This is a genomic window from Phenylobacterium sp. (genome assembly GCF_965284355.1).
Lineage (GTDB): Bacteria > Pseudomonadota > Alphaproteobacteria > Caulobacterales > Caulobacteraceae > Phenylobacterium.
Window position 1 is genome coordinate 4,372,904 of record NZ_OZ260078.1, and the last position, 112,227, is coordinate 4,485,130.

At 68.1% G+C, this 112,227-nt stretch carries 107 protein-coding genes (2 of these 107 only partly in view); 51 read left to right on the plus strand and 56 right to left on the minus strand.

Annotated features, from left to right (window positions below; all coding sequences use genetic code 11):
- From ACQ66R_RS21445 to ACQ66R_RS21495, 11 genes are all read left to right on the plus strand, one after another.
- Nucleotides 1-647, plus strand: the 3' end of a protein-coding gene (locus ACQ66R_RS21445) for a spinster family MFS transporter (protein ID WP_430425373.1). 658 nt of this gene lie to the left of the window's left edge; 647 of the gene's 1,305 nt are visible here — the last part of the coding sequence; the start codon falls outside the window, past its left edge; its stop codon occupies nt 645-647.
- A gap of 90 nt (nt 648-737) precedes the next feature.
- A complete protein-coding gene (locus ACQ66R_RS21450) occupies nt 738-2,255 on the plus strand; it encodes an AlkA N-terminal domain-containing protein (protein WP_430425375.1) in 1,518 nt (505 codons plus the stop codon).
- The gene (locus ACQ66R_RS21455; protein WP_430425377.1) at nt 2,236-2,763 is read left to right on the plus strand and encodes a methylated-DNA--[protein]-cysteine S-methyltransferase; all 528 of its coding nucleotides are present in this window, start codon (nt 2,236-2,238) and stop codon (nt 2,761-2,763) included. The genes ACQ66R_RS21450 and ACQ66R_RS21455 overlap by 20 nt, the downstream gene beginning before the upstream one ends.
- A gap of 525 nt (nt 2,764-3,288) precedes the next feature.
- The gene (locus ACQ66R_RS21460) at nt 3,289-5,238 is read left to right on the plus strand and encodes a right-handed parallel beta-helix repeat-containing protein (protein WP_430425379.1); all 1,950 of its coding nucleotides are present in this window, start codon (nt 3,289-3,291) and stop codon (nt 5,236-5,238) included.
- 163 nt (nt 5,239-5,401) lie between these two features.
- A complete protein-coding gene (locus tag ACQ66R_RS21465; protein ID WP_430425381.1) occupies nt 5,402-5,620 on the plus strand; it encodes a hypothetical protein in 219 nt (72 codons plus the stop codon).
- Between the two features lie 162 nt (nt 5,621-5,782).
- Nucleotides 5,783-8,155: a polar localization protein TipN gene (locus tag ACQ66R_RS21470; protein ID WP_430425383.1), complete on the plus strand. Its 2,373-nt coding sequence runs from the start codon at nt 5,783-5,785 to the stop codon at nt 8,153-8,155.
- Nucleotides 8,134-8,268 carry a hypothetical protein gene (locus ACQ66R_RS21475; protein WP_430425385.1) on the plus strand — a complete coding sequence of 45 codons (135 nt, stop codon included), beginning with the start codon at nt 8,134-8,136 and terminating at the stop codon, nt 8,266-8,268. Before ACQ66R_RS21470 ends, ACQ66R_RS21475 begins: the two co-directional genes overlap by 22 nt.
- A gap of 124 nt (nt 8,269-8,392) precedes the next feature.
- Entirely contained in the window at nt 8,393-8,794 is a 402-nt protein-coding gene (locus ACQ66R_RS21480; RefSeq protein WP_430425386.1) for a DUF4112 domain-containing protein, read from the plus strand.
- 106 nt (nt 8,795-8,900) lie between these two features.
- Nucleotides 8,901-9,950, plus strand: coding sequence for a dTDP-glucose 4,6-dehydratase (gene rfbB / locus ACQ66R_RS21485; RefSeq protein WP_430425388.1), 1,050 nt, complete (start codon nt 8,901-8,903; stop codon nt 9,948-9,950).
- Nucleotides 9,947-10,822: a glucose-1-phosphate thymidylyltransferase RfbA gene (gene rfbA / locus ACQ66R_RS21490; protein ID WP_430425390.1), complete on the plus strand. Its 876-nt coding sequence runs from the start codon at nt 9,947-9,949 to the stop codon at nt 10,820-10,822. Before rfbB ends, rfbA begins: the two co-directional genes overlap by 4 nt.
- A 192-nt stretch (nt 10,823-11,014) precedes the next feature.
- On the plus strand, nt 11,015-11,944 hold the full coding sequence (locus ACQ66R_RS21495; protein WP_430425392.1) for a hypothetical protein: 930 nt from the start codon (nt 11,015-11,017) through the stop codon (nt 11,942-11,944).
- A gap of 112 nt (nt 11,945-12,056) precedes the next feature.
- Here the strand turns inward: ACQ66R_RS21495 and ACQ66R_RS21500 are convergent, their stop codons facing one another.
- Nucleotides 12,057-12,818, minus strand: a complete 762-nt coding sequence (locus ACQ66R_RS21500; protein ID WP_430425394.1) for a hypothetical protein — start codon at nt 12,816-12,818, stop codon at nt 12,057-12,059.
- Nucleotides 12,819-12,865: 47 nt separating this feature from the next.
- The gene (locus ACQ66R_RS21505) at nt 12,866-13,462 is read right to left on the minus strand and encodes an ATP-binding protein (protein WP_430425396.1); all 597 of its coding nucleotides are present in this window, start codon (nt 13,460-13,462) and stop codon (nt 12,866-12,868) included.
- Nucleotides 13,463-13,808: 346 nt separating this feature from the next.
- Here ACQ66R_RS21505 and ACQ66R_RS21510 point away from each other — a divergent pair, with 346 nt between their 5' ends.
- From ACQ66R_RS21510 to ACQ66R_RS21520, 3 genes are all read left to right on the plus strand, one after another.
- A complete protein-coding gene (locus ACQ66R_RS21510) occupies nt 13,809-14,465 on the plus strand; it encodes a PEPxxWA-CTERM sorting domain-containing protein (protein ID WP_430425398.1) in 657 nt (218 codons plus the stop codon).
- Nucleotides 14,466-14,660: 195 nt separating this feature from the next.
- Nucleotides 14,661-16,040 carry a hypothetical protein gene (locus ACQ66R_RS21515; protein WP_430425400.1) on the plus strand — a complete coding sequence of 460 codons (1,380 nt, stop codon included), beginning with the start codon at nt 14,661-14,663 and terminating at the stop codon, nt 16,038-16,040.
- Between the two features lie 77 nt (nt 16,041-16,117).
- A complete protein-coding gene (locus ACQ66R_RS21520) occupies nt 16,118-16,717 on the plus strand; it encodes a CpsD/CapB family tyrosine-protein kinase (protein ID WP_430425402.1) in 600 nt (199 codons plus the stop codon).
- Nucleotides 16,718-16,721: 4 nt separating this feature from the next.
- On the opposite strand, the gene ACQ66R_RS21525 is transcribed toward ACQ66R_RS21520, so the two are convergent.
- The 5 genes from ACQ66R_RS21525 to ACQ66R_RS21545 form a co-directional block, all read right to left on the minus strand.
- Nucleotides 16,722-17,633 (minus strand): glycosyltransferase family 2 protein, encoded by a 912-nt coding sequence (locus ACQ66R_RS21525; protein ID WP_430425404.1) that lies wholly within the window; start codon nt 17,631-17,633, stop codon nt 16,722-16,724.
- A 14-nt stretch (nt 17,634-17,647) separates the two neighbouring features.
- A complete protein-coding gene (locus ACQ66R_RS21530) occupies nt 17,648-18,274 on the minus strand; it encodes a D-sedoheptulose-7-phosphate isomerase (protein ID WP_430425406.1) in 627 nt (208 codons plus the stop codon).
- A gap of 48 nt (nt 18,275-18,322) precedes the next feature.
- A complete protein-coding gene (locus ACQ66R_RS21535) occupies nt 18,323-19,303 on the minus strand; it encodes a kinase (protein WP_430425408.1) in 981 nt (326 codons plus the stop codon).
- A gap of 84 nt (nt 19,304-19,387) precedes the next feature.
- Nucleotides 19,388-20,707: an HAD-IIIA family hydrolase gene (locus ACQ66R_RS21540; RefSeq protein ID WP_430425410.1), complete on the minus strand. Its 1,320-nt coding sequence runs from the start codon at nt 20,705-20,707 to the stop codon at nt 19,388-19,390.
- Nucleotides 20,704-21,657 carry an NAD-dependent epimerase/dehydratase family protein gene (locus ACQ66R_RS21545; protein ID WP_430425412.1) on the minus strand — a complete coding sequence of 318 codons (954 nt, stop codon included), beginning with the start codon at nt 21,655-21,657 and terminating at the stop codon, nt 20,704-20,706. Before ACQ66R_RS21545 ends, ACQ66R_RS21540 begins: the two co-directional genes overlap by 4 nt.
- A gap of 190 nt (nt 21,658-21,847) precedes the next feature.
- Here ACQ66R_RS21545 and ACQ66R_RS21550 point away from each other — a divergent pair, with 190 nt between their 5' ends.
- Entirely contained in the window at nt 21,848-22,993 is a 1,146-nt protein-coding gene (locus ACQ66R_RS21550; RefSeq protein ID WP_430425414.1) for a glycosyltransferase family 4 protein, read from the plus strand.
- Here the strand turns inward: ACQ66R_RS21550 and ACQ66R_RS21555 are convergent.
- The 8 genes from ACQ66R_RS21555 to ACQ66R_RS21590 form a co-directional block, all read right to left on the minus strand.
- Nucleotides 22,990-24,669: an O-antigen ligase family protein gene (locus tag ACQ66R_RS21555; protein ID WP_430425416.1), complete on the minus strand. Its 1,680-nt coding sequence runs from the start codon at nt 24,667-24,669 to the stop codon at nt 22,990-22,992. The genes ACQ66R_RS21550 and ACQ66R_RS21555 overlap by 4 nt on opposite strands.
- A complete protein-coding gene (locus ACQ66R_RS21560; RefSeq protein ID WP_430425418.1) occupies nt 24,666-25,859 on the minus strand; it encodes a polysaccharide pyruvyl transferase family protein in 1,194 nt (397 codons plus the stop codon). Before ACQ66R_RS21560 ends, ACQ66R_RS21555 begins: the two co-directional genes overlap by 4 nt.
- A complete protein-coding gene (locus ACQ66R_RS21565; protein WP_430425419.1) occupies nt 25,859-26,287 on the minus strand; it encodes a VOC family protein in 429 nt (142 codons plus the stop codon). The genes ACQ66R_RS21560 and ACQ66R_RS21565 overlap by 1 nt, the downstream gene beginning before the upstream one ends.
- Nucleotides 26,284-27,351: a hypothetical protein gene (locus tag ACQ66R_RS21570; RefSeq protein ID WP_430425421.1), complete on the minus strand. Its 1,068-nt coding sequence runs from the start codon at nt 27,349-27,351 to the stop codon at nt 26,284-26,286. Before ACQ66R_RS21570 ends, ACQ66R_RS21565 begins: the two co-directional genes overlap by 4 nt.
- Before the next feature lie 9 nt (nt 27,352-27,360).
- Nucleotides 27,361-28,917: an MBOAT family O-acyltransferase gene (locus ACQ66R_RS21575; protein WP_430425422.1), complete on the minus strand. Its 1,557-nt coding sequence runs from the start codon at nt 28,915-28,917 to the stop codon at nt 27,361-27,363.
- A gap of 38 nt (nt 28,918-28,955) precedes the next feature.
- Nucleotides 28,956-29,909: a class I SAM-dependent methyltransferase gene (locus tag ACQ66R_RS21580; protein WP_430425424.1), complete on the minus strand. Its 954-nt coding sequence runs from the start codon at nt 29,907-29,909 to the stop codon at nt 28,956-28,958.
- A gap of 22 nt (nt 29,910-29,931) precedes the next feature.
- Nucleotides 29,932-31,737, minus strand: a complete 1,806-nt coding sequence (locus ACQ66R_RS21585; protein ID WP_430425426.1) for an HAD-IIIC family phosphatase — start codon at nt 31,735-31,737, stop codon at nt 29,932-29,934.
- Nucleotides 31,738-31,877: 140 nt separating this feature from the next.
- Nucleotides 31,878-32,123, minus strand: coding sequence for an acyl carrier protein (locus ACQ66R_RS21590; RefSeq protein ID WP_430426380.1), 246 nt, complete (start codon nt 32,121-32,123; stop codon nt 31,878-31,880).
- A gap of 290 nt (nt 32,124-32,413) precedes the next feature.
- Between ACQ66R_RS21590 and ACQ66R_RS21595 the strand changes: the two genes are divergently transcribed.
- The gene (locus ACQ66R_RS21595; protein ID WP_430425428.1) at nt 32,414-33,592 is read left to right on the plus strand and encodes an acyltransferase family protein; all 1,179 of its coding nucleotides are present in this window, start codon (nt 32,414-32,416) and stop codon (nt 33,590-33,592) included.
- Here the strand turns inward: ACQ66R_RS21595 and welK are convergent.
- A complete protein-coding gene (welK, locus tag ACQ66R_RS21600) occupies nt 33,589-34,638 on the minus strand; it encodes a beta-1,4-glucuronosyltransferase WelK (RefSeq protein WP_430425430.1) in 1,050 nt (349 codons plus the stop codon). The genes ACQ66R_RS21595 and welK overlap by 4 nt on opposite strands.
- 156 nt (nt 34,639-34,794) lie before the next feature.
- Between welK and ACQ66R_RS21605 the strand changes: the two genes are divergently transcribed.
- The 6 genes from ACQ66R_RS21605 (at nt 34,795) to epsI (ending at nt 41,827) form a co-directional block, all read left to right on the plus strand.
- Nucleotides 34,795-36,030, plus strand: a complete 1,236-nt coding sequence (locus tag ACQ66R_RS21605) for a Coenzyme F420 hydrogenase/dehydrogenase, beta subunit C-terminal domain (RefSeq protein WP_430425432.1) — start codon at nt 34,795-34,797, stop codon at nt 36,028-36,030.
- Between the two features lie 178 nt (nt 36,031-36,208).
- Nucleotides 36,209-37,342 carry a hypothetical protein gene (locus ACQ66R_RS21610; RefSeq protein WP_430425434.1) on the plus strand — a complete coding sequence of 378 codons (1,134 nt, stop codon included), beginning with the start codon at nt 36,209-36,211 and terminating at the stop codon, nt 37,340-37,342.
- Between the two features lie 11 nt (nt 37,343-37,353).
- Nucleotides 37,354-38,193, plus strand: coding sequence for a polysaccharide biosynthesis/export family protein (locus ACQ66R_RS21615; protein WP_430425436.1), 840 nt, complete (start codon nt 37,354-37,356; stop codon nt 38,191-38,193).
- 10 nt (nt 38,194-38,203) lie between these two features.
- Nucleotides 38,204-40,252, plus strand: a complete 2,049-nt coding sequence (locus ACQ66R_RS21620; protein ID WP_430425438.1) for a Wzz/FepE/Etk N-terminal domain-containing protein — start codon at nt 38,204-38,206, stop codon at nt 40,250-40,252.
- Between the two features lie 10 nt (nt 40,253-40,262).
- Nucleotides 40,263-41,138, plus strand: coding sequence for an exosortase V (xrtV, locus tag ACQ66R_RS21625; protein WP_430425439.1), 876 nt, complete (start codon nt 40,263-40,265; stop codon nt 41,136-41,138).
- A complete protein-coding gene (epsI, locus tag ACQ66R_RS21630) occupies nt 41,135-41,827 on the plus strand; it encodes an exosortase-associated protein EpsI, V-type (protein ID WP_430425441.1) in 693 nt (230 codons plus the stop codon). The genes xrtV and epsI overlap by 4 nt, the downstream gene beginning before the upstream one ends.
- A gap of 49 nt (nt 41,828-41,876) precedes the next feature.
- On the opposite strand, the gene ACQ66R_RS21635 is transcribed toward epsI, so the two are convergent.
- Together ACQ66R_RS21635 and ACQ66R_RS21640 are read right to left on the minus strand one after the other, a co-directional pair.
- Nucleotides 41,877-43,295, minus strand: coding sequence for an oligosaccharide flippase family protein (locus ACQ66R_RS21635; RefSeq protein WP_430425443.1), 1,419 nt, complete (start codon nt 43,293-43,295; stop codon nt 41,877-41,879).
- An 18-nt stretch (nt 43,296-43,313) separates the two neighbouring features.
- Nucleotides 43,314-44,087, minus strand: coding sequence for a right-handed parallel beta-helix repeat-containing protein (locus ACQ66R_RS21640; protein ID WP_430425444.1), 774 nt, complete (start codon nt 44,085-44,087; stop codon nt 43,314-43,316).
- 201 nt (nt 44,088-44,288) lie between these two features.
- Between ACQ66R_RS21640 and ACQ66R_RS21645 the strand changes: the two genes are divergently transcribed.
- Nucleotides 44,289-44,417, plus strand: coding sequence for a hypothetical protein (locus tag ACQ66R_RS21645; RefSeq protein ID WP_293364891.1), 129 nt, complete (start codon nt 44,289-44,291; stop codon nt 44,415-44,417).
- 9 nt (nt 44,418-44,426) lie between these two features.
- Entirely contained in the window at nt 44,427-45,848 is a 1,422-nt protein-coding gene (locus ACQ66R_RS21650; RefSeq protein ID WP_430425446.1) for a GMC oxidoreductase, read from the plus strand.
- A gap of 9 nt (nt 45,849-45,857) precedes the next feature.
- Here the strand turns inward: ACQ66R_RS21650 and ACQ66R_RS21655 are convergent, their stop codons facing one another.
- Nucleotides 45,858-46,874: a calcium-binding protein gene (locus ACQ66R_RS21655; RefSeq protein WP_430425448.1), complete on the minus strand. Its 1,017-nt coding sequence runs from the start codon at nt 46,872-46,874 to the stop codon at nt 45,858-45,860.
- A 185-nt stretch (nt 46,875-47,059) separates the two neighbouring features.
- Between ACQ66R_RS21655 and ACQ66R_RS21660 the strand changes: the two genes are divergently transcribed.
- Together ACQ66R_RS21660 and ACQ66R_RS21665 are read left to right on the plus strand one after the other, a co-directional pair.
- The gene (locus ACQ66R_RS21660) at nt 47,060-48,727 is read left to right on the plus strand and encodes a DUF1800 domain-containing protein (RefSeq protein ID WP_430425450.1); all 1,668 of its coding nucleotides are present in this window, start codon (nt 47,060-47,062) and stop codon (nt 48,725-48,727) included.
- A gap of 5 nt (nt 48,728-48,732) precedes the next feature.
- The gene (locus ACQ66R_RS21665; protein WP_430425452.1) at nt 48,733-50,268 is read left to right on the plus strand and encodes a DUF1501 domain-containing protein; all 1,536 of its coding nucleotides are present in this window, start codon (nt 48,733-48,735) and stop codon (nt 50,266-50,268) included.
- Here ACQ66R_RS21665 and ACQ66R_RS21670 read toward each other — a convergent pair.
- The 9 genes from ACQ66R_RS21670 to ACQ66R_RS21710 form a co-directional block, all read right to left on the minus strand.
- Nucleotides 50,265-50,651, minus strand: coding sequence for a PilZ domain-containing protein (locus ACQ66R_RS21670; RefSeq protein ID WP_430425454.1), 387 nt, complete (start codon nt 50,649-50,651; stop codon nt 50,265-50,267). The genes ACQ66R_RS21665 and ACQ66R_RS21670 overlap by 4 nt on opposite strands.
- A gap of 94 nt (nt 50,652-50,745) precedes the next feature.
- Nucleotides 50,746-51,726 carry a P-type DNA transfer ATPase VirB11 gene (gene virB11 / locus ACQ66R_RS21675; protein WP_430425455.1) on the minus strand — a complete coding sequence of 327 codons (981 nt, stop codon included), beginning with the start codon at nt 51,724-51,726 and terminating at the stop codon, nt 50,746-50,748.
- A 7-nt stretch (nt 51,727-51,733) separates the two neighbouring features.
- Nucleotides 51,734-52,819 carry a type IV secretion system protein VirB10 gene (virB10, locus tag ACQ66R_RS21680; RefSeq protein WP_430425457.1) on the minus strand — a complete coding sequence of 362 codons (1,086 nt, stop codon included), beginning with the start codon at nt 52,817-52,819 and terminating at the stop codon, nt 51,734-51,736.
- Complete coding sequence (locus ACQ66R_RS21685) at nt 52,816-53,574, minus strand: TrbG/VirB9 family P-type conjugative transfer protein (RefSeq protein WP_430425459.1); 759 nt, start codon at nt 53,572-53,574, stop codon at nt 52,816-52,818. The genes virB10 and ACQ66R_RS21685 overlap by 4 nt, the downstream gene beginning before the upstream one ends.
- Entirely contained in the window at nt 53,571-54,734 is a 1,164-nt protein-coding gene (locus ACQ66R_RS21690; protein WP_430425461.1) for a type IV secretion system protein, read from the minus strand. The genes ACQ66R_RS21685 and ACQ66R_RS21690 overlap by 4 nt, the downstream gene beginning before the upstream one ends.
- Nucleotides 54,731-57,133: a VirB4 family type IV secretion/conjugal transfer ATPase gene (locus ACQ66R_RS21695; RefSeq protein WP_430425463.1), complete on the minus strand. Its 2,403-nt coding sequence runs from the start codon at nt 57,131-57,133 to the stop codon at nt 54,731-54,733. The genes ACQ66R_RS21690 and ACQ66R_RS21695 overlap by 4 nt, the downstream gene beginning before the upstream one ends.
- The gene (locus tag ACQ66R_RS21700) at nt 57,130-57,414 is read right to left on the minus strand and encodes a type IV secretion system protein VirB3 (protein ID WP_421935911.1); all 285 of its coding nucleotides are present in this window, start codon (nt 57,412-57,414) and stop codon (nt 57,130-57,132) included. Before ACQ66R_RS21700 ends, ACQ66R_RS21695 begins: the two co-directional genes overlap by 4 nt.
- 4 nt (nt 57,415-57,418) lie before the next feature.
- Entirely contained in the window at nt 57,419-57,718 is a 300-nt protein-coding gene (locus ACQ66R_RS21705; protein WP_430425465.1) for a TrbC/VirB2 family protein, read from the minus strand.
- A gap of 6 nt (nt 57,719-57,724) precedes the next feature.
- The gene (locus ACQ66R_RS21710; protein WP_430425467.1) at nt 57,725-58,273 is read right to left on the minus strand and encodes a lytic transglycosylase domain-containing protein; all 549 of its coding nucleotides are present in this window, start codon (nt 58,271-58,273) and stop codon (nt 57,725-57,727) included.
- Nucleotides 58,274-58,596: 323 nt separating this feature from the next.
- Between ACQ66R_RS21710 and ACQ66R_RS21715 the strand changes: the two genes are divergently transcribed.
- Both ACQ66R_RS21715 and ACQ66R_RS21720 read left to right on the plus strand, forming a co-directional pair.
- Nucleotides 58,597-60,108 (plus strand): hypothetical protein, encoded by a 1,512-nt coding sequence (locus ACQ66R_RS21715; protein ID WP_430425469.1) that lies wholly within the window; start codon nt 58,597-58,599, stop codon nt 60,106-60,108.
- Between the two features lie 76 nt (nt 60,109-60,184).
- Complete coding sequence (locus tag ACQ66R_RS21720) at nt 60,185-62,833, plus strand: TonB-dependent receptor domain-containing protein (protein WP_430425471.1); 2,649 nt, start codon at nt 60,185-60,187, stop codon at nt 62,831-62,833.
- Between the two features lie 39 nt (nt 62,834-62,872).
- On the opposite strand, the gene ACQ66R_RS21725 is transcribed toward ACQ66R_RS21720, so the two are convergent.
- Complete coding sequence (locus tag ACQ66R_RS21725; RefSeq protein WP_430425473.1) at nt 62,873-63,430, minus strand: recombinase family protein; 558 nt, start codon at nt 63,428-63,430, stop codon at nt 62,873-62,875.
- A 249-nt stretch (nt 63,431-63,679) separates the two neighbouring features.
- On the opposite strand from ACQ66R_RS21725, the gene ACQ66R_RS21730 reads away from it, so the two are divergent.
- Nucleotides 63,680-63,955 carry a hypothetical protein gene (locus tag ACQ66R_RS21730; protein WP_430425475.1) on the plus strand — a complete coding sequence of 92 codons (276 nt, stop codon included), beginning with the start codon at nt 63,680-63,682 and terminating at the stop codon, nt 63,953-63,955.
- Between the two features lie 12 nt (nt 63,956-63,967).
- On the opposite strand, the gene ACQ66R_RS21735 is transcribed toward ACQ66R_RS21730, so the two are convergent.
- Entirely contained in the window at nt 63,968-64,831 is an 864-nt protein-coding gene (locus ACQ66R_RS21735; RefSeq protein ID WP_430425477.1) for an alpha/beta fold hydrolase, read from the minus strand.
- A gap of 381 nt (nt 64,832-65,212) precedes the next feature.
- Between ACQ66R_RS21735 and ACQ66R_RS21740 the strand changes: the two genes are divergently transcribed.
- Nucleotides 65,213-65,473, plus strand: a complete 261-nt coding sequence (locus tag ACQ66R_RS21740; protein ID WP_430425479.1) for an XrtV sorting system accessory protein — start codon at nt 65,213-65,215, stop codon at nt 65,471-65,473.
- Here the strand turns inward: ACQ66R_RS21740 and ACQ66R_RS21745 are convergent.
- The 10 genes from ACQ66R_RS21745 to ACQ66R_RS21790 form a co-directional block, all read right to left on the minus strand.
- Complete coding sequence (locus tag ACQ66R_RS21745; RefSeq protein WP_430425481.1) at nt 65,470-66,060, minus strand: acyloxyacyl hydrolase; 591 nt, start codon at nt 66,058-66,060, stop codon at nt 65,470-65,472. The two genes, ACQ66R_RS21740 and ACQ66R_RS21745, sit on opposite strands and share 4 nt — an antisense overlap.
- 26 nt (nt 66,061-66,086) lie before the next feature.
- Nucleotides 66,087-67,562, minus strand: coding sequence for an exopolysaccharide biosynthesis polyprenyl glycosylphosphotransferase (locus ACQ66R_RS21750; RefSeq protein WP_430425483.1), 1,476 nt, complete (start codon nt 67,560-67,562; stop codon nt 66,087-66,089).
- 47 nt (nt 67,563-67,609) lie between these two features.
- Nucleotides 67,610-68,776, minus strand: a complete 1,167-nt coding sequence (locus ACQ66R_RS21755; protein WP_430425485.1) for a hypothetical protein — start codon at nt 68,774-68,776, stop codon at nt 67,610-67,612.
- The gene (locus tag ACQ66R_RS21760; RefSeq protein WP_430425487.1) at nt 68,773-69,507 is read right to left on the minus strand and encodes an SDR family oxidoreductase; all 735 of its coding nucleotides are present in this window, start codon (nt 69,505-69,507) and stop codon (nt 68,773-68,775) included. The genes ACQ66R_RS21755 and ACQ66R_RS21760 overlap by 4 nt, the downstream gene beginning before the upstream one ends.
- On the minus strand, nt 69,504-70,826 hold the full coding sequence (locus ACQ66R_RS21765; protein WP_430425489.1) for an FAD-binding oxidoreductase: 1,323 nt from the start codon (nt 70,824-70,826) through the stop codon (nt 69,504-69,506). The genes ACQ66R_RS21760 and ACQ66R_RS21765 overlap by 4 nt, the downstream gene beginning before the upstream one ends.
- A complete protein-coding gene (locus ACQ66R_RS21770; protein WP_430425491.1) occupies nt 70,823-71,251 on the minus strand; it encodes a GtrA family protein in 429 nt (142 codons plus the stop codon). The genes ACQ66R_RS21765 and ACQ66R_RS21770 overlap by 4 nt, the downstream gene beginning before the upstream one ends.
- The gene (locus ACQ66R_RS21775; RefSeq protein ID WP_430425493.1) at nt 71,248-72,681 is read right to left on the minus strand and encodes a UbiA family prenyltransferase; all 1,434 of its coding nucleotides are present in this window, start codon (nt 72,679-72,681) and stop codon (nt 71,248-71,250) included. The genes ACQ66R_RS21770 and ACQ66R_RS21775 overlap by 4 nt, the downstream gene beginning before the upstream one ends.
- 145 nt (nt 72,682-72,826) lie before the next feature.
- Entirely contained in the window at nt 72,827-73,522 is a 696-nt protein-coding gene (locus ACQ66R_RS21780; RefSeq protein WP_430425494.1) for a sugar transferase, read from the minus strand.
- Complete coding sequence (locus ACQ66R_RS21785; protein ID WP_430425496.1) at nt 73,515-73,832, minus strand: hypothetical protein; 318 nt, start codon at nt 73,830-73,832, stop codon at nt 73,515-73,517. The genes ACQ66R_RS21780 and ACQ66R_RS21785 overlap by 8 nt, the downstream gene beginning before the upstream one ends.
- 68 nt (nt 73,833-73,900) lie before the next feature.
- Entirely contained in the window at nt 73,901-74,584 is a 684-nt protein-coding gene (locus ACQ66R_RS21790; protein WP_430425497.1) for an exopolysaccharide biosynthesis polyprenyl glycosylphosphotransferase, read from the minus strand.
- 144 nt (nt 74,585-74,728) lie between these two features.
- Here ACQ66R_RS21790 and ACQ66R_RS21795 point away from each other — a divergent pair, with 144 nt between their 5' ends.
- The 3 genes from ACQ66R_RS21795 (at nt 74,729) to ACQ66R_RS21805 (ending at nt 78,480) form a co-directional block, all read left to right on the plus strand.
- Nucleotides 74,729-74,887 (plus strand): hypothetical protein, encoded by a 159-nt coding sequence (locus tag ACQ66R_RS21795; protein ID WP_430425499.1) that lies wholly within the window; start codon nt 74,729-74,731, stop codon nt 74,885-74,887.
- 204 nt (nt 74,888-75,091) lie between these two features.
- On the plus strand, nt 75,092-77,179 hold the full coding sequence (locus tag ACQ66R_RS21800) for an AGE family epimerase/isomerase (RefSeq protein WP_430425501.1): 2,088 nt from the start codon (nt 75,092-75,094) through the stop codon (nt 77,177-77,179).
- Nucleotides 77,180-77,190: 11 nt separating this feature from the next.
- A complete protein-coding gene (locus ACQ66R_RS21805) occupies nt 77,191-78,480 on the plus strand; it encodes a nucleotide sugar dehydrogenase (protein WP_430425503.1) in 1,290 nt (429 codons plus the stop codon).
- A 243-nt stretch (nt 78,481-78,723) separates the two neighbouring features.
- Here the strand turns inward: ACQ66R_RS21805 and ACQ66R_RS21810 are convergent, their stop codons facing one another.
- The gene (locus tag ACQ66R_RS21810; protein WP_430425505.1) at nt 78,724-81,234 is read right to left on the minus strand and encodes a TonB-dependent receptor plug domain-containing protein; all 2,511 of its coding nucleotides are present in this window, start codon (nt 81,232-81,234) and stop codon (nt 78,724-78,726) included.
- A 393-nt stretch (nt 81,235-81,627) separates the two neighbouring features.
- Between ACQ66R_RS21810 and ACQ66R_RS21815 the strand changes: the two genes are divergently transcribed.
- Genes ACQ66R_RS21815 through ACQ66R_RS21825 form a run of 3 tightly spaced genes read left to right on the plus strand, consistent with a single transcriptional unit; the run spans nt 81,628 to nt 85,028 of the window.
- A complete protein-coding gene (locus ACQ66R_RS21815) occupies nt 81,628-83,232 on the plus strand; it encodes a flavin monoamine oxidase family protein (RefSeq protein WP_430425507.1) in 1,605 nt (534 codons plus the stop codon).
- A 26-nt stretch (nt 83,233-83,258) separates the two neighbouring features.
- A complete protein-coding gene (locus ACQ66R_RS21820) occupies nt 83,259-83,735 on the plus strand; it encodes a Rid family hydrolase (RefSeq protein WP_430425509.1) in 477 nt (158 codons plus the stop codon).
- A 54-nt stretch (nt 83,736-83,789) separates the two neighbouring features.
- Nucleotides 83,790-85,028 carry a M24 family metallopeptidase gene (locus ACQ66R_RS21825; RefSeq protein WP_430425511.1) on the plus strand — a complete coding sequence of 413 codons (1,239 nt, stop codon included), beginning with the start codon at nt 83,790-83,792 and terminating at the stop codon, nt 85,026-85,028.
- Nucleotides 85,029-85,189: 161 nt separating this feature from the next.
- Here the strand turns inward: ACQ66R_RS21825 and ACQ66R_RS21830 are convergent, their stop codons facing one another.
- The 5 genes from ACQ66R_RS21830 to ACQ66R_RS21850 form a co-directional block, all read right to left on the minus strand.
- Nucleotides 85,190-86,197, minus strand: coding sequence for an NAD-dependent epimerase (locus ACQ66R_RS21830; protein WP_430425513.1), 1,008 nt, complete (start codon nt 86,195-86,197; stop codon nt 85,190-85,192).
- Between the two features lie 71 nt (nt 86,198-86,268).
- Nucleotides 86,269-87,099: a glycosyltransferase family 2 protein gene (locus ACQ66R_RS21835; RefSeq protein WP_430425515.1), complete on the minus strand. Its 831-nt coding sequence runs from the start codon at nt 87,097-87,099 to the stop codon at nt 86,269-86,271.
- Nucleotides 87,100-87,182: 83 nt separating this feature from the next.
- Entirely contained in the window at nt 87,183-89,567 is a 2,385-nt protein-coding gene (locus tag ACQ66R_RS21840) for a TonB-dependent receptor domain-containing protein (RefSeq protein WP_430425517.1), read from the minus strand.
- 57 nt (nt 89,568-89,624) lie between these two features.
- Nucleotides 89,625-90,608 carry a FecR family protein gene (locus ACQ66R_RS21845; protein WP_430425519.1) on the minus strand — a complete coding sequence of 328 codons (984 nt, stop codon included), beginning with the start codon at nt 90,606-90,608 and terminating at the stop codon, nt 89,625-89,627.
- Nucleotides 90,609-90,705: 97 nt separating this feature from the next.
- On the minus strand, nt 90,706-91,251 hold the full coding sequence (locus ACQ66R_RS21850; RefSeq protein WP_430425521.1) for an RNA polymerase sigma factor: 546 nt from the start codon (nt 91,249-91,251) through the stop codon (nt 90,706-90,708).
- A gap of 493 nt (nt 91,252-91,744) precedes the next feature.
- On the opposite strand from ACQ66R_RS21850, the gene ACQ66R_RS21855 reads away from it, so the two are divergent.
- Nucleotides 91,745-93,607: a phosphoenolpyruvate carboxykinase (GTP) gene (locus ACQ66R_RS21855; RefSeq protein ID WP_430425523.1), complete on the plus strand. Its 1,863-nt coding sequence runs from the start codon at nt 91,745-91,747 to the stop codon at nt 93,605-93,607.
- Between the two features lie 183 nt (nt 93,608-93,790).
- Here ACQ66R_RS21855 and ACQ66R_RS21860 read toward each other — a convergent pair whose 3' ends face one another.
- The 3 genes from ACQ66R_RS21860 to ACQ66R_RS21870 form a co-directional block, all read right to left on the minus strand.
- Nucleotides 93,791-95,728, minus strand: a complete 1,938-nt coding sequence (locus ACQ66R_RS21860; RefSeq protein WP_430425524.1) for a polysaccharide biosynthesis protein — start codon at nt 95,726-95,728, stop codon at nt 93,791-93,793.
- Between the two features lie 232 nt (nt 95,729-95,960).
- A complete protein-coding gene (locus tag ACQ66R_RS21865) occupies nt 95,961-96,656 on the minus strand; it encodes a TorF family putative porin (protein ID WP_430425526.1) in 696 nt (231 codons plus the stop codon).
- A gap of 183 nt (nt 96,657-96,839) precedes the next feature.
- Entirely contained in the window at nt 96,840-97,640 is an 801-nt protein-coding gene (locus tag ACQ66R_RS21870; RefSeq protein ID WP_430425528.1) for an SDR family NAD(P)-dependent oxidoreductase, read from the minus strand.
- 59 nt (nt 97,641-97,699) lie between these two features.
- Between ACQ66R_RS21870 and queF the strand changes: the two genes are divergently transcribed.
- The gene (queF, locus tag ACQ66R_RS21875; protein ID WP_430425530.1) at nt 97,700-98,155 is read left to right on the plus strand and encodes a preQ(1) synthase; all 456 of its coding nucleotides are present in this window, start codon (nt 97,700-97,702) and stop codon (nt 98,153-98,155) included.
- Between the two features lie 323 nt (nt 98,156-98,478).
- Here queF and ACQ66R_RS21880 read toward each other — a convergent pair whose 3' ends face one another.
- Nucleotides 98,479-99,093 (minus strand): nitroreductase family protein, encoded by a 615-nt coding sequence (locus tag ACQ66R_RS21880; RefSeq protein ID WP_430425532.1) that lies wholly within the window; start codon nt 99,091-99,093, stop codon nt 98,479-98,481.
- 83 nt (nt 99,094-99,176) lie between these two features.
- On the opposite strand from ACQ66R_RS21880, the gene ACQ66R_RS21885 reads away from it, so the two are divergent.
- The 3 genes from ACQ66R_RS21885 (at nt 99,177) to ACQ66R_RS21895 (ending at nt 100,921) form a co-directional block, all read left to right on the plus strand.
- Nucleotides 99,177-99,791 carry an NUDIX domain-containing protein gene (locus tag ACQ66R_RS21885; protein ID WP_430425533.1) on the plus strand — a complete coding sequence of 205 codons (615 nt, stop codon included), beginning with the start codon at nt 99,177-99,179 and terminating at the stop codon, nt 99,789-99,791.
- A gap of 30 nt (nt 99,792-99,821) precedes the next feature.
- On the plus strand, nt 99,822-100,652 hold the full coding sequence (cysE, locus tag ACQ66R_RS21890; RefSeq protein ID WP_430425535.1) for a serine O-acetyltransferase: 831 nt from the start codon (nt 99,822-99,824) through the stop codon (nt 100,650-100,652).
- A 62-nt stretch (nt 100,653-100,714) separates the two neighbouring features.
- Complete coding sequence (locus tag ACQ66R_RS21895) at nt 100,715-100,921, plus strand: DUF3126 family protein (RefSeq protein WP_293360389.1); 207 nt, start codon at nt 100,715-100,717, stop codon at nt 100,919-100,921.
- A 225-nt stretch (nt 100,922-101,146) separates the two neighbouring features.
- Here ACQ66R_RS21895 and ACQ66R_RS21900 read toward each other — a convergent pair whose 3' ends face one another.
- Together ACQ66R_RS21900 and ACQ66R_RS21905 are read right to left on the minus strand one after the other, a co-directional pair.
- Entirely contained in the window at nt 101,147-101,695 is a 549-nt protein-coding gene (locus ACQ66R_RS21900; RefSeq protein WP_430425537.1) for an SOS response-associated peptidase, read from the minus strand.
- A 56-nt stretch (nt 101,696-101,751) separates the two neighbouring features.
- A complete protein-coding gene (locus tag ACQ66R_RS21905; protein WP_293360392.1) occupies nt 101,752-102,396 on the minus strand; it encodes a S24 family peptidase in 645 nt (214 codons plus the stop codon).
- Between the two features lie 278 nt (nt 102,397-102,674).
- Between ACQ66R_RS21905 and ACQ66R_RS21910 the strand changes: the two genes are divergently transcribed.
- Together ACQ66R_RS21910 and ACQ66R_RS21915 are read left to right on the plus strand one after the other, a co-directional pair.
- Nucleotides 102,675-102,872 (plus strand): hypothetical protein, encoded by a 198-nt coding sequence (locus tag ACQ66R_RS21910; protein ID WP_430425540.1) that lies wholly within the window; start codon nt 102,675-102,677, stop codon nt 102,870-102,872.
- Nucleotides 102,869-103,462 (plus strand): hypothetical protein, encoded by a 594-nt coding sequence (locus ACQ66R_RS21915; RefSeq protein WP_430425542.1) that lies wholly within the window; start codon nt 102,869-102,871, stop codon nt 103,460-103,462. Before ACQ66R_RS21910 ends, ACQ66R_RS21915 begins: the two co-directional genes overlap by 4 nt.
- Nucleotides 103,463-103,557: 95 nt before the next feature.
- Here the strand turns inward: ACQ66R_RS21915 and ACQ66R_RS21920 are convergent, their stop codons facing one another.
- Both ACQ66R_RS21920 and ACQ66R_RS21925 read right to left on the minus strand, forming a co-directional pair.
- Complete coding sequence (locus ACQ66R_RS21920) at nt 103,558-104,655, minus strand: asparaginase (protein ID WP_430425544.1); 1,098 nt, start codon at nt 104,653-104,655, stop codon at nt 103,558-103,560.
- Between the two features lie 71 nt (nt 104,656-104,726).
- On the minus strand, nt 104,727-105,371 hold the full coding sequence (locus ACQ66R_RS21925; RefSeq protein WP_430425546.1) for a glutathione S-transferase family protein: 645 nt from the start codon (nt 105,369-105,371) through the stop codon (nt 104,727-104,729).
- A gap of 221 nt (nt 105,372-105,592) precedes the next feature.
- Here ACQ66R_RS21925 and ACQ66R_RS21930 point away from each other — a divergent pair, with 221 nt between their 5' ends.
- The 3 genes from ACQ66R_RS21930 to ACQ66R_RS21940 all read left to right on the plus strand — a co-directional run bounded on the left by ACQ66R_RS21930 (nt 105,593) and on the right by ACQ66R_RS21940 (nt 108,560).
- Nucleotides 105,593-106,015, plus strand: coding sequence for a GFA family protein (locus tag ACQ66R_RS21930; protein WP_430425547.1), 423 nt, complete (start codon nt 105,593-105,595; stop codon nt 106,013-106,015).
- Between the two features lie 120 nt (nt 106,016-106,135).
- Nucleotides 106,136-107,323, plus strand: coding sequence for a serine hydrolase domain-containing protein (locus ACQ66R_RS21935; protein ID WP_430425549.1), 1,188 nt, complete (start codon nt 106,136-106,138; stop codon nt 107,321-107,323).
- An 85-nt stretch (nt 107,324-107,408) separates the two neighbouring features.
- Nucleotides 107,409-108,560, plus strand: coding sequence for an acyl-CoA dehydrogenase family protein (locus ACQ66R_RS21940; RefSeq protein ID WP_430425551.1), 1,152 nt, complete (start codon nt 107,409-107,411; stop codon nt 108,558-108,560).
- A gap of 22 nt (nt 108,561-108,582) precedes the next feature.
- On the opposite strand, the gene ACQ66R_RS21945 is transcribed toward ACQ66R_RS21940, so the two are convergent.
- Both ACQ66R_RS21945 and ACQ66R_RS21950 read right to left on the minus strand, forming a co-directional pair.
- The gene (locus ACQ66R_RS21945; RefSeq protein WP_430425553.1) at nt 108,583-109,014 is read right to left on the minus strand and encodes a response regulator; all 432 of its coding nucleotides are present in this window, start codon (nt 109,012-109,014) and stop codon (nt 108,583-108,585) included.
- Between the two features lie 146 nt (nt 109,015-109,160).
- A complete protein-coding gene (locus tag ACQ66R_RS21950; protein WP_430425555.1) occupies nt 109,161-109,442 on the minus strand; it encodes a hypothetical protein in 282 nt (93 codons plus the stop codon).
- A 45-nt stretch (nt 109,443-109,487) separates the two neighbouring features.
- On the opposite strand from ACQ66R_RS21950, the gene ACQ66R_RS21955 reads away from it, so the two are divergent.
- The 5 genes from ACQ66R_RS21955 to ACQ66R_RS21975 form a co-directional block, all read left to right on the plus strand.
- Nucleotides 109,488-110,036, plus strand: coding sequence for a hypothetical protein (locus ACQ66R_RS21955; RefSeq protein WP_430425557.1), 549 nt, complete (start codon nt 109,488-109,490; stop codon nt 110,034-110,036).
- The gene (locus ACQ66R_RS21960; RefSeq protein WP_430425558.1) at nt 110,026-111,480 is read left to right on the plus strand and encodes a hypothetical protein; all 1,455 of its coding nucleotides are present in this window, start codon (nt 110,026-110,028) and stop codon (nt 111,478-111,480) included. Before ACQ66R_RS21955 ends, ACQ66R_RS21960 begins: the two co-directional genes overlap by 11 nt.
- Before the next feature lie 106 nt (nt 111,481-111,586).
- The gene (locus ACQ66R_RS21965; RefSeq protein ID WP_430425560.1) at nt 111,587-111,709 is read left to right on the plus strand and encodes a hypothetical protein; all 123 of its coding nucleotides are present in this window, start codon (nt 111,587-111,589) and stop codon (nt 111,707-111,709) included.
- 88 nt (nt 111,710-111,797) lie between these two features.
- A complete protein-coding gene (locus ACQ66R_RS21970; protein ID WP_430425562.1) occupies nt 111,798-112,055 on the plus strand; it encodes a GlsB/YeaQ/YmgE family stress response membrane protein in 258 nt (85 codons plus the stop codon).
- Nucleotides 112,056-112,152: 97 nt separating this feature from the next.
- On the plus strand, nt 112,153-112,227 hold the start of the coding sequence (locus ACQ66R_RS21975; protein WP_430425564.1) for a hypothetical protein. Its footprint extends 453 nt past the window's final position; 75 of the gene's 528 nt are visible here — the first part of the coding sequence; the start codon lies at nt 112,153-112,155; the stop codon falls past the right edge of the window.

Below are 112,227 nucleotides of genomic sequence, written 5' to 3' on the forward strand. Positions count from 1 at the left end.
TCAAGGCCATCGGCGCCTTCTTCGCCAACCGGACCCTGGTGCTCACCGCGGTGTCCAGCGCCATGTCCGCCTTCGTGGGCTATGCCGGCCTGGTCTGGAACCCGCAGTTCCTCGAAACGACCAAGGGCATGGCTGCAGCGGACGTCGCCACCTACTACGCGCTGGCCCTCGGTGTGACCGGCATCGTCGGCACGGTCGTGTCGGGCTGGCTGGTGGACCGACTGGGCCACAAGGACCGTCGCTGGTTCGCCTGGGTTCCGGCCATCGCGTTCACGCTCTCCATCCCGTTCTGGTTCGGCATCCTCTGGGCGCCGACCTGGCAGATCGCGATGCTGTTCCTGCTGGGGCCGATGCTGATGAACCAGGCCTATCTGGCGCCGGCCCTGACGGTGGCCCAGAACGCGGTGCCGCCGGCGCAGCGCACCATGACGGGGGCGATCCTGCTGTTCGTGCTCAACCTCGTGGGCCTGGGGGTGGGGCCCGTCTACGTGGGCTGGATTGCCGACCGGATGGAGCCCGCTCACGGCGACCAGGCGCTGGTCTATGGCTATGCCGGCGTGATCCCGTTCGTGCTGCTGACGGTGGTCGCTCACCTCGCGGCGTCATACTCCATTGCCCGGGACAAGCGCCTGGCGGCGGCCCTCTAGCACCGTCCGAAAGCCGCGATCCGGGGACGATCCATGTCCGAAAACCGCGAGACTATTCGCGGCTGAAGCCTCATCCTTCGGGGCATGGACATGGATTTCGAAGCTTGCCGGCGCGCTTTTCAGACCCGCGATGCGCGGTTCGACGGGCGCATCTTCGGCGCCGTGAAGACGACCGGCATCTACTGCCGGCCGATCTGCCCCGCGCGCACGCCCAAGCCGCAGAACATGACGTTCTACCCGACCGCGGCGGCGGCGCAGGAGGCGGGCTACCGTCCCTGCCTGCGCTGCCGGCCCGAGGCCTCGCCCGACCTGGGCGCGTGGCGCGGCACGTCCAACACCGTCTCGCGGGCGCTGGCTCTGATCGAGGCCGGGGCGATGGACAGCGGCGACGTGGATGCTCTCGCCTCGCGTCTGGGGGTCGGTGAGCGACAGCTGCGCCGCCTGTTCCGCCAGCACCTGGGCGCCTCGCCGGTGTCGGTGGCCCAGACCCGTCGGGTGCTGCTGGCCAAGCAGTTGATCCAGGAAACCCGCCTGCCGATGAGCGAGGTGGCGCTCGCGTCGGGCTTCGGCAGCGTGCGGCGCTTCAACGAGACCTTCCAGCAACTGTTCGGCCGCCCGCCCGGCGAGCTGCGGCGCTCGCGCCAGGCCGAGATCCCGGCCGCCGACGGGATCACGGTGCGGCTGCCCTACAAGCCGCCCTACGATTGGGAGGCGATCATCCGCTTCCTGACGGATCGGGCGATCCCCGGGGTCGAGCGGGTGGAGCCGGGGCGCTACGCCCGCACGCTCGCGGTGGACGGGGCGACCGGCGTGGTGATCGTCACCCCCCGGAAGGACGGCGCGCTCTCGGCCGAGATCCGCTTTCCGAAGATGAACGCCCTGCCGGCGGTGATCGCGCGCGTGCGGCGCGTCTTCGACCTCTCGGCCGATCCGACGCTGATTGGGGCCCATCTGTCGCAGGATCCGGCGCTCGCCCCGCTGATCGCGGCGCGGCCGGGTCTCCGGGCGCCTGGCGCCTGGGACGGCTTCGAGCTGGCGGTCCGGGCGATCCTGGGCCAGCAGATCACCGTCACGGCCGCCCGCAACCTCGCGGCCAAGCTGGTGGAGCGCTACGGCGAGCCGATCGAGAACCGCGCCGCGGCCGACCTCGGGCTGACCCGCGTATTCCCGACGCCCGAGCGCCTGGTGGGCGAAGACATCGCCGCGCTGGGCATGCCCCGGGCCCGTGGCGCGGCGTTGGAGGGTCTGGCTCGGACGGTCGCCGCCGACCGCAGCATCTTCACCCCGCGCGGCGACCTGCGAAGCGCCATCGATGCTCTGAAGGCCCTGCCGGGCGTGGGCGAGTGGACGGCGCAGTACATCGCGCTGCGCGAACTGCGCGAGCCCGACGCTTTCCCACAGGCCGACATCGGCCTGATGCGGGCGATGGCCGACGAGAACGGAGTGCGCCCCACCGCCGATGAGCTGCTCGCCCGCAGCGCCGCCTGGACGCCCTGGCGCGCCTATGCCGCCCAACACCTCTGGGCGCACGATCCCGGCCTGACGCCGGCGGGCGCCAAGAGCACACCATCCAAGAAGGACAAGCCCGATGACCGCCAAGCTGCCTGAGACCTTAACTCTGGACCGTACGCCGACGCCGATCGGCACGGCGCTGGTGGTCACCGACGAGGCCGGCGTCCTGCGGGCCTTCAACTGGACCGACTATGAGCCCGCGATGCTGAAATGGATCGGCCGCCGCTATCCGAAGGCGAGGCTGCTCGAAGGGCAGGGGCCGCTGCGGGCGGTGTTCGATGCCTATTTCGCAGGCCAGACCGACGCGTTCGACGACATCGCCTGGGAAGGCGCGGGGACCGATTTCCAGCGCACCGTCTGGAAGACCCTGTGCTCGATCCCGGCCGGTGAGACCTGGACCTACGCTCAGTTGGCCGAGCGCATCGGCCGCCCGACCGCGGTGCGCGCCGTGGGTCTCGCCAACGGGTCGAACCCCGTGGCGCTGGTGGTGCCCTGCCACCGGGTGATCGGCTCGAACGGCTCTCTCACCGGTTACGGCGGGGGCCTGCACCGCAAGCGCTGGCTGCTGGAGCACGAGGGCGCGAGCTTCCGCGCCGCAGCTTAACGGTTTCGCTAGAGCGCATCCCGCCGAGGATGAGGCGCCGCAGGCGATAAGGATGCGCTCCAGCAGGAAGATGACGAGCCCGTTTCTCCCGGTTGCCTTGATTCAAGCCAACCGGGACGGGCTCTAGGGTCGGCGGTCAGCGCCGTCGGCCTCTGTCCTCATCTTTGTGATCCGGCTCCCCCTGCGACAGGTCGTCAGGGCGCTTGTTCCATGGCTGCCAAGCGAACAGCCAGACGACGATCATCGCCACGAAGAGGATGAGGAGGGAGTACTGCTCCATGCCTCGTGCATGCGGGCGCGCCCCTGGGGAGTCAAGCTCTTCGCCTCGGCGGACGCGGGCTGCAAAGTAAAGCCAGGCGCAAGTCGGCGTGGTTAATGAAGAAATACAATAAGGTTAAGTTAACCACCCAATTTAATGCGATCGGAACCGGCATTCCACATTCTCACGACAGTTGGTGGGGTGATGACATTCGGCGCACCTAAGTCGTCGAGCGCACCCGAGACGAGAGAATTTGGAGATACCGGGTGGCTACCATCATCGTCAAAGACACGATTGGCCTGACGACAGCGCTAAAGAGCGCCCAGGCCGGCGACACCATCAAGCTGGCGGCCGGCGACTATTCATCGTTCACGCTCAACGGCATCAAGTTCGGCGGCGTCGGCGTAACCATCACGTCGCTGGATACCAACAACGACGCGCGCTTGACGGCGTTCGAGCTTCGCGGCTGCGAAGGCATCACCTTCCGTGATCTCGAACTGGCCGCCGACCCGACCAAGGCCAACCCCTATCAGGTCCTGGACTCGGCTCGGATCAACCTCGACAAGCTCTTTGTGCATGGCTCGCTCGACGGCGATGCTCAGAACGACCCGGCTGGCATCCTGATCCGCGGCAGCAACAACGTCACGGTGACGAAGTCGCAATTCGAGCAACTGGAGTTCGGCATTACCCACGCCGACTCGCGCAACATCACCATCGACGGCAACAAGTTCACCGGAATTCAGGAAGACGCCGTCCGCGGCGGCGGCACGTCTCAGATCAAGATCCTGAACAATGTCTTTTCCAACTTCGATCCCGTCGACGGCGACCACCCCGACGCCATCCAGTTCTGGACGCGCAACACCACGACGTCGGCGACCGACATCACCGTCAGCGGCAACCTCATCCTGCGTGGCGAAGGCGAGGCGACTCAGGGGGTGTTCTTCCGCGATCAGGTTGGCGATCTCCCGTTCAAGAACGTGGTGATTTCGAACAACCTGGTGGTTGGCAGCACGGCCAACGGCATCACCGTGATCGGTGGGCAGGGCATCACGGTGACCAACAACGTGGTGGCCGCGCTGCCGGGTCAGACGGCCACGGTCAGCCTCACCAAGGTGGACGGCGCCACGCTGACCGGCAATCAGGCCAGCATCTATTCGATCCAGTCCTCGACCACGAATGTTGCGAACACGAACAACGTCGTGCTCCCGGGCGTCAGCGACGGCGGCGCCAGCCTCGTCGCCGCGTTCACCGCGAAGAACGCGAACGTGCTGGCGATTTCGTCCACCACCGAACTGCAGGGTCTCGTCACGAAGGCGCTCAGCGCCATCGAGGCGACCCGCATCCAGTCCGCGGTCGTCACCGGCACGTCCGGCAATGATCAGCTCAAGACCCTGGCGGACCGCAACACGCGCGTTGAAGGCGGCGACGGCAACGACCTCCTGGACAGCGTGGGCGTGGGCCACAACACCCTCGTCGGCGGCGCGGGCGACGACACCTATCGCCTGACCTCGTTGAACGACGTGGTCATCGAGAACGCCAACGGCGGCAACGACCACGTCATCTCGTCGGTGAACGTGACCCTCTCGGACAACATCGAGAAGCTGACATTGACCGGCGAAGCGCGGGTCGGCGTCGGCAACGCGCTGGGCAACAGCATCGGCGGTTCGACGGGCGGCGACACCATCTCGGGGATGGGCGGCGACGACAACATCCAGAGCAACGACGGCGACGACCGGGTCTTCGGCGGCGAGGGCGCGGACTCGGTCTACGGCGGCAACGGTAACGATACGATCGCCGGCGACGCGGGCGCCGACCGCCTGCGCGGCGACGGCGGCAACGACTCGCTGTCGGGCGGGGCGGGCAACGACATCCTCGACGGCAGCCTGGGCCAGGACGTCATGGCTGGCGGCCTGGGCGCCGACCAGTTCACCTACAACAACATCGAAAGCTCTGGCGAAGTCATCTTCGACTTCAGCCGGGCGGAAGGCGACAAGGTGATCCTGACGGCGCTGGATGCGAACACGGTGGCGGACGGCAACCAGGCGTTCGCCTTCATCGGCACGGCCGCCTTCTCGAAGGTGGCCGGTCAGCTGCGCTACGAGGTCTCGGGCGCCGACTCCTACGTGATGGGCGACCTGAACGGCGACGGCGTGGCCGACTTCCGGGTCCTTATGAAGAACGTCACCAGCTTCCAGGCGACAGACTTCATGCTCTGATCTGGCCTTCTCGGATCGAACGCGGCGCGGCGTCCCCCAGGGGCGCCGCGTCTTGCGTTTTCTGCGGCTTCACGAACATGACGAAGATTTCACGATGCCCCGCTCGCCTCGCGTCAGGCTGGAGCGTATAGCGACCGCAGGTGGAATCGTCGGGGAAGGGCCCATGGCGTCGTTGACGGAAATGGTGGCCGCTGTGGTCGTGCATTCCTCGGCCGCCGCCTTCTCGCACTTCGGCGTCACCCTGGAGCCGCCGCGCGTCGAGCGCCCGGCCGTTCCGGTCGACCAGCGCATCGTGGCCCGCACGCCCCGCAAGGCCGCCGATCGCGTCGAGAAGACCTCGATCTGTCCCGAAGACGCCAAGGCGCGCGTGGTCCGCGCCTGATCGGCGCGACCGACCGCCTAGCGCGACATTCCGCCCGAGAACGCCCGAATCGACGGCGCGCCTGTTTGCGTCCGCCTCGCGCCCGGCTAGGTTCTGGCGGGGACTTCGGGGGCCGGGCGGGGCTGGATGCGCCGGTCCCTCGGACGGGAAGGAATGGGCTTGATGAAGTTCTCGAAGCGGCCGCAACCGATGGACTTCGGGCGCCCCGTCGAGGACGCGCCCAACAACGACGACCATGACGCGCCGCTGCTGGACGCCGAGGCCGTGGGTTTCCGCCGGATCGACCCCGCAGCCGAACAGTCGCCCGCGCTGCGCCCTCACCGCGCCGAGCTCGAGGCGGCGGCCGATGACGCCTACGCCCATGCTGTCGAGATCGAGGAGACGCCGCCGGCGGGCTGGCCGATCTGGCTGATCGCCACGGCCGTGGCGGTTCTCTGGGCGGCCGCGCCGATCGCGTTCGCGGTGGGCTACCGGGCCAACATCGCGCCGCTGCAGTACGACCCGTTCGCCCTGGGTGTGTTCGCGCTGCTGTCGATCGGCCCCGCCGCCTTCGTTCTGCTGGCCGCCTACATGATCCGCCAGGCCCAGAAGCTGGCGTTCGAGGCCCGCCGCGGTCGCGCCATGGCCGAAGACATGCTGTCGCCCGCCCTGGTGGCCGCAGCCCGCGCCGGGGACGTCACCCAGGCGGTGCGGGACGAGATCGCACGCGCCGGCGCCGCCGCCGAGGAGGCGCGCGAGACGCTGCTGGCGATGCGTGACGCCCTGGCCTTCGAGACCGACAAGCTGACCGGGGCCACTGCCCAGACGGTGCGCACGGCCGGCGAACTGGCGGGAACGCTGGGCCGGGAGCGCTCGGAGATGAGCGCTCTGGCTCAGACCCTGGACGCGCAGGCCACCAAGGTGGCCGACGCCATCACGCTGCAGGCCCGCATGGTCACCGACGCCACGGGCGTCGCCGAGGCCCAGATCCGGGAGGCCGAAGCCGCGCTGTCGGCCCGCGCCGCCGACCTCGCCGCCGCGGCCGGCGAAGCCAGCAGCGCCGCGCGCACGGCGGGAGAAGATCTCACCCGTCACATCGCCCGGCTGGAGACCGCCGGGACCGGCGTCACCGAGCAGGTGCGGGCGGTCGAGGCAGGCCTGTCCGAGCAGCGCACGGCGCTGGTGGCGCTCAGCCAGTCGCTCAAGACCGATCAGGATGTCTTCGCCGGCGAGGCCGAAGCGCATGCCGCCAAGCTGGCCGCCTTCATCGAGGAGGCGCGCACGTCGGCGGCCGAGATGGGCGAGCGGGCGTCGGCGGGCGGCGAGCAGCTGCGCCGCCTGATGAGCGATGCGGCTCTGCAGTTCCGAGACCTGGCCGAGACCGCCAAGGCCGAGCGCGAGGAATTCGGCCAGTCCACCCTCCAGTCGCTCGAGGCCGTCTCGGCCGCGGCGGCCGAGCAGCGGGCGCAGCTGGACGCCCAGACGCGCGCCGCGATCGCCGCGCTGGCCAAGGCCGCCGATGAGACCCGCGAAGCCGCCGCCCGCCACGCCGCGGCCGCGCGCGAGCAGGTGGACAACCTGTCCGAGGCCGCCTTCGGCGCCGGCCAGAAGGCCAATCAGGTGTTCGAGGCCCGGCTCGAGGAGGCCCGCGCGCTGATCGAGGAGTCGTCGAAGCTGGTCGAGACCGCCGGGCAGAACACGGCGCGCAAGCTGGAGCAGGGCGCCGCCTCGGCCCGCGCCGCCATGGACGAACTGGCCGCCATGCTCTCGGACCTCGAGGCGCGGGCGCGAGAGCTCCCCGCCGCCGCCGCGGGGCAGGCCGACCAGGTACGGGCCATCGTCGCCGACGGCATGGACGAACTGATGGCCCAGGCCCGGCGCACGGCGCAGGAGGCCGAGGCGATCGACGCGGCCTTCCAGGACCGCGTGCGGCGCAACTTCCAGATGCTGTCCGAGGCCGTCCGCATCATGGGGGTCGCTGCGGCCGCGCCCCGGCCGCTCCGATCGCGCCTCTGGCCGCCGCGCCGCCACCCGACCAGCCGCCTCCGGCCCGCAAGCCACGCCGCGCCCCCGAGCCGGACTTGGCTCTTCCCGTCGAAGAGCCGGGCGAGCTGGCCGACCGCATCGGCCTGCGCAACCGCATCCGCTTCACGCCCACGGCGACCGACCGCGAGTTTTCGGCTGTCTTCGAGACCGCCGCGGGGGCGCCGCCGCCTGCGCCGCCGGAGGGTGACGATGGCGACGAGCCGACGGGCGAGGCCTGGACCTGGAAAGACCTTCTGGCGTCGCTGGACGGCTCCGACACCGACGGGGAGCGGCTGGAGGAAACCCTGGCGGGCGAACTGGCCCAGATGGGCGTCGACCCGGCGAAGCTCCTGCCGCAGGGACGCATCGAAGAGATCGCCGCCGCCCTGCAGACCGGCGACCTCGACGGGGCGCGGGAGGTGGTGCGCAAGCTGGCGCCGGCCGCGACCCGGCGGATCGCCCGGCGACTGTTCACCGACGAGGACATCCGCCGCCGCACCGAGATCTACGTGCGTCGTTTCCGCACCCTGACCGACGACGCCACGGCGCGCGACCCGGGCGGCCTGGCTTTGGCCAGCCTGCTCGAGGCCGAGGGCGGGCGGACGTTCCTGCTGCTGGACGCCGCCGCCGGCGACACCATCTAGAGCCTGTTCGGATCTGGCGGGGTCGCCTGATCGGATGAAACCGGCTCTCCGTCGGAAGCTTGAGCGCGTTTCGGCGCAAGTGCTCTGGCGGAACCCGGGCCGGCCGCAGCGGCGTTGAGGTGAGATGGACAGTCAACGTGAGCGCGCCCACATCGCGTGGCGCCGGGCCGAACGCATCCGCAAGCTCTCCGACCGGCTCATCGGCGTCGGTCCGTGGGGTCTGGGCGTCGATGGCGTGGTGGCCTGGATTCCGGTCGCGGGAACGGTTTACTCGGTCGGCGCGGCCGGCCTTCTGCTGCACGAGGCGTTCCAGGCCGGCGCCTCGCGCGCCACGCTGCTGCGGATGGCCGCCTATCTGGGCGCGGACAGCCTCAGCTCAGGCGTTCCGATCGTGGGCTGGGTGGTCGACACCCTGTTCACGGGCCACGCCTTCGCCGCCCGCGCGCTGCAAAGGGACATCGAACGCCGGCATGGCAGGCCGGAGCTCGAGACCACGATCGGGCAAGCGGCGACCGAGCCCCGCTAATGGTCGGCGGCGGATCGCCGGCAACGGCCTGTAAACGCCTCCTCTGCATGGATTCTCCATGCCGAGACGGTTGACGGCGGCGGAAGTCCCCCACAGGAAGGCCAGCATGAAGATCCTGATTACCGGCGGCGCCGGCTTCATCGGCTCGGCCGTTGTCCGGCGCGCCATCGCAGACGGCCACGAGGTGGTGAATCTCGATGCGCTGACCTACTCGGCCAACCTGGAGAACGTGGCCGGCGTGGCCGACGATCCGGGATATGCGTTCGAGCATGTCGACATCTGCGACCGGGCCAAGGTCGAGGCGGTGTTCGCCCGTCATCAGCCTGACGCGGTGATGCACCTGGCGGCTGAAAGCCACAACGACCGCGCCATCGAGGGCCCCCTCGACTTCGTGAAGTCCAACATCCTGGGCACCGCGATCCTGCTGGAGGTGGCCCGCGACTACTGGGGCAAGCTGGACGCGGCGAAGAAGGCCGCTTTCCGCTTCCACCACATCTCGACCGACGAGGTGTTCGGGGCCCTGGGCGAGGACGGCGACTTCACCGAGGAGACGCCCTACGACCCGCGCTCGCCCTATTCGGCGTCGAAGGCGTCGTCCGACCACCTCGTGCGGGCCTGGGGCCACACCTACAAGTTCCCGGTGGTCATTACGAACTGCTCGAACAACTACGGGCCCTACCAGTTCCCCGAGAAGCTGATCCCGACGGTGATCACGCGCGCAATGGAAGGTAAGGAGATCCCCGTCTACGGCGACGGCCGGCAGGTGCGCGACTGGCTGCATGTGGACGACCACGCCGAGGCGCTGCTGCTGGTGCTGCAAAGGGGGCTCCTGGGCGAGACCTACTGCATCGGCGGCGACGCCACGAAGCGGAACCTCGAGGTGGTGAAGATCATCTGCGCCCACCTCGACAAGATGGCGCCGGCCAACACCCCGCATGCCGACAAGATCAAGTTCGTCACCGACCGCCCGGGCCACGACTTCCGCTACTCCATCGACGCTTCGAAGCTCGAGCGCGAACTGGGGTGGAAGGCGCGCATGCCGCTGGACGAGGGGCTTGAGGACACCGTGCGCTGGTACGTCGACAACTACGCCTGGGTCGAAGGCATTCGCACCCGTGGCTTCCATTCCGACCGTCTGGGGCTGGTGAAGGCGTGAGAAAAGGCATCGTTCTCGCCGGCGGCGCCGGCACCCGGCTGCACCCGCTGACCATCGCGGTCAGCAAGCAGCTGCTGCCGGTCTATGACAAGCCGATGATCTATTACCCGCTGTCGGTGCTGTTCCTGGCCGGCGTGCGCGAGATCCTGATCATCACCACGGCCGAGGATCAGGCGGGCTTCAAGCGCCTGCTGGGCGACGGCTCGCGGTTCGGCGCCCGTTTTGAGTACGTGATCCAGCCGACGCCCGGCGGCCTCGCCGAGGCCTATCTGCTGGGCGAGGAATTCGTCGGCGGCGAACCCAGTGTGCTGATCCTGGGCGACAACATCTTCTTCGGGCAGAACTTCGTGCAGATGCTGAAGTCCGCCGACGCCCGCAAGGACGGCGCGACGGTCTTCGGCTATCCGGTGCACGACCCCGAGCGGTACGGCGTGGTCGAGCTCTCGCCCGACAACAAGGCGCTGTCCATCGAGGAGAAACCCGCGAAGCCCAAGTCGAACTACGCGGTCACCGGCCTCTATTTCTACGATGGCCGGGCCAGCGAGATGTCGAAGACGCTGGAGCGCTCGGCGCGCGGCGAACTCGAGATCACGGCGCTGAACGACCTCTATCTCCAGCAGGGCGAACTGCACGTCGAACTGCTGGGGCGTGGCTTCGCCTGGGAGGACGCCGGCACGCACGACAGCCTGATCCAGGCGGGCGAGCTCATCCGCACCTACGAACAGCGCCAGGGCCTGCGGATCGGCTGCCTCGAGGAGATCGCCTTCGAGAACGGCTGGATCAGCCGCGACGAGCTCATGAAGCAGGGCGACGCCCAGGGAAAGAGCGAGTACGGGCGCTATCTTCGCGACCTTGCCGGTCGCGGCGCGTAACACCGCAGGTGGACGCTATGGGCGGTACTCGCCAGGATGGGCGGAGGCTGTTAGGCATCTACCCAGAAAAATTCGGCGGCGAGGCCGACCGGCGGAGACGCCGGCATCCGCGCCGGTCTGAGTTTCGTAAGGAATTTCGCATCATCTACCCGCCGAGGCCGCTGAGCGCGGCGCGGTTCTAGGGAGGGGCCCTTGAAGATCAGAGCACTTGTTATTGTGGCCGCTGTCAGCGCCGGGCTCAGCTTGTCCGGCTGCGACCAGGTCAAGAAGCTCATGGGCGGCGGGAAGGCGAGCGGCCAGGTCGTCGCCACCGTCGACGGCGAGGAGATCACCAGCCTGCAGCTCCGGACCGAACTGGGCAACTTCGGGTCGCGCGACCCGGAGGTGATGAAGGCCGCCCAGCAACAGGCGCTGCAGCGCATCATCATGCGCAAGCTGATCGCGAAGAAGGCCCGCGAAGAGAAGCTGGACAAGGGCACCGACTATACCCTGCAGGTCGAGCGCGGCCAGGAGGCCCTGCTGGCCCAGCTGTATCAGCGCAAGCTGGCGTCGAAGGCGGCCCAACCGACCAAGGCCGAGGCCGAGGCCTATGTCGCGGCGAACCCCGCGCGCTTCTTCCAGCGCAAGGTGCTCTTCGTTGACCAGGTCATCGCCGCGCCGAACAAGATCTCGCCGGAACGCCTGCGTCCGCTGCAGACCCTCGACCAGGTCAAGGCGCTGCTCGATTCGGAAGGCGTGCAGTACCAGACCAACGCCGTCGTGCTCGATACCCTCTCGGCCGACCCGCGCCTGGTCCAGGGCATCGCCAACCTGCCCCCGGGCGAGATCTTCGTGATCCCGCAGGGCGGCGCGATCCTGTTCAACCACGTGAGCGACTCTCGCACTGTGCCGTTCACCGGCGACATGGCCACGGCCTACGCGATGAACGCGCTGCGCCAGCAGAAGGCCGGCGAGGTGGTGACCAAGCAGATCACCGACATGCGCAAGGCCGCCGAGTCGAAGATCGTCTACAATCCGGCGTTCAAGCCGCCGCCTGAAAAGAAGGCCCCGGCCGCCAAGGCTCCGGCGGCGGCTCCCGCGGCGGCTCCGGCCGCAGCGCCGGCCGAGCCGGCCGCGAAGTAGACCGCGGCGTCACCGGGCTACGAAAAAGGGCCGGCCCTCAGCGCCGGCCCTTCTGTTTTTCGCGTTGCCCCCTGGGTCTTGGCCGTCGCCCGAAGACGTCGACCCATCGCCCCTACGAGGCGGTCGCCGCGCGCGGCGCCGTGGCTTCGCGGTTGAGATTGCGCTGGGCCCAGATCATCCAGATCAGGGTCGGCAGGCCTTCCTCGACGAAGGCGTAGCGCGCGCCGCTCTCGCCGCCGGCCATGGGCTTCAGAAGATTCTCGCTCAGCAGCACCTCGATGGCGTCCTGCGCCTTGCGGGCCGAGATGGTGTTGACCGTCTCCACGTCGTGCGCGTCGAAAACACCGTCGGCGGACAGCGAGGCGCGCGAGGTCATCGCCAGCACGTCCTGGCGGCCCTGATCGAACAGGCGGCGCACATGCTGCTGGGCCGGCGTGGCGATCCGGCCCTGGAACTCCTGGATCGTACGGTCCACGGCGCTGGCCACGTCGGCCGGCGTCACCGTGCTGCGACCGGCGTCCAGTGCGGCGTGGCCGGCGTGATGGCAGATCAGGTTGGCGATATAGGGCGAGCCGCGGGCGACCTCGACCACGAAGGCGCTGGCCTGGCTGTCGAACTTCAGGTCGGCCTCGCGCTCGCCGTTGGCCACGATCTGCAGGACCTCGGACTCCGACATCTTGGGCACGCGCAGGGCGAAGATGTTGCGGCGGATCGACGGGATATGCTCGACCAGTTCGGTCAGGTCGGCGGCGACGCCGGCCAGCACCAGTTGCACCCGGCCCAGTCGGTCGGAGAGGTTCTTGATGACCTCGGCGACGTCGCGGCGGAAGGCGCTGGACTCGGCGCGGTCGAACTCGTCCAGGATGATCAGCACGCGCGTGCCCGTGAGGCGCGCCGAAAGATCGCCGAATTTGCGCGGCGTCAGCGGCTCGTTGGGAAGCAGGTCGGCCAGCGACGAGCCCTTTTCAGCCTCGGACCCCGTGGGCGAGAAGCCCGAGTGGAAGAGCAGGGGATTTCGGCGGCGGCCGCGCGGAAGGTCTCGTCGAAGTTCGAGTTCGCGCCGCACGACGTATAGACGACGATGTAGCGCGCCTCGGTGGCGGCCTGGGTGAGAATGTGCATCAGCGACGTCTTGCCGATGCCGCGCTCGCCGTAGAGCACCACGTGAAGGCGCTGGTCCTCGATCGAGCGGATGATGGTCTTGAGCACGTCGTCGCGACCCGCGAACAGGCGGCGGTCGGCGACGGGCTGCGAGGGGGTGAAGGCGTGCCGCAGCTTGGCGCGCACGGCGGCGAATCGATCGGCGCTGCGGCCGCTCATCTGATCGCTGGCGGTTGTATTGAATCGGGGCAGCGTGCCGGTCTCGGGCGCGCGGCGGTGCGCCTCTCGGACCAGCGGCTTCACCACGGCAGTCTGAGCCGCCTGCTGGCGCGGCGCCTTCGCCGCTGCGGGCGTCTTGCGCTTGAACGGGTTCCAGCCGGCCAACTCGTTCTCCATCGTCGGTTCGTCAGGGATCATACAGACGCGTACGCGCGCGATCCGCACTTGGACGCGCAGGGTGCACGCCTTCTACCTTCTGTTTGCTTAACCACCCCCAGAAGTCGATTCTAGGGCGCCTTGCATCTTTTCATGCCGCGCTGCGGTATAAGGTTCTGGCAGCTGTTAACCACCGGTGCTATGAGTTGGCCCGGAGTTTGCAGCGCCATGGTGGTCGCTCGAGTTTCGTTGCGCTTCTGGCCCAAAGCGGGCCCGGCCAGCGGGAGTTCAGGCAGAAGGCAAGGCTTACTCGCCCCTTAGGGGAACCCGGATGACAAGGTATTTCCGGACCTCTAGGGTGAATCGCAAGTTAAATAGGGGTGCACAAATGAACATGTTTTCTAAGGCTCTGGCGGTCGCTGCGGCCACTGCCACTCTCGCGACGGCCGGTTCGGCCAGCGCGGCCGTCTACATCTCGTTCGACGGCGTGACCGATGCCTTCGTCGACCTCGACGACGGCGTGATCAACCAAGCTTTCGGCTCGGTCGGCGGCTTCGCCTCCGTGCTGGTCCAAGGCAACGCCGACACCGTGGGCAAGGGCATCCTGCACTCGACCGCGGTCGAAGTGACGGCCGGCCAAACGGCTGCCAACCTGACCGTGTGGGTCACGCGTACGGGCCTGATCTCGGACTTCGCGGCGTTCCTGTCGTCGACCAACAACAACAACGCCAACGGCCTGACCTCGACGATCGAGCAACTCTTCTCGTCGTCGAACGCCAAGTACACCGGCGTGTCGCTGAGCTCGATCACCAAGACCGGCCTCGGCTCGAACAGCGTCGACAGCACCTTCGACATCGGTGGCGGCGGCGTGTACTCCTGGACCCAGAAGTACACGATCACGGCTACCGCTGGCGCTGCTCAGCGTTCGGCTTCGCCGACCTCGCTGGCCGTTGCGGTTCCGGAACCCGGCACCTGGGCTCTGATGATCATGGGCTTCGGCGCTGCCGGCGCGATGATCCGTCGCCGCCGCTCGGTCTACGCGTAAGCGTCAACCAAGCCTGAATTGCGGAGGCCGCCGACCCTCGGGTCGGCGGCCTTTGCTTTCTGGCGTCCGGTTTACCAGCGCTGATCACCGGCTCCAGGCTGCGCCGCCGTCCGCACGGGGGCGGCGGCTTTGCATTTTGGTGAGGTCCGGTAGATAGGCTGCCAGGGTTGCGTGCGGACCCAAACGGCTGTCTGCATGTCCGCGATTCAAGAGGCGGCGGATCTCGAGAAAATGTTCTGGCTTACGGTCGGCAGGATCCTCTGGGCGCGGTGGCCCATCATCGCGATCGTGACCTTCGGCGCGCTGGCGGGCGGCGCCGCGGTTGTGGCCACTGCTGATCGCCAGTACGACGCGACCGCCCGGGTCATGCTGAACATCTACAAGCCAGACCCCATCACGGGCGTCCTGATCGGCCGCCGCCAGATCGATCCCTACCTGGAATCGCAGCTCGCCTTCATCCGTGACCCTCAGGTCGTGGCCCCCGCCGTCGAGGCCGTCGGCTGGCTGGACGATCCCGAGATCCTGAACACCTATGCGTCGCGACCATCCAGCGATACGCGGCCGCTCGTCCTCTGGCTGGCGCAGTCGGTGGCGGCAGCTCTCGACACCTCGCTGGTCGATGGCAGCAATATCATCGAGATCCGCTATCGCGGCGCCTCCCCGGAACTTGCGGCGCTTGTGGCCGGGGCCGTGCGCGACGCCTACATCGCCGGTAGCATTGCCGAGCGACGCAATGCGGCCCAGGTGGATGCGACCGCTCAGGCGGAGCGGGCAGAGCGCATCCGTGCGGAACTCGCGGCTCTGCAGGCGCGGAAGTACGCCATGGAGCAAGCGACCGGCGTGATCCTGACGCCGAGCGGGGCTGACGTGGACAGCGAACGTCTGCTGACCCTTGCGCAACCACCGGCTCCCGGGCTGGCCAACAATCTCCCGATCTTCGCCAAGCCGGCCACCTTGCGCGGCCGGTTGGCGGTCATCGATTCCGAGCTCATGCAGGCCAGTCAGGCGCTGGGACCAAATCATCCGCGGATCCTGGAGATGCGTCAGATGCGGGCCCAGCTGGCGTCGCAGGCCGATGCCGAGGATCGCGAAGCGGGCGGCGTCGCTGCGGTGGTTACCGCCAACGAGAGGGCTAAGGCCGCGACTTTCAACGCACAGCGCGAGCGGGTGCTAAGCCAGCGTCAGGACGCCCTGCGTCTGCGACTCATTCAGGACCAGATCAACCCGAAGGCGCAGGCGCTGAAAACCTCACTGCAGCAGGTGGCCTATCTTCGCCAGCTCACCACGACCACCGAGAGCGGCCTGACCTCGATGGGCGATGTCGCCATCGTCCCTGGCGTCGCCTTTCCGAACGCCCCCCTGATCCTGGGCGGCACCGGCGGGATTGGTCTGGTCGCCGGAGTGATTGCGGCCTTGCTGACCGAGATGTTCAACCTGCGTGTCCGCACTCTGGCCGGTCTGCGCACGGCGGCGCCCATTCCGGTGCTGGGCTCGATGCCTGCTCTTCGCGAGCCGGCCGTGAAGCGACAGCGGCGCCGGCCCCGCCTGCGCAAACTCAAGCCCGCCACCGCGTAATGGAGCCCACTGCGCCTTCCGACGCGCCAGGCGAGGCCGTGCAGGAAAGCCTGCTGACGCGAATTGCGAAGCTGGGTGTGGATTCGCGCGCCGCCGCCCTCCTGCAAGGCTCGGCCGCCGCCATCCAACAGCACGCCATCAGCGGTCGCCGGGGCCTGGCCGTCTGTGCGGCAGCCAAGGGCGCCGGCGTGAGTTTCGTGACCGCGGGCCTTGCATTGACCGTCGCTCAGAGCGGCCTTCGCACGCTGGTCATCGACGCGAATCTGCGGACTCCGGCGCTGATGGACATGATCCGCCCGCCGTCCACGCCGGCGCATGGGCTCCTTCAATACCTTCGAGGTGAACTGGACGACCCGGGCGCCCTTGTGCAGGCCGACGTGGAGTTCAATCTGTCGGCGATCTACGCCGGTGGCGCGGGCGAGGGCGTCCAGGACCTCTTCGACACCGAGAGGTTCGAGCAGGTGATGCAGTATGCCTTGCGCACCTACGACCTGACCCTGATCGACACACCGCCGGCCAACCGTTGCGCTGAGACGCGGCGGATCGCGGCGGTGGCCGGGTATGCGGTCCTGGTGGCGCGGCGTGACGTGACCATGGCCGAAGACCTGGGGACGTTGATCAAGGATCTTCGCCTCGACCGGACCGAGATTATCGGATCGATCTTCAACGAGGGCTGAGCCCTCAGTTGGAGGGCGGGCCGCGTTCGTTGCGCAGGCCGGCGGCCCAGCCTGAGAAGCCGTAACCGAACTGCGTCCAGGCTCCCCGCCGACCATAGCGCATGAAGAGCTGTCCGAGCGCCGCCAACGCGGCCACCGGCAGGCGGCCTGGGAACAGGTCGCGGGTCAGCAGCATGCGGTTGCGTTCGTCCAGGTAGATCGGCAGGCGAGGACGGCTCTTCAGGCCGGCGTTTGAGCCAGTGGTCGCCCCGTGCGCGTGCTTGACACGGGCGCCCGGCGCGAAGCCCAGCCGCATGCCGTGGCGCGCGGCTCGCAGGAACCACTCGCCCTCCTCGGCATAGAGGAAGTAGTCCTCGCGCATGAGGCCGACGGTTTCGAGGAACCGGCGGCCGATCAGCATCGAGGCGCCGTTCAGGAACGACTGGGCCCGTTCGACGGCGCCCCCATCCACTGGCGTCTCCAGCCGCGAGCCGTTCCCTATGGATTCGGCCCGGGCCAGCCAGGCGCGCCAGCGGCCCCCGTGCGACTGAACCTCGCCCGTCTCGCGATAGAGCGTGCAACCGACCGCGTCGACATCGCCGACCTTCAGCCGCGCGACCATGGCGCCCAGCGCGTCCGGGTCAGGCTGGGTGTCGGGATTGAGAATCCACCACGCGTCGGCGTCGGGCGTGCTCTTGAGGCAGACGTTGACCCCGCCCGCGAAGCCTAGATTTCCGCCGGCCTGGTGCGTTGTGACGGACTGGCCGCCGGCCAGCCTGGTCGGCACGGCCGCAACCAGCCGCTGGAACGCCTCGTCCCCCCCATTCTCGCAGATGAAGACCGAGAAGTCGGCGTAGGTCCCGGCCTCCAGCGCGCGCAGGCACGCGGCGATGTCGTCCGCGTTGCGGTAGCCGACGATCGAGATCGAGACGTGCAAGGGCTTGAGGCCGCTCAGAACTTCACGCTGCCGAGCGTGGACGTGTCGTCCAGGCTCCGGTGGCGCGTGTACTGGGCCAAGAGGTGCATCAGCGACTGGTGCACGTCTTCGACGACGCCGTAGTTCTCGGCCTGAACGTGCAGGCTGACATCGGCGACCTTGGCCGACTCGCCGCCGCCGAAGCCGGTGAAGGCCAGCGTTTTCAGGCCCTTCTCCTTGGCCAGCTTCAGCGCCTTGACGATGTTGGGCGAGGAGCCTGACGAGCTGATGGCGATCAGCAGGTCGCCGGGCTGGCCCAGCGAGTCCAGTTGGTAGGAGAAGACGTCGTCATAGCTGATGTCGTTGGCGATGGCGGTGATCAGCTCGACGGTGGTCGACAGGCTGCACACCTTGGGCCGGATCGAGGTGCCCGCGCGGATGCCCTTCAGGCAGTCGCAGGCCAGGTGGTTGGCGATCGCCGCGGATCCGCCGTTGCCGCAGGAATAGATGGTGCCGCCGCGGGCGATGACGTCGCCTACGAGCTCGCCGGCGCGCTTCAACGCGTCCTGGTCGAGGGTGGCCGCCGCGTGGCTGTACTGCTCGAAATAGGCCGTCGCGTAGGCGCCGGCGCCGTCGAACAGGCGGTCGGGGAAGAAGGTCATGCGCAGCCCCTTGTGCTCACGCGTCCGGCCGGGCCGGCGCGTTCGGCGTCACTGATAGAATACGATACTCGTGCCCATGTTCTCGAACCCGAAGTCCACATGACGCAGGTGCGAGAGTGCAGCCTTGATGTCGGCGTGGCGCTCTTTCGGCGCAGAGAACACCATGAAGCCCCCGCCGCCGGCGCCCAGCAGCTTGCCGCCGCGGGCGCCCGCCTTGCGGGCGGCGTCATAGTAGTCGTCGATGTCGCCGCTGGAGATGGCGGCGGTCAGCCCCTTCTTCAGCATCCAGTTCTCGTGAAGGATCTCGCCCAGGGCATCGGTGTTGCCGCTGGAGATCTCGTCGCGCAGCACATCGACCAGCTCGGTCATCCGCACCAGCGCCTGCTTCTTGGCCCTGTCGGCCGCCACCGCGTCGGATTGCTGCTGCAGCACGTTCGAGGCCGAGCGGACGATGCCCGTGTAGAACATCAGCATCTCGGACTCGATGGTGTCGGTCACGCCCGCCGGCGCGATCACCGGCTCCACGGTCACGGTCTCGTCCGGATAGAACTTGATGATGTTCAGGCCGCCGGCGGCGGCGGCGTACTGGTCCTGCTTGCCGATCGGCTCGCCGCACAGGTCGATCTCGACCTCGCAGGCCTCACGGCCCAGGTCCAGCTTGGGCCGGTACTGGCCGAGATAGGCGTAGAGGGCGTGCAGCAGGCCCACGGTGAACGAGCTGGACGAGCCCAGCCCGCTGCCGCGCGAGGGAATGTCGGCCACCGATGTGATTTCGACCCCGCCGTCGACGCCCAGCTTGCCCAGGGTCGCCTTGACGATCCGGTGCTCGATCTCGGCGACCGACAGCACTTCCTCGGTCTTGGAGTAGCTGAGGCGGATACCCGGCTCGAAGCGCTTGTTGATCGTCACGTAGACGAACTTGTTGATCGAGGTGGAGAGCACCGCGCCCACGCCATCGCGGTAGAAGGCCGGCAGGTCGCTGCCGCCGCCCACGAAGCTCAGCCGCAGCGGCGTCTTCGAGATGATCATCGCTCGCACCCCTCGTTGGCCCTGCGGCCGACGTCTCGATCCCGATTAGGACAGCTAACGTTACTTTCCTCTGAAGCCGCCGCCTCAACCGGCGACCGCAACAGGCTTTCCCAGAATGAGATTTACGGCCGCCGCCAGATCGCGGACGCGATGCTGCGGTTCGCCGGGGAACTTGCCGTCCTTACCGGCGTGGCCTGTTTCGACGAGGATGAAGCTGAGGCCGCAACGCCGCGCCAGCTCCATGTCGGTGGTGGTGTCGCCTATGTACCAGGAACGCGACAGGTCGATGCGCAGCTCCTCGGCGGCCTTGCGGATCATGCCCGGCTCGGGCTTGCGGCATTCGCAGGCGAACTTCAGCTCGGGCACCTCGCCGGGGAAGCCTTTGTCCGGGTGGTGCGGGCAGTAGTAGAGCGCGTCGACATAGGCGTGGTCGGCGGCCAGCAGGGTGTCGAGGCGGTTGTGGATGGCCTGCAGCTCGTCCTCGGTGCAGTCGCCCCGCGCGATCACCGGCTGATTGGTGATGATCACCGAGCGATAGGCGGACCGGTTGATCCGCACCACCGCCTCGCCGACGCCGGGGATCAGGCGCAGGTTCTCGGGCTTGGAGATCAGGCCGACCTCCTCGTTGAGAACGCCGTCGCGGTCCAGGAAGATGGCCGGGGCCAGGTTGCGCAGGGACAGGCCGGCGACCTTGCCGCTGGTGATGTCGCGGCCCGTCTTCACGAGGCGCTCGGGCGTGCCGGCGTCCTTGATGTACTCGGGGCTGCGGTAGCCGTAGAGGCGCAGGCCTTGGGCCACCATCGCGGCGAAGACGTGCTTGCCGAAATCGGGCTTCTCGGGGAGGCCCTGGAGCCCCCGAAGCGCGTCGCGCTCCAGCACATAGAGGCCGGCGTTGACCAGGTTGGGCAGGTCCAGGCCCGGCGGGTGCGGATAGCCGCGGATCTGGGTGACGAAGCCCTGGCGGTCGACTTCGACGATGTCGGAATCGAAGGGATGATCGTTGGGGTGGACCAGCAGGGTCGCGGCGGGGCTGTGCTTTTCGTGGATGGCGACCAGGCGGTCGAGATCCACGTCCAGCACCACGTCGCCGTACATGACGATGAAGCGGTCCTGCAGCTCGCCCATGGCGTCCAGAACGGCGCCGGCGGTGCCGCGCGGGCCGGCTTCGACGACGCAGCGGACGTTCAGGCCCCACTTGGAGCCGTCGCCGCAGTACTCGGCGATCACGTCGGCCTTGTAGCCGCAGAGGATCACGACGTCCGTCATGGCCGAGGCCGCCACCAGCTCGAGCTGGCGGCCGAGCAGGGTGGTCCCGTCGATCGGAGCCAGGGGTTTCGGCAGGTCGCCGGTGATCTCTTTCAGCCGGGTGCCCATGCCCCCGGCCAGGATAACGACCTGGGTCAAGCAAACCCCCGCTGAACAGCCACTTCCGCAATCGCCCGCGCCACGGCCTGCGCCGACGACATCGACGGACGCCAGCCCAACCGGGCCAGCTTTTCGACCGAGTAGGAGAACTTGGGCACGTCGCCCACCCAGCCGCGGTCCCCACCGGTGTAACGGATCCTGGCGCCGGTTTTCGACGCGGCGATGACGCCGGCGGCGATACCGGCCACGTCGAAGCCCTCGTCCTCGGGGCCGATGTTATACAGAGCCCGGGGTTCGTCGGCGTTGTCGACGATATACAGCATGGCCTCGATCAGGTCGGAGGCGTGCAGGTAGGGCTTCTGCTGCTTGCCGTCGCCCAGGACCTCGAGCTCGGTCGGGTCGCGCTTCAGCTTCAGGAACAGGTCGTTGATGACGCCGTGCGTGGCGCGGTCGCCGACCACGTTGGGGAAGCGGAAGATCCAGGCCTGCTTCAGGTGGGACTCGACCGCGGCGCTGATCAGCGCCTCACCGGCGAGCTTCATGGCGCCGTAGTTGGAGATGGGCAGCATCGGCCCATGGGTCTCGACCAGCGGGTCGGGGTGGGCGCCGTAGACGGCCGAGGTGGAGGCGAAGGCGATCTTCGTCGCGCCCGACGCCTTGGCGATCTCGACGGCGCCCCAGGTGGTCATGAAGGTGTCGCGCATGTCGATGCGGGTGTCGGCGACGCCGGCGGCGATGTCGGAGTTGGCGGCCAGGTGCCAGACCATGTCGGCCGGCCCGCACGCGGCGATGGCGGCGGTCAGGGTCGCGGGCTCGGCGCAGTCGCCCTCGATGAGGGTGAAGTCCTTGTGCGGCAGGGCCAGCGCCAGGTTCTCGCGCGTGCCCCGGCTCATGTTGTCGACGCCGACCACCCGGTGGCCGTCGGCGAGGAGGCGGTCGACCAGCTGGCTGCCTATGAAGCCGGCGGCGCCCGTCACAATCATCGTCATTCGCACACACCCTGCTTCGCGACCTGCCCTAAGCAGGTATCCCGTGGGGCGTAAAGAGAACCCCAACGCGCTGCGGGCGCCGCATTGACCCTGCCGGCCCCGTGGGCTTCCTTGCCGGCCCGCTTAAGGACCCCGTAGGGACTGGGCGGGATAACGACTGAGCAGATTCCCAGGGGCCGGCGGCGACCGCATGAAAACGATCCTCCACGTCACATGCGATTTCCCCGACCCGATGGTGGGGGCCAAGACCCGCTCGGTGCAGAACCTGGTGGAGAACACGCCCGAGTACCGCCACGTCGTCTATTCGCTGAACCGCGCCAACTGGAAGACCGGCGTGCATGCGCTGCGCTTCGGCGCCGACCGCACCGCGCTGTCCTATGGCGCGCCGCCCAAGGGCCTGTACCACGCCACGCGCCTGAAGCCGGTCGCCGACTGGATCCTGGCCGACGTGCGCGCCCAGGGCATCCAGCCGGACGTGATCCATGCGCACAAGATGACGGTGGAGGGCCTGATCGCGCTCGACCTGACCAAGGCGCTGGGTGCGCCCTATGTGGTCGACATCTGGGCCGACACCGACCTGAAAATCGCCGGCGCGCGCAAGGACCTGGGTCCGAAGTGGCGACAGGTGTTGGCCGACGCGGCCGCGGTGTTCCCGTGCGCGCCGTGGGCCACCGACAAGTTCGAGGCGGGCTACGGCCTGGATCGGACGAAAGCCACCGTCCTGCCGCCCATCGTCTGGCACGACACGTTCTACGGCGTGTCGAAGCCGGCGGGCGCGCCGCGGTTCGTCAGCCTGTTCAACCTCGACGTCCACAAGCGGAAGAACTTCGAGGGCCTGGTCCAGGCGATCATGGAGGTCGCCAAGACCGTCCCGGACATCACGCTGGACCTTTGGGGCAAGGGCGGGCCCGAGGCGATCAACGAGGTCGCCGGGATCATCGCCGCGGCCGGCGCAGAAAATCGGGTCTTCATGAAGGGGCCGCTGCCCGAGGGCGAATTCGAGAGCATCTTGAATGGCTACGTGGCCTTCGTGATGCCGACGCTGCGCGAGACCTTCGGCATGGTCTTCATCGAGTCGCTCTTCTCGGGCCTCCCGATCCTCTACACCCGTGAATGGAGCGTCGACGGCCTCTTCGAGCATGGCCAGGTGGGCTACGCGTGCCGCAGCCACGACAACGCCGACGTCCAGGCGGCGCTCAAGTACCTGCTGGCCGAGGAAGCGCGCCTGAAGACCGACATCGCCAAGCTGCACGCCGACGGCGGGCTGGATCCGTACAAGCGTGCGGGTGTCGTGGCGACCTACCGGGGCGTGATCGAGAAGGTGACAGGGGGCTAGGCGCCCACCGCGTTGGCCTCGTTCATCTTCTTGACGCGATAGGTGAGGGCCACGATCGCGCCCAGCATCATGAAGACCAGCGGATGGTTGGGCTCGAGCACCAGGACGGACTTCACGACCAGGAAGTTTCCGAGCGCGACGGCTAGCGGCAGCAGCAGGGAAAGCTCTCCCTGCGGGAGATACCGGACGGTCGTCTGTCCGGCGATCCAGATGCCCCGGATGAAGAAACCGAGGTAGAGCAGAAAACCCAGGATGCCGTAGTCCATCAAAAGGACGATGTAGTAGGAATCCAGGGTCCCGCGACCCGCCGGATTGCGGAAGCCGACCTCCGCCGCCGCCCGCCCGATGCCATGACCCAACGGGTGCGACAGGATCTTGGGCCACGCCATCTCCCACTGCACAAACCGGCTCTGGGTGCTCGAAGCCTCGGCGCCGCCACCCCACATGGCGTTGCGCAGGCGTCCGACCACGAAGCTGGCGGCCAGCGCCGCCGCGAAGAAGGCCGGATAGGCAAGGACCAGGGTTGGGCCCAGCAGACTCTGCCGGTCGCTGGTCCAGCGACGGAGGCTCCAGATCAGAGTGTAGAACAGCATCGCGCCCATCAGCGCGACAATGCCGAGGCGGGAGTCGCTGAGGATGATGAGGTAGAGGATCAGAGGCAGGTAGGCAGCGGCTAGAATCCGCACCACCAGATGGCCTCGCGACAGCACGATGTGGAGCGCAAAGGCCGAGCTGAGCCCCAGAAGTTCGGCTAGGCCCAACGGCGATGTCGCAATGCTCTGTACGCGTTTCACCCCGATCGCGGCGCGCGCCAGGCCCGCGAACATCATTTCAAGCAGATCGCTCTCGATCTTGAAGATGCTGGGAATGTGGTCGACCCAGGGAAGCTTATCCAGCGCCTTCTGCCACAAACCGAAGAAGCAGAAGATGTATCCGGCCGAAAGATATAGGTATGTCCACCGCATCCCAAAGGTGGGGATTGTGAAGAGGTAGCAACTGATCACGAATATGGCTGTGTGATTCAGCTGATGGACGATGTATTCATTCAGAGAAAGTGAGAATCTTTCCGTAAATCCCAGCGAAACCGTCTGCATCACCACGAAGGCGAGCGCAAGTTTCCAGATCCAGGGATCCGAACTGAGGATGTCCCATAGCTTCGTGCGAAATCTTGGAGAGATCGAAATGCAGAGCAGCAGGATCAGCACCATCGGGCCGCCGATGATCCTGAGCAGGGTGAGCCACGGCAGATAGGGCAGCGCCACGGCGATGTAGTTCGGCCACAGGATCAGCGCCGTCATGAACGCCAGGAACAACGGTTCCAGCGCGCCCACCGGCGCATACTCCCCATCCGGCAGGACCCAGATCAGCAGCAGCAGCATCAGCGGGATCGGCGCGATGAGCGGCATGATCTTGAAGGGCGCCGCCAACCCGAACATGACGCCCCAGCTGATGCATGTGGCGGCGAGCGCCGCGTAGAGCATGATCTGCTTGTTGCGGGACATGCCCGGTTTGCGATAGCCGGCAATGAGCGCGCCGTCGGCCGGAGCTGTGGGTCTGGGCTCCGCCGTGCGCCGGCCAAAAAGCGCCCGGCGCGGGCGGTCTTCCTTTACCCGCCCCGGCTTCGGCGGTTTGTCCGCCTTGACGACCGCCGCCTTGCTCTTGGCGCGGGCGCTCAACGGGACTTCCTCTCCGTGGCGGAGGTGAACAGCGCGCGCAGTTCGGCGTCGTAGGCGGCGAGCGCGCCCTCGACCACCGCGTGGCCTGCGCGAACCGCTTCTGCCAAGCGGGCGCGATCATCGACGCAGGTCCGCAGGTAGCCCAAGGCTTCCTCCGTGCTCATGCCGGAGACCGGCACGCCGAAATCATAACCCAGCACGCCCTGGAATAGACCCGAGAACTTCCGGCTGTAGGCGATTGGGACCACCGGCACGCCGGCGGAGTAGGCGCCGATGCAGGCGTGCATGCGCCCGGCCACCAGGAAATCCATGCCGGCGATGTAGGACTTGGCCGCGGACGGCGAGGGGAAGTTGGGCGGCCGCACGGCGGCGGGGAACTCGGCGGCCAGACGGTCGGCCACGCGGCCGTCGTCGTCCATCGGCAGCTTGTCGCCCGTGGCATGGGTGATCAGGTGCACCCGCACGCCGGGCCGGGCCAGCATCTCGGTGATGAAGCGGCGCATCAGGTCGGCATAGTCGACCTGCAGCCCGAACTCGTTGCCGCCGGTGTAGCCGCCGTTGAACAGCAGGCCCGAGACGTTGACGCCGATCTCCAGCGGGCCGCCGGCCGCGCGTGCCGGTCGGTCGAAGGGCAGGCGGAACGCCACGTCCACGGCCTGGACCGCCTTGGCGCCCGGCGCCATCTGGCCGATGGCGGCGAACGACTGCGGGTCGCGTGCGACGACGGCGAAGGCGCGCTTCATGGCCCAGCTGGCCAGCGCCGTGTGCGGTTGGCGCTTGAAGGGGCCGATCGTCTGCGGACTGAACAACAGCGGCACGCCGCGCAGCCAGGCCATCGCCTTGGACAGCCAGAGGAAGCCGAAACGCTTGGACGAATAGATGTCGGTGAAGCTGTCGCCCGCGCCGATGTCGAGGATGCAGTCCAGCTTGCCGATGCGCGACCAGTAGCCGGCCGGTGACAACATCGACTTTGTGGTGATTTCGAACGCGTCGATGTCGGGCCCCTCGACATAGGGCTGGTCGAAGTCGTTGGCGAATTCCAGCAGGGTGAAGCGCGGGGTCAGGCCCAGCGCCTCGGCGGCGGCGCGCGCGCACAGGATGTTGCCGACTGTCAGGGCGCCGATGCCCAGGTTGCCCGAGCCGCGGCCGTGCCAGAGAAGTCCGATGCGAATCTCGCGGGGGGCGGCCATCAGTCAGCCAGCAACTGGACGTATTCGATGGTGATCCCGCGCGTGTAGATCGGGCTCAGGAAGTTGCAGAGGAAGGGCCCGGCGCCCTTCACGTGCTTGGGCTCCAGAAGCTTCATGTCGTCGGTGGCGAGGCGGGCGGCCAAGGCGTCGAGGTCGGGCACCTGCAGCGCCACATGGTGGAGCCCGCCGGCGCCCTTGTTGAAGTTGGCAAGCGGGCCTCCGCTGGGCACCACGAATTCGATCGGCGAGGCGCCGCGTGGGGTGGTGAAAATGCACAGCGCCTGCCACTCGGGCACGAAGCCGCGATAGTCTTCCTCAAGCCCCATGAGGGCCATCATGTTGGCCACGTCCTCCTCGTCGGGCATGACGATGCCGACGTGGTGGAGGATCGGATGATCGATTCCAGGGGCCTCAACGGAAGCAATCATCGGGCGGGCGCTCCAGCCAGGTTCTTCGAGACCAATTCGTCGGCCAGCCAGGCCGAGGCCTTGGCCGAGCCGTAGCGGTTCAGGTGGCCGTAGTCGGCGAAATAGGTCGGCTCGCCCGAGAGTGCGTTGGCCGAGAGTATCGGGCCGAAGCTCTCATAGAAGGCGGCGTTCCCTACCGAGCGTGTGTCGCTGTAGATCGGCAGCTGGAGGAAGACGATCCGAACGCCATGGCGCCGCGCGAGATCGCCGAGCCGTCGAGTGAAGGCGCGCTCGACAGCGAATTCGTAGTCGGCGAGGGCATCCGGCAGGACTTGTGGGCTCTGCGAGAGGATCTCGCGCTCTGCGGTGGCGCGCAGGTAGTCCTCGGGGACGATCGCATCGCGCTCGACAATCCGGCCGTCCGGCAGCTCGAAGGTCTTCGTCGTATCGAAGCCCGGACCGGCGTAGTCGGGCGATCGCGTACGGGTGACGCCGAACAACTGCGGGGCCAGCGTCTGAGCCCAGAGCGACATCTGCCGGTAGGGCAGGATGGCCACGTCGTCGGCGTAGCTGAAGTTGATCAGCGTCGGGGCGGAGACGACGTCGCCCACGTCAGCCAGGTTGCGGAACGCGGGGTGGCCACGACGCGGCATCTCCTCGACCACCGACACCACGATGGTTTTCAGCTCGGGGTGGGCCTCTATGAGGCGCTTGGCCACCGCATAGTGGACGTTACGACCCTCCTGGGGCAGCGACACGTTTGCCACCTGAATGTTCTGTCCCGTCAGCGCCTGAAGCCGCGCCTGGAGCTGCGGAGCGCTGACGCCTGCGCCCATGCGCGAGTTGCCGACGATCGCGACATGGATCGGCGTTCGGTCCAGCTCGATGCGCTCGTAGATCCACTGGCTGCGGAACTGGATGGTGTCGCGAAGCTGCTGATAGCGAATGTAGGGATCGTGCGGCAGCAGGGCGGTGAGAACCGACAGCAGCACGAAAACGGCGGCCAAAGCGAGCAGCAGCAGGCCGGCGCGGCCGGGCTCCAGGCCGGGGCGGACGTGGTTGGCGTCGGCTTGAACGGTGTCCATGCGCCGCCCCTAAAAGTTGAAGTAGATGAATTCGGTGGTGCCCCTCGAAATGAAGGCCACGCCGAAGAAGAAGAACGCCGCGCCGATCGCCGTCCACGCGACGGTCGGCTTCCACTCGAGCCGGATCGGGGGAGTGTCGATCTTGGCCCACTTGTCCCACTCGAGCGCGGGTTCGGCCCGCGACATGATCTGCTGGGTGTTCGGGGCCAACGAGACGATCGCATAGCCGACCAGCAGGGCCATCAGGGCGCCGCCGAGGCCGAAGGGGACAGCCGAAACCCAGTCGAAGCCGTCCGCCCGAAGGCCTGTGACCGGCAGCATCGCCGAGAAGAAATCCAGGGTGACGCCGACGTCGGCGGCGCGGAACGGCACCGTTGCGAACACGAACGCCGTCACGGTCAGCAGGCGCGCGAAAACCGTCTGGTAAGCGGGTCTGACCGCGCCTTTCTTGCGCGCCTTGCGGCGAAGGAAGGTCCAGGTCTCGTTGGCGGCCACATAGAAGCCGTGCAGGGCGCCGAAGATCACGAAGTTCCAGCCGGCGCCGTGCCAGACGCCGATGATCAGCATCGACAGGAAGGTCGGGGCCGCGGTCGAAAACGCAAACATGCCGAAGCGGGTCTTCGTACGCTCGGCCGCCAGGCGCGCCATCGGCACCTGGATCGGCTGGAAGATGTAGGTCTGGACGAAGCGGCTGAGGGTCATGTGCCAGCGCCGCCACAGCTCGGACATGTTGTTGGCGCGCAGGGGCGAATGGAAGTTCAGAGGCAGCTGAACCCCGAACATCCGGGCAAGCCCGATCGCCATGTCGGAGTAGCCGGAGAAGTCGAAGTAGATCTGCAGCGTGTAGGAGAAGGCCGCCATCCAGGCCCCCCCGAAGCCCGGCGCCGAGCCCTCGGCGGCGGCGTTGAACACCGGTGACGCATAGAGCGCGAAGGTGTCGGCCAGCACGGTCTTTTTGAAGAGGCCGATGCCGAAGATGGTCAGGCCGATCAGGATGTTGCCGAGCGCGGCGTTCAGCCGGGGGCGCTCCTTCAACTGCGGGGCAAGCTCGGAGTAATGGACGATGGGGCCGGCGATGAGCTGCGGGAAGAACAGCACGAAGGCGGTGTAGTCGCCCACGGAGCCCAGCTGGATGCGGCGCCGGTAGAGGTCGAACAGGAAGGCGATCTTCTGGAAGGTGAAGAACGAAATCGCCAGCGGCAGAACGATCTTCGCGATCTCGACGCTCGTCCCGAAGGCGGCGTTCACGTTGTCGATGAAGAAGTTGAAGTATTTGAAATAGAACAACAATGCGAGATTGAAAATCAATCCCAAGATCACCGCGCCACGCCGCAGGCCGTCGCGCCCGTCAAATCGCCGGATAAAGAGCGCGATGAGGTAGTTCACCGTCATCGAGAACAGCAGCAGCAGCACATACTGCGGCGCCCAGTAGCCGTAGAAAAACAGTGACGCGATCGCGAGGAAGTGCAGGCGCAGCGGCCGGATCGGCGAGGCGCTGATCAGGTAGTAGCCGCCGAGGACGATCGGCAGGTACGCGAAGATGAAGACGATGGAGTTGAAGAGCATCCGCGTCGGCTACCGTTGGCAGGGTGTGTCGAACGCCGTCACGCGGGTTCAGCGATGATGGAGCAGGTGACCGCCGTGCGTTGCTTGAGCGCCCGCGAGAGCGTCACGGCCTGGGTGGTGTGAGACGCGATCTCAAGGACGCGGAAGCCGCCGTCGACCAGCAGCTTCTCCGCCTCGGCCGGGCTCTGCAGCAGGATCAGGTGATCGGGCATTGGCGCGTTCAGCGGCACGTTCACGTAGACCAGTCCGCGCTTGTTGAGCAGCGGCTTGAGCTTGCGCAGCGCGTCCACGGGATCCTCGAGGTGCTCGAGGAGATGGCTGAGGATGATGAGGTCGAAGGTCTCCTGGCCGGCCTCGGCCTTGTGCATGTCCTGCACGGCAAAGCGCGCACGGTCCAAGGCGCCCAGGCGCGCCAGCGCCTCGCGGGTCTGATCGAGCGAGACCTGGCTCAGGTCCCAAGCCACGGCCTCGGCCATGCCGAGGTCGCGCAGCGCCAGGAACAGCAGGAGTCCGTGGCCTGAGCCGACCTCCAGCACACGGCCGCCGGCCTTCACCCGCGCCGCCAAGCGCTGGGAGAAGAAATGGAGGCTGGAAATGTGCATGAACCAAAGCACGTGGCTGTAGAGCAGCCCGTGCATGTAGCGCCGCATGAAGGCCGCGTCGGAATAGACGTTGGCGTTGGTCTCGGCGAAGGTCGAGTAGCGGTAGCGCTCGGTTCGCGCGAACTCGAGTTCCTCGTCGCGGATCTGGTCGCAGAGCCAGCGGTAGTCCTCCGCGTGCTCCCGCACGCCGTCGCCGGCCAGCTCGAGCACCGCGGCGGCCATGCGGTCGCTGGTCTCCAGCAGAGACCCGGTTCGAGGCTCAAGGCTCTTGCTGAGGAAGCCCTCGTGCTCGGGCCACACCTCCAGCACAGCCGTCAGCAGCCGCCCCAGCGCCGGATACCGGGCCGCCACCGTCTCAAGCGCCCCGTCCACCGTGTTCGCCGCGCTCATGCTTCCCCCGCCCGTTGCATTTTCAGACCGCGGCCTTGAGCGGCGCGCGCGCTTCATCGTCGATCGTCATCGGAAGGTCCGGCGACGCGTAGGCCGTCAGATCCAGCTCCCACACCGTTGCGCCGTCCTCGTCGCCGGTCTGGGTGAACCCCAGTTTCGCGTAGTGGTCCCGGACCATCGCGTTCTTGGGGGACGGGATGTAGCGTCCGATCAGCCGCTGGGCGCCATCGGCCTGCGCGGCGCGCGCCAGATGGTCGAGACAGGCCTCCTGGACCCGGCGGCCCAGCACCCGGCAGCTCATCAGCCAGGTGTCGATCTCCCAGGCCTCGCCCTGGCGATCGGCGACCATCACGCAGATGATCCCGTTGTCGCCGAACTTGTCGACCAGGCGCGCCTGGCTGATGTGACGGCGGGGGTCCTGTTCGGCGGCCTCGACCTGGGCCTCGGTGTAGCGCCGGGTGGTCAGGTTGAACTGGTTCGACTTGTTGATCAGCTGCGCCACACGCGGCCGCGAGACAGCGTCCACGGTGCGGATGGTGCAGACCATGTTCAGCGAGGCCAAGTAGCTGTCGAGGTCGCCCGAGGCGCTCACGGCGGCGGCGCGGGCGGCGTTGGCCTGGTACATGCCGGCGCGATCACGGTCGTCCTGGGTGAAGGCGACCGCCTCGAAGTACCCGGCGGCCATCAGCATCCGCGGATAGAGCGCGGGCTCTTCAGGCAGTTCGGGCACGCCCACCAGCGGCAGCTCGCGGCGCACCTGCTCGCGCTCGGCCGGGTTGTCATCCAGGAACACCAGCGCATCGATGCCGATGTTCAGGGTCTCGGCGATGGCGCGCAGGTTGGCGGCCTTGTCGGTCCAGTTGGCCTGGAAGACGGCGATGTGGTCCTCCTTGAGCATCATCTCGGGATGCTCGCGGAAGGGCAGGAGTGCGGCGGCCTCCTCGTTCTTGGAGCAGACGGCCAGGACGACGCCGCGGCGGCGCAGTTCCAGGGCGGTCTGCTGGATCGCCAGGAAGGCCTCGCCGGCCGCCGAGCCCTGGCCCAGCGCGATGCCGGCCACGCCGTCGTCGCCGATGACGCCGCCCCAGAGGGTGTTGTCGAGGTCGAGCACCAGGCACTTCTTCGCCCGGCCGCGCAGTGCGGCGACGGTGCGCGCGACGAGATCGCCGTAGACGGGAGCCATCTCAGGCGCGAAGGGCAGCTTCGAGGCGTTCCAGTGACCGGGCGCGTCCCACCGCTCGAGGCCGATCGACTGGGCAAGGCGGGCGATGTCCAGCAGGACAACCTGGCCAGAGGACGCCCACTCGGCGAGCCGGCGGTTGAACGCCTCGACCATGGCGTAGCTGGACGTGGGCTCGACGCGGTCGAAGCTGCCGAACAGGGGCTCAAGCGGCGGCGCGACCGTCTGTACGAGAATTGCAGCGGACACTGCCGGCTTCAGGCCATCGACCACGAGCCGAAGCTGACCCAGGGCCGCCTCCACGCGTTGCCCGGCGTCCTCGATGGAGTCTGCGGCGCGGTGCAGGCCCAGGCCTCGGACGTCTGAGGCGACGACCAGCATGTCCAGACCCGCGCTGTGCAGCGGGTTGGAAGGATCCATGGCCTGCTGCACGGCGCTTCCGTAAGCGCCTTCTACGACGTCGATCAGGAGACCGTGGCGTAGACCCGACCCGGCGATCACCGGCGCCAGAAGCGAGAGCGTCCCGTCGCCGATCAGGCCCAGCTGGACCTTGGCGAACGATGCGGGCGGCGATCCGCCGGCCAAGACTTCGCGGGCCAGGCGGGCGGCCTGACCCAACTGGTTCTCGTCGAGGGCGGCCGTAGCCATTCCCACAACGCGTTCAAAGAAGGCCTCGCCCGGGGCGGCCGCCTCGGCGCGAAACGCCTTTACGCGGTCGCGGAAGTCAGCCGGAGGGCGCGGAAGCCAGGCCAGGTCCGAAAGCATTTGCGCTCCGATTGAGCCGGCCGTCAGGCCGCCTTCTTAGCTTCGATGAGGGTCACGAGGTCCCCGACCGTCTTGAGCCCTTCAATCTCGGAATTCTTGAACTTGAAGCCGAACTTACGTTCGACGGCGACCACCAGACGCACGTGGCTCAGGCTGTCCCACTCCTCGATGTCCTCCGCTGTCGTAGCCGTCGTAAGGTCGAGCTCATCGATGTCGAACACGTCGATCATGATCTCGCGGAGGTCATGCAGGATGGCGTCTGAGGACATCGTGTTCACCGTCGTACTCTTGAGTGGGCCGAGCCGCGGAGGCGGCGGCGTGAATCGCCGGAGTAAGTCGCACTTGTAAAGTTACCGTTTCAACTGCGGCGATGCGCTCCGGCGCAATCCGCGAAGGTCTTCCGCGGCATGACGCCTGGGCCGTGCAATCCTTGGGCAGGCGCCACCGCCTCTCTATCGCATAGCGCCGCGGGATCAAGCGGCGCCCCCTTTGCAAGGCGATTGCGCAGGCAGCGTCCCACGAATAGGGAAGCTGAGGTGGGCGTGCAGGGGGGTGGTCTGTGGACGGCAAGACACTAGAGTATCCGGCGCAGATCAATGCGCTGACGTCGATCCGATACTTGGCCGCAGCCTGGGTTGTGCTGTTCCATCTCAAGGAATTCACCCACGCCATTCCCCTGAGGGAAGCGCCTATCGTCCTCTTCGGCTACCTCGGCGTGGACTTCTTCTTTGTGCTGTCCGGCTTTGTCTTGACGCACGTCTACAAGAGCCAGGTCGACCAGGCTCGCTTCGACTACTGGAGCTTCATCGCCAAGCGCCTGGGGCGAATCTATCCCATGCACCTCTTCACCCTGGCGCTGTTCCTCGTTCTGGGTGTGATCTCGGCGCTGGCCGGGCTCGAGTACGAAATCTGGAACCCAGGCTACCCGTTCGAGCACCTGGAACGCGGCGTCCTGATCCGCGCGCTGATGGCGCACGTGACGTTGATTCACGCCTGGGGCGCGACGCCAGGGCTCCTGTTCAATCTCCCGTCATGGTCGATCAGCGCCGAGTGGTTCGCCTACCTCATGTTCCCGGTCTTCATGCTGCTGTTCCGGATCGCGCGCGGGAGCGCAGGCGTTAAGCTCGCCCTTGCGATCGCGCTGTTCCTGGGCATGGCCACGGCTACCGCCGGGCTGATGGATCTGCAGCTGACGAAGATGTCGTGGAACATCGGCATCCTGCGCATCGTCCCCGAGTTCATGTTGGGCGTCGCCTTGTACCAGTTTGGCGTCGGCTGGAGCGCGGGACGCAGGGGCGCGAGAACCGGCCTCATCGCCAGCGTGCTGGTCGCCGTCGCCGGGGTGTACCTGGGCGCCCTTTCACCGGGCCTGGAGGTTCCGGGCGCGACGCTCGCGGTGATGGGCATGGCCTTCGTGGTGTTCTTCGCCGCCGACTGCGAGCGTCACGGAATCTTCCCCGTGCTGTCGAACCCGTTCCTGGTCCTGCTCGGCGAGATCTCCTACTCGGTCTACATGATCCACCTTCTGGTCGCGATCTGCGTGTTCGAGCTGTTGCTGCCCGGCTTCCGCCCGGACAACACCGGTGTCGCGCTAGGGGCCATCGCGTTGGTTCTCGCGGCGACGACGGTGCTGTCGTGGATCACGTACAGGCTCGTCGAGATCCCCGGCCGGCGCCTTATCGTCTCGGTGGCGATGTCGTTGAACCGGCCTTCGGCGCCTAGAGCGACGCAGCCTTAGGCAGCCCCGGCCCTGGCGGCGATCAGGCCGTTCAGGAAGTCGATCAGCTCGCGCGGATCGGTGGTCGCCTGGCGGCGGGGGCGGTCGCGGATCTCGGCCAGGGCCGTGCGCAGCTCGTCCACCGAGCGGGCCACCTTGACCAGGCCACGAACCTCGAAGGCTTCGGTGATCTCGAGCTGGTGGTCATCGTAGTGCTCGCCCAGCGCAAACAGGCGCGGCAGCGCGATGACGTGGCAGCCCTGGCGCAGCGCGGTGATCAGCGACCCGGTGCCGCCGTGGCAGATGACGATCGAGGCGTCGCGCTGCAGCGCCTGCATCTGGTCGAAGGGAAGGGTCTCGTGCACCTCCAGCCCCTCGGGCGAGCGGCCGCCGATGCCGGTCTGGATCAGGATTCGCTCCGGGATCGCGCCCTCGGCGTGCAGCTGGGCGACCGAGTCCACGAGGCGGTCGAACGGCAGGGTGGCGCCCACCGTGGCGAACAGCAGCGGCTGCTTCGCGGGCGGCTCGGTGTCCGGATACTTCAGCGGATCGTAAACACGGGCCTTCGGATAGACGGACGCCAGCTTGGCCGACTGGATGACCATGTCGTGAGCGAACGGCGCGGCGATCCGGCCGAACAACGACGGCTTCTCGAAGCGCGCGAAGCTTTCGATGATGACAATCCGCGCGCCGAGCAGCCGGCCCCACAGCACGGCGAAGAAGACGGCGCCGGCCCCCGAGCTGATCACGAAGTCGGGCCGCTCGCGCAGCATGATCCCGGCGGTGCGGAAGAAGCTTGCGATGGCGCGTCCGATCATCTTGAACGGCGTGCCGAACTTGACCTGACCCCAGGCGTAATGTGGGACGAAGTAGGTGCGGTGGTCGTTCTTCAGGGTCTGCCCTAGGGCGGTGTCCTCGGTGATGAAGAAGTAATCGTGCTGAGACCAGACCGGCTGCAGGTCGAGGAGCTGACGCACGTGGCCGCCGCCCGACGCGGCCAGGCAAAGGCGCAGGCGCCGGCCCTTTTCCGGGCCCTGGACCGCATCCTTGTCGCCTGAATTCACCATCGCCGAAGCCACCCCGTTGCTTGTTCGCCTATCTATCGAACGCGACAGCGTAAAGGACCGGTGAACCTTATGCCGTCTAACCGAGGGTTGTTTGGCGCAGATGACAGCCGGCGGTGAAGACCATAGAGGTCCCAAGCCGTCTCGAAGCGGAGCCCGATGTCCGAGAACCTCCCTGATTCGCCGACCGTCCGCCGGGTTCTTGCCGGAGAGTTGTGCACCGGCTGCGGCCTGTGCGCCGGCGTGGCCGGCGGCGCCATCCGCATGGAGTCGACGCCTCCCGGCTATAATCGTCCTGTGGTTCAGGGACCGGTGAGCCGCGAGGCTGAGCGCACGATCGCCGACGCCTGCCCCGGCGCCGTTGTCGAACCATGGGCGGGCGCCCCCGAAATTCATCCCTACTGGGGGCCCCTGCGCCAGGTGATGACTGGGGCGGCCACGAACGAGCACACGCGGTTCGAAGGCTCGTCCGGCGGCGCGATCTCGGGCCTGCTGATCCACGCCCTGGAGACGGGCCTGATCGACCGGGTGGTCCACATCGCCGCCGACCCCGCCCAGCCGACGCGCAATGTCACGGTCGTCTCGCGGTCGCCGGCGGAGGTGTTGGCCGCCGCAGGTTCGCGCTACACCGCCTCATCGCCGCTGGCCGACATCGATGCCCTCGTGGCCGAGGGCGGCAAGGCGGCGTTCGTGGGAAAGCCCTGCGACGCCTCGGCGCTGCGCCGGCTGGCCCGTCACGACCCGAGGATCGCGGCCCACGTGCCGATCGTGCTGTCGTTCTTCTGCGGCGGCATTCCCAGTCATGACGGGGTCGGCCGCATCCTGAGCGCCATGGGCCTGGCAGGCGAGCCGCTCTCGGCGTTCCGGTTCCGAGGCCGAGGCTGGCCCGGCAATTGCGCCGCCGAGACGTCGGACGGGCGGGTGGGCGAGATGTCGTACGCCGACAGCTGGGGCGCGCACCTCTCAAAGGAGGTGCAGTTCCGGTGCAAGATCTGTCCTGATGCGGTGGGCGGCGTCGCCGACATCGCCTGCGCCGACGCCTGGTACGGCGACGATTCCGGCTATCCCAGTTTCGAGGAAGAAGAGGGCCGCAGCCTGATCATCGCGCGGACCGAAGCCGGCGAAGCCCTGCTGAAAAGCGCGCTGGACGTCCGCGCCATCGAGGTCGAACCGCTCGCGCCTGGCGAGATCGACAAGATGCAGCCCTCTCAGGCGCGGCGGAAGCGGCTGGTTCTGGCGCGGACGGCGGCGCTACCCCTGGTGGCGCAGCCGCGTCCTCGGATGCCGGGTCTCAAGGTGGCGGAAGCCGCTCGACAGGCTCCGCCTGTCGAGGCGCTGAAGAACCTGCTGGGCACGGTGCGCCGCACGATCCAGGGGCGGCGGAGCCGGCTCTAGATGCGGGGCCTGCGCCTATACACGTTCTCGCCTTAGTTGATAGTTAGCAACTGATGGGTCAAACACACGTGAAGTCCGGGGGCTCTGTAAGATGCGATTGAAGGCGTTGGCACGAGGAGCCGCCTTAACTCTTGGGACTCTTCTGCCTGCGCTGGCGATGGCGCAGGAGATGCCGACCGTGCAGACCAAGCGTGAGTGGAAGGTCGGGGTGCGGGCCGAAAGCTACTACGACAACAACATCTCGCGTTCGAGCTCCCTGCTCACGTCCCAACGCAATCTATCCAAGGACGACTATGTCTTGCTGCCGGCCGTAACGGCCACGCTGGTGCAGCCGTTCGGCCGCCAATCCGTCTTCCTGAACGGCGACGTCGGCTACGCTTTCCACCGGTACAATGACGAGTTGAATCGCCGTCGCGCCAAGGTCTCCGGCGGCGTCGGGGGTATTCTCGGGCCCTGCCGTCCGGTTCTGTTCGGAAGCTATCAGGCCGCGCAATCAGACCTCGCCAACCTCGACGTCGGCACCACCAAGAACCTCCAGCAGGTCTTCGCGACGGGTGTCGGCGCGCAGTGCGCCCGCTCGTCGGGCCCCGGCGCCTCATTCATGGTGCAGCGTTCGGATGTGAAGAACTCGGCCTTGAGGGTGAAGGAGTCGGACACGACCACCGAGGTCGCCAATGTCCAGCTACTCTATTCCCGGCCGACTCTGGGAACCTTCTCGGCGGGCTTCGGCTACAGCAGCTCGGAATTCCCAAATCGCATCATTCCGGGCCGACCTGTCGGCGACGGTTTCTTCACTCAGTCATACTTCGTCGGGTACAGCCGCAAGATTGGCCAACGGCTGACCGTTAGCGGACAGGGCGGACTGACGCATCTGAAGCGCGAATTCTCGCCGGCCGGAGTGGACCAGAGCTTCAATTCCAAGACCTACAGCGCCGACGTCACCTACGGTCTGGGCGAGCGGATCGAATTCGAGGTTCGTGGCAGCCGCAACATCACGCCCTCGCAGCAGGTGGGCAAAACGTTCGACAAGACGACCAAGGCCGACGCGCTCGTTCGCTACAAGGCCGGGGACCGCCTGAGCTTAGAGGGCGGCTACTCCTGGCAGAAGATCAATTCCAACGCCGATACGGCCTCGGCGCTGCTGGTCGTCACCGACGCTGAAACCGACGCCATATATGGCAACGTATCTTTCTCGCCGAACGACAGACTGAGCCTTTCGCTGAACGTTCGGTACGAGGAGCGCGACGCCAATCTACCGCAATTCACCTATACTGCCACCCGCATCGGGGTCTCGGCCCAGACGAGTTTCTAGAAGAGGCGAACATGAGCACCCGTACCTTCTGCGCCGTCCTTGCTGCCGGCCTTTTCGCCGCGGCGAGCGCGAGCGCGCAGGCGCAACAACCCGCCGCCTCCACGACGAACGCCACCAGCCCGCCGCCGGCGGCCGGCATCGCCGACTCCGCATCGTCCGCCTACATCCTGGGCCGCGACGACGTGATCGAGGTTGGGCTACTGGGGCGCCAGGACTTCAACGGCCGCACGCGCGTGCAGGCTGACGGCACGATCCAGCTTCCGCTCATCGGAAAGGTGCCGGTGGCCGATCGCACGACGGCCGAGGTCTCGGAAGCCGTTCGCAAGGCGCTGGTCTCCGGCGGGTTCTTCGCGGACCCGGTGGTGACCGTCGAGGTGGTCGGATACGCCAGCCGCTATGTGACCGTCCTGGGCTCGATCGGCTCGCCCGGCCTCATCCCGATCAACCGGCCCTATCGCCTGTCCGAGATCCTGGCCCGCGTGGGCGGGGTTCGCGACACTGCGGCCGATTACCTGCTCGTGCGCTCGGCCAACGGCGAAGAGCGCAAGTACCCGATCCATGAACTCTCGACGGGCGGCGACGCTCAGGATCCGTTCGTTCGGGCCGGCGACAAGATTTTCGCGCCCCTCGCCGAGACGTTCTACGTCTCCGGCAAGGTGAATTCGCCTGGGCAGCTGACGCTGACCGGCGATACCACGGTGCGCACGGCGATCGCCCGCGCCGGTGGTCTGGCCGAGTCGGGTTCCGACAAGAAAGTCACCGTGAGCCGCGGCGGCAAGAAGACGAAGGTCGATCTCGATTCGAAGGTCGAGCCGGGCGACGTGATCGAAATCGGCGAACGGCTATTCTAGCGAGAGCGCGATGAACGTCTTTCAATTCCTCCGGATTCTCTGGGCCTACCGGCTGATCATAGGCGGGTGCGCCGCAGCGGCCCTCATTGGCGCTCTGATTTTCGTACAGCTGGCGCCGCCTCGCTATGAGGCCCAGTCGCGGGTGATGCTCGACATCGTCAAGCCCGACCCGGTCACGGGCCAAGTGATCTCCTCGCCCTTCGTGCGCGCCTATTCGAAGACCCAAGTCGAGCTGGTGAAGGACTACCAGGTGGCCGGCCGTGTGGTCGACAATCTGGGCTGGGCGACGAACCCGAGCGTCCAGGCCTGGTTCAAGGACAACCAGAAGGACAGCAAGGTAGACTTCCGTACGTGGGCCTCGAAGGAGGTTGTCGACGGCACCAGCGCCCGCCTGATCGAGGGCTCCAACATCCTCGAGATTACCTACGCCTCTGCGTCGCCGACGCGGGCGAAGGAAGTGAGTGAGGCGCTGCGGAAGGCGTATGTCGATCTGGCGCTGCAGTCGCGCCAGGAAGCCGCCAAGCGCAACGCCGAATGGTATGAAACTCAGGCCGAGAAGGCCAAGGGGCTGCTGTTGCGCTCGGAAGAGGCCAAGGCGAACTTCGAGCGTGAAACCGGCATCGTCCTGCAGGACGGGCAGGTCGACCTCGAGTCTGCCCGCCTCGCCGCGCTGGCCACGCAGGGCGCTGCGCCCATCATGACGCCCAGCGCCGTGGCCGCCTCGCCCAGCGAGAACAGCCTGGCCCTGCTGGAGGCCGAGCTGAACCAGGCCAGCCGCACGCTGGGCCCGAACCACCCGCAGTTGTTGGAAATGCGCCGCCGCCGGGAACTTCTGGCGGCCCAGGTCGCCCGCGAGCGCAGCGCCGGGGGCGCGGCCAGCGCCGCCGCGGTCAGCGCGGCCCGCGCCACCAGCGGCATGCTGGAAGCCCAGAAAGCCAAGGTCATGGCCCAACGCGAACAGGTCGAGCGCCTTCGCCTCATGCAGGCAGAGGTGAATCTGCGTCGCGATCAGTACAATCAAGCGGCCACGCGAGCAGCCCAACTTCGTCAGGAAGCCGAAGTCGCGGTGACGGGCGTGACGCCGCTGGGCGCCGCTGTGACTCCCCAGGCTCCGATCTTCCCGAACAAGCCGCTGATCGTTGGCTCGGCTTTGCCGGTCGGCGCCGTGGTCGGCCTGCTAATCGGGTTGCTACTGGAATTGGTGGGGCGGCGCGTCCGGAGCGCAGACGACGTAGCGCATGCCATCAAGGCCCCTGTGCTGGGCGTGATCCAGGGCGACAAGCCCAAGTCGCGGGGCGGCTGGCTGGCGCGGTCTTATCCCGGCAAGGCCGTCATTGGCGGCGCTCCGACCACAATCGGCGAAATCCTGATGTCGCAGGAAGCTCACAAACTGACGATCAAGGCCGAGGCTGAACCCGCCGAGCGGCGATACGTCTTCTCACCAGATCTCGTCACCCTTTCCGACGGGCGTCCCGGCGAGGCCGAAGCCGTCCGCACGATCCGGACCCACGTCATCGCGCGGCATCTGAACGATGGCCGCCGGGGGCTGGCGATCTGTGGGCCGAGGCCCGGCGTGGGTTGCACGTTCACGGCGGCGAACCTCGCCGTCGCGACGTCTCAGGTGGGCATATCCACGCTCCTGATCGACGCCAATCTGCGGTCGCCCGGCCTGCGCGAGTTCATTCGTCCCGACGACGCTTCCGACGTGCGGCGTGAAGCCGCCGCGGCGATCTCGCCGACGGAGAACGTGCACAACGAGGTCCTCCCGAACCTGTCGCTACTCTATGCCGACGGCATGCTGGACATCGGCGAGGAACTGCTGGGCGGGGGCGGCTTCCGCCGACTGATCGACCGGTGCCTGCGCGATTTCGAGTTCACCATCATCGACACGCCACCCACGAGCGACAGCTCGGATGCGCTGCGGGTCGCCAGCATCATCGGCTACGCCCTGGTCGTCGCGCGGACCAACATCACGCGGATCAAGGACGTCGAGCACCTGGCAAGGGACTTGCAGGAAGATGGCGCCCGTGTGATCGGCGCGGTCCTTAATCAGGCTTGAGAGTGCAATCGTGACGGCCGCCGGAGACGTACAGACGATCGACAGGGCGTGGCTCCTGTCGCGGGGACCCTGGATTCTGCTGGCTGTGGCGCTTGCTGCGCCCACGCTGTACCGCCTGGGTGTCCAGGTTTGGTCCAGGGACATCGGCGCGCACGGTCCCATCGTCCTGGCCACCGGTCTCTGGCTCGTCTGGCGCAAGTTGCCCTCGATGAGCGAAGAGGCCCGGCCGGGCCACATCGCCCTGACGACCCTGGGCGTGCTGGCTTCGCTGCCGATCTATGTGTTCGGGCGCGCCTACGACATCATCAGCCTGGAAGCGGCCGGCCTGTACGGCTTCGCCATATCGCTGATGCACGACCGTTTCGGCGTGCGCACGATGGCCAAGAACTGGTTCCCGCTCTTTTACCTGTCGCTGTTGCTGCCGCTTCCCGGCTGGATCATCGACCAGTTCACGGCGCCGCTGAAGCTGCTGGTCTCGGTGCTTTCGTTCGGGGTCGTAGAACCCATGGGCATCCCCATCGTCCGCGAGGGCGTCACGATGACCGCCGGTCCCTACCAGCTCCTGGTCGAGGACGCCTGCTCAGGCCTGAACTCGCTGATCGGCCTGATCGCGATCACGCTGTTCTACATCTACCTGCTGCGCAACGCAGGCTGGCGCTATTCGCTGTTCCTGCTCTGCCTGATCGTTCCGGTCGCGATCCTCGCCAACGTGCTGCGGATCGTGACCCTGATCCTGCTGACCTATCATTTTGGCGACGCGGTCGGGCAGGGCTTCCTGCACGTGACGGCGGGCCTCTTCCTCTTCGCCGTGGCTCTGGTCCTGATGTTCGCCATCGACAACGTGGCCTCCCGCCTGCTGCGGGTGCGTTCGGGAGCCCCCGCATGAACCGTCGGTATGTCGTCTTTGGCGCGCTGGGTGTCGCCGCACTAGGCACGGCCGAAGCCCTGCGGCCGCGGCACAAGCTGCGGCTGCTGCAAGGCGGCGTCACGATCGACAAGTCGCTGCCGGACTCGTTCGGCGCGTGGACGTCGGAGCGCAGCGCCGACTACATCGGACCGGAGCTCGAGGGCAGCCTGACCCGCTCACTCTACAGCGAGATCGTTCCGCGCACGTACTTCGACGAAGAGACGGGCGATGGGGTGATGCTACTGGCGGCCTATGGCGACACGCAGAGCGATCTGCTGCAGTTGCACAGGCCCGAGTCCTGCTATCCGGCCGTAGGCTTCAACGTGCGCCTGAGCGAGCCTGCGACGGTTGCGCTGGGCGGCGGCGTGATGCTGCCCGCGCGCCGGGTGATCGCCTATACTAAAGAGCGTACCGAGAACATCGTCTACTGGACCCGCCTCGGCGAGGCGCTGCCGCAGAGTGCCGGCGAACAGCGGCAGACGCGGATCGATCAGTCCATCGAAGGCATCGTCCCGGACGGCATCCTCGTGCGTCTTTCGGCCCTGGGGGACGATTCAAACGAGTCCTTCAAGATGCTGGACAAGTTCATCCCGCAGTTCCTGCGGTCGATCCCGACGGCGCGCCGCAAGGCCTTCATCGGCACCAAGCTCTCGAACGCGCTGGGCTGATACGACGCCGCCGCGGCGAGGGGCCCCGAGGCATCTCGGCGGCGCTGGGTCAGCCGCGCCGGAAGACCCGAGATTTCACCAGCCCCCAAGCGTGCAGAATGGTCGGCCGCTCGGTCCAGGCGTGGAAGGCCAGGGCCACCAGAAGGGTCACGGTCATGACGGCTGACCAGCCCCACATGCGCTCCTGCAGCGTGGCGCTCAGCCCCACCGCGAGGCTTCCCGCGAGGGTGAACAGGAACGAGCGCACGAACTCGCGGCGGGCCCGCACCACGCGGCGCCGCCACTGGTAGATGAGGGCCGTGGCGAGCGACAGCAACTCGCCAAGAATGAAGGCGCCCACGATTGCGTACACCGAGGGCCAGGCCTTGTAGGCGAAGATCGCGACGGGCAGGGCGACGACGCGGACCACATTGGCGGCCAGCACGCTGAAGCTGTCACCAGTGCCCAGGGCCAGGGTTGTGGGCCAGCAACGGGCCAGGCGAACGGCCTGGAGCAACGCCAGGGCGGCGAACATCGGCAGGGGCTGGGCGAAGGCGTGACCGTAGAGGAGGGGCGCGAATAGGGGGCCGGCCAGGCAGAAGCCCAGCAGCATCCCGGTAGACAGCAGTACGGCCCGGCCGCCCAGCTGCTCGCGTTCGCGGGCGAACTTCTCGGGGTTATCGCGGGTGCGCGCCACATTGGGCATGTGCAGGCTCGCCACGAACCGGGAGAGCGCGGCGGCCGGATAATAGATGAGGAGGATGATCGCGCTGTAGTAGCCGAGCCCCTCGGCGCCCAGCGACGCGCCGACCAGGATCCGGTCGCCCTGCGAGCCGAAGAACAGCAGCAAGCCGTTGAGGAAGAGCGGGGAGGCGAAGCGCGAGAAGGCCACCGCGTCCGCCTTGCCGAAGGCCCAGCGATAGCGTCGCTTCGCCATGACGTGCGACACGATCAGCATGATCAGGGCCCGCGCCGTCAGGCCATAGATGACCGCGGTATGGTCGCGAACGATCCAGGCCGCCGCAGCGATCGCGATGGCCGACGTGACCTCGCCGGCGATGGTCATCACCGCTTCGGGACGGAAGTCCCCGTCGCGCTGGACGCGGCGCACCTCCAGGTTCTGGAAGCCCAAAATCACCTGAGTCAGCCCCAGCGCGATCAGTCCGGGGGCCAGGATCGGCGCTTTGTAGAGATCGGCGACTAGGCCGGCCGTCAGGGCCAGGGCGGCTGCCAGCAGGATCCCTCGCCCGGCCAGGATCATGTGGACCAGTCCCATTACCTCGGGCGTATGGCCTCGGGCGTCTTGGACGACGTAGCGGTTGGCGCCTGTGTCGCTCAGGCTCTCGAAGAACTGGGCGGTGAGGATCAACGTCGCGGCGAGGCCGAGTTCGGCCGGCCCGAGCATCCGGGCCAGGATCACATAGCGCACGAGCGCCGCGGCCTGCGCCACCAGCGAGGCGATGAGGAAGATCTTGGCGCCGCGTCTCACGTCCGGGTCAGCCTCGCGCTAGCGGTTTGAGCACGGCGGATCTTTGTCTCCGGACTTGCCGACACCAGGCGCGACCACGTTGCCGCACCGCTGGACGGACCCTTTGCCGCGAATAGCGATGGAAGCGCGATACTCGGCCCCGGGATAGGTGCGGATCTTGTTGTTGCGGACAATCGAGTCTCTCGCGTCGGTCAAGCCGATGCCGTCCGAGCGTTGAAACGAGAACGTGTTGCGCAAGAACCGGAAACCCTCCGTGCGTCCCACGGAGATGCCGGTCTTCAGTCCGGAGTACTGGCTGTCGGAGACTTCGACGTTCTCGCTCTGATAGACGAGCGTCCCGATACCTTCGCCATAGGCGTCCTGGGGCGCTCCGGGGACCGTGGCCGTGCCCTTCACGGTCGCCGCCGTCAGGGTCACGTTGCGACTGCGATCGAACCTGACAGCTTGATGGTAGCCGACCTTTCCGGTCTTCGCGTTGGTGGTGGGGGGCGGCAAGCGATACTCGCCGCCGATTACCTTCAATCCGTCCACATTGGTCGTTCGGAAGCCGAAGACCGTCGCGGCGCGGGCGTCGATGGTGAGTGGTTTTTCGAAGGTGCGGTTCTTGATCGCGACGTCCTGGTATTCCCCTTTGGCCAGCACGACGACATCTCCGTCGCCAGCGGCGGCAAGGATGGCAGGCAGTGTGCTGGGGGACGCCGTCAGCCGCTGCGGCGCGCTTTGCGCGCAACCGGCGCTGATCAGCAGAATCGCGGCGGCGGGCGTTGCGCAGATAAGTCTACGTGGGATCATGGGTTCGCTGTCAGGGCAAGCATCCGAGGGTTCCGGTCCGCCCCCAACTACCGAACCTTGTGCCTCGGGAGTTCAGTCGATTCAAGGCGAAGCGCTTCGCGGGCGAATCGCCTTTACTGCGCCGACGTTTCGAAGCCTTGTCCTCCCTCGATACGAGGACAACGACTCGTAGGGACGTCGCTGACGGAGAGGAAACGGTACATGAAAAGACGGCAGTTCTTCCTGTTCGCGATGCTTGTCCCGCTGTCGCTGGGGCTCCTTCGGCACTTCGGCGTCGGCTCCAAGTACGTCGAAAAGAATGGCTGGATCTTGAAGCCTGAAGATCTTTAGGGGCGAGCCATGCTGACAGATCTGAATATCAATGCGCCCACGACCGCGCAGACGTTCGATGTCTGCGTCGTGGGGTCGGGCCCGGCGGGCATCTCGCTGTCGCTGGAACTCGCCAAGAAGGGCAAGCGCGTCGCGCTCTGCGAGGCCGGCGGTTTCGAGCTGAGCGAGGAATCCCAGGGGTGCTATTCCGGCGAGACCGTCGGCGATCCCTACTTCGACCTGATGGCGACCCGCCTGCGCTACCTGGGCGGAACCAGCGGCCACTGGGCCGGGTGGTGTCACACCCTGGAAGAGGTCGACTTCCGCCGGAAGGACCGCATCAACCCGCTGGCCCACTGGCCGATCAGCAAGGCCGACCTGGATCCATACCTGGCGCCGGCCTGCACAATCCTCGACATCAAGCCCCCGCGGGCCACCCGGCATCTGTCGACGAAGCAGGGAATCCAGGAGGTCTACTTCTCGTTCTCGCCGCCGACCCGGTTCGGGACGAAGTACCGCAAGACGCTGACCGACTCGAAGAACATCGCCCTGTTCGTGAACGCCAACCTCACCGACGTGAAGGTGAGCGGCGGCCAGGTCGTCAACGCGACGTTCCAATCTTACACCGGCAAGAAGCTGGACATCGTCGCCAGCAGGTACGTCTTCGCGATGGGCGGGATCGAGAACAGCCGGCAGCTACTGTGGCACAATTCGCGCAACAACGGACAGCTGTACGCCAAGGGCGCGCCGGTGGGCCGCTACTGGATGGAACACCCGCATTTCACGATCGGCGCGGCGCTGGTGGACTTCGGTCTGCCGGGCAAGCGCCGGTTCTTCTCGCTGACCCCGCAGAAGCAGGCCGAGCTGGGCGTGCTGAACTGCGGATTGCGGTTCGAACCGCTGAGCCCCAGCGCAGCCAAGCGACTGGTCAAGGACCTCATGTGCGTGGCGCCGGCCGTCGGCTCATGGGCGTCGGAACTGATGGGTGAGAACCTGGTGTGCGGCGTGAAGCTGCGCGCGGCGTGGGAGCAGGGGCCCAAGCTCGAGAACGGGATCACGCTGTCGACCAAGTCCCGCGACCGGTTCGGCATTCCGTCGACCGTCCTGACCTGGCGCAAGAGCCCGCTCGAGCGCAGGACCCTGACGGCCACCACCGGACAGTTCAACGAGTGGCTGATGGCCCGCAAGCTGGGCCGCCTGAAGCTGGACGACTGGGTGCTGGGGCGTGGCGACTATCCGAAGGACGACGAACTTGCGGGCCACCACCACATGGGCGGCGCGCGGATGTCGGACAGCCCCACCACCGGCGTGGTCGACCGCAACCTGAAGGTCCACGGGTCGAAGAACCTGTACGTGGCGGGGGCCGCGGTGTTCGCCTCAGGCGGACATTCGAACCCGACCTTGCCGATCGTGCAGTTGAGCCTGCGGCTGGCCAATCATCTGACGGCGTAGCGCGGCGCCTCAGGCGCCGAATATGGTTCCGGCCGGCAGGGGCGTCGTCACGCCGACGAGGATGATCTGCCCGCCGGTGACGGTGATCACGGTGTCGCCGCCCACGACGGCGACACTGAACGTCGTGCCCGGGTCCAGCAGCACCCGGTCGCCTTCGGCCAGGCTGAAGTCGAGCACGCGATCCGTGCCGGCGTCGTTCGACGAGTGGAAGAGGTCGGCGCCCGTGCCGCCGGTCATCGTGTCCTCTCCGCGGTCGCCGGAGACGAAGTCATTGCCGGCCCCGCCCGACAAGCTGTCGTTCGCCTGGCCGCCCCGCATGGTGTCGGCGCCGTCTCCGCCGAACAGGACGTCGTCCCCGAGGTTGCCGTAGACGAGATCATTGCCGGTATCGCCGTAGAGCAGGTCGTTGTCCTTGCCCCCCACGACCCAATCGTCGCCCGGGCCGCCATCGGCGGTGTCATTGCCCATGTTGCCGTTGATGTCGTCGAAGCCCACGCCGCCCACGACGTAGTCGTCGCCGTCCTCGCCACGCAGGTAGTTCGCGCCGCTGGAGTCGACGATGGTGTCGGCGCCGGTCCCACCGAAGGCCTGATCGTCGCCGTCGCCGCCATCAAGCACATCGGCCCCACCGCCGCCGTTCAGGGTGTCGGCGCCCGCATAGGCCCGCAGGCGGTCGTCGGAGCCGGAGCCGGTGAACAGGTCCGAGCCGGCGAAGATGCCGGCCTTGGCCGACGCGTTGTCTCCGGTCGCGACCCAGTTCCGGAAAGTGGCCGCCGGGATCGAGATGCCCGCGATGTCGTAGACCGTGCCGGCGTCGACGCCCACGATGATCCGCTGGATGGTCCCGGCGGTGGGCGGCCCGGACGCGCCGAAGGTGAAGCCGACACCGTAGAGTTGGGTCGAGACGCCGGCCAGGTTCAGGGCGACCGACGTGGGCGTCGCCCCGGCGATCGGGGCGAGAGCCAGGGGCCCGAGGTCCAGGATGTCGAAGTCGACGCCGATCGCGCCCGCGGTGAAAGTGCCCATGCCCGGTTTCCTGCCCTGCGCGATCCTAGCTGGCTCTTACACGCGCACAATCACCAGTTCCGACGGAAAAAGCTTCACCGTCCGTGGAAGCCAATAAGTCGCATTCGTCGTATATTCGATGGGTGTACACCGGCCCGCGGGACCGGCAAGCTTCAGCGGAAGGGGCGCTACACGTGGGGGATTCGATGCCGCGCAGGTGGTTGCGCGGGCTTGGCGTCCTGGCGGCGCTGGCCCTTGCCGCATGCAGTGGCGCACGTGGAACCGGCGCCGACAACACCGCGCCGCCGACGGCCGTCGAGGCCTCGCGATTCCTGGCCCAGGCCAGCTACGGCCCCACCGAGAGCGAGATCAGCAAGGTGCGCGCCCTGGGATACTCCCAGTGGCTCGACCAGCAGATGACGACGCCGGCGCCGACCAGCCACCTGACCGAGATCGATGCGCGGGTCGCGGCGGGCGCCACGCCCAGCAACTCGGAATTCTACTATTCCTATTGGCGCCAGGCGGTGACCGGGCCGGACCAGTTGCGGCAGCGGATGAAGCTGGCGCTGTCCGAGATTTTCGTGATCTCGCTGGCGGACTCCAACGTGTCCTATCGAGGCGCAGGCGCCTATTACGACATGCTTGGCGCCAATGCGTTCGGGAACTTCCGGACCCTGCTCGAGCAGGTGACCCTGCACCCCCAGATGGGCGTCTACCTCACCTGGCTGGGCAACCAGAAAGAGGATCCGGCCACCGGGCGCCAGCCTGACGAAAACTACGCCCGTGAGGTCATGCAATTGATGACCATCGGCCTCTACGAGCTGAACCTCGACGGCACGCAGAAGACGGACCTCTCGGGCCGGCCGATCCAGACCTACACCGCCGACGACATCAGCGGCCTGGCGAAGGTGTTCACCGGCTACAGCTACTTCTCGACCGCGCCATCGAACACGACGTTCCGGGGCGGGAATTTGCCGCCGGAGGCGCTCACGCGCTCGATGATTCCCTACGCCCAGTTCCACTCGACCAGCAGCAAGGCGTTTCTGGGGACGGTCATTCCCGCCTCAAACGTGTCCAACCCCGCCGGCGACCTCAAGATCGCGCTCGACACCCTGTTCAACCACCCGAACGTAGGGCCGTTCATCGGCAAGCAGTTGATCCAGCGGCTGGTGACTAGCAATCCGAGCCCAGCCTACGTGGCGCGCGTGGCGACGGTGTTCAACAACAACGGCCGGGGCGTGCGCGGCGACATGGCCGCCGTCGTCCGCGCCATTCTCCTGGACGAAGAGGCCCGCAGCGCGACGGTCTCGAACGGCCTGAATTACGGCAAGGTGCGCGAGCCCGTCGTGCGGATGGCGCACTGGGCCAGGGCCTTCGGGGCGACCTCGTCGTCGGGCGACTGGCTGATCACCTCGACCAGCGCCAACACCTCGCTGGGACAGTCCGCGCTGACCTCGCCGTCGGTCTTCAACTTCTTCCGACCGGGCTACTCGCCCCCGAACTCGCGGGTGGGTACGGCCGGGCTGGTGGCGCCAGAGTTCCAGATCGTCGATGAGATCACGGTCGCCGGCTATCTCAACACCCTGCAGACCACGATCGACGCCGGGATCGGGACCGCATCGAACGGCGTCCGTGATGTACGCCCCAACTATGCGCCCGAGATGGCCCTCGCCAACGACGCCGGCGTGCTGGTCGACCGGATGAACCTGATCCTGCTGAGCGGACGGATGTCGCCGACCACACGGTCGCGCATCGTCGAGGCTGTATCCGCGATCAACGTGCCGGCGACCAACCAGACCACGGCGCTAACCAACCGCGTGAAGCTGGCGGCCTACATGTCGATGGCTTCGCCCGAATACCTGGTGCAGCGATGAGCCCGATGGATCGACGCCATTTCCTGCGTGTAGGCGGCGCCTTTTCGGCCCTGGGGGTCGGCGCGCCGCTGGCGCTGCAGCTGGCCGCGGCCGGCTCGGCTGCGGGGCAGTCGGCGCCCGACTACAAGGCCCTGGTCTGCGTGTTCCTGTTCGGGGGCAACGACGCCCACAACATGGTCCTGGCGACCGACAACGACTCCTGGACCCGCTACTTCAACGCCCGCAACACCGGTACCGACCCGATCGCCCTGCTGCCGGTGGGAACGGCGCCCACGCCTGTAGGGCAGACCAACCCCGTCACCGGCCGGGTCTCGGACCTGGGCTCGCCCGAGGCCTGGGGTGGTGTGCTGCCGATCACGCCCCGCACGGCCCAGACCGTGCCGCCCGGCACCAATGCATCGAGCCGCACCTTCGCTCTGCACCCGTTCATGGGCTCGCTGCAGACCCTGTTCGGCCAGAACCGGCTCGCAGTGCTGGCCAACGTCGGGCCGCTCATCCAGCCCACCACCAAGGCCCAGTATCAGGCCCGGTCGGTGGCGTTGCCCACCAGCCTGTTCTCGCACAACGACCAGCAGTCCACCTGGCAGGCGCTGTCCGCAGAGGGCGCGCAGTCGGGGTGGGGCGGGCGGTTCGCCGACCTGATGGCGGGGATGAACGGCCAGAACACGCTGTTCACCGCCATTTCGACGTCGGGCAATGCGGTGTTCCTCTCGGGCCAGTCGGTGGTGCAGTACCAACTGTCGACCGGCTCGCAGCCGGCGGTCGTGGTGTCCGGCGCGCAGGGCTCCACGCTGTTCGGCTCATCGTTGGGTCCGTCGCGGGTCCGCGACCTGATCACCGAAACCAACCTGACCAACAATTTTGCGGCCGACTACGCGTCGGTGGTGACCCGCTCGCTGAACGCATCGGCGACGATCAACAACGCCTTCACCCAGTCGGCCGTCACCGGCGTGGCGACCGCGCCGGCCTACACCAATCCGCTGACCGCACGGGTCGAGACCAACACGCTGGCCCTACAGCTGCAGACGGTGGCCCGGATGATCGCGGCCGCGCCTTCGCTTGGCGTCCGACGGCAGGTCTTCTTCGTCAGCCTGGGCGGCTGGGACACGCATGACTTCCAGAACGCCACCCAGCCCAACCTGCTGGCCAAGGTGGCGCATGCGCTCAGCTATTTCGATGGCGCGCTGTCGAACCTGGGCGGCCTCGACCGCCGCAACCAGGTGACCACCTTCACAGCCTCGGATTTCGGGCGGACCTTCAACACCAACGGCGACGGCACCGACCACGCCTGGGGCTCCCACCATTTCATCATGGGCGGCGCCGTGAATGGCGGGGACATGTACGGCCAGTACCCGACGCTGGGCGCCGACGTGGCGGGCTTCAACAATCCCGACGGCGTGGGCGGGGCCCAGATCCCGACGACGTCGGTGGATCAGTACGGGGCGACGCTGGGACGCTGGTTCGGGGTGTCCGACAGCGATGTCGACCTGATTTTCCCGCGCGCGCGGAACTTCCCCTCGAAGTACCTGGGTTTCGTCTAGCCGATCATCCCGGGATCGCCGCTGCGAGGGCCCAGGCCGGGCTGCAAGGCCCGCCAGGCCTCGGCGACGGGGGCGAGACCCGGATCGGTCAGCGTGTCCAGCCGATGGCGATGCTCGAACGCCATGCCGGCCAAGTCTCCCCGGCGCCACTTCAGCACCACCTCGAACGCCACGGCCTCGTGGAAGTGCAGCAGCACGAAGCGCGGCGGCAGACGGTAGAAGTGCGAAAGCTCGATCTTGGCGCCCGACGCGCTCAGATCCTTGATCAGGCAGTCCGCCCAAAGCGCCAGCCGCTCGCCATGCATCACCCGTCCGGGCGCGCTGGCAGGCAGACGGGGCTCGACCCGGCGTTCTGAGTGGTGGGGCATCGGCCGCGATGACATGCCCAGACTTTACGCAAGTCTGGTTGAGAACTCGTTCGCATTCCTGCAACCGAGGGTCATTTTTTCTGCGACGGGTAGTCGCGCCCAGCGCGAACTATCGCGGCTGGAACAGCACCTCGGTGACCCGCCGCGCGCCGTTCTGGCGGTCCAGTTGAACCACGATGTCGATCACTCTGCTGACGTAGGTCTGCACCTTGTCCCAGCCGAGATCGACGCCGGAGGTCAGCGCCAGCAGGGCGATCTGGTCCAGCGCGCCGGTCGGGCTGTCGGCGTGGATGGTGGTCAGTGAACCCGGATGGCCGCTGTTGACGGCGCGAAGGAAGGCGAAGGCCTCCTTTCCGCGAAGCTCGCCGAGCAGGATCCGGTCGGGGCGCAGGCGAAGCGAGGCGGCCAGCAGCGCGTCGGCGTCAACCTTGGCCTCGCCCAGTTCGCCGCGCACGGCCACCAGGCCCACACTGTTGGGATGGTCCAGGCGCACTTCGGGTGCGTCCTCGATCACCACCAGGCGCTCGCCGCGGTCGATCTCCTTGACCAGGGCGTTCAGCAGGGTGGTCTTGCCGCTGCCGGTGCCGCCCGAGATCACGATGGTCTTGCGGCGCTGGACGGCCGCCTTCAGGAACGCGGCCATGTCGCCTGTGGCCAGCAGGGCCTCCAGCTCGGCGTCCACCGCCCTCTCGCGTGCGGGGTCGGTGCGGGCGGCGGTGTCGAACAGGCCGTCGCGGGCCAGGTCACCCACCGACATGTCCGAGATGAGATGCTTGCGCACGGCCAGCACCAGGCCGCCGCGGGTGGCGGGCGGCGAGACGACCTGGACGCGCGAGCCGTCGGGCAAGGTCGCCGACAGCAGGGGCTGCTCGCGGTTGACGCCCTGGTGGCTGGCGGCGGCGATCTGGCGGGCGAGGCGCTGGAGCGCGGTCTCGGTCAGCTCGTCGGCCGGCTCACGGGTCATGCCGCCGCCGGTGGTTTCGACCCAGACCTCGCCGGGGCGATTGATCAGCACGTCGGTGACGTCCGGCCGCGAGAGCCAGGGCGCGAGGGGGGCCAAATAGGCCGAGAGATAGACGTTGGCGCTCATGACCGGCTCAGCGGGTGACCGCGGCGAAGTCCAGGTCGCGGGCCACGAACACCTGCACCGGCACGCCCTGGGCCACCTTGATGGTGTCGGGGATGTTGACCTGGGCCTGCAGGGCGGTGGCGCCCACCTGGGTCGCCTGGTTGGACGCGCCGCCGATGATCACGGTGGATCCGTTGCCGTCGGACGCCAGCGCGGTCGTTCCGGCCTGGAGCGTGGTGAGCAGGATCGCCGCGCCGAAGCGCTGGAAGAAGTGGCGGTCGACCTCGCCGGCCAGGCCACCGCGGCCCAGGCGGTCGGTGCCGGGCGAGCCGACCTCGATCGTCACGCCCGTCGGGCTGATGATCCGCTCCCACACCACGAAGGCGCGGGTCTGTCCCTGGGCGGCGGCGCTCTTGTACTGGCCGACCAGCTTCGAGCCGCGTGGGATCAGCACCCGGCTGCCGTCGAAGCTGCGGACGTCGCGGCTGACGACGCCGCGGACGGAACCGGGCAGATCGGAGTTGATCGCGGTCTCGAGAACGGCGGCGATCACCGTACCCTGGGGGATCGTGCGGCCCAGGTCGCGCATCTGGCTGGCGCGGGCGGTGTTGCCGAGGCTGCCTGTGACGCGGGCCGAGAAGCGTTCCTCGGCGGAATCGCGGGGGTCGGCGCCGCCGCCCGGCGCGGGCGCCATGGGCGTGCCGGGCTGCGCGGTCTGCTGGGCGACCTGAACCGCCCCGGCTTCGGCGCCGCTGAAGTCGACGACCATGGTGGGCGCCCGCCAGTGGGCGGCCTCGGGATTGGCCGGCGCGACGGACTGCATGACCATCGGCGCCGGCGCGGCCTGCATCGGCGGCGGCGGAACGGGCGTGGCCGGCTGTGGCGCGGCGGGGGCAGGGACCGGGGCGGTCGCGGCCGGCGCGGGCGCCGTCTGGGCCTTGGCGTCGCGGCCCGACGACAGGCCGTTGAACACCATGAAGCCCAGCACCAGGGCGCCACCGACGCCGACCCAGAGGGTCATCGGGGAGTCGGGCGCCTGCACGCGGGGGCGGGCGGCCTCGCCCTTGGCGAAGACCGGGCTCAGGTCCTGCGGTTTGGGTTGCTTGGCCTTCATCGACGCCACCAGGGGTCCTTCTTGCGCTGTCTGAGCGCGCTGGCTTCCTCGACGCGGAAGCCGTCGTTGTAGATCCGCGTGACCTCGCTGCCACGCCGCAGCACGAAGCCGCGCACCACCCGGTCGACCACCACATAGCCGTCGCGCTGGCGGGTGTTGACCACCGCCTCGCCGCCGTCGGGATCGACGGCGAAGATCGCCGGCAGGTCCTCGTCCGCGCGGAAGCTGAAGTAGGTGTCCTGGCCGTCGTCGAACACCTTGATGGGCAGGGTCTTGCCCGATCCCTCGTACGAGTAGGCGGCGTTGCGCTCGACCGGCGGCGGCGGCGGCGGCGGCGGCGCGATATAGGCCACCACCGGCGGGGCGTAGAGGAAACGCACGCTGAACGGAGCGTTGCGGGCGGCGGCGCGCGGGCGCAGCGCCAGCTCGAAGTTGTAGCGGCGGAGGTTGGTGATCACCGTCATGTTCGTGGCCGGCCGTTGCGACATCGGCTTCAGGAACAGCAGATTGGCGCGGCGGTTGGGGGTGACCTGCCAGCCCATGGAATCGCCGATCGCGACGTTCTCGATCTTCTCGCCCGGGTCGAACTCGACCGAAAGCTGGTAGCCCAGGGCCACGCGTAGCTCGACCACGGCTTCAGGGTCGTACTCGACGACATGGATGCGCGGGTCGCCGGGGCCGGGGTGCGGGACCACGGCCAGGGCAGGGGTGGCCACAAGGGCGGCCAGGAAGACGAGAGTGGGTACGCGGATCATCGGGCGGCTCCCGCGCGGCGCGCGGTGACTGTGTTGCGGCGATAGGCGTCGCCCAGCCGGCGGCTCTCGTCGACGGAGACCGAGACCTGGCGGCTGGTGGCGGACATGACGGCGGTGGCGGCCTGGGCGGCGCGGCTGCGTTCGGTGGACTGCGCCTGGTCGCGCTGGAGATCCATGGCCAGGCGCTCGGCGCGCGAGGGCATGGCCGCCGCGTTGACCTGGGCGTTGGCGGTGGCTTGCGAGCCTTCGGTGCGGCGCGTGTCGCGATCGCGGGTGAGCGAGGGCAGCCGGAAGCTCAGCGCCATGATCCAGGCCCCTATGACCAGGGCCGCCTGGCCTGCGGCGAAGACGAACACCAGGGCTGCGGCGCTCATGGCGGTCTGCGGATCCAGCCGCACGGCGGCGCGCTGGGCGCTCAGAGTGGCGATCCACGGCTCGATCACCGAGAGCATCAGCACGATCAGCAGCCAGGCGACCAGAGGGGTCAGCGCGGCGGCGGTCATGGCCCGCACCCAGCCCACGAACAGGCCGCGGGTGGCCGGGATCAGGGCCAGAACGATGAACACCGGGCCGATGGCGGTGAGCACGCCGATGGCCAGGGTGGCGGCCGAGATCACGCCGGCGCTGGAGAGGAACAGCAGCCCGGCCGCTCCGGCCGAGGCCTCGGCGGCGGCGGCCTGCGGGCTGGAGTAGCCCTTGGCGTTGGGGCCTGCGAGCTTGCCATAGGCCGCGCCGGTCTCGCTGAATTCGTCATAGGCCGCCTGCAGCCCGTCGACCGGGCGCGAGGCCAACGCCGCGCCGCCCTCGGTCAGGGGCGCGGAGACAATGGCCGCGATCTCCGTCGGCGCACGGTCGGCGACGTCGAAGACCAGGGTCTGGAAGGCGGACCAGCTGGTCACCATCATCAGGATGACGCCGATCTTGACCGCGATGCCCGGCGCATCCGACAGCCGCGCCGCGCCCTGCGCGAACAGCATCCGGTAGCCGATCAGCGCGACGTAGATCGTCAGCACCGCGGTCAGCACGCCCTGGAACACCGGCGAGCCCTGGGTCAGGGCCTGGTAGCCGCTCTCGGCGTAGACGCGGGTCTGGCATTCCACCGTGGCAAGGACGCCCCGGATCACCCCGTCATCGACCATGGCGGCGCAGGCCTGGCTCATGCCGCGCTCCGGCCTTTGGCCGTGTCGCCGGCCATGAAGCTGGGCAGCCATGCGGCGGGTTCGTCGCCGACCTGCGCCCGCAGGGCGTCCAGGCGGCGCACGGCGCGCTCGGTGCCGGCCAGGACGGCCAGTTCGCCCGAGAGCCCGGTCAGGTCGAGGCGGGCGACGACGCTGTGGTCGCCGCGCTTGATCAGGAAGCAGCGCGAGGTGTCGGGCAGGTTCCGCACGAGTTCGAACTCGTGCTCGGTCAGGCCGAAACCATCAATGTAATCCGCGGCTTTCGCCCGATTGTTCGGGAAGAAGATCTGCGTCGCCGCCTGCTCGATGATCGCCGAGGCGATGCGGCTGTCCAGGGCGTCCGAGGCGCTCTGGGTGCAGAAGCCCACCACCCCGTTGCGCTTGCGGATGGTCTTTTCCCAGTCCTTGATGCGGCGGACGAAGACGGGATCGTCCAGAACCTTCCAGCCTTCGTCGACGACGATAATCGCCGGGTCGCCGTCCAGGCGCTGCTCCAGCCGGTGGAACAGGTACATCATCGCCGGGATGCGAATGGTGGGGCTGTCCAGTAGCCGGGTCATGTCGAAGCCCACGATGCGGGTCTCGATGTCCAGCAGGTCGGCTTCGTTGTCGAACAGCCAGGCGTGGTCGCCGCCGTCGCACCAGGCCGACAGGCGCGCCGCCAGGTCGCCGGCGTGGGGGCGGCGCGCGCCGCGGAACAGCTCGCGCAGGTAGCGCAGGCGGCGGTGGCCGGCGGGCTGGGCGTAGTTGGCGTCGATCGCATCGGCGATCATCAGCCGGTCTTCGCTGTCCAGCGTCTCGCCCTCGGCGGTCAGCAGCTGGGCCACCCACTCGGCCAGGAAGGCGCGGTTGCCGGGTGTGTCGGGAAGGGCCAGCGGGTTGAAGCCCGTGGGCTCGCCCGGGCTGATCACGTCATAGCGGCCGCCGATCGCGCGGATGAAGGGCTCGGCGCCGCGGTCCTTGTCGAAATAGGCGATCCGCGGCTTCAGGCGCTCGGCCTGGGCCAGCAGGAAGGTCAGCAACACGGTCTTGCCCGAGCCGGACGGGCCGATGACCGTGAAGTTGCCCAGGTCGCCGTTGTGGAAGTTGAAGTGATAGGGCCCGAAGGCGGTGGTCTCGAGCACGGCGATGGCCGGGCCCCAATGGTTGCCTTCGGCCTGGCCGGTCGGGTGATTGTGGAAGCTGGCGAGGCCCGCGAAATTGCCGGCGGAGATCAGCGCCCGGCGGGCGATGAACTTGAAGTTGCCGGGGAACTGGGCCCAGAACGACGGCTCGAGGTTGACGTCCTCACGCACGGCCACCGCGCCCGTCTCGGCCAGCGCCGACTGGATGTCGGCGACGTTGGAATCGAGGGCGTCCAGGCTGTCGGCCTTGGTCAGGATGGTGAGGTGGTGTTCGCCATAGGCCGCGCGGCCCGACCCCACGTCGTCGCGGGCCTGGGCCAGTTCGCCGCGCAGGCTGAAGGCGTCGTCCTCGGCGGCCTTGAGACGGCGCAACGCCAGGCCCATGCGATCCAGCGCCGCCTGGCGATCCACGAAGGCGAAGCTTTCGGTGAGCACCAGCTCCATCGGCAGGCGCAGCACGCCGTCCAGCAGGCCGGGCGCGGTGCGGGCCGGATAGTCCTTCATCGACACCATGGCGCCGAAGGTGGGCTGGCCGTCCTGGCCAGGGCCGAACTCCATGGCGTCGAGGCCGAAGCTGAGGCGGCGCGTGCCGATCGCCTGGGCGAAGTCGCCGCTGGGGGCCAGCACCGGACGCAGTTCGCCGTTGAGGATCAGGCCCAGGAACTCGGCGCACTCTGAGCGCTGGGCGCCGCCGCCGGCGGTATAGAGGCCCAGCGTGCGCGCCCCGTAGGGCGACAGCGCCGCGGAGAAGGCCTCGCGGGTGGCGTGCAGTTCGCGCAGGTCGCGGGGCAGGTCCGTATCGCTGGCCCGCGGGCCCCGGAACAGCCGCTCGATGAAGCCGGCCGAGCCCTGGGTGGGCCGCAGCACCAGCGTCAGGAAGATGTCGTTGACGTAGAGCCGGCGGCCTTCGAGCTGCGCACGCCAACGGGCGTCGAGCGTGCCGCAGAAGGGCTCCTGCGGCGAGGCCGGGTAGGCGGGGGTCACCAGGCGGCGGACCACGTGGTGGTAGACGCCAAGGCGCGAACTGGCCGCGCCCCGCAGGACGGTCTCGCGGATGGCCTTGCGGTAGTTCAGCTCTTCATCAGGCGCGGTCTCGAAGGGGAAGCCGGCCAGGTGCAGCGTCTGCACCAGCAGCCCGTCCCTGGTGCGCAGCGTCACATCGTCGACATGGCCGAGATAGGGCAGGCGGTCGCCGACCTTGGCCTCGCGGGGCGCCAGCACCCTGGCTGCGCCGGTGGTGAGGAAGGTGTCGCTCACGGCTGGTACGAGTTCCCGCCCCAGAAGCTGAAGTTCTTCACCCGCGGACAGCTGGACAGCTTGGTGACCCAGAGATCGAAGAAGCGGGGCTCACGCAGCGAGCCGACGTAGCCGACCCCGTGCATCACCACCGCGATCGCCAGCGCCCAGAACGAGCGGGTGATCAGGAACGCCTCTGCCGTCACCACCATGTTGAGGACCATGTACGGATAGGTGACGCCGGCGATCATCTGGGGCCGCGTCAGCGCCGCGAAGACGGGATCCGAGGCCAGCCGGGTCATGGCGCTAGCCCCCGGCCAGGCTGCGCAGGCCCGCGACGATCGTCACCGCGCCGAAGATGATGAAGATGCCCACCAGGGTCACGATCCCGCGGCGCCAGTCGAACCGGCCGACCAGCATCATGTAGCCGATGATCGCGACGGCGATGACGGCGGCGGTGGTGGCCAGGTTGCCCAGCAGGGTGCCCTGGACCCAGTTCAACGCCCCGAGCAGCGGCGAGGAGCCGGCCGGATCGGTCTGGCCCTGAGCATGGGCGGGCGCGGCGGCCAGAGCGGCCAGGAGGGTCAGCGGTACGAACGTCTTCATCAGCCTCTACTCGGCGCGGGCGCCAACGGCCTGGGTGGCCGAAAGGCGGGCCAGGATGGCGCGCACATAGGATTGGGTTTCGGCATAGGGCGGAACGCCGCGATGGCGATCCACGGCCCCGGGCCCGGCGTTGTAGGCCGCGAGCGCCAGGCGCAGGTCGCCGTCGTAGCGGCGCAGCTGCTGGGCCAGATAGGCCGCGCCGCCGTCGATATTGCCTTTAAGGTCGCCCGGATCCACGCCGAGGTCGCTAGCGGTCTTAGGTAACAGTTGCATGACACCGCGCGCGCCCTTTGACGAAACCGCAGCGTTATTGAAACGTGACTCCTGCCAGGCCACCGCTTCGACCACTTCGGCCGGCACGGCGTGGCGAGCCGATGACTCGCGGATCAGGCGCACCACTTCCTCGGGCGGCGCGGTCTGAGCCATCGTCGGCTCGGGCGGCAGGATGGGGGCGGCGCCCTGGGCGGTATAGACCGCGGGGCCCGCGTAGGTCGTGACGGCGCCGTCGTCGCCGATCTCGAGCACCTGGGCCATCGCCGGACCGAACGCGCTCACGGACAGCGCGAGCGCAGCGCCGGAAATCCACGCGAATGACGCGCCGCGAAACATGCCTTCGCCCCCAATCGACGGCCTCAAGACTAGCCCATCCGGGCGTCGTGCGACCAGACCACTTCGTCGCAAGGCGGTTTAGGTGAGGTTCCGGCGCCGCAGTCGGGCGCTTGCGCGACAGCGCTGCAACAAGAACGTCACACATCTGTCGGGGAGCCGTCATGGCCCGCTCCTAGAACGAGCCCAGCAAGCGGGGGACAGGTCCGGGGGTGGGCTTCGGCCGTCAATCTCGCGTGCGCGCATTAGCGTCGCCTCGTCGGGAGATACGGATGACCGGCTCGAATTTCAGGATGTTGCTCGTGGCCTCGCTGGCCGCGGTGTCGCTCGCCGGCTGCGGGGGCGGGGGCTCGGATATCGCGTCGCCCGGGGAAGGCCAGTTCGCCACCGGCGGGACGGGCGGCACGGGCGGGACGACCGGCGGCAACGGTCAGGCCTCGGCCGACTGCCCGACCGGGTTCATCAACCTGGGCACGGTCGCCAACGGCACGCTGCGTTCGTGCGGCATCCCGCGGGCCATCACCACCAACCTGACCATCCCGTTCCGGCCGGGCACCGCCTACCGCATCGATGGCGTCGCCGCCGTGGGCCAGGACCGGGGCCCGGACAGCGCCAACCCGCGGGCCGGCACAGCCTCTGCGGTTCTGACGATCGAGCCGGGCGTGACCATCTTCGGCGGCGTCGCCGAGTACCTGGTCGTGAACCGCGGCTCGCAGATCATCGCTGACGGCACCGCCTCGCGGCCGATCATCTTCACCAGCCTGAACGACCTCAACGGCGGCCCCGACCTGTCGGGCCAGTGGGGCGGCATCGTCATCGCCGGCCGCGCGCCGATCAACCGCTGCCCGCCCACCACGACGGCCTTCCCGGCCAACCCGAACAACTGCGAATTCCGCTTCGAGGCCATCCAGACCATCAACTGGGGCGGCAACGCGCCGACGGACTCCAGCGGCGTGCTGCGCTACATCCAGGTCAAGGAAGCCGGCTACGAAGTCGCGCCGAACGAAGAGCTGAACGGCATCACGTTCGGCGGCGTCGGCAGCGGCACCACCATCGATTTCGTCCAGGTCCACGGCTCGGCCGACGACGCCGTCGAGTTCTTCGGCGGTACGGTCAATGCGCGCCACCTGGTCCTGGACCAGTACGACGACGACGGCATGGACACCGACGAGGGCTTCTCGGGCTCCATCCAGTTCGCCGTCATCTTCTCCGACAACCCGACCGAGGAATCGCGCTGCTTCGAGGCCTCGTCCGCCGGCTCGACGTCGGGCGGCGTGCCGCTCCTGCGCTCGCGGCCGAAGGTCTCGAACTTCGTCTGCCGCCAGGGCCTGGCGACGACGAACTTCGACACCCGCCAGCACCAGGGCATGGTTCTGAACTCCGGCACCGGCTACGACCTGCTGAACGGTGTGATCTACTCGGCCAACACGCGTATCCCCTGCCTGGATATCGACGACGCGGCGACGATCGCGGCGCCCGCGCCGACCTTCCGCTCGGTGGCCTTCGCCTGCGGCGCCGGCCCCTTCCGGACGACGGACGGCAACCAGGACGCGGCGGCGGAACAGCTGTTCACGGCCGGCGCGAACAACATCGCCACGGGCTTCACGCCCACCTTCAGCCAGGTGTTCATCAACGGCGGCAACGAGAGCGGCCGCGTGGCCAGCAACCCGACCGCCGTGTCGGCCTTCTTCCTCGTCACCAGCTACATCGGCGCCGTCTCGGGCCCGAACGACACCTGGTACGTGGGCTGGACCTGCGGCCTCGCCGGCGCGGCTTCCTGCTGATTGCGGCCCCTGCCGGGCGGCGGAGCCAGCTCCGCCGCCCGATCCCATTTCCTTCCGACGAAGGCCAGACACACCGATGAACGCCACCATCCGCAATCTCAGCGCGCTGCTGCTCGCGGGGACCGCGCTCAGCGCCGCCATGCCCGCGCTCGCTCAGACCCAACCCGCCGCGCCGGCCTCCGATCCGGGCACCGAGGTCGAGGAGATCGTCGTCAACGGGAAGTTCATCCCGGACCAGATCCGCGACACTCCGGAAGTCGCCAACTTCCTGACGATGGAAGATATTCAACGGGCCGGCGACGACACCGCGGCCCAAGCGCTGACCCGGGTGACCGGTCTGTCGCTGGTCTCGGGCAAGTTCGTGTATGTCCGCGGCCTGGGCGAGCGCTATTCGCAGGCGCTGCTGAACGGCTCGCCGCTGCCCAGCCCCGAGCCGCTTCAGCGCGTGATCCCGCTGGACCTGTTCCCCTCGTCGATCCTGGCCGGCACGTCGGTGCAGAAGACGTTTTCCGCCAACTACCCGGGCGAGTTCGGCGGCGGCATCATCGACCTGCAGACGGTCGGCGTGCCCGACGAGGCCTATCTCAATGTGAGCGTGGGCCTAGGCTACGACAGTGAGACGACCGACAAGCGGGGTCTGACCTACTACGGATCGAAGTATGACGAGCTGGGCTTCGACGACGGCACGCGCAAGCTGCCCGTCGGCGTCCGCCAGTTCGCGGCCAACCGCCCGGTGGTGTTCAGCGGGGCGACGGGCGGCCTGACGCAGGCCGAGTACAAGGCGGTCGCGCGTAGCTTCTCCAACGCCTCCGTCAACGTCATCCAGAGCGACAAGCCCTGGGCCAACGGCAACGTCGATCTCTCGGCCGGCCAGTCGTTCGAGACCGATTTCGGCCGCGTCGGCGTGGTGGGCGTGCTGGGCTATCGCAACAGCTGGCTGAACCGCGAGGGCGTGCGCCAGACGACGCTTCCCGATGTGGGCGGCATCGCGCTGGCGACGGACTCGACGTTCCAGGCCACCCAGAACGACATTTCCTGGAGCGGCCTGGGCGGCGTGGCGCTCGAGTTCGGCGACAACGAGATCCGGTACACGGGGCTCTGGATCCGCTCGACTTCGAAGCGGGCCCGTATCACCCAGAACTCGGCGATTTCGCAGGGCAACTCGAACGTCAACGCGTACGCCACGGAGTGGTACCGGCGCGAACTGCAGTTGAGCCAGCTGTCGGGCAAGCACAAGCTGGGCGACATCGACATCGATTGGCGCGGCACCTACGGCCGCACCACCCGCGAGGCGCCTTACGAGCGGTCCTATCGCTACGGCCTGCGCGCGGACGGCCAGCGCACGGCGCTGCTTTCGGGCGCCAACCAGCTGGTCTCGTTCTCGGACCTGGACGAGAACATCGGCTCGGCGAACATCGACTTCCGCTACGAGCTGCCGGTCGACTTCGTCCGCCAGGCCGAACTGAAGGTCGGCTATGCCTGGCAGAAGAACGACCGCGCCTCGGTGCGCCGCGACTTCACCTATGACCAGGGCCGCAACTGGGACCCCGTGCGCTACGGGACCGAGCGGATCGACTTCCTGGTCTCGGACCGCAACATAAACGACGACATCGTGGTGCTCCGCGAACTGTCCGGCTCGGCGCTTACGGGTGACTCCGCCCAGTACGAGGCCGGCCTGGAAGTGCACGCGGGTTACGTCCAGGTCGACGCCGAAATCGTGGAATTGCTGCGCGCCGGCGTGGGCCTCCGCTACGAGGACGCCAAGGAGACGATCCTGACGCGCGACATCTTCAACGTCACCGCCGGGCCGACCTTCCAGCGTAAGATCTCGGAGAGCTATCTCCTGCCGACGGCGACGCTGACCTGGAACTTCGCCGAGGATCAGCAACTGCGCGCCGGTCTGTCGAAGACCATCGGGCGTCCGCAGTTCCGGGAACTGGCGCCGCAGCGCTATCGCGACACCGAGACCGATCGGATCCTGACCGGGAACCCGTTCCTCGAGGATACGAAGTTCACGAACGCCGACCTGCGCTACGAGTACTACTTCGATCGCGGCCAGTACCTGACGGCGGGCGCCTTCTATAAGGAGCTGAAGAAGCCGGTCGAGAGCCTCGCTGTGCTGGGCTCGGACGGCAACTTCCAGCAGACCTTCTACAATGCGCCGAAGGCCGAGATCTATGGCGCCGAGATCGAGCTGAAGAAGTACTTCGAGCACGAGTTCGGGAATCCGTTCCTGGACAGCAAGCGCTGGCTGGTGGCGGTGAACTACACCTACACCTCTTCGAAGCTGAAAGTGGGCTCGGGCGATACGATCGTGTTGAACACCACCGGCATCCGCACCACCCCGCCCGCCGGCGACTACCTCGTCGATGGCGACCGTCTGCAGGGCGCGTCGGATCACCTGGCGAACCTGCAGCTGGGCTTCGAGGATGATGAGGCGCAGTCTCAGGCGACGTTGCTGGTCAGCTACGCGAGCACCCGCGTCACGGCGCGGGCCAGCAGCATCGACCTGCCGGATCTTGTCGCGAAGCCCGGCGTCCGACTGGACTTCGTCTATCGCAAGACCTTCACGGTCATGGAGCGCGAGTTCAGCGGTTCGTTCGAGGCCCGCAATCTGCTGGGGACGGATTCGGAAGAGTACCAGTCCGCCGGCGGCAATCGGTTCGACACCAACAGCTACGATCTGGGCCGGACGTTCTCGGTCGGCCTGACCGCGCGCTTCTAGAGCTGCTCACGCCCCCCGTCGCGAGGCGGGGGCGCCGGCTCAGGCCTCGGCTTCCGCGTCGTACGACGGCCGCACTGTTGGCGTGCGGATCAGCTCGGCGACCTCGTTGGGCGCCAGCTGAAACAACAGGCCGATCGCTCGCATCGAATGGCCGCGCCGATGCATGTCGCGGGCGAACTTCAGCTGATGCTGGGTGAGGGGGGTGTCCTTGACGCGGGCGCGTCGCCGGCTGGCTTCGCGCATCGGGCGGCTGGTCTCATGGTCGGCCAGCATTACCAGGGCCCGGGGAATGGCCCCATCGGGCGCCAGGCTCTCCACCCGCGAGCCGCCCGTCACGCGTAGCGTGACGCCGGCCTCGAAGAAGTGGCGCAGCAGGCGCGCCAGCTCGCCCGTGGTCGCCTCGAACGCCGCAAGGGCATGGACCAGCACCTCGTCGCCCGATCGCAGCCCATAAAGCAGCTGAAACAGATTGCGTTGGCTGGCCGACGTGGCCTGGCGCTCCTCCAGGACCACGTCACAGCCCGCGGCTTCAATGAGTCGCCGCTGCAGGGTCGGCTGGGGAAGGTCCGGCGAAACGCGAACGACGCCATACCGCATCCGTGTCTTTCCCTCCCTGGCGGAGGGCGCCGGTGAGGCAAACGCCCCTGCGCCCCTAGCGAAGCGCGACTATGCCGGGCGATTGCGACGTGTGTGTGAATGTCACACGCCAAGTCTCTGGTCTTGCAAAGGATTCAGAACTTCAGCGAGAATTTCGTAAGACTGTCACAATAGTTTCACGTGCCATCGCTAGAAAACGAGGTTTTCCTCCCTCTCAGAGACGGATTGAGCCGTTCTGAGGAGGAAATGATGCGCCTGATCGCCTGCGCCATCGCCCTTTCGGCCGTCGCCGCCGCGCCGGCTCTAGCCAAGGATGCGCCGGTTTCGACCGACACGACCAAAGCCGCCCGCACCGTCTATGTCTGTGACAACTCCGCGATGACCCGGCGCGCGTTTACGCGTGAGCACGGCGCCATGGAGTTCGTCACGGCAAAGGCCGTCGCCGAGAGTAGCTCGGCCTGGGCGGCGCCCAAATGCATGAAGCCCGCCGAAGCGCGCAAGCTCAAGGAACTGGCCGGGCGCTGAGACGAGCGGATCTTACCGAGGTGACTCGGGGAACGCGGCGTCGCCCTCCGGCGGCGCCGTTTCGCTGACTGGCAGGGGTTCGGGCGGCGTTCCGACCCGTAGCGCGGTCACCATCGCCACCACCGCTTCTACGACCACCTCCGGACGATCAGCCGGCACCTGGTGCGACGACAGGATCGTGCGCTGAAAGCCGCGGTCCGAGCTGAGCGCCAGGCGCAGGTGCTCGAGTTCCCAGAGGGACTGGCCGCGTCCGTAGCCGACGGTGGAGGATGTCGCCGCCGTTTCAGAGGCGGTGATCACATAGATCGGCACCTCGTGAAGCAGCGACCCCAACCGCTGAACCTGGGCCGAGGTGTCGCCGAAGATCTCATTCAGTTCCGACAGCTGGTTGCGCCAAGCCTCTGCGGGGCGCAGGCGTGTCATCTCCTCGGGCGTCCCGCGACGCGGCAGGCAGCCGGACCAGCGCGGGTCTGTGGCTGGGGGCGTGGGATCTAGCTCGGCCGTGGCGAGGCATCGGGTCACGGTCCGGCGAAGGCTCTGCAGACCATCGGCCTCGCGCGATGGCGCGACCCGCTCGACGGTCGGATCCAAAAGGACGAGGCCCTGGACCTCTCCCGGTCGGCGGGCGGCGAAGAGACGGCTGTACAGCCCCCCGGCGGAGAAGCCGACGACCACATACGGCCCCTGCAGTCCCGCCGCGTCGAGCGCCTGGTCCAGGTCGCGGGCGGTGGCCGCGCCATCACGGGGCAGGGGGCCGGGGTCGCTGAAGCCGTAGCCGGCGCGGTCGTAGCTGCAGACCCGCGTGGTCTTGGCGATCTGCGGCTGCACGCGAAACCAGCCGTTCACCCCGGCGCCGTAGCCCGACTCGAGAATCACCAGGGGCGCGCCGCGGCCTGTGCAGTGAAAGTTGAGCCGGCGCCCTTCCGAGATCTGGACCAGCTGATCCGGGCGGTCCTTCGCCGTGGCGCCCTGTTCGCCGCCGCAGCCGACGAGAATCGCCGCGACCGCCGGGATGACGGCTGCCGCTAGCGAGGAAGAGCGACGGGAGGCGCGTTCAGTCGGCGGATTCACAGTTCCTCGCGTCGAGGCGACGGTTCGTTAAGGGGAGACAGAGCATGGGTTTATCGCTCTGGGGAAGGCGGCACGCATCTTGCTGGCGTGGTCCCGTCGCTTTGAGAGAGGTTGGACGCACGCTGGCAATTGCGCGTTGCGGCTCAACTGATACGTAAGTGCGTGTTGGATTGACGGAGGACGCGGGTGGAAACCGTCTACGATTGGATCACGGTCGCGATCTTCGGCGGGCTTGTTGTGCTGTTTCTGCACCGCTCGGTGCAACCCGGCGAGCCTCAGGACACTATCCTGCACTATCTCCCGCCTTCGGTGGGTTGCGCGGTCGCAAACTATTTCGGCAATGAGGGGCAGGGCCTGGTCTCGTTCCTGATCGTGGCCGGCGTGCTGCTCTACGTCGCCTTGGTGCTGAAGCCGTTCGGACTGAAGTTCCCGCCTAGCAAGAACTAGCGATCAAGGCCGTAGCGGTAGATCAGCCGCACGCCGACATCGCCCAGGCCCGGATTGTAATGCCCGGCCAGACGGGCGTGGCTGACGTGGATCCAGGAGAGCTCCATCGACAGGCGCGGCGTGGCCTTCCAGCCCAGCGACAGCTCGGGCTCGAACAGCACGCGGGAGCCGAGGTCCAGTTTCGTCTGGCGGTCGCTGATGCGCTTCAGCCGTTCCTCCGGCGTGAGCCCCGGCGCGTTGGGCGAGGGCAGGTTCACGCGGCCGTCGTGGACGGCGACGCCGATGCCAGGCTGGATGTAGAGCCGCTCATTGAGGTCGAAACGCCAGGATAGCCCGGTGGCGACATAGTTCGTGCCGCTCGACGTGTTGACGCCCGCCAGCAGATGAACCCGCGCCCGGCCCAGGAACTCGAGCTCGTCCAGGGCCGTTGTGCGGGCGCCGACGACGATCTGAGCGCCGTCCTCGAACTTGCCGTACGAGATGCCGTCGTCGACGTCATGGGCATAGACGCCGGCGAACACTTCGCCGGCCGCGGCGGGCCCGGCGATGGCGGCCGCGGCCAGGGTCGTGAGCAGGATCCTGGACATGCCGGCCTCCGTGGAACGACCGGAAGCTAGCGCACCGCCCCGCTGTCGCCCAAGAGGCAAGGCGCCGTGCGAAGAATGATCGACACGTCCAGCCAGAACGACTGGCGCTCGACGTACTCCAGGTCCAGCGCCACGCGGCGGCGGACATCCTCGGCGGTGTCGACCGGCCCGCGCGAGCCGTTGACGGCGGCCCAGCCGGTCAGGCCGGGCTTGATCCGGTGGCGGTGAGCGTAGGTCTCGACAAGCTTCGAGGCCTCGGCCCCGCCGCTCAGCATCCCGATGGCGTGGGGGCGGGGGCCGACGATCGACATCTCGCCGGTGATGATGTTCAGGATCTGGGGCAGTTCATCCAGGCTGGTCTTGCGGATGAACTTTCCAACCCGGGTGATCCGGTCGTCGTTGGCGGTGACCTGGCGCGCGGCCTTGTGGTCCGTGGCCTCGGTCCGCATCGAGCGGAACTTCCAGACCAGGAACTCCTCGTTCATGTAGCCGTGACGGCGCTGGCGGAAGAAGATCGGCCCCGGGCTGTCCAGGCGAATGGCGATGGCCACGGCGGCCATGAGGGGCGCCAGAATGATGAGGCCCACGACGCTCAGCGTCAGGTCCAGGACGCGCTTGGCCAGCAGATAGCCCGAACGCTCGGCGGCGCCGGCGACATGCATCAGATCGAAGTCGGCGATGCGGCCGACGGCCTTCGCCTCGTTCTCCTCGTCCTCGCCGTCGAGCAGCAGCGAGATCGGGTTGGGAATGGGCGCCAGACGCTCCAGCAGTTGGGCGATGCGGGCGCTGGCCTTGGGCGGCACCGTGATCACAATGCGGTCGACATACGGCAGGATGCGGTGGTCGATCAGGTCGGCGGTCTTGCCCAGCACGGGCACGCCGCAGACCTCGGGACCGACCCGCTCGCGACGGTCGTCGAAGACGCCCAGGATGTTGACGTCCCGGGTCTTGAGCGCCCGGCGGATCAGGCGCTGGGCCGCGGCGGTCCCGCCCACGATGATCAGGTTCGGCGTGAGTTGGCCCAGGGCGCGCAGGCGGCGCAGGACCAGCATCCAGATGCTGTGCGTCGCGAAGAGGGCCGTCGAGGCGGCGGCGACCCAGGCCGCGCAGCCGATGGCGGGGAACGTGGGATCGATGAGTCCGCAGACGGTGCCCGCGCCGCCCCCGGCCGCGGCGGCGGCGATCAGCAGCCGGCCTAGCCGGCGGCGCAGGCGCTCGCGCGTGTTCATCGAGTATGCGCCGGTGGCGACCAGCAGGACGAGCGCCAGCGCGGGCGCGCCGAGCCACATCGGTTCCGGCAGCGTCATCAGTTGACTGGCGATCAGTGAGGCGAGGATGAGGCCGGCGGTGTCACCCGCCTGGAACAGTCGCGCCAAGCCGGCGCCGGACACGCGGTTGCGCACGCTCTGCAGGCGTTCGGGTCGCAGCGGACCGCGGCGATGAGCCGGGGTGGCCGACTCAGAGTCTGCGATGGCGCGGTGCGCGCCCGTGTCGTCCGGCATTCGGATCCCCACCTTTGCGGCGGACCCTAGCGGCAGCCCCTGACGGATCAGTTAATCGCGGCAGGAACAGGCGGCGCGACGCCCAACTTCTTCAGCACGAACTGGTGCATCGGCAACGGGTTCTGGATCACCGGTCCCCCGAAGGGGGCGCACAGGGAGAAGAGCAACAGGGCGATGAGCGGGCCTTTGCCCAGCTTCAAGGGCTGGTCAGCGCCATAGGCCATCAAAAGCAGCAGCGACATCGAGGCGCTGAGCCCGACCCAACGGTAGAAGTCGGTGGCGATCACATAGATCAGGAACGGCGCTGCGGCGGAGGCGGCGAGGAGAAGGCGCTGGAACCAGCGCGGCTCGTTGCGCACGAGCAGGATGAAAACGAAGGCCGCGTATCCGACCGGGATGACGAGGAAGCCCGCGTGGCGCAGCAGGTGCATCGCCAGGAAGCTGAGCGAGCGCTGGTTCTGCTCGATCGACGAGCCCACCTCGAAGTAGCCGCTCCAAAGGTCCATCTGGCCCACCGCATGCGGGATGAGCCGCGCCATGGCGGCTTCGTACTGAGCCTGGGGCATGGACGTGACGCCGAACAGGACGACGATCAGCGCGCTCACCGACAGGGCCAGAACGGGCGGCGCCAGCATCTTCGCGGACCGGCCGGGCTGGGCCAACAGCTGGAGGTCGTTGCGCAGCAGGTAGGCGGTGAACTGGGCTGGCGCTGTGAAGATGAATAGCTCGTGCACCAGTGGGCCCACGAACATCAGGGCGCTGAACAGGAAGACGTTGCGCACAAAGACGATGTTCAGGAACGCCAGGATGAGAATGAAGACGTCCATGGATCCGGTCGTGTAGGCGACCTGGAGAATGAAAGCGGGCGACAGGAAAACGGCCGCCTTGAAGAGCCAGCCCTGGTCGTACTTCGATCGAAGGAAGTACACGGTGGTCAGGCCGATCAGCGCGAGAAGCGCCAGGTGCTGGACGGTGATGGCGAAGTGATAGGCGTTGTCGAACAGCCCAGGGAACGGCGTCGCCTGCAGAAGCGTGCCGACGAGGCCGCGCCGCACGAACCCGAACTCGCCATAGTTCACGTAGAATGGCCACACCCGCCCGAAGGACTTCACGCCCAGGTCGGTGACGATCCAGCGGTCGAGGATCAGGAACGCGGCCAGGACGGACGCCAGCGCAGCGACCAGAGTGGCCTGGGCGGTGCGGCTCAGCGTCATAGGCGGGTGCGCTTGAACACGGCTTCCGGCAGGTGGGTGATGATCAGCATGACCAGGGCCCATACCGGCTTCACATAGATGACGTCGCGCTTGGCCCGCACGGCCCTTTCGATGGCGGCGGCCACAGCCGCGGGCTGCGCCGTCAGGGCGGGCGACAGCTTCATGCCTGCGGTCATTCGGGTGGCGACGAAACCCGGCTTCACGGTCAGAACCTGCACCGGGGTTCCCGACAGCCGGTTGCGCAGCCCCGACAGGAAGGCGGTGAAGCCGGCCTTGGCCGAGCCGTAGACGTAGTTCGAGCCGCGGCCGCGATCGCCGGCCACAGAACTGATGCCCACCACCGCGCCCGAGCCCCGGGTCACGAACCGGTTGGCGAAGGCGCCCAGGATCAGCGCCGGCGCCTCGAAGTTGCTGCGCAGGACGATGGCGGCCTGGGCCTGGTCGATCTCGGACGTCGGCTGATCGCCCATGTAGCCGATGGCGCAGACGACCACGCCCGGAAGGTCGGGCAGGGCGTCGATCCAGGCGTCAGGCGCGTCCTTGAGCGCGTCGTACTCATGCAGGGTGGCGGCCACGCCGTAGCGCAAAGCGATATCGCTTCGGTCGGCCTCGAGGCCCTGGACGCCGCGCGCCGCGAGCTGGATCGGGTGGCCGGCCGCTGCGAAGCGATGGGCGATGGCGAGGCCCATGTCCGAGCGACCGCCCAGGATCAGAACCGGCGGCTTTGTCATAGGCTTAGCCTCTCGGATTGACCTGAAACGAACGCGCCGGAACGACCCCCGTCGGCGCGCATGATGAGGAACCGGTCTACACGAGGATCCGACCGGCGCAGCGTCTCAGCGCTCATCCGGCTGTCCTTCGCGAGGTAGAATCGACCTCCATGGTCGATTGTGATGGCGTCGAGTTCGGTCAGCAATCGCAGGCTCTTGGGGTTCACGGGGAAGTCGATGGCGAGCGTGTAGCCTTCCATCGGAAACGAGAACGCGCTGTCCTGTGGCCCCAGACGCTTCAGGACCGTGAGGAACGAGCCCTGGCGAGCGCCAGATATCGCCTTCAGCATCGCCTCCAGCCCTTCCCGCGCGGAGGCCAGGGGCAGGGCGCACTGGAACTGGGCGAAGCCCTTGCGCCCGTACATGCGGTTCCAGTGGAGGATCGCGTCGAGGGGGTAGAAGTAGGTGTCCCAGTCCACGTAATCGACGCCGCTCGCCCAGGCGCCCTTGCGATAGTAGAGCGCGTTGAACGCGCGGACCGAAAGGCCGTTGATCGTAAACGAGGGCGCGTCGAGCGGCATGGTGAGCTTGCGCTTCACCGGCGTGCGCAAGGGGTCGGCGCGCTTGGCGTCCGGCAGTTCGGCCCGGGTGGCGTGCTCGCCCAGGGTGATCAGCGAGCGCCCCATCGCGCGGCCGGTGCAAAGGCAGTCGATCCAGGCCACGGCGTAGGCCGCGTCGCTGCCGGCCTCGAGGGCCGCCATCGCAGCGTCGAGGTTGGGGGCGGCGATCGCGGTCTGGCGGATCCAGGCGCTCTCGACCGGACGCAGGCGGATCGCCGTGCGCAGGATCACGCCGGTCAGACCCATGCCGCCCAGGGTGAAATCGAACAGGTCGGGGTTCTCGGTGCGAGAGCAGCGGCGGACCTGACCGTCGGCGCCCATCACGTCGATCCAGTCGACGAATGACCGGAACGAGCCGTTGCGACGGTGGTTCTTGCCGTGGACGTCGGCGGCGATGGCGCCGCCCAAGGTGACGTACTTGGTGCCGGGCGTGACCCACGGAAACCAGCCGCGGGGCAGGAAAGCGTCGATCACATCGCCCAGCAGGACGCCGGCCTCGGCGGTCAGTTGTCCGGCTTCGGCGTCGAAGGCCAGCATGCGGTTCATGCGACGCATGTCGACGGTATTGGCCGGGTTCTGGGCGCTGTCGCCATAGGCGCGGCCGTTGCCGCGCGCGATCAGAGGGCCGGCGGCCACCAGCGCCCGAAGCTCACCCTCGCTGCGCGGTCCGGTGACCCGGCAGTCGCGGCGCGGGAAGCGTCCCCAGCCTTCGACGTTCATGCGCCCCCCTTGGAGGCCGCCGCGGCTGGCGCGAAGACGAACCGGCGGTCGAGCTGGTACTTCACGACATAGCCGACTGCGAGACCCAGGATGGCGCCCAACTCGCGCATCAGGTCCGTGTGCCAGATCAGCCAGAAGGCCGTCTCTGCGCCCCAGAAGATCGCCGTCGTGATGACACCCATGGCCGTATAGAGGGCGAACTTCTTGCCGTGGGCCTCCACGCCGGTGGCGGTGTCGTAGAAGATCCAGCGCTTATCCAGCACGTATTTGATCGCCAGGCCGACGAGCGTCCCCACCGCGACGGCGGCGGTGAACCCGAGGGCCGACGCGTTGATCGCCAGCACCACCCGCTGGGCGGCGAGGTTGGCGATCGTGGCGATGACCGCAAAGGCGGAGTAGCGGACGACAAGGCTGCCCAGGGTCACGGGATCGTGCCCGCCACAACAATGGCCCCGATGACGACGCCGCAGATCTGGCTGACGCGATCCTTCACCGCGAACACCACCGGGTCGTCGTGCATGCGCCGACGATGGGTGACGAACACCATGCGGCTGATCCAGAAGAACAGCACAAGGCAGATGCCCAGCAACATGTAGGGCCGCGGGTACAGCGCCTTCACCTCGGGCGAGTTGGTGTACAGCGCCATGACGAGCACGGAGACGTAGCCCGAGGCGGTCGCCATGCTGGTGATCAGCTGCAGGTCTTCGCCGCGATAGCCGCGGCCTTTGGTGACGGTGTTCGAGGCGACCTCGTCGGCGAGCTCGGCCTGACGCTTCACCGCCGCCAGCGAGAAGAAGAAGAACACCGAGAAGGCCAGGAGCCAGATCGAGAGCGGGATACCCGTGGCCACGCCGCCCGCGAAGATGCGGATCGTGTAGAGGCCGGCCAGCACGCAGATGTCGATGATGATCCGTCGCTTGAGATAGAGCGAATAGGCCGTCGTGGTGACGTAGTAGCCCAGCATCACCAGCACGAAATTCAGCCCCAGCGGCAGCGCCAGCAGGAAGCCCGCAATCAGCAGCGACGGCGCCAGCCATGTTCCGTAGGCCAGGGGAATGGCGCCCGACGCGAACGGCCGTTTGCGCTTGCGCGGGTGCGACCGGTCGGCCGACAGGTCGAGCAGATCGTTCAGCACATAGACGCTGGAGGCTACGAGGCTGAAGACCACGAAGGCCATCAGCGCCTGAGCCAGGGTTGCGAGCTGAAGTGCGTGAGCCGTGAAGACCGGCAGAAACACAAGCACGTTCTTGAGCCACTGGTGCGGGCGCAGCGCCTTCAGCACCGCCTTGGCCGAAACAGGTTCGGGCGACAGGTGCTCGACTTCGCAGCCCAGCTTGTCGACGCGGGCCCGCAGGGCCTTGGAGTTGGTATGGGTGATCGCCTGGGCGCTCTTCGACCAGACGGCGAGGTCGGCCGTCGTGTCGCCCATGTAGGCGAAGCCGCCCTGGCCGTAGCGCTCTTCCAGGAACGCGCCCTTGCGCGACGCCTTCAGGTTGGTCGCGCCGTCGGAGCCGTGCGCCTCGTCGAAGATGCCCAGGTGCGCGCTGATCTTGTCGGCCAGGCTCTGATCCGAGGCCGTGACCAGCGCCGTGCGGCCGCCGGCTTCGCGCCAGGCGCGGACGTAGTTCACGACGTCTTCGTTGTAAGGCAGGACCGTGATGTCGACATCCGACATCTCGCAGAGGCGCTGCTTCATGGCCGCGCGGCCCTTGGCGAGGCCCGCGGCGGCGATGAACGGCGTCGTCCAGTTGTGCGCGAGCGCCGACCAGAAGGTCTCGAACAGCATGTCCGTGCGGATGAGCGTGCCGTCCAGGTCTACGGCCAGAACTCGTCCCTTGAGGTTTGCTGGCTTCAAGGTAGGTCCTTCCCCTTCGGTCCGTCCAAGGCGCGCATGATCGAGAGGTATCTGGTTCCGCAGGCGTTAAGGTTAGATGACGCGGACGCGCCCCGTCGATCTCGCGACGGACATTACCGGTCGATTGCGCGGGCTTCTGTCGGCTTTAGTAGGCCCGTTCGTCGCCGAAGATCAGTGGGATCGTGCGCCAGATGATCTTTATGTCGAGCCCGAACGTCCAGGTGTCGATGTACTCGTTGTCGGCGCCGACGCGATCGATGATCGCTTGCAGTTCCTTCACCTCGCCGCGGAAGCCGCAGACGGCGGCGTAGCCGGTGAGACCGGGCTTGGCGCGGAAGCGCAGGCTGTAGCCCGGCGCCTGTTCGCCCCAGGCCTCGTCGTGGGCGACGGCGTGGGGGCGTGGACCAATCAGGGACATTTCACCCCGCAGCACGTTCAGCAGTTGGGGCAGCTCGTCGATCGAGAACTTGCGCAGGATGGCGCCCAGCTGGGTGACGCGCTTGTCGCCCTGGGTGGCCTGGCGAACGGTGTCGCCGTCCTCGGTCACCGTCATCGTGCGGAACTTGAAGACGGTGAAGATCACGCCGTTCAGGCCGGTGCGGCGCTGGCGGAACAGCGCGGGCCCGGGCGATTCCAGACGCACCAGCAGCCCCACGGTCAGCAGCAGCGGCAGGAAGAACAGCAGTGCGCCCGCCGACAGGATGATGTCGAACGCGCGCTTCCGCTTGCTGGTCGCCACGGGCATCACGGGCGCGTTGGCTGCGATAGGCGGCCTGTGCCCGCCCGCGGGCGACCAGTTGGCGGCTTCGGCATGCGCTCGGAACTCCGCAGGTTTATTCATAGCATCGCCGACGATCTGGCTTGTCGAGGCCGCTCAGGAAAGCGGAGAGCGCCTCGGCGCTCCAGAGACGCACCATCAGGCGCGAGCCCTGGCCGTCGAATTCCGTGCTGAGGTTGGCCGGGCCGTCCGCCACGTCGGCGTGGCGGCTGACAAACCCGTAGAACGCTGCGCGGATCTTGTCCGCGTCGTCCTCGGCTGCGAAGCGCGTCTCAAATCCGGACATCATCCCCGACCGTCCCGTGGACCACGCCCCATCTGGAGCAAAACCCGCGCCAAGCTTCCCGTCCCGGCGCTGCGTGATCTGAACCATATTCGGTCGAGCCGGCCGTTTGGTTGCAGACAGGGTTGAGGAAATGTGACCGCCCTGGGGCGAAAGGGCTAATAGGCTTGCGGATCGCGGAAGATAATCAGCGCCGTCTTGGCGAGGATCGCGATGTCGAGGCCCAGCGACCAGCTCTCGATATAGAGATTGTCGGCGGAGATGCGGTCTCGCATGCCGCGAAGGTCCTGAATCTCACCTCGCAGCCCGTTCACCTGCGCCAGGCCGGTCAGCCCCGGCTTGACCCGGAAGCGATCAACGTACGCTGGAATGCGCTCGCCATAGAAGTCGTCGTGCGCCAGCGCGTGCGGGCGGGGACCGACGATCGACATGTCGCCTTTCAGCACGTTCAGGAACTGAGGCAGCTCGTCGAGGCTCAGCTTGCGCAGCAGGCCCCCGATCGCGGTGACGCGGGCATCGTTGCGGGTGGCCTGGCGAACGTCGCCGGCGTCTTCCGTCACGGTCATCGTGCGGAACTTGTAGATCGTGAAGATGCGGCCGCGGTGCCCGGTCCGGCGCTGTTTGAAGATCACCGGACCTTTCGATTCCAAGCGAACCGCCAGCGCCACGAAGCAGAGCAGGGGGAGGAAGATGAAGAGGGCGAGGGATGCGCCCAAGATGTCGATGGCGCGCTTGCCCCAACTGTGCGCGGCCTCGTAGCCGAGCGGATTCGAGGCGACCCAGGCGGCGGGCTCTTCAGCCTGCGCAAGCGGTCCCATCGTCCTTTCGGCGATATCGGTCATCTAACCCAGCCCCAATCAACGCAACTGACTGGACGCCCCCGCCACCAGTCCACCACTCGTTAATCGTCTTCTCCAACGAACTGTTCACGCTCATCGGTACATTTTGCGACACAGCCCAAGAATTGGGCGTGCCGGAGTAGGATCATGCCGTCCGACGTGTCGATCGACCTCGTCGCACATAGCGCCGTCGAAGCCCGCGCGGCCCGACGCCTTCCTGTGGGCGTGGGCCTGACCATCGGCGCTGTCGCGTCGGTGGCCCTGTGGACCGTCATCGGCATCAGTCTGCGGGCGCTTCTGGCCTAGCGCTCGCGGCGCAGGGAAATACCCCCGCGGCTCCTGTAGTTAGCCATATTTTACCCGGCAGAGGCCTTTCGGGTCAATCAACGGCGTTCGACGAGCGGCAACGGGCCACCATCATTTGCCGTCGTCGGGTCTCGGCGCTAGGCAGGGGCGTTCGCGCCGTCGGGGCGCGCGGAGGCTGTTTCCATCCCAGCGCCCGTCTATCCGGTGATCCTTTGCGGCGGTTCGGGCGAGCGCCTGTGGCCGGCGTCCCGCGCCGCGCATCCGAAGCCCTTTCTGCGCCTGACCGGCGACCGATCGCCGTTCCAGGCTGCAGCGCTGCGGGCGGCCCCGTTGGGGCCGCTGGTCGTGGTGGGCGGTGCGGCCCATGCGGGCCTGATCGCCGACCAGTTGGCGGAGATCGGCATCGAGGCGACCGTGCTTCTGGAGCCGGTAGGCCGCAACACCGCCTTGGCGGTCGCCGCGGCTGCGGGCTGGGTCGCTGCGCAATCCCCTGGGGCGGTCGTGGCGATCCTGGCGGCTGACCATCACATGCCCGACGCCGAGGCGTTTCGTGCCGCCGTGCGCGAGACCCTGGCGGCGGCCGAGGACGGCGCGATCGTGACGCTGGGTCTGCGTCCGTCATCGGCCTCCGAGGCGCTGGGCTACATTCGGCCGGGCGAAGCCGTCGGTGCGGTGAAGCCCATCCTGGCGTTCGAGGAGAAGCCCACCGCTGAGGTCGCTGCGGGCCTGATCGCGGCCGGGGCGCTGTGGAACAGCGGAACCTTCGTGGCGCGGGCCGCGACGTTGTCCGCCGAAGTCGTGCGTTGGGCGCCCGATGTGGCTGACGCGGTGGCCGCGGCGCTGGCGGAGGCCGTCCAGCGCGGTGGGGCCACCTGGCTGGGACCGGCGGTCGCTGGGGCGCCGAAGATTGCGTTCGACCGCGCCGTGATGGAGAGGACGGATCGCGGCGCCGTCCTGCCTGCGGACTTCGTGTGGTCGGACCTGGGCGCCTGGGATGCGGTGATGGCGGCGCAGGCGCCTGACGACGCGGGGAATGTTCTGCAGGGCGCGGCCACGGCGCCGGGTTCGAGCCAGGTTCTGGTCCGTGCGGCGCCCGGCGTGCGCGTCGCCGTGGTCGGCGCGACGCGGCTGGCGGTGGTGGCCGAGCGGGACGCCGTTCTGGTGACGGACCTGGACCATGCCCAGGCGGTCCGCGACGCGGGCGCGGCGGGCGGGCGCTTCACGAGCCTGCCACAGGCGGCCGCCGAGCTCGACGCGTGGCTGCGGACGGCGGCGCTGCCGTTGTGGGGCACGGTCGGGACCGACGACGAAACGGGCGGGTTCCGCGAAGGCCTGACGTTGGCGGGCCATCCGTTCGACCCGCGCCGGCGCGCGCGGGTGCAGGCGCGGCAGGCGTTCGTCTTCGCGCGGGCCGCGGCCGACGGACTTCCGGGGCCCTGGGCGAGCATCGCGGAGCGCGGGTTCGACTGGTTCGCCACCCATGCGGGACGGCACGACGGGCTGTTCGCGACGACGTTGGACATCGCGGGTGCGCAGACGACGCCCGAGCCGCATCTGTACGAGCATGCGTTCGTCCTGCTCGCCTTGTCGGCGCTGGGGCGCGGCCCGGCCGCCGAGACCCTACTGAGCGCGCTCGATCCGTTCCGGCATCCTCACGGCGGCTATCGGGAGGCGGGCGAGCACCCGTTCCAGGCCAACGCCCACATGCATCTGCTGGAAGCGGCCATGGCGTGGGAACAGGCCGATGGCGGCGGCGTCTGGACCGCGCTGGCGGACGAGCTGACGGAGCTGGCGCTCACGCGCTTCATCGACCCCGCGTCGGGCGCGCTGCACGAGTTCTTTGACGCCGAGTGGCGGCCGCTGGCCGGTGATGCGGGGCTGATCGAGCCCGGGCACCAGTTCGAGTGGGCCTGGCTGCTGGCCCGGCGACCCAACGCGCGCCGGATGGCGGCGGCGCAACGGCTGTTCGAGGTAGGCCGCAGCGGCTTCGACCGCGGACGGGGCGTGGTTGTCAACGCGCTGCATCCTGACCTGACCCTCCGGGACTCGGCGGCGCGGTTGTGGCCGCAGACCGAGCACCTGAAGGCCGCCTTGATCCTGCGCGACGAGACCGCGGCGCTGGAGGCGGCGAACGCGGCCGCCGCATTCCTGGACACGCCGGTGCGCGGCGTGTGGCGCGAGCGCATGGCGGCGGATGGCGGCTTCATCGAGCAGCCCGCCCCGGCCACCTCGCTGTATCACCTCTATCTGGCGATCCGCGAACTGACGCGGTTCGCGGCCGAACCGTGCTAGAGGCCCGGCGAATGGTGCAGAACCCTTTCACACAGACGCCCGCGACGATCGCGGTGATCGGCCTGGGCTATGTCGGCCTGCCCCTGGCGGTGGCGTTCGCCGCGCAGCACGACGTGGTCGGCTTCGATCTCAGCGCGGCGCGGGTGGCCGAGCTGTCGCGGGGCGAAGACCGGACGCTGGAAGTGTCGTCCGAGGCGTTGCAGGCGGCGGGCCGCCTGTCGTTCAGCGACGACCCGGCGGCGCTCAAGGGCTGCAACGTCTTCGTGGTCACCGTCCCCACGCCGATCGACGATCACAAGCGGCCCGACCTGTCGGCGCTGATGGCCGCCAGCCGCTCGGTGGGCGCCGCGATCGGGCGGGGGGGCGTGGTGATCTACGAGTCCACCGTCTACCCGGGCGCGACCGAGGACGATTGCGTGCCCGTGGTGGCGCAGGTGTCGGGGCTGACCTTCAACCGTGATTTCTTCGCCGGCTACAGCCCCGAGCGGGCGAACCCGGGCGATGCCAACCACCGGCTGGCCGACATCGTGAAGGTGACGGCGGGCTCGACGCCCGAGGCGGCCGACTTCGTCGATGCCCTCTATGCGTCGGTGGTGCGTGCCGGAACGCACCGGGCCACGTCCATCAAGGTGGCCGAGGCCGCCAAGGTGATCGAGAACACCCAGCGCGACCTGAACATCGCCCTGATCAACGAGTTCGCGCTGATCTTCCGGCGCCTGGGCATCGACACCGACGAGGTGCTCGCCGCGGCGGCGACGAAGTGGAACTTCCTGAACTTCCGGCCGGGGCTGGTGGGCGGCCACTGCATCGGCGTCGACCCCTATTACCTGACCCACAAGGCCGAGACGGTCGGGTATCGGCCGGAGGTGATCCTCGCGGGCCGACGGATCAACGACGGCATGGGCGGCTATGTCGCCCGCGAGCTGGTCAAGGAGATGATCCGGCGCGGCGTGCTGGTGAAGGGCGCCCGCGTGCTGGTGATGGGCCTGGCGTTCAAGGAGAACACGCCCGACCTGCGCAACACTCGCGTGATCGACATCGTGCGCGAGCTCGAGGACTACGGGGCGGACGTGGATGTCTGGGACCCCTGGATCCCCGCTGAAGAGGCGGCGGCCGAGTATGGCCTTCCCCTCTTGTCGGACCCGCCGGCCGCGATCTACGACGGCGTCGTCCTGGCTGTGGCGCACCGCCAGTTTCAGGTGCTCGGGCCGGAGGTGATCCGCGGGTTCGGAAAGCCCGGCGCGGTGCTGTTCGACGTGAAGTCTGCCCTGCCGAAGGAGGCGTCTGACCTGCGGCTGTAAAGCGGCGCCGAAATTTGTGGCGCGGCGCCCAATCTTAGGGCGCCCGCTCGATGGGTCGGCGTTTCGCAAAACCGTCACTGGAGCCGCCGCCCGCGCCGGCGCATACAGGTCTTGCCCTTCGGGGCGTTTCCTCCCTTTGACTTGGCCGCGCCGATGGGCGCGGCTTTCTTTTTTTGGGGCATGGCGCATAACGAAAAGGCCGCGGGGCGAACCCCGCGGCCTTCGCCGTTTCGATGCGGCGGATCAGAACGTGTAGGCGATCTTGCCGTAGTAGTAGCCGCCGTTGATCCCGAAGGACGAGAACGTCGGATACTGGGTGACGAAGCCGTTGGCGTTGCCGGTCAGGAAGGTGTTCCGGTAGGCCGGGTTCAGCTTGTCCGGGTACTTGTTGAACAGGTTGTTGGCGCCGATCGTGATCTTCACCGGCTCGAGAATCCGATAGCTGATCTCCAGGTCGGTGATGAACGTGGCGTCGATCTTGTTCTTGAAGCAGGTCGGCGAGGTGGCCCCGGTGGCCAGCGAGCAGCCGGTGCGGCTGTCGAAGCGGGAGGCGGGGCCGTACAGGGTCTCCTTCAGATTCACTGAGAGCTTGTCCCAGGTCCAAAGGGCGCCCAGCACGAAGCGGTAGTCCGGCGACGTGGTTTCGAGGTTGCCGATCGAGGTCAGGTCGAACAGCGAGGCGCCGGTCAGCTGAGCCGGCGGCTTCGCGATCTTTGTGACCTTGGTGTCGGTGAAGTTACCCGTCAGCGACCACTGGATCGAGCCCATGTCGGCCAGGTCGGTCGATGTCGTCACCACCAGCTCGGCGCCGCGGGTGCGGGTGTTGAGGCCGTTGGTGAAGATGTTGATGCCGGTCTGGGTGACGGTGGGGTCGAGCACGTTGCCGTTGGCAATGATCGCCGCCCGCACCGCCGGGATGTTGACGTCGCCGCCCGAGCCGAACAGCGAGCCGGAGCCCACGATCCGGTCCTTGATGTTGATCTGGTAGACGTCAAGCGTGGCGGTGATGCCGAAGCCGGGATGCGCGACGAAGCCGACGCTGAAGTTGCGCGACTTCTCGGCATCCAGCCCGTTGACCCCGACCAGCGCCGCGGCCGCCGAGTTGGGCGGCAGTTGGACGAAGGCCGAGGTCGGCGAGACGTTGGTGGCCGAGTAGTAGCTTTCCGCCAGCGTCGGCGCCCGGAACCCGGTGCTGGCCGTGCCCCGGATCGCGATCATCTCGTTGAAATCGTAGCGGCCGGTGCCTTTGACGATGAAGGTGCTGCCGAAGTCGCTGAAGTGCTCGTAGCGGGCCGCCAGGTCCAACTTCAGGGGTTCGGATGGCGACAGCGCCACGTTGCCGTAGACGGCGTAGCTGCGGCGATCGTGCTTGCCGGCGTCGGTGAACTGGAAGCCCGGATACGACTGCGAGCCCTCCTTGTAGCGCGAGGCCGGATCGCCCGGCTTGATCTCATATTCCTCCCGCCGGTACTCGCCGCCGAACGCGACGTTGAGCGGCGCGGCCATGCCCACGTCGTACTCCTTCGAGACGTCGATCTGGCTGGTCCATTGGCTGAAAATGAAGGCGCCCGCATAGAAGTCTGTCGGTGACGAGCCGGGCGTCGTGGGCGTCGACGTGTCGATGTAGAGCGAGCGGTTGAACGAGTCCTTCACGTAGATCGAGACGTTGTCCTTGCCGTACGTCGTGGCGATGTCGACGTTCCAGCCGTCCTCGGTCTTGGTCTTGAGGCCGAAGGTGGCGGCGTAGTCGGTCTCGTAGATCACTTCGCGCGGGCTGAACCCGAACGGACGCGGGATTGAGCCGTCGCGGCCGACGATCAGGTTGGGCACGCGATAGTTCTCGAAGGCCGAGGCGTACTTGTCGCCGTAAGTGCCGAAGCTGTAGACCTCGACCTCCCCGAAGGTGATGCCGAAGTTGTAACTGCCGATGTTGAGCCGGTATTCGGCGTCGCCGGCGATCCGGTTCATGTACGGAAAGTCGGGGTGGTTCACGAGCTGCGGATAGCGCGACAGGCGCGAGCTCGAGTTGATGTTGAACGGCGTATTCGTCACCCGCGGATCGACGTCGCCGCGGAAGCTGTAGTCGTGGTAGCGCGTCTGGTAGCTCAGGTTCAGGTACGAATTCTCGAACGGCGCGAAGCCCACATTGAGGGTCAGGTCGGCCGTCTCGCCGCCGCCCGACATGTACTTGCCGGCGCTGGCGGTCGCGCCGCCACCCTCGGGGGCGTCCTTCAGGATGATGTTGATGACGCCGGCGATGGCGTCGGAGCCGTACTGGGCGGCGGCGCCTTCCTGCAGCACTTCGATGTGGCTGACCGCGCCCAGGCTGATGAAGTTGAGGTCGGCGGACGCGCCGCCCTGGAACGGCCCGCCCAGGACCGCGAGGTTGGCCGTGCCGTGACGCCGCTTGCCGTTGATCAGCACCAGCGCGTGGTTGGGCGACAGGCCGCGCAGCTTGGCCGACAGGGTGAGGTTGGCCGTATCGCCGCCAAACGCCTGAGCGTTGAACGACGGCACGTTCTGGGCGATGGCCTGAATAAGGTCAGTCTGGCCGACGCGGGACAGGGCCGTTGAATCCAGCACCGTGATCGGCGCGGGGCTGTCGACCGCACGCAGGCCGGTGGTGCGTGTGCCGGTGACGATGATGCCCTCCAGCTCGGATTCCGCTGCTGCATCGCCGTCCGCCGCCTGCGCACCGCCCGCCATGGCGATGCTCAGGATGAGCGCGCTCGCGCCCAGAAACTTCTTGTTCAAGATGGACCCCTCGTTTTCGATGTTGGGCCCTTCAAAGCGTCTCCCCCGAGAACAAGTCAGGAGCGCGCCGCGCCCCGGAGAGTGTCAACACACCCAAGTGATCGATCGCGGGACTGCTTCTCAACTGATCACATCTGCGGCCAGTATGATCGCAATAGAGGCAGGGATACTGTATTGAGCGCCGACGAAGAATCCGCAGTTCCTGCGAATTCTCGACTTTGTCAATTCGACGAGGCCGTCAATTGTCGAATTGTTGCGCAGCCGGCGCCTCTTCCGACCGCAGGACTCACGACTTGGCGGCGATCCTGGCCGACCGGCTTGTCAGGCCTCCCGCCCCCGATCCGACTGAAGGCGTTCGCCGTGTGGCGGAGGCGTCAGAGTTCGGAGTGGGTCATGGGTCTTAGTCGTCGCGGGTTCCTGCAACGCATCGGTATGACCGGCGGGTATGCGGCGACATACTCGGCGATGGTCAGCCTGGGCCTGATGGCGGTTCCGGCCAGGGCGGCGCCGCTGGCGCTGCCGGCCAACCTGGGCGCCGGCAAGAGCGTGGTGGTCCTGGGCGGCGGCATCGCCGGGCTGACGGCGGCCTACGAGCTGGAGCGCTCGGGTTTCAACGTGACGGTGCTGGAGGCGCGCGCCCGGGTGGGTGGCCGCAACTGGACCCTTCGCTCCGGCGACAAGATCGAGATGGTGGGCGAGGCCACGCAGACGGTGGCTTTCTCGGACCGCCTCTACATGAACGCCGGCCCGGCCCGCATTCCGAGCCATCACACCGGCCTCTTGGGATACTGCGACCGCCTGGGCGTGCCGCTCGAGGTGGAGATCAACTCCAGCCGCAGCGCCTACTTCTGGTCGGCGGGCTCGAATGGCGGGCGGCCGATCCAGATGCGCCAGGGGGTGAACGACACCCGCGGCTATATTTCCGAGCTTTTGGCCAAGGCGCTGAACAAGGGGGCGCTGGACCAGGACCTTACGGCGGAAGATCGCGAGCGGCTGTTGCCGTTCCTGCGCGCCTACGGCGACCTCGACGAGAACATGGCGTTCAAGGGCACCGAGCGGTCGGGCTTCGCGCAACTGCCGGGGGCGGCCGACCAGTTCGGTAAGGGCCGGGATCCCTTGCCGCTGAAGGAACTGCTGGCCAACGAACAACTCCGCGCCACGCTGTTCGAGGACCAGTTGTACATGCAGGCGACCATGTTCCAGCCGACCGGCGGCATGGATCGGATAGCAGCGGGCTTCCAGAGGGCCATCAGGAGCCCGCTGATCCTCAACGCCGAAGTTCTGGAGATCCGCCAGGGCGCGGCGGGCGTGGAGGTCGCATGGCGCGATCGCACGAGCGGGGCGAGCCAAGCCACGCGCGCCGACTTCGCCATCGTCACGATCCCGCTGAACATCCTGGCCAAGGTCGACACCAATTTCGACAAGCCGGTGAAGGCCGCGATCGCATCGGTGCCCTACGACTACTCCAACAAGATCGGCTTCGACGCGCCGCGCTTCTGGGAAAAGCAGCAGATCTACGGCGGCATCTCTTTCGTCGGCGGGGACACCAGCCTGGTCTGGTACCCGTCGAACGACCTCCACACGGCGCGGGGGATGCTGCTGGCCTGCTATGGGTCAGGACCGAACGCCAAGGGCTTCGCGGCTCGGCCGCTGGAGGAACAGGTGGCCATCGCCCGTGGCGTCGTGGGACGCCTGCATCCTGGGCACGAGGGCGAGTTGACCAGCCCTGCGGTCGTGAACTGGAGCAAGATCCCGTTCAACCTCGGGCCCTGGCCGGCTTGGGAGGGGCAGGGCGGCCAGGAGGGCCATCTGGACCATCCTGCCTACAGGTTGCTCAACGCGCCGCACGGACGGGTCTATTTCTCAGGCGCCCATCTGTCTCAGATGCCCGGCTGGCAGGAAGGCGCGGTGCTCTCGGCGCATCGTACCCTAGGCCAGATCGCGTCGCGCGTGTCACAGTCGGTGGCGGAACGCCGCGGCGCGCGGCCTGCGGCCTGAGACCAATTCACCTAGGGGATAATCGAATGCGTAACCTGCTGCTCCCGGCCGCCCTGGCCGCCCTTGCGTTCGCCGCCGGCTCGGCCAGCGCCGAGAACACCCACATCAACCCGAGCAACGGCTTCATCTCCTCGGCCGTGAAGGTGCCGGCCGGGTCGGAGATGCTCTACGTCAGCGGGATCACGCCGGAGACTGTGCCGGGCGCGCCGGCGGATCGCTCGTTCGGCGACACCAAGACTCAGACCGACAGCGTGCTGAAGCGGATCGGCGCGATCCTCACCGCCCAGGGCTATGGCTGGGAAGACGTGGTCATGATGCGTGTCCTGCTGGTGGGCGACCCCACCAAGGGCGGCGGCATGGACTTCGCCGGCATGATGGAAGGCTACAACGCCGTCTACGGCAGCCTGAAGAAGAAGCCCGCCCGGATCACCTCGCAGGTGGCCGGCCTCGTCCGTCCGGGCATGATGGTCGAGATCGAGGTCCAGGCCGCCAAGAAGCCCTGACCGGCGACAAGCGTTGGCTTGAGCCCCGGCCAGAGTCGCGCGAGCTTGCGCCGCATGGATCGTCGCAAGTTGCTGGCGCTGGGCGCTGCGGGTTTCGTGGGCGCCGGCTTGGCCGCGCCGGGGTTCGGCTGGACGCAGGAACTCTCGCCTCTGCCGAACCCTCCCGCGCCCATCGGGCGTGAGGAGCGGGCGGCGCGCATCGCCAAGGCCCAGAAGCTGATGCGGGAGCAGGGCTTCGGCGCGCTGCTGGTCGAGCCCGGGTCGAGCCTGATCTACTTCACCGGCGTGCGCTGGAGCCGCAGCGAGCGGCTGACCTGCGCGCTGATCCCCGCAGAGGGCGAGGTGTGCATCGTCACGCCCTTCTTCGAGGAGCCGTCGGTGCGCGAGAGCCTGGGCGTCGCGGCCCAGGTGCGCACCTGGCAGGAGCACGAGGACCCGACGGCCCTCGTTGCTGGCTGGCTCAGGGAAAAGAAGCTGGGCTCGGCGGTGGTCGGGATCGAGGAGACCAACCGCTACTTCATCGTCGACGGCCTGAAGAAGAACCTGCCGACGGCGACCCTCAAGAACGGCGCCCCGGTGGTCCGCGGCTGCCGGATGATCAAGACCGCGCCCGAGATTGCGCTTATGCAGCGGGCCAGCGACATCACCATGGCCGCCTATCGCCACACGATCCCGAAGATCGAGGCGGGCATGACCCCTCGCGACATCGGGGCGATCATGAACCGCGCGACGGCGGCGCTGGGCGGCGAGCCCGAGTTCGCCCTGGTCCTGCTGGGCGAGGCGTCGGCCTATCCGCACGGCTCTGGCAAGCCGCAGACCGTGAAGCCGGGCGAGGTGGTGCTGATGGACTGTGGCTGCACGTTCCGCGGCTATCAGTCGGACATCTCGCGCACCTTCGTGTTCGGTGAGGCGACGGCGCGGCAGCGCAAGGTGTGGAACGAGGTCAAACGCGGCCAGGAGATCGCCTTCGAGGCGGCGAAGCTGGGCGTATCCGCCGGCAGCGTCGACGATGCGGCGCGGAACTACTACGTCAGCCTGGGCTACGGGCCGGACTACAAGCTGCCGGGACTGTCGCATCGCACGGGCCACGGCATCGGCATGGACGGCCATGAGCCGGTGAATCTGGTGCGCGGCGAGACGACCAAGCTGGCCCCCGGCATGTGCTTTTCGGACGAGCCGGGCATCTACATCCCGGGCGAGTTCGGCATCCGGCTTGAGGACTGCTTCCACATGACGGAGCAGGGGGCGGAGTATTTCTCGCAGCCGTCGGTGTCGCTCGAAACGCCGGTCTAAGCCCGCAACACCAGGAAGAGGTAGCCGTAGGCGTCAAGGTGGGCGCGGCGGAAGTCGATCTCGTCGCCGATTTCGGCCGGCGCCGCTTCGGCGATCCGGTCGCCCGCGAGTGGACGCCGGAGAACGCCGCTCGCTGCGCGGCCTCCGCGAAGTCCATCGGCTCAGACCCCGTAGTACTGGCGATACCAGTCCACGAAGTGCGCGACGCCCGTCTCGATCGAGGTGGAGGGGGCATAGTCCAGGACGGCGCGGGTCTCGGCGGTGTCGGCCTCGGTGGCGGTGACGTCGCCGGCCTGCATGGGCAGGAAGTTGATCAGCGCCTTCTTCTGCAGCTTCTGCTCCAGCACCTCGACGTAGCGCATCAGCTCTTCGCGGCGGCCGGCGCCGAGATTGAGCACGCGCCACGGCGCTGCGCTGGTGGCCGGGTCAGGGTTCGTCGCGTCCCAGCCGGGGTCCGCCGCCGGGGGGCGGTCCAACGCGGCGACCAAGCCGTCGACGATGTCGTCCACGTAGGTGAAGTCGCGCTGCATCTTGCCCTGGCCGTACACGTCGATCGGCTGGCCCTTGAGGATCGCGTCGGTGAACTTGAACAGGGCCATGTCGGGCCGGCCCCAAGGGCCGTAGACGGTGAAGAAGCGGAAGCCCGTGGCCGGGATGCCGAACAGGTGGGCGTAGGCGTGGGCCATGCTCTCGTTGGCCGCCTTGGTGGCGGAGTAGAGCGTGATCGGGTGGGTGGCCGCGTCGTGGACGCTGAACGGCATGTTGGCGTGGTTGCCGTAGATCGAGCTGGTCGAGGCATAGAGCAGGTGCCGCGGCGGATGGGCGCGGCAGCCTTCCAGGATGTTGAGGAAGCCCACGACGTTGGAGTCGACGTAGGTGTCGGGATTTTCGAGGCTGTAGCGCACCCCCGCCTGGGCGGCGAGGTTGACCACGTGACTGGGCTTCGTCTCGGCGAAGACGGCGGGCATCCGCTCACGGTCGGCCAGGTCGAGCTGCAGGTGGCGATAGCCTGGGTAGCCCTGCAGGATCGTGAGCCGCGCGGCCTTCAGCTTGGGGTCATAATAGGAATTGAGGCTGTCGAGGCCCACGACCTCATCGCCGCGGTCCAGGAGCCTGCGGCTGAGGTGGAAGCCGATGAAGCCGGCCGAGCCGGTGACCAGAATCGCCAAGACGTCGCCTCAGATCTGCGGGGTGCGCAGAGGTGGGCCTAGAGGAGTCCGGGTTGCAAGGCCCTTAAGGTTCAGCGGGTTCCGTAGCGCAGGTCGCGCAGACGCGACACACGTGTGGCGGTCTCGGCGGCGACCGCAGCCTTGCGGGCCTCCAGCACTTCCCGCGCCCGCGTCTGGGCCAGCAGCGGGAACGTCGCCGACAGGGTGGCGACCAGCAGCCCCATCCGGCCCTCGCGCCAGCCGCCCCGCAGTACGAATCCCTGCGCGAACAAGCCGGCTCCGGCGAGCATGCTCTGGATGACCCAGGGTTGGCGCTTACGGTCGGCGATGTCCTCGGCGGCGATCTCGGTGAGACGGTTGAGACGCTCGACCAGCCCGCCGGTGTCCCGGCCCAGGATACGGCGGACTGCGCCTTTGAGCGCGCCGCCCGAACGACCCGAGAGCGTGGAGGGCGCATGCAGGCGCCGCGCTTGCCAGCTCTTCAGGCCGCGCTTGTAGAGGCGCACTTCACGGCGCGCGCTGAGCTGGCCGGCCCAGCCGTCGCGGACCAGGGTTTCGCCTACGTAGTTGTCGATGGGCAGGTCGTAGTGGTCGCCGTCCTGGCGCATCTGCAGGACCGCGCGAATTTCCCAGGCCAGATGGGCGTCGACCAGTTCGTCGGGCTCGATCTCAAGGATCCAGTCGCCGGTGCAAGCCGCGACGCCGGCCGCCTTGCGCTGGCTTTCCAGCGGAAAAATGCCGTCGATCACCACGCAGCCGTTACGGCGCGCAATCTCCTGCGAGCGATCGGTGCAGCGGTCAGCGACCACCACGACCTCATCGCAAAACGACAGCTTGCGCAGGCAGTCGGATAGCTGCGTGTCCTGGTTCTGCACGCATACGAAAGCGGATAGCTTAACCACCGCGGAACCCCGTCCCCGAACCCATCACTGGATAAGACGCCGCCCGAGGCCCCAGCCCCCCAAGCGTGGCTTTAGGATTTTGTTCAGAATGTCGACCCGAGTCGTAGGCCGACCGTGCGGGGGCGCTGAGGCGTGGCCTGGCGGACGCCGTTGTTGCCGCTGAAACTGAATGGATTGCCGTAGGCGAACGTGTCGGCGTCGTAGTCGAAAGGGTTGGTGACGAAGGCGGTGATCCGCCAATGGTCGGTCGAGAGCTCGGCCGCCACCTTGGAGCGCAGATAGTTGTCTGTGCGGGCGGTAGAGGCGGCATCGAAGCTGATGCGCGAACGGCCCACGTAGCTGGCCTCGCCGACGAGCCGCAGCGAGAACCGATCGTCCAGCGCACGCTCGTAAACGGCCAGGATGCCCCCGGAGGTGTCGGGCACGCCCGGAAGGTCGTTGGACACGCGGTTCGCAAAATCAGGGTTGAAGTTGCGAACGGACGAGTTCGAGACCAAGCCATTCAAGGCCACGGTCAGGCCCCAGGACCACTCGTAGCTCAGCTCGCCCTCCAACCCCAGGATGCGCGCATCGCCGACATTGGATGTGAACGGGAGACCCGAGGCCCGGTACTGGTCCGTCTGCACGTTCGACCAGTCGCTGTAGTAGGCGGCGGCCCGGACGGCGAGTCGGCCGTCCATTCGGCGCAGCTTCACGCCGGCCTCGAAGTTCCGCAGGCGATCGGGCGCGAAGACGGCGCGTTCGGCCCGGATCGGGAAGAATCCTGACGAATTGAAGCCGCCGGGCCGGTAGCCCTCGCTTATGAGACCATACACCAGGTCCCCATTGTCGAACTCGCGCTGCACCGACAGCTTGGGCGAGAAGCCGTCGAAGCTGTCCTTGCGATCGAACGCTCGCGGTCCGAGCAGGGCGACCACAGCGGCCGTGGTGTGCACGTTCGTGGCGAACAGGCGTCCGCCGGCCGTCGCGCTCCAGCCGCCGCCGAGGTCGTAGGTGGCCTCGGCATAGAGGGCATACTCGCTGAGGCGATCCTTGCGGTCCTCAGTGTAGGCGGTGGCGACGCCCACGCCCGACCCGACAGAGGTTAGAGCGTCCAGCCGCGACGGCGCCCGCTCGACGGTGCGCGCGGCATTGACCCCGGCCAGCCAGCTGAACCGTCCCGCGCCCGACGAGCGAACCACGAGATCCTGCACAAGGATGTTGGCTCGCGTCGTCTCGACGTAGGCGCCGAGCGCGCCCAGCGGGACGGGGGACAATTCGGGCAGGCGGGCGGTCGCGTCGAACTGGCTCGAGAACACGTGGTGCACGTAGTTGGTCGATGAGGTGATGCTGCCCCAATCAAACTCGCCGTGGGTGGTGACGCCGGCGTAGGCGAAGTCGTTGTTGTGGGTCTCGCGGATCTCGCTGCGGCGCGCTGTCGGAGCGCCCGGCGTGCTCATGGCCGAGGTGACATACTGGGTATCGTCAGAGCGCAGGTGCTGGGTCGCGGCATGGGCGTCCAGCCGCCAGCTGTCGTTGAAGCGGATTCGAAGCGCCACCCGCCCGCCGTCGCGACGCGTCTGATCCACGTTGGGCACCCGCAGGTTCACGTCGTCGAGGTACCCGCCCTGCACCTCCTCGTAGGCCACAAGGCGCAGCCCCACATGATCCTTGATCAGGGGGATGCTGAGATAGCCGTCCAACTCGTGGCTTTCCTCACCGCCTTCAGTGTGGGCGATGGTGGCCGAGCCGCCGAACTCGAAGTCCTTCAGGTCGGGCTTGGTGGTGACGATGCGATAGACGCCCGCGACCGCGCCCGAGCCGTACAGTGCGCCCTGTGGGCCCCGAACCACCTCGACCCGGTCGATGTCGACCAAGCGCAGGTCGGGATCCGGCGCATTGTAGTTGACCGGGGCGTCGTCGAGGTAGGTGCCGACGGTCGAGCGGGTGCGGCCGGTGAAGGCGCCGTCCGAGAGCCCGCGGATCAGAAGCTTGTCGCGACCGGGGCCCAGATTGGTGGTCAGGACGCCGGCCAGCTGGCCGACGGTCTGGCCGACGTCGTTGGCGCGGGTGGCGCTGATCTGATCGCGGGATATCGCGCTGACGCCGGCGGGCAGGCGTTCCAGGGCCACGGGGCGCTTCGTGGCGGTGACGACCACCTCGGCCACGATGGAGGGCGGGCGGCTGGGATCTCGCTGGGGCAGAGCCTGGGGCGGCGGCGCGGCCGGGGAAATGCGCACCGTGCGGGCGTCGACGATCCGGTAGCGGCAGGGTGCGCCCGCCAGCAGCTGTTCCAGCGCCTGCTCAAGGGTGTAGCGGCCGGTGAGGGCGGCCCGGCCGCCGGTCCCGCAGCTGGCGGTGCCCAGAACCGAGACGTTGGCCTGCAGGCCCAGGTCGATCAGGGCGTCGGCGTAGGAGCGGGGCGGAATGGTGAAACGATAGCGCGCGTCGGCGGCCTCAACGCGCCCCGCTCCGCAAGCGAGGGCCACGCCGCCCAGCAACACCGATAGAGGCAGACTTCGCCTCGGTATTGTTCCACGCCCTTGTCAGCGGTCGGACGCAACATCGCGCCGCAGAACCACGCCCGCGTCGGAACGTACCGCTCTTATGGGAACCAGCAAGGCCAGGCGTTGGATTACCGCCGCCTGATCGTCCATGACCAGTACGCCGGAGATGGGTGTGCGGGCCAAAGCCGGGTCTTCGATGCGGATCGGCGTCGCAAACTGCTGGTTGAGATCGGCGACGACCTCACTCAGCGGCTGTTCGCGATAGACCATCCGGCCCTGACGCCAGCCCAGGACCTCTTCGGCCGTCGCCGGGGCGATCTGGGCGATCGTCGCACCCTCCCGATGATCCAGGCGCTGACCCGGGTGCAGGCGATAGGCGCGGCCCGGCGCGCCCTGGGCAGGGCGTACTTCCACGGCGCCGCGCGCCACGGTGACCGACAGCTTGCCCTCCAGGCGGCGGACGTCGAACTGGGTGCCCACGACGCGGACCGTCCGGTCGCCGGCGGCGATCGTGAACGGGCGGTCAGGCGCATGGGCTACGTCGAACACGGCCTGGCCCTGGTCGAGGCTGACGCGGCGGGCGTCGCGGTCAAGGGTGACGGTGAGGCGGGTGCCGCCGTTGAGGTCGATGGTCGAGCCGTCCGCCAGTTGCACCGTGCGCCGCTCGCCCTTGGCGGTGACGTAGGTCTGGGTGTCGGCGGTCGCGAATTGCGGGGCGATGACGACGGCCAGCGCCGCGGCCGCAGCCATGGCGCCGACACCCATCACCGCGCGGCGACCGTAGGCCGGCGGCGGCGAGCGTCGTGCGCCAAGCTCCCGGGTGACCGCCTCTCCGGCGGCGGCATAGGCTTGAGAAACCGACAGGGCGGCGTCGAAGGCCAGCGCGTTCTCCGGCCCAGCCGAGAGCCAGCCATCGAAAGCGACGGCTTCGGCATCGGTCAGATCGCCGGCTTCCAGGCGCACGACCCATGCGGCGGCGTCTTCACGCCGCGCATCGTCGCCATTTCGCCAAGCCTGGACCATCAGCCCTTCCGCCAACCCCGCGATGCGGGTCCCGTTGCCTCGTAAGACGTCACCGACCGCGCTCGCCCCCACCTTGTTTGATACAATTTCTGGTAGATCAACGGCCCAGCCTCGTGGTGAGGGCCTTCAAGGCGGCGGAGATATGCTTCTCCACGGACTTTACCGAGATTCCCATCACCCGGGCGGTGTCGGCGTGGCTGCGCCCCTCCAGCTTATGCAATCGGAAGGCGCGCTGCATCTGCGGCGGCAGCTCAGCCACCGCCTCGACCAGCTGGCGCAGGCGCTGGCGCGAAGCGGCCACTTCGTCGGCGGGCGCCTGGTCGGCCACGTCGTCGCCGCCCACGGTGTCGTGGGCCACCACACGCCAGGCGGTCTCGCGGGCGACGGAACGGGCCTCTCCGCGGGCGCGGTCCAGCATGACGTTCGTCGCGATCCTATAGATGAGGGCGACCGGGTTCTCAGCGGTCACTGTTGGGTCGCGGGTGGCGAGCTTGACGTAGAGTTCCTGCGCCAGGTCCTCGGCGGCGGTGACCGACCCGGTGCGCACGGCAAAGAACCGGACCAGGTTCGTCCGGCGCTCAAGGTAGATTTCCAGGAGCGGGTCGGTGGGGCGCTTGGCGCCGAAGTCGGCCACGATGCTCATGCCGAGGGCCGCCCATGGGGGCTGAGCGACGGCATGGGGCGCGGTTGATCCATAGGTCCGTGGCGCGGCGGCTGAAATTCCAGTCCCAGACATGCCCCATTACGGAGCCGCCGCCAACGTCGCGTGGCGTCGCGGAGTGGGGGGCGGTCGCGATCGGCGGCGTCTTGATCACGACGACACGAGGATTGCGGCGCGCGTCGCCGGCCCTGGGGCGTGTCGTCACGGCGTGCGGGTCGCGGGGGAGCGGCCCGCACGTCCCCTTCCACGGCCTCTGATTCGCGAGAGATGGACCGCCGGCGCCCTCCGCGGTGGGGCGCCGCTGGGTCACGCCGCTATTTCCACAGGCGAAATCGGCTGATCACGTCGAGTCGACCGGCTGACAGTTGGCCCACGGTATGCAGACCAGCAATCAGTCAGTATGACGTTTGCTCTCGGTAAGAGAGCGGGCGGGCCAGCCTGTTGTGCCAAAATGGGGTTCGAGGAGTCGTCTTTCATGAGCCTGAAGACCGTGCCGGGACTCGAACCCGCGCCGACAAAACACGCCAAACTCGTACAGTGGGTGCGTGAGATCGCGGAGATGACGCAGCCCGACCGTGTGGTCTGGTGCGATGGGTCCGATGAAGAGTGGACCCGCCTGACAGGCGAACTGGTGGCCGGAGGCACGCTGAAGCCCCTGAACCCGGCAAAGCGTCCCAACTCCTTCTACGCCGCGTCCGATCCGCGTGACGTGGCGCGCGTCGAGAGCCGCACGTTCATCTGTTCGGAGAAGGCCGAAGACGCCGGCCCGACCAACAATTGGCTCGACCCGAACGAGATGCGCTCGGACCTGAAGGACCTCTTCAAGGGCGTGATGCGCGGCCGCACCATGTATGTGGTGCCGTTCTGCATGGGCCCGCTGGGCTCGAAGATCAGCCAGATCGGCGTCGAGATCACCGACAGCGCCTACGTGGCCGTGTCGATGAAGATCATGACCCGCATGGGCAAGGGCGCCCTGGACATGCTAGGCGACGACGGTTTCTTCGTCCCGGCGGTGCATACGGTGGGCATGCCGCTGGTGGACGGCGTCAAGGACGTCGCCTGGCCCTGTAACGAGATCAAGTACATCGTCCACTTCCCGGAGACGCGCGAGATCTGGTCGTACGGCTCGGGCTACGGCGGCAACGCCCTGCTGGGCAAGAAGTGCTTCGCGCTGCGCATCGCCTCGGTCATGGCCCGCGACGAGGGCTGGTTCGCCGAGCACATGCTGATCCTGAAGCTGACGTCGCCGGAGGGCGCGGCCAAGTACATCGCCGCTGCGTTCCCCAGCGCCTGCGGCAAGACCAACATGGCCATGCTGCAGCCGACGCTGCCGGGCTGGAAGGCCGAGACGATCGGCGACGACATCTGCTGGATGCGCTTCGGCGATGACGGCCGCCTCTACGCGATCAACCCGGAAGCGGGCTTCTTCGGCGTGGCGCCGGGCACCGGCGAGGTGACCAACAAGAACGCGGTCGACGCGCTCTGGGGCAACTCGATCTTCACCAACGTGGCCCTGACCGACGATGGCGACGTCTGGTGGGAAGGCCTGACGGAAGAGCCGCCGGCGCACCTGATCGACTGGAAGGGCCGCGACTGGACCCCCGACAGCGCCGAGCCGGCCGCGCACCCGAATGCACGCTTCACGGTCCCGGCCTCGCAGTGCCCGGTGGCCGCGCCCGAGTGGGAAGACCCCGCCGGCGTGCCGATCTCGGCCATCCTGTTCGGCGGCCGCCGCGCCTCGGCGGTGCCGCTGGTGACCGAGGCCAATGACTGGCAGCACGGCGTGTTCATGGCCTCGAACGTGGCCTCTGAAGGCACCGCGGCGGCCGAGAACGCCATCGGCGAGCTGCGCCGTGACCCGTTCGCGATGCTGCCCTTCTGCGGCTACAACATGGGCGACTACTTCGGCCACTGGCTGAAGATGGGCGAGACCCACGACGCCTCGAAGCTGCCGCAGATCTACTTCGTGAACTGGTTCCGCAAGGACGAGCGCGGCAAGTTCGTTTGGCCGGGCTACGGCGAGAACAGCCGCGTGCTGAAGTGGATCGCCGAGCGCCTGGACGGCAAGGCCGAGGCGGTCGATACGCCGATCGGCCGCGTCCCCACCAAGGCCAGCCTGGACCTCTCGGGCCTGAGCCTCACGGACGCTCAACTGAACCTGCTGCTGACCGTCGATCCGGCGATCTGGACCAAGGAAGCGGCCCTGATCCCCGAGTTCTACGAGCGCTTCGGGGACGCCACGCCCAAGGCGCTGTGGGACGAATACGAAGCCCTGGTGGCTCGCCTGCAGGCCGCGGCCAATGACGCCGAGGGCGAGCGGATCGTGGCGGCCGAGTAGGCCGCCGCATCCGGTCCTGAATCGAGAAGGCCGCGGGTTCGCCCGCGGCCTTTGTCGTTGTGGGCGCTTAGAGCGCATCCCGCCGAGGATGAGGCGCCGCAGGCGATGAAGGGTGCGCTCCAGCAGGAAGACGACGAGCCCGTTTCTCCCGGTTGGCTTGATTCAAGCCAACCGGGACGGGCTCTAGCTGCCGGAGCCGGCGATCACGCGGAGGCTGGGCTGGCCGGCCGGCTTCTCCCCGCGGACCTGCGCGACCAGCTCGAACAGGGCGCGGCGAACCTCTTCGGACGGGCCGTCGCGCGCGATGCGGGCGAGATCTTCCAGGTGGCCGGCCGTCATCCGTAGCGCCGAGTTGGAGATCACCTCCAGCACCTTGGGCGCGGCGGGCAGCGAGGTCTCGGTCTCATCCAGCAGGGCCTCGGTCAGCTTCTCGCCGGGGCGCAGACCGGTGATCTCGATCTCGATGTCCCGGCGGCCGCTGAGCGCGATCATCTGGCGGGCGAGGTCCAGGATGCTGACCGGCTCGCCCATTTCCAGCAGGAACAGCCGCGAGTCGTGGCGGTCGTCCTCATGGCAGGCCGCCGTGGCATGCAGCACCAACTGGGCCGCCTCGGGGATGGTCATGAAGAAGCGGGTCATCTCGGGGTGGGTCACGGTGAGCGGCCCGCCGCGCTCGATCTGCGACTTGAAGATCGGCACCACCGAGCCCGACGACCCCAGCACGTTGCCGAAGCGCACGGCCGAGAAGCGGGTGTCGCTGTTGCTGGTGGCCTGCTGGGCGTGGATCACCGCCTCGGCCAGGCGCTTCGTCGCGCCCATGACATTGGTGGGATCGACCGCCTTGTCGGTGGAGATCAGCACCATCTGGCCCGCGTTCGCGGCCTTCGCGGCCTCGGCGACGTTCCAGGTGCCCACGACATTGGTGAGCAGCCCCTCGCGGGGATGACGTTCGACCATCGAGACGTGTTTCAGCGCCGCGGCGTGGAACACGAGGTCGGGGCGCTCTTCCTGGAAGATCGCGACTGTCCTGGCGGCATGACGCACGTCGCACAGCACCGCCTTGACCGGCATGTGCGGGAACGTCTCGCGCATCTCGCGCTCGATCTCGAAGAGCGCCGTTTCGGAGAAGTCGAGGACGGTGAGGTGCGCGCAGCCGAAGTTCGCGACCTGGCGGCACAGTTCCGAGCCGATCGACCCGCCAGCGCCGGTGATGAGCACGCGCTTGCCGGCCAGGAGGTGGCTCACGGCCATCCGGTCGAGTTCGATGGGCTCGCGGGCCAGCAACTCCTCGATGTTGATGTCGCGCATCGGCAGCAAGGTGAGGCCGTCGTGCTGCGACAACTCGACGATGGAGGGCAGGCGCAGGAGGCGGATGCCGTCGTTCTTGAGGCGGCCCAGCTGGTCGGCGGTGAGACCCTTCAGCTTGCCAGGCTCTTCCAGGAACAGGATGGCGCGGGGGTAGCGGTTCCAGCGGCGCAGGTCGGCCAGCGCCTCGTCCAGGCGGTCGATGGCCTCGAGGATGCAGACACCGCGCACCTGGGCGCCCACGTCCCTGCGGTCGGTGCCGATGATGCCGACGGCGTTGAACGTGCGGTCGGGATCACGGGCGGCGTCGCGGAGATAGGTGTCGGCTAGCGACGGCGGGCCGATCAGCAGCAGGTGGGGGGCCTGGGTCAGGCGGTCGGTGATGGGCTTGAGCGGCGAGAAGCTCTCGAGCGCGTGCTCGTGCAGAGCGCGGCGCAGGATGCGGACGCCCATCGAAATGACCATCTGGAACAGCGGCGCCATCACCAGGGTGGAGCGCGGCAGGCCCTCGGCGCGGTCCAGCACGAAGACGAACAGTAGGAACACGCCGACGGTCAGGAGCGCGATGCGCGCCAGGACCAGGGCGTCGGGGATGGAGACGTAGCGCCAGGGCGAAAGCTCGCTCCTGAACGCCAGGCTGAAGGCCGCGGCGATCGCGGCGTAGAGGGCGGCGAACTGGAAGAAGCTGAGCGCGCCCGCCTCGCCGAACCCGAGCTCGGGCTGGGTGGGGGCGACGAAGAAGGCGATGGCGAAGGCGAGGGAGGCCAGCAGGGCGTCGAACACGACGGTCTGGGCCCGGACGGCCATCCGCTCCATGCGTCGCACTCCACTCACGTATCGATTCCTAACCATAAGCGCCGAGGGCGACGCCGCTAGCGAAACTTGGGGCCGTGGGGTGATTTCCGCGGCGCAAGCGCCCGAAATAGAACGGGAATGGGCGCTGAACGAGCGCAGGAACGTAGGAACTGGCGGCCGTCGGCGCAAACAGAAAAGCCGCCGCGGTGACGCGACGGCTTCCCTAGACCCCGAAGGGCTAATGTTCGGTGTGCTACCAGACGAACTTGATGCCGCCGACGACACGGCCTTCCGAGATCGCGCCGAACTTGTCCTTGGCGGTGTCCCAGTAGCGCAGGTCGAGGGCGATGTGGTCGGTCAAGGCGTAGCCGATGCCGGCGTTCCAGGTGGTGTAGCCGGGGCCCACCTCGATGTCCTGGCGGCCGAGGGCGCCCGAGACGCTGACCTTGGTGTCCGGGATGGTCACCGCGGCGTTGACTTCATAGTACCAGGCGTCGCCGGTGTCGCCGAAGAACTCAGGCGAGTAGAACACGGCGGCGCCCAGCGTGGCCGGACCAGCCGGCACCGAGGCGGCGAGCTTGGCTTCCACGTAGTCCTGGTTCGAGCCCTTGGGGCTGTCGACGTAGCCGTAGTAGATCACGCCTAGGTCGAAGGTGACCGGGCCGGCCGTCGGCTTGATGCCGGCGTAGAGGTCGTACTCGGCGTCAGTGCCATTGCTGAAGTCGACGTTCGAGACCCAGACGCCCGCGTAGCCGATGCCCATGGTGGCGTCGACGCCGCCGAAGACCGACGGGTCCTCGTCCGTCTGGCTGATGCCGCGGAAGACGTAGTCCGTGTTCGCGCCGATGTTGAACGAAAAGGACGGACCGGAGTCCTCCTGTGCGTTGGCGGCGCCGGCGAAGCAGAGCGAAGCGGCCGTGGCCGCCAGCGCGAGTTTGAGCGTTCTCATTTTTGATATCCCCTCTCAGTGTCCGACCAGTCGAGCCGGTCGGCGCAGCCATCGTCGTCTGCGCGGGCCGCAGATCAACGCGACGGGACGATGACAGCCCTGCCGTGGGAGGGGTGACCAAGGAATGGGCGCCTCAGTGCGTCGGCGCCTCAGAAATGGGCAGATGGGGCCTCCACCAATACCCTAGCGTGCAACGAGCGGCGCGAATCCCAGGTGAGAGCCGGCGTCGACGAGCAGCGTCTCTCCGGTCACATGACGCGAGTGGGGCGACGCCAGGAAGACCGCCGACACGGCGATATCCTCGGCGGTCGAGGCCGCCTTGAGCGGCGTCCCAGCCGCCGCATTGTCGCGGACCTTCGCGGCGGCGGCTTCACCCATGCCCTTGCCGAACCAGGGCGTGTCGATGAACCCGGGGCAGACCGAGTTGACTCGGATCTTCGGGGCCAGCGCGCGGGCCAGCGAGAGCGTCATGGTGTTGAGCGCGCCCTTGGACGCCGCGTAGGGCACCGACGAGCCGATGCCGGTGACGCCCGCGATCGAGGCGGTCATCACAACGGCGCCGGGACGGGGGCCGGCCTCCAGCAGCGCGCGGCAGGCGCGGACCATCTGATAGGGCCCGATCACGTTCACCGCGTAGAGCTTGTGGAAGTCGTCGGCGGACACGCCGTCGAGGTTCGCGTGGTTGTTGAAGGTGGTCGTGCCGGCGTTGTTGAACAACGCGTCGATCCGGCCGTAGGGCTCGGCGGCGGCGGCGATCCTGCGGCAGTCGTCGTCGTTGGCCACGTCGCCCTGGACCAGGACGGTCTCGGCGCCGTGGGCCTGGCAGAGGCGCGCCGTCTCCTCGGCGTCGTCCTTGTTGCGGGCGTAGTTGATGACCACGGCCTTGGCGCCGCGCGAGGCGACCTCGACCGCCACGGCCCGGCCGAGTCCGGTGGACGAACCCGTCACCACCACCACGAAGTCCTGATAGTCGCCCTGGGCCATCGTGCGCACTCCCGTTCGTTTCGTTGTTTGCAGGCGTACTACCCGCTAAACGCCAGGGCATGGAAGAGACCCATCTCACGCAGTTGGGCCGCGAGGTGCGGGGCTTTGACAGTCCCGAGACCGCGGTCCTGGAGCGCGTCCCCAATCCGCACCCCGACACGACCTATCTGGTCCGGTTCACATCGCCCGAGTTCACCTCGCTATGCCCGGTGACGGGACAGCCCGACTTCGCCCACCTGGTGATCGACTATGTGCCGGCCGAGTGGCTGGTCGAGTCGAAGTCGTTGAAGCTGTACCTCGGGGCGTTCCGCAATCACGGCGCCTTCCACGAGGACTGCACGGTGGCGATCGGCCGGCGACTGGTGGCGGAACTGTCGCCTGCCTGGCTGCGGATCGGCGGCTACTGGTATCCGCGCGGCGGCATCCCGATCGACGTGTTCTGGCAAACCGGGCCGGCGCCCGCCGGTCTGTGGATGCCGGACCAGGGCGTCGCGCCGTATCGGGGGCGTGGCTGAGCCAGCCCGCCGCAAGTTGCAAGATGGATACACTTGTGTGACCGCGGCAATACTGCTGCGCGACAAGCAAATGGTGAAGCTTTCCGGGGCGGTTTACAGAAAACCGGCGGGGAGTGTCTTGTGCAAATCGCAGGCGCCTTACTCTCGCGAGAGGCGAATTCGGCGCCGACTGCTGCAACCTCGCCCCTGCGGGCTTCCCAAAAGCTGGGGAGAGGCCTATACCTGACTTGCCCAATCTCTCCTCGGGCGTGTCACTTCAGGCCGGACGGCGCGACGCGTCGCCCGGCCGTCGTGTTTCTGGGCATTTCGTTTCGAGCCGGAACTCACGCCGTCCAACGCGTGACGAGCGGGGGGAGCGCCGGGCGTTCACGTTCCAGCGGGGCTTCCCTGGGCGTGCCCAGCAACATGACCCCGGCGACGCGCTCGCCGTCCTTCACGCCCAGGATCTCGCAGGCTTCGGCATCGTAGCTGTACCAGTCGGTGATCCAGTTGGCGCCGAAGCCCATGGCGAGCGCCGCGTACAGCAGGCTGGTACAGACGGCGCCGGACGACAGGACCTGTTCCCATTCCGGGATCGACGCGCCGGGGCGGGGGGACGAGATCACCACCACCGCCATGGGCGGGATACGCAGCTTTGCCAGCTTGGCGGCCAGTTGCGGCTCGCCCTTGCGGCCGGCGAGCTGTTCCAGGCGCTGGACCAGGTCGGCCTTGCCGCCGCCGTCCAGGATCAGGAAGCGCCACGGGGTCAGCTTGCCATGGTCGGGGACGCGGGCGGCGAGACGCAGAAGGTCGGCGAGCTGAGCCTCGCTGGGGGCCGGCGCGGCCAGGGTGGCGGCCGATGTCGAGCGCCGCAGCGCGAGGAAGTCGAGCACCTGGGGCGCCGCGGCGAACGGGAGGGCGTCGCCGAACGACGGCGCGGACGGGAGATCGTGATGCAAGGCAGGTTCCGGCGCTTAAGGATAGCGATACGAGCCCCTCTTTATGGGGGCGGAGACACGAACCGCAAGGCGAGGGAGCCGAGATGAGTGGCAAGCCGGGGTGGCTGCGGTCGCATGGAAAGCCCTGGGCGCGGGGCCCGGCGACGCCGATCTTCGACAATCCCTGGATCGCGGTCACGCAATATGCGGCGACGGCGCCGACGGGCAGTCCGGCCACCTACGGCCTCGTGAGCTTCAAGAACTACGCCGTGGCGATCCTGCCGCTGTTCGACGACGGCACGACCCTGCTGGTCGGCCAGCACCGCTTCCCGCTGGGGGACTACAGCTGGGAGATCCCCGAGGGCGGTGGTCCGCTGGACGTGGATCCGCTGGAGAGCGCCCGGCGTGAACTGGCTGAGGAGACGGGCCTGCAGGCGGCGGACTGGCGCGAGATCCTGCAGGTGCAGCTTTCGAACTCGGTGAGCGATGAGCGCGCCTTCGGCTACCTGGCTACGGGGCTTTCGGTGGCGGACGGGGACCATCACGCGGATGACACCGAAGCGCTGGAGAAGGTCCGCGTGCCGTTCCGCGAGGCGCTGGACGCCGCCATGGCCGGAGACCTGAAGGACGTGCTGACAGTGGCGATGTTGCTGAAGGCCTCCCATATGGCCAGGGAAGGGCATTTGGCGCCTGCGCTCGCGCGCGCCATACTAGGGTAGGGAGACGACCCCATGGGTCGGGAGGAACCGATGAGCCAGCGCCTGGAGGTCGTGAACCCCAAAGCGCCGCCGCCCGTATGGGCCGCGCTCCGCAACGAAGCTTACGCCGCCGCCAAGAACGAGGCGGCCCTGGCCAGCCTGTTGGCCGCGGTGATCCTGAACCACGACACGCTGGGCGACGCGCTGAGCTATCAGCTGGCGCGCAAGCTGGGCGACCAGGAGCTGCGGGCCATGAGCCTGCGCGACACCATCGAGGAAGCCTATGACGGCGACCCCGCACTGGTGGAGATCGCCGAGGCGGACCTCAAGGCGGTGTTCGAGCGCGACCCGGCCTGCAAGGGCTATGTCCAGCCGTTCCTCTTCTTCAAGGGCTTCCTGGCGCTGCAGACCCATCGGGTTGCGCACTGGCTCTATGGCGAGGGACGCCAGACGCTGGCGTTCTATCTGCAGAGCCGCAGCAGCGAGCTGTTTCAGGTCGACATCAATCCGGCCACGCGCATCGGCCGAGGCGTGTTTGTCGACCACGGCACCGGCATCGTGATCGGCGAGACCGCGGTGATCGGCGACGATGTCTCGATGCTGCAGGGGGTGACGCTGGGCGGCACAGGCGCCGAGCAGGGCGATCGCCACCCGAAGGTGGGCAAGGGCGTGCTGCTGGGCGCAGGCGCCAAGGTGCTCGGCAACATCAAGATCGGCGACTACGCGAAGGTCGCGTCGGGCTCGGTGGTGCTGAAGGACGTGCCGGCCGGCTGCACCGCGGCGGGCGTGCCTGCGCGCCTGGTCAACTGCCCGACCTGCGAGGAGCCGGCGCGCAGCATGGACCACACCCTCGCCGAGGCTGTGTACGACTACGTCATCTGAGGTTTCGCCGCCGCGCGGGTTTCTGTAGGTTCGCGCCGAAACTGACCTCGAGGAGCGTTCGCGTGGACGAAAGAGCTATCCGCAAGATCGAAGGGCATCTGCGCGGGACCTTCGCCAACGCGCGGATCACGCTGATGCCCCGTCCGAAACAGAAGGACAGCGCCGAGGTCTACGTCGGCGAGGAGTTCATCGGCGTGGTGTTCGAGGACGAGGACGGCGACGGCTCGTACGTCTTCAACATGTCGATCCTGGCCGAAGACCTGCCGTAGGCGACGCGACAAGTCTTCTTTCGCTGCGAAAGAGGCGGCGGCCGCAGGGCGCGCGCTGACCCCGGAGGGATTTCGCGCGCCGCAGGCGCTGCCATTTGAACCCCGGAAAACACAGAAGGCCACGGAAAGGGCTCCGCGGCTTGGTCTGCCTTCCGTGGTCTTCGGTGTTTTCCGGGGTTCGTTTCCAGCGCCGGCGCGCTATCGCGTCCGACGGACCCTCACGAGCTATCGGATTTGTACAACCTTCAACGTACCGGCCGGCGCGGGTGAGATGGGCGGCGCAGGCTGGGTCGTGTCCAGCCACTGGGCCCAGTGCTCAAGAGGCAGGATCACGATCTGGCGGTCGTGGTAGGGCGCGATGTCGGGTCCGGGCGGGCAGGTGAGCAGGGTGAAGCGGTCATCGCGGATCAGTCCGGCTACGCCCAGGAACGGCTGGCCGGCCGGGGTGAACCGCCACTTCGACTTGGGCGCCTTGGGGCCCGTGAACTCGAAGAAGGCGTCGATCGGGACCAGGCAGCGGCCTTTGGGAAAGCTGCGGTCGTCCGAGCGGAAGTTGATGATGGGCCCGCGCGGGCTCGGAAAACCCCAGCGCATCTGCTGCAGGTGGGCCCCGCCGTCACGCCCGGTGACGATGAAGCTTGGGTCGGTAGGGCGGATCGAGGGGCGCGGCTCCATGTTGGGCGCACCGCCGTCCCAGGCCAGCGACAGGTCCAGCTGGGCGAACTCCTTGAGCAGCTCGTCGAGCGACCGCTCCTGGGCGTATTCGTTGCACATGGGTTGACAATAAATCTACAGAAGACCCGGCGCCAAGCGCCGTAGGAAATATACGGTCAGGCCGCGCCGCGGATGATCCGGCGCGCCTGGAAGGGCGGGATGATGGCCGTGATGTGGGCCGCCCAGCGCAGCCGGGCGTCGCGCCGCATGGGGCCTGCGACGCTCTCGAGATCGTAGACGCCGGCGCGGGAGCCGCGGAGCAGGCGCTTGACCAGCACCTCGTCGGTATCGGTCTCGACGATCACCACCTGGCCCAGCATGTCGGGGGTGGGCGCGGTGCGCTGATCCTCGAAGTAGATCAGGGCGCCGTCATCGGCCAGGCCGCGCATCGAATGGCCCACGACCTTGAGGGCGCGGGCGCGGTCGGTGCCGCCCGGGGGCACGGGCGTGAGCTCGGCGGGATCCTGGCCCAAGGCGTAGAGGACCGTGCCGTCAGGATTGGCGCCCACCTGGCCGATCACAGGCACGAACCCCACGGGCGTCGTGGGCGCCATCGCACCGGCGGCGTCGTAGAGCCACTCGGCGCTGACCCCGAAGGCGGCCGCGTATTCCTTGGCGCGGCGATAGGAGAAGGGCGCGTTGCCGTTCTCGTTCGAGGCGAAGGTGTTGCGGCTCCAGCCGTGCGCATCCGCCGCCGCGGCGGCGGTTTCGAAGCCCCTGTCGATGCGGGCCTGCCTGAGCCGTTCGGCGCGACCGTCCATGGCTGTAGATTACATGCGGACCCGCTTGACTCAAGAAGGTGTAGAAAATATACAGAACGTATGGCGAACATCGAAGTTCTCAACTATTCCGTGCTCCGTTGCGGCGGAGCTTCCCAGGGGCGAGCCTGCGCAGAACTGGGCGTCAGTTCCGGACGTGGGTTGGTTCTGGAGGCGTCGTTTCTGCGGCGGGACCCGGACGCCGTGCGCCCACGGTTCGCGCGGCATGCGCGGCATGTGAAGGCGGCCCTGGCGGCGGGCGGCTTCCCGGTGCTGAAGCGATGAGCGGGGCCCGGGACGCCGCGGCGGTGGTCGCGGGCGAGCTCAGCCGGCGCAAGCCGGGGGAGCGGGGGCGGTTCCTGCGCGAGCTGCTGGCCCACTCGGCCGCCGGCCTGGTGGTCATCGAAGGCGAGGCCGAGGCCTCGGAAGCGGTCTACCGGCTGGCCGACGCGGTGGTGGCGCGAGGGCTGGCGCGATGAGGGACCGCAAGGCGAAGGACCCCACGCTCAAGGCCCAGCGGGCGGCGCGCAACCGGCTGGTCCGGCTGGAGCAACAGGCCAGGGCGCGGGCCGAATCGGCGGCGGTGGCCGACGGCGTCGCCGAGACGGTCGCGCTGTCGCGCGCCCGGGGCGCGGCGGTGGTCGGGCCCGAGCCCGGCCGCCGGGCGCCACGCGACACGCCCTACAGGCGGCTGAACGGCCTGGACTGGCTGGCGGCCAAGGGGCGCATCAGCGAGGAGGCCAAGGCGGCGGGCGAGCGCTATGGCTGGGTCTACCGGCGCGTGAAGCTGGAGAAGTCCATCCCCTCGACCCTGGATGTGCGGGTGCGCGGGCCCTTCGTGCCGCCGGCGCTGGAGGATGTGCTGGCCCACGGCGAGGCGACCGACGCGGCGCGCCGGCGGCTGGCCGAGTTCCGCCGCCGGTTGTCGGGGCATCCCGACCTGGTGGCGGCCTGCGACGCGATCTGCGGCGAGGAACAGACGCCGCGTGAGGCGGCGGGCGGCGAGCGCGATGCGGGCCGGCTGGAGGCGGTGCTGAAGGTGGCCCTGGATCTGCTGGCGATGCATTGATGTTCGCATTTTGTTCTTGACATTCGCGCGCGAATTTGAGAGAGTTCTGTCAGAGTTGATCAGTGCGTCCGGCGCAGTCTCGGCCCGCCAGGGCGTCAGGGGCCAGCGACGCCGTAGCGGTCGAAGAGGGCCTGGAGGTCCTGGCGGCCGCGGGGCGTCTGCAGGGCCAGCATCAGGAGGATGCGGGCTTTGGCCGGCGTGAGTTCGCGGCCTGCGATCGTGCCCAGGGCGTCGTCGCTCAGGTCGCCAACGGCGGCCGGGTTGTACCAGATGTCGCCGACCCCTTGCCGGGCGGTGCGGACGACGGGGATGCCGGCGGCGGTGAGCTCCTTGACCGCCTGGCGCGCGCCGACCGAGAGGGATCCGGCGCCGACGCCGGCGATCACCAGGGCCCGGGCGCCGGACGCGGCGGCGCGGATGTCTTCCGCCCGAACGCCGGCATAGGCGTAGGCGATCGCGACGCGGGGCAGGGGGGCGCCTGAGACCGGGAGGGCCGCGTCGTGGGCGGTGGCGCCGGCGAAGAAGCGCGGGCGTTCGGTGAGCACGTCGCCGATCGGGCCCCGGCTGGGGGCCGCGAAGGCGTTCACCCGCCGCACGTCGAACTTGGTGACCGAGCGTGGGTCGAAGATTGTGTCGTTCATGACCACCATCGCGCCGCGGTTACGCGCCGCGTCGGCGGTGGCGACGCGCACGGCGTCGAGCAGGTTCTGGGGGCCGTCGGCCGACACCGCGGTTCCTGGCCGCATCGACCCGACCACGACGACGGGTTTCGTCGAGGGCGTCGTCAGGCTGAGGAAGTAGGCGGTCTCCTCCAGGGTGTCGGTGCCATGGGTGATGACGACGCCAGAGACCTGCGGATCGGCGATCGCGACCTGGATGCGGTCCAGGAGCTTTCGCCAGATGGCCTCGTCGACGTCGTAGCTGCCGACGTTGGCGATCTGTTCGGCGGTGACGTTGGCGACGTCGCCCAGCCCTGGGACGGCGCGCAGGATGTCGCCGATGGGCACCACGCCGGCCCGGTAGCTGGCGCCCGGCCCCTGGCCCGCGCCGGCGATCGTGCCGCCGGTCGCGAGCAGCCGGACGGCCTTGGTTGGCGGGACGGAAGGCGCCGGAACCGGCGGCGTCTGGGCCTGGACGCCGGCGGCGGCCGCGAGCAGGCAGACTGCAGCCAGTGCGGCGATAGGTTTCGGCATTCGCGCCCCCTTGAACCCGTCACGCGGCTGTAGGGGATCGCGCCGGGAATGTCTCGCGTGGCTCGGGCCCGTCAGCCGCCCGCCAGTCCGGCGACCCAGGCTTTGGTGGCCTCGCAGGCATCCATGGCGCGCCGGTAGCCATCGCGGTCTGTGGTGCGGGCGACGTAGGCCTGTTCAAGGTCGGTCAGGACGGCGTTGCCGGTGCGCTGGGCCAGTTGCAGCGCGTAGGTGACGGAGATGTCGGCCGCGGTGAAGGCCTCGCCCGCCACGTAGGGCGAGCGGGCGAGCTGGCGGGCCACGAGGCGGCGGCGACTCTCGAAGGTCGACTGCGCCTTGCGGGCGGTCCAGTTGTCGCGCTCGGCCTCGGGGGCGAGCATGTTGGTGACGATCACGAAGAAGGTGGAGGCGGCGAGGCCCGCTTCGCCCAGGTGCAGGAACTGCTGGTAGGCGGGGAAGGCGGGGTCGTGCGGGACGGGCGCGAGCGGCGTGGGGCCGTAGCGGGCCATCAGGTATTCCATGATCGCGATGGACTCGACCATGGTCGCATCGCCGTCCCGGATCGCGGGAATGAAGCCGGACGGGTTGATGGCCAGGAACTCGGGATCGTTCTCCACCCCGGCGAGCATGTCGACCGGGCGGAGGCGATAGGGCAGGCCCATCTCCTCCAGCAGCCAGACCACACGGAAGCCGCGGCCTTCGCCGAAGACGGTGATCATGGGGGCGGCTCCTGCATGTATGGGCGGGGGAGATTGCCTGACTGATGCGAAAGTGCAACCGGTCGGGTGTTGCTTGTGCGGGAATGGTTGGGATGGCCGCGAGCACAGGGCGATTGGGTCGAGGGTGCTGCTGCGACGGGCCTTCGTCGGTGCGCGTCAGTAAGAGGTGGACATCGAACGTCAGCTCAGGCGCTGATACAGCCGGAAGCGGAGGTCCGACGATGCAGCGCACCGCGACATGTCTGTGCGGCCAGGCCAGCGTCACGGTCACCGGCGAACCGGTGCTGGTGACGGCGTGCAACTGCACCTGCTGCCAGCGACGGTCTGGCAGCGTGTTTTCGGTCGCGTCCCGATGGACCGTGGAGCAGATCGCCTCCCGTCGCGGCGAACTCTCAGTTTTCGAGAGGGTGGGGTCTTCCGGCGGCCGGGTCAGAACGTCCTTCTGTCCGACCTGCGGATCGACCATCGTCACCCATCTGGCCGCGATGCCAGAGGTCGTCGGGATCCCGGTCGGAGCGTTTGCCGATCCGAGATTTCCGCCGCCGCAGGTCGTCGTCTGGTGTGACGAGCAGGCGGAATGGATGGCGTTTCCCGAGGGGATGGTGCGTCTGTCAGACCAAAGCCAGCCGGTTACGCGGGCCTAAGGGAGTGACGATCAGGGCGCAACCGTGCCAGCCGGAAGCGACCTCGGCAAGCCAACTTAACTTGCGTTGAAGGGCCCTTCATCCGGCGCGATCTGGCCGCTCGCGACGGGAGGGATTTCGATGGGCGCCGACGCCGCAGATCCGGAGCAGGCCGCTCCCAACATCATGAAGACGACGCCTGAGAACCAGGCGGCGACGTTTCGCAACCAGGATCAGATCTGGCCGCACCGGGTGATCCAGCGGGACGGCGCGGTGCGGCCGCTGCCGCCGCACGCGCGGCCGCTCGCAAAGCCGGCCTATGCGGTCGGGGCGGCGATGGTGGCCCTCGACGACTTCATGGCGCGGCGGCGCACCGCCGGGTTCCTGATCCTGAAGAACGGCGAGATCGCGCTGGAACGCTACGGCATGGGCAGCGGCCCGGAGAGCCGATGGGCGAGCTTTTCGACGGCGAAGTCGATGACGGCGACGCTGGTCGGCGCGGCTCTGCGCGACGGCGCGATCGGCAGCCTGGACGAAACGTGCGACCGCTTTCTGCCGCAACTGCGCGGGTCGGCCTACGAGGGCGTGACGGTGCGCAATATCCTGCGGATGGCTTCGGGCGTGGCCTGGGACGAGGGGCCCAGTTCTGACGGGCCTGACCTGGCGCACCTGGGCCGGGCGATGGCCAGCCGGCGGCCGGGGGCCATCCTGGACCTGCTGCGCACCTTGCCGCGGGCTGCGCCGCAGGGCGCGGTGTTCAACTACGCGACCGGGGACAGCGTGCTGCTGGGGGCCGTTGTCCGGGCCGCCATAGGCCGCCCGCTGGCCGACTATTTCGCGGAGACGGTCTGGGGGCCGGCGGGCATGGAGGCGGACGGGCTTTGGCAGCTGGACTCCGACGAGGGCCTGGAGTTGGGCGGGTTCGGTGTCAGCGCCTGCCTGCGCGACATCGGGCGCTTCGGCCTGCTGGTGCTCGAGGATGGCTTGGCGTGGAACGGCCGACGCGTCCTGCCGACCGGCTGGCGTGATCTTGCCAGGCAGCCCGATTGTGCGGCGACGGCGTTCGGTCGGCTGATGGCCGGCAGTCCGGCGGGGTACGGCTACCACTGGTGGGCGCTGCCGGGGGCGCCCTTTGCGGAGGGCCTCCACGCGGGCGCGTTCCTGGCGCTGGGGGCGTTCGGCCAGCGAATCTACATCAACCCGACCGAGCAGGTGGTGGTCGTGATTCAGAGTGCGTGGCGCCAGCCGAGCGACCCGGCCGCCGAGGCCGAGACCGTCGCGCTGTTGCGGACCCTGGTGCGCGCGCTGCGGACGGGTGCGGCGTCGTAGGGGAAGCCCTTTGAGACGCTGTTCGGCTTTGGCCGGAGGGGCGCTAAGGTCGCGGCCTGACAACCTTCGCTACGGATCCTGGCCGATGACCGACGACCTCCTGACCCGGGCCCGGGCCTTCGCCGTGGAGATCGCGCCGCGCAGCGCCGAGATCGAGGCGGCGGGGCGGATCCCGGCGGATGTCTCGAAGGCGATGGGGGAGGCGGGGTTCTACCGCCTGTATGTGCGGGCGCCGTTCGGGGGTCACGAGGTTTCGCCGCGGCTGGGCGCCGAGATCGTCGAGGCGATCGCCACGGGGGACTCGGCCTGCGCCTGGGTGACGTTCATCGCCATCACGACGAGCCTGGCGTTCGGCCGGCTGTCGGACGAGGCGGTGGCCGCGATCATGAGCCGTCCCGACGCGCTGGCCACCGGCGTCTTCGCCGCGAACGGCCGGGCCGAGCGGGCGCCGGGCGGTTTCCGGGTGACGGGCCGGTGGGACTGGGGCTCGGGCTCGCCCAACGCCGACTGGATCGGGGGCGGCTGTGCGATCTACGAGGATGGTCAGCCGGTGGCCAATTCGGCGGGGACGCCGCGCAACCACATGCTGTTCTTCCGGCGGGACCAGGTGACCTCGCTGGACACCTGGGACGCCTTCGGCCTGAAGGGCACGGGGAGCACGGCGTTCGAGGTGCGGGACGTCTTCGTCGAGGAGCGATTCGCCGCGGGCGTGCAGGTGAAGACGCCGCCGGACATTCCGCTCTATCGCTTCCCGCCGTTCTCGCCGCTGGCGCAGGGGATCGGCGCGGTGGCCCTGGGCATCGGTCGCGCGGCGATCGACGAGGCGGTCCGGGTGGTGAAGGAGAAGCGCCGTGGCGGTTCGTCTGCGCCGCTGGCCGAGCGGCCGCACACGCAGCTGGAGGTGGCGCGCGCCGAGGCCAGGCTGAGGTCGGCGCGGGCGTTCTTCTACGAGACCATCGACGCCGGCTGGAGGGCGGCGCAGGGGCCGGGAACGGTGGACGTGTCGCACAGCCGCGACATGCGGCTGGCCGTGGCGTATGCGGTGACCGAGGCGCGGGCGGTGGTGGACGCCATGTACACGCTGGCGGGCGGGACCTCGGTCTATGCGGCCTCTTCGCTGCAGCGCCGGCTGCGGGACATCCACGTGGCGACCCAGCACTTCATGGTCTCGCCCAACGTGATGGAGACGGCAGGGCGGCTGTATCTGGACCTGCCCACGAACACCGCGGGGTTCTGACCCGGTCGGGCCACGGGCGTCGTCAATAGCGCACGGACTTGGCGTCCGGAGCGTTGCCCCTCGGCCGGGGTCGATCGATATCCCGGGGGACAAGGGCGACCAGCGCGGTGGCGAGTTGCGCCGCTGTGAACGGCTTGGCGAGCGCGGGCACGTCGTCGAAGGCCGCGGGAATAGCGTCGCGGCCAGCGCCGGTGGCGAAGAGGAATGGCACTTCGCGGGCCATAAGCATGTGGGCGACGCGGAACGCCTTTTCGTCGCCGAGATTGACGTCGACGACCGCGAGGTCGAGTTCGTGGAATTCCGCGGAGGCCAGGGCGCGCGCAAGGCCCGGTGCGACATCGACGATGATGCAGCCCAGGTCGGCCAGCATTTCGGTCATCGCCAGGGCGAACAGGCCGTCGTCCTCAACGATGAGGGCCCTGCAGCCCCAGAGCGGGCGCGCGGCGGTGGACATCAGAACGCTCGTCTCAGGCGCCGCTCAGACGGCGGCGGTTACTGCGCGAAGTTCCGGCCACGTCACGCCAGCCCTCAATGTGCCACGGTCCAAGGGGGTTCCGAAACCCGTTTCGGTTGCGGTCACAGTCGCAAAGCGCGACTTTTTCAGTCCGCCCGACCGCCGTAGCGCCGGGCGCGGCGGCGCCGTTCCCGGGCGCCGGCGCTGAGTCGCCAGCCCAGGATCACGCGGCCACGCCAGGGGATCACGACCTGCGCGCCCGTGTGGTGCTCGCCGCCGGGCAGGCAGGCGCCGACACGGATGGGCGCGTCGAGGTCTTCGAGGATTTCAGGCTGGAACGTCTCGCTGACCGACATGGCCAGGGCCCGGATCCGGGCGATATCGCGGTCGCTGAGATAGCGGCGTGGCGCAGGCCGGCGGGGTGTCATGTTCGAACAAAAACAGAACATACTGTGCCATTCAAGGAGAATGCGATGCCCACAGGCTCGTCGAAGGGGCCGAAGCCCCGCGCGCCGCAGAAGCCGCCGCCCAAGAAGCCGCTGAACGCGGACGGCAGCGTGACCCACGCCCGGTATGGCGTCGAACTGGGTCGCCGGCTGTGCGACCGGATCGCCAACGGCGAGGCGTGGCGCTCGTTCTGCAACACCGACGGCATGCCGTCGTACGCGACGCTCTACAGCTGGCGCGACAAGCATCCCGAGTTCGCCCAAAGGCTGGCGCGGGCGCGCGACATCGCCGCCGACAACCGGGCCGAGAAGGCGCTGGAGGTGGCCGAGCGGGCGACCTCGGCGACGGCTACGGCCGACCGTCTGCATGTGAACACGCTGCTCTGGCACGCCTCGCACGGGGCGCCGCACCGCTATGGGGCGAGGGCGGGGGCGGCGGCTGCGGCTACGGCAAAGGCCGAACCGCGGCGCGTGATCATCGAGGTTCGCAGGTTCGTGCCGTTCGAGCGCCCCGACGGGAAGCTGGTGACGCGCGAGATTCTGCCGGACGGGAGCACGATCGACTATGACCGCTGATCTGGACGACACCGGCCCCGAGGCCGACGACGCCTTCGAAACGGCGGGCGCGGCCCCGGCGGCCGAGGCGGTCGCGGGGACGGCGGAGGCGCCGCCCGACATCTGCCGGCTGCCGCTGACATGGGTGCCACGCGGGTATCAGTCGAAGGTCTGGGAGGCGCTGCTGGCGGGGCGGCTGCGGGCCGACGTGGCGGCGCACCGGCGCTGGGGCAAGGACGAGGTGGCGCTGCATTGGGCTGCGGCGGCGGCATCAAGCAAGCCCGGCGTCTACTGGCACCTGCTGCCCGAGGCCGCGCAGGGACGCAAGGCGATCTGGACCGCCGTGAACCCGCACACCGGGCTGAAGCGGATCGACGAAGCCTTTCCGCCGCAGTTCCGGACGCGGACGCTGGAGGACGAAATGCGGATCGAGCTGAGCAACGGCTCGGTCTGGCAGGTGCTGGGTTCGGACAACTACAACAGCCTGATGGGCGCGCCGCCGCGGGGCGTGGTGTTCTCTGAGTGGTCGCTGGCCGATCCGCAGGCGTGGGCGCACATCCGGCCGATCCTGGTGGAGAACGGCGGCTGGGCGTTGTTTCTCTGGACGCCGCGCGGGCGCAACCATGCGACGCGGGCGTTCGACAGCCGGAACCTGGAACCCGACGAGTGGCTGTGCATCCGCGCCTCGGCCCGCGACACCGACGTGTTCACGCCCGAGCAGTTGGAGCGCGAGCGGCGCGAGCTGGTCGCCGAGCTGGGGTCGGAGGAGGAGGGGCATGCGCGGTTCGCGTCGGAGTACCTGGTGGACTTTGATGCGGCGGCGCCCGGCGCCTACTACGCCAGCGCGCTGGGCCAGGCGGACGTGGCGGGGCGGATCGGGCGCGTGCCGGTGGACCCGGCGCTGAGGGTCGACACGGCGTGGGATCTGGGCATCGACGACTACACGGCCATCTGGTTCTTCCAGCAGGTGGGGCGCGAGGTTCGGGTGGTCGACTACTTCGAGACCAACGGCCAGGGTCTGGATCAGATCGTGCGGCAGGCTATCGCGGCCAAGCCCTACGCCTGGGGCAGCCACCACCTGCCGCACGACGTGATGGTGCGCGAGCTGGCCACCGGGCGGTCGCGGTACGAGACCCTGGGGTCGCTGGGGCTGTCGCGGATCGTGGTGGGGGCGGCGGCCGATCCGGAGGAGCGCGTGAACGCCGCGCGCCTGATGATCCCGATGTGCTGGTTCGACGCCGAGCGGTGCGCGCAGGGGCTGGAGCGCCTGCGCGCCTACCGCAAGCGCTGGAGCCGGGCGACGATGACCTATGGCGGCCCGCTGCACGACCACGCGAGCCATGGGGCGGACGCCTTCGGGGAGTTCGCGCTGAACCGCCTGGGCGCGGGCCGCGCGGCGGTCGGCGACGGGGCGCCGCGGTCCGTGAGGCGGTCCTACAGCGGCGGCCTGTCGTGGATGGGATAGAGCCCTGCGTCGGGATGGCGCGTGACGTTAACGGCCTGGGTTGAAGACGCGTTAGGCATGGCCGGCGCACAAGGGGGTGTCGGGGGCGCTCGCAGGGTTAAGGCGAATGCCGAATTTCATTCACGAACTCTTGTCGCTGGTCGAGGCGCGACCACTGACGAGCGTGGGCGTGGCGATCGCGACGGTGCTCTATATGCGTCTGATGCTGTCGGGACCCCGCTCGTACTGACCCCCATCCCTCTCATCACGATCTTCCGATGCAACCTACAGCCCCGCTCAGTGTTGGGGGAGGGCTCTCGATGCAGGAGGAGATTTCCATGAGCGGTGTTGGAATAATTGGCGCGATCATCATCGGCATTCTGGCCGGGTTCATCGCGGAAAAGGTGATGCGGCGGAACCACGGCCTGCTCACGAACCTGATCGTCGGCGTGGTCGGCGCGTTCCTGGGCAGCTTCCTTGCGACGACGCTGGGCATCGGCGTGGGTTCGGGCCTGATCCCGAGCCTGCTCGTGGCCACGGTGGGTGCGATCCTGCTGCTGTTCATCGTCGGGTTCTTCCGTCGCCGGTCGGCCTGATCCCCGCAGGTTGCCAGGCGCCGTAGCAAGGCGGTTGACTCTGAAAATTACAGGTGTAGCAATTTGCGTGCTACAACTGTAAAAAGGAGATCGCCCGATGCGGCGTCTGAACCTGAAGACCTTGATCCTGGGCGGCGCCGTTGCGTTGGCGACGGGCGCCGCCCAGGCGCAG

Coding starts and splice junctions, on each gene's coding strand:
- ACQ66R_RS21450 (WP_430425375.1), top strand. CDS start 738: ATGGATTTCGAAGCTTGCCGGCGCGCTTTTCAGACCCGCGATGCGCGG.
- ACQ66R_RS21455 (WP_430425377.1), top strand. CDS start 2,236: ATGACCGCCAAGCTGCCTGAGACCTTAACTCTGGACCGTACGCCGACG.
- ACQ66R_RS21465 (WP_430425381.1), top strand. CDS start 5,402: ATGGCGTCGTTGACGGAAATGGTGGCCGCTGTGGTCGTGCATTCCTCG.
- ACQ66R_RS21470 (WP_430425383.1), top strand. CDS start 5,783: ATGAAGTTCTCGAAGCGGCCGCAACCGATGGACTTCGGGCGCCCCGTC.
- ACQ66R_RS21480 (WP_430425386.1), top strand. CDS start 8,393: ATGGACAGTCAACGTGAGCGCGCCCACATCGCGTGGCGCCGGGCCGAA.
- rfbB (WP_430425388.1), top strand. CDS start 8,901: ATGAAGATCCTGATTACCGGCGGCGCCGGCTTCATCGGCTCGGCCGTT.
- ACQ66R_RS21505 (WP_430425396.1), bottom strand. CDS start 13,462: ATGATCCCTGACGAACCGACGATGGAGAACGAGTTGGCCGGCTGGAAC.
- ACQ66R_RS21510 (WP_430425398.1), top strand. CDS start 13,809: ATGAACATGTTTTCTAAGGCTCTGGCGGTCGCTGCGGCCACTGCCACT.
- ACQ66R_RS21515 (WP_430425400.1), top strand. CDS start 14,661: ATGTCCGCGATTCAAGAGGCGGCGGATCTCGAGAAAATGTTCTGGCTT.
- ACQ66R_RS21530 (WP_430425406.1), bottom strand. CDS start 18,274: ATGACCTTCTTCCCCGACCGCCTGTTCGACGGCGCCGGCGCCTACGCG.
- ACQ66R_RS21535 (WP_430425408.1), bottom strand. CDS start 19,303: ATGATCATCTCGAAGACGCCGCTGCGGCTGAGCTTCGTGGGCGGCGGC.
- ACQ66R_RS21545 (WP_430425412.1), bottom strand. CDS start 21,657: ATGACGATGATTGTGACGGGCGCCGCCGGCTTCATAGGCAGCCAGCTG.
- ACQ66R_RS21550 (WP_430425414.1), top strand. CDS start 21,848: ATGAAAACGATCCTCCACGTCACATGCGATTTCCCCGACCCGATGGTG.
- ACQ66R_RS21560 (WP_430425418.1), bottom strand. CDS start 25,859: ATGGCCGCCCCCCGCGAGATTCGCATCGGACTTCTCTGGCACGGCCGC.
- ACQ66R_RS21565 (WP_430425419.1), bottom strand. CDS start 26,287: ATGATTGCTTCCGTTGAGGCCCCTGGAATCGATCATCCGATCCTCCAC.
- ACQ66R_RS21570 (WP_430425421.1), bottom strand. CDS start 27,351: ATGGACACCGTTCAAGCCGACGCCAACCACGTCCGCCCCGGCCTGGAG.
- ACQ66R_RS21575 (WP_430425422.1), bottom strand. CDS start 28,917: ATGCTCTTCAACTCCATCGTCTTCATCTTCGCGTACCTGCCGATCGTC.
- ACQ66R_RS21580 (WP_430425424.1), bottom strand. CDS start 29,909: ATGAGCGCGGCGAACACGGTGGACGGGGCGCTTGAGACGGTGGCGGCC.
- ACQ66R_RS21585 (WP_430425426.1), bottom strand. CDS start 31,737: ATGGCTACGGCCGCCCTCGACGAGAACCAGTTGGGTCAGGCCGCCCGC.
- ACQ66R_RS21590 (WP_430426380.1), bottom strand. CDS start 32,123: ATGTCCTCAGACGCCATCCTGCATGACCTCCGCGAGATCATGATCGAC.
- welK (WP_430425430.1), bottom strand. CDS start 34,638: ATGGTGAATTCAGGCGACAAGGATGCGGTCCAGGGCCCGGAAAAGGGC.
- ACQ66R_RS21605 (WP_430425432.1), top strand. CDS start 34,795: ATGTCCGAGAACCTCCCTGATTCGCCGACCGTCCGCCGGGTTCTTGCC.
- ACQ66R_RS21615 (WP_430425436.1), top strand. CDS start 37,354: ATGAGCACCCGTACCTTCTGCGCCGTCCTTGCTGCCGGCCTTTTCGCC.
- ACQ66R_RS21620 (WP_430425438.1), top strand. CDS start 38,204: ATGAACGTCTTTCAATTCCTCCGGATTCTCTGGGCCTACCGGCTGATC.
- epsI (WP_430425441.1), top strand. CDS start 41,135: ATGAACCGTCGGTATGTCGTCTTTGGCGCGCTGGGTGTCGCCGCACTA.
- ACQ66R_RS21640 (WP_430425444.1), bottom strand. CDS start 44,087: ATGATCCCACGTAGACTTATCTGCGCAACGCCCGCCGCCGCGATTCTG.
- ACQ66R_RS21645 (WP_293364891.1), top strand. CDS start 44,289: ATGAAAAGACGGCAGTTCTTCCTGTTCGCGATGCTTGTCCCGCTGTCG.
- ACQ66R_RS21650 (WP_430425446.1), top strand. CDS start 44,427: ATGCTGACAGATCTGAATATCAATGCGCCCACGACCGCGCAGACGTTC.
- ACQ66R_RS21655 (WP_430425448.1), bottom strand. CDS start 46,874: ATGGGCACTTTCACCGCGGGCGCGATCGGCGTCGACTTCGACATCCTG.
- ACQ66R_RS21660 (WP_430425450.1), top strand. CDS start 47,060: ATGCCGCGCAGGTGGTTGCGCGGGCTTGGCGTCCTGGCGGCGCTGGCC.
- ACQ66R_RS21665 (WP_430425452.1), top strand. CDS start 48,733: ATGGATCGACGCCATTTCCTGCGTGTAGGCGGCGCCTTTTCGGCCCTG.
- ACQ66R_RS21670 (WP_430425454.1), bottom strand. CDS start 50,651: ATGTCATCGCGGCCGATGCCCCACCACTCAGAACGCCGGGTCGAGCCC.
- virB11 (WP_430425455.1), bottom strand. CDS start 51,726: ATGAGCGCCAACGTCTATCTCTCGGCCTATTTGGCCCCCCTCGCGCCC.
- virB10 (WP_430425457.1), bottom strand. CDS start 52,819: ATGAAGGCCAAGCAACCCAAACCGCAGGACCTGAGCCCGGTCTTCGCC.
- ACQ66R_RS21685 (WP_430425459.1), bottom strand. CDS start 53,574: ATGATCCGCGTACCCACTCTCGTCTTCCTGGCCGCCCTTGTGGCCACC.
- ACQ66R_RS21690 (WP_430425461.1), bottom strand. CDS start 54,734: ATGAGCCAGGCCTGCGCCGCCATGGTCGATGACGGGGTGATCCGGGGC.
- ACQ66R_RS21700 (WP_421935911.1), bottom strand. CDS start 57,414: ATGACCCGGCTGGCCTCGGATCCCGTCTTCGCGGCGCTGACGCGGCCC.
- ACQ66R_RS21705 (WP_430425465.1), bottom strand. CDS start 57,718: ATGAAGACGTTCGTACCGCTGACCCTCCTGGCCGCTCTGGCCGCCGCG.
- ACQ66R_RS21715 (WP_430425469.1), top strand. CDS start 58,597: ATGACCGGCTCGAATTTCAGGATGTTGCTCGTGGCCTCGCTGGCCGCG.
- ACQ66R_RS21720 (WP_430425471.1), top strand. CDS start 60,185: ATGAACGCCACCATCCGCAATCTCAGCGCGCTGCTGCTCGCGGGGACC.
- ACQ66R_RS21725 (WP_430425473.1), bottom strand. CDS start 63,430: ATGCGGTATGGCGTCGTTCGCGTTTCGCCGGACCTTCCCCAGCCGACC.
- ACQ66R_RS21730 (WP_430425475.1), top strand. CDS start 63,680: ATGCGCCTGATCGCCTGCGCCATCGCCCTTTCGGCCGTCGCCGCCGCG.
- ACQ66R_RS21745 (WP_430425481.1), bottom strand. CDS start 66,060: ATGTCCAGGATCCTGCTCACGACCCTGGCCGCGGCCGCCATCGCCGGG.
- ACQ66R_RS21750 (WP_430425483.1), bottom strand. CDS start 67,562: ATGCCGGACGACACGGGCGCGCACCGCGCCATCGCAGACTCTGAGTCG.
- ACQ66R_RS21755 (WP_430425485.1), bottom strand. CDS start 68,776: ATGACGCTGAGCCGCACCGCCCAGGCCACTCTGGTCGCTGCGCTGGCG.
- ACQ66R_RS21760 (WP_430425487.1), bottom strand. CDS start 69,507: ATGACAAAGCCGCCGGTTCTGATCCTGGGCGGTCGCTCGGACATGGGC.
- ACQ66R_RS21765 (WP_430425489.1), bottom strand. CDS start 70,826: ATGAACGTCGAAGGCTGGGGACGCTTCCCGCGCCGCGACTGCCGGGTC.
- ACQ66R_RS21780 (WP_430425494.1), bottom strand. CDS start 73,522: ATGAATAAACCTGCGGAGTTCCGAGCGCATGCCGAAGCCGCCAACTGG.
- ACQ66R_RS21785 (WP_430425496.1), bottom strand. CDS start 73,832: ATGGTTCAGATCACGCAGCGCCGGGACGGGAAGCTTGGCGCGGGTTTT.
- ACQ66R_RS21790 (WP_430425497.1), bottom strand. CDS start 74,584: ATGACCGATATCGCCGAAAGGACGATGGGACCGCTTGCGCAGGCTGAA.
- ACQ66R_RS21795 (WP_430425499.1), top strand. CDS start 74,729: ATGCCGTCCGACGTGTCGATCGACCTCGTCGCACATAGCGCCGTCGAA.
- ACQ66R_RS21805 (WP_430425503.1), top strand. CDS start 77,191: ATGGTGCAGAACCCTTTCACACAGACGCCCGCGACGATCGCGGTGATC.
- ACQ66R_RS21815 (WP_430425507.1), top strand. CDS start 81,628: ATGGGTCTTAGTCGTCGCGGGTTCCTGCAACGCATCGGTATGACCGGC.
- ACQ66R_RS21820 (WP_430425509.1), top strand. CDS start 83,259: ATGCGTAACCTGCTGCTCCCGGCCGCCCTGGCCGCCCTTGCGTTCGCC.
- ACQ66R_RS21825 (WP_430425511.1), top strand. CDS start 83,790: ATGGATCGTCGCAAGTTGCTGGCGCTGGGCGCTGCGGGTTTCGTGGGC.
- ACQ66R_RS21845 (WP_430425519.1), bottom strand. CDS start 90,608: ATGGTCCAGGCTTGGCGAAATGGCGACGATGCGCGGCGTGAAGACGCC.
- ACQ66R_RS21850 (WP_430425521.1), bottom strand. CDS start 91,251: ATGAGCATCGTGGCCGACTTCGGCGCCAAGCGCCCCACCGACCCGCTC.
- ACQ66R_RS21855 (WP_430425523.1), top strand. CDS start 91,745: ATGAGCCTGAAGACCGTGCCGGGACTCGAACCCGCGCCGACAAAACAC.
- ACQ66R_RS21860 (WP_430425524.1), bottom strand. CDS start 95,728: ATGGAGCGGATGGCCGTCCGGGCCCAGACCGTCGTGTTCGACGCCCTG.
- ACQ66R_RS21865 (WP_430425526.1), bottom strand. CDS start 96,656: ATGAGAACGCTCAAACTCGCGCTGGCGGCCACGGCCGCTTCGCTCTGC.
- ACQ66R_RS21870 (WP_430425528.1), bottom strand. CDS start 97,640: ATGGCCCAGGGCGACTATCAGGACTTCGTGGTGGTGGTGACGGGTTCG.
- queF (WP_430425530.1), top strand. CDS start 97,700: ATGGAAGAGACCCATCTCACGCAGTTGGGCCGCGAGGTGCGGGGCTTT.
- ACQ66R_RS21885 (WP_430425533.1), top strand. CDS start 99,177: ATGAGTGGCAAGCCGGGGTGGCTGCGGTCGCATGGAAAGCCCTGGGCG.
- cysE (WP_430425535.1), top strand. CDS start 99,822: ATGAGCCAGCGCCTGGAGGTCGTGAACCCCAAAGCGCCGCCGCCCGTA.
- ACQ66R_RS21900 (WP_430425537.1), bottom strand. CDS start 101,695: ATGTGCAACGAATACGCCCAGGAGCGGTCGCTCGACGAGCTGCTCAAG.
- ACQ66R_RS21905 (WP_293360392.1), bottom strand. CDS start 102,396: ATGGACGGTCGCGCCGAACGGCTCAGGCAGGCCCGCATCGACAGGGGC.
- ACQ66R_RS21910 (WP_430425540.1), top strand. CDS start 102,675: ATGAGCGGGGCCCGGGACGCCGCGGCGGTGGTCGCGGGCGAGCTCAGC.
- ACQ66R_RS21915 (WP_430425542.1), top strand. CDS start 102,869: ATGAGGGACCGCAAGGCGAAGGACCCCACGCTCAAGGCCCAGCGGGCG.
- ACQ66R_RS21920 (WP_430425544.1), bottom strand. CDS start 104,655: ATGCCGAAACCTATCGCCGCACTGGCTGCAGTCTGCCTGCTCGCGGCC.
- ACQ66R_RS21925 (WP_430425546.1), bottom strand. CDS start 105,371: ATGATCACCGTCTTCGGCGAAGGCCGCGGCTTCCGTGTGGTCTGGCTG.
- ACQ66R_RS21930 (WP_430425547.1), top strand. CDS start 105,593: ATGCAGCGCACCGCGACATGTCTGTGCGGCCAGGCCAGCGTCACGGTC.
- ACQ66R_RS21935 (WP_430425549.1), top strand. CDS start 106,136: ATGGGCGCCGACGCCGCAGATCCGGAGCAGGCCGCTCCCAACATCATG.
- ACQ66R_RS21940 (WP_430425551.1), top strand. CDS start 107,409: ATGACCGACGACCTCCTGACCCGGGCCCGGGCCTTCGCCGTGGAGATC.
- ACQ66R_RS21945 (WP_430425553.1), bottom strand. CDS start 109,014: ATGTCCACCGCCGCGCGCCCGCTCTGGGGCTGCAGGGCCCTCATCGTT.
- ACQ66R_RS21950 (WP_430425555.1), bottom strand. CDS start 109,442: ATGACACCCCGCCGGCCTGCGCCACGCCGCTATCTCAGCGACCGCGAT.
- ACQ66R_RS21955 (WP_430425557.1), top strand. CDS start 109,488: ATGCCCACAGGCTCGTCGAAGGGGCCGAAGCCCCGCGCGCCGCAGAAG.
- ACQ66R_RS21960 (WP_430425558.1), top strand. CDS start 110,026: ATGACCGCTGATCTGGACGACACCGGCCCCGAGGCCGACGACGCCTTC.
- ACQ66R_RS21965 (WP_430425560.1), top strand. CDS start 111,587: ATGCCGAATTTCATTCACGAACTCTTGTCGCTGGTCGAGGCGCGACCA.
- ACQ66R_RS21970 (WP_430425562.1), top strand. CDS start 111,798: ATGAGCGGTGTTGGAATAATTGGCGCGATCATCATCGGCATTCTGGCC.